Consider the following 115,343-nt stretch of genomic DNA (forward strand, 5'->3'; position numbering starts at 1 on the left):
AGCGATTTGGTCTGCTTGTAACAGTTTACGTTCCCAACCATTGAGTTCCGATATTGGCTGCATCAATGCTGCTGAGTTTTGCTCGAATGCTTTGTCACATAAGCCTTTATGCTTTTCCGCACATTCGAGTTCTTGTAGATATCCATCGAGTAACGAATGAGAGCTTTCGTGAGCACAAGCTTTTAATACTTCAATCCAATCGCGGTAATGTTGCTGTGATTCAACGGTTCCATTTTTCTCTACAAACCAGCAGGTTGGCGCATGGTGGTTAGTCACGCCGTAGACCCATCGCTGCATGTAATAAAAAGGCGTAACAGGTAAGTAAAGTTTTAAATCTTGTGTTGAGAAGGCGAGCCAAGTTTGGTCTGCGCCATAAGCATTGATGTTCAATTTGTTGGGTAAAGCATTAATGAAAGCGCCTTGAGAAACTAAACCAAATAAATCTTCGCGTAGACACGTATCGATTAAACGCTGGGTGAGATATAAAACGTTGTCGTTCATGCCGTTACCTCTTCGACTGGCACAAGGTTGAAAGTGGCGAGAGCCTGTTTGAGTGAAGGCTGCAATGACTGTCCGGATGGTGAGCTAATGGAAATCCTGGCTAGGTAGTCTTTGTTTGAATAGCTTTGTTGGATGTGCTCTCCAGCGGGCTTAAGAACCTGTTGTTGCGTAACAATATCGCCTTCTTGATGAATGAAAGATGTTGATGTACCTGCTATGGTTCCGCTCGTGTCGGCGACAACATAGTGCACTTGAGCGCTACCTTGGATAGTGAAGTCCAGTTCAAGTTTGTCGCCAAGATGCAGTTTTAAAATGGTGCTAAACCACTGATGATGGCTCAGGTTATTAAGTAGAAACTCGCGTCCATCTCCGATACTGCGATAATTGACCTCCACCAACACGGGACCGGAATCGGTGATAATAAATTCGCTATGGCACACGCCGAATCCGACACCAAAAACTTTCAACTGGCGGAGGCATTCGTCACGAAATTGGACGCTGTGAGTACCATTCCAACACGCCGCCATCTCGATAAAGTGCGGTGGGGCAGACAGTTCGACATCAAACCCACCAACGGCGAGTAAGTTATCGCCATCCCCTAATGTTTCTATTGTGATAAGCGGGCCCTGCAAAAACTCTTCAACCAAGACAGGAGTGGTTGGGTGTTTTTGCCAGAATGCATCGCAATAATCCCCAAGTGCGGCATCGGTGTCGCAGCGTTGAACATCCAAACTTGCAACGCCTTCCTTTGGCTTTGCGACGACAGGGAAATTGAGTGTCTTGCGAGGCGATGAGTCACCTTGATGCAGCAAGATACTTGGTGTGCTTGGCAATGATTTGTCATTGAGGACTTGGCGAGTTAGGTGCTTGTTCTTAGCTTTTAACGTCACAGTCCAGTCTTTAGCGGGCAAGTTAAAGAATTGAGCACAGATAGCCGTTGAAGTTTGCAAATGATCGCTGTTACTAAAAATAGCGCTAGGGTGTAATTCGTGCTCCGTGATGACCTCGATGAGTTCAAGTGGATTGAAAACATCACATTCTAGAATGTCATCGGGGGTGAACTGGTTATCTTCACTGGCCAACTTGAGATGGTTGAGCTTGTGGTCAGTGATCAACACGACGTGAAGACCCATCGCTTTTGCTGCAGGTACGAAGCCGTGGGTGACTGCATCATTAACGACATGACTCACGATGATCATCGTTGATTTCATGGGACTTTCCTAATTTGTCTAACGTTGTTACTGCGTGCTCACAGTCGGCTTCCAATGCGTCTCTTTCGCGGCATTTTAGGGAAAGGTTTTATTATTATTCTGATTTTATTGATTATTTTGTTATTTCCCCAGTTACATGGGGCAAACAAATATAGATCATAATTTTTATATTGCAAACACAAATGATATTGGTTTACATTCGCACCTGTTGGCAATTTTATAAACTAACGGAATTAAAAAAATGGAAATGAAGTTGACCTTGTCCCCATTAGCATTAGCTATAGGTGGAACGTTAACTGCAGTGGCAGTAGTGCCGAGTGTATCGGCATCAGAAAACGTTGAAGCGAATGAAACCGTACAAGTTGTTGGTCATAGGTACGAAGGTTACGCCGAGCACATGCCACAGTCAGGCACCAAAACGGACGTTGAATGGTTAGACGTTCCGCAAGCGGTATCGGTTGTGACTAAGACTGAAATGCAAGATCGCGGAGCAGTGCGCTTAGTTGACGCGCTAGATGGTGTCGCTGGTGTGAACAATACCTTAGGCGAGGGTAGCCGAGATCAGTTTGTGATTCGTGGATTCGACGCCCTTAATGATATGTATCGTGATGGAATGAGAGATGACGGTACATTGCAGTCCTACCGTAGTCTGGCAAACATTGAACGTGTCGAGGTGGTAAAAGGACCTGCTGGTGCGCTGTATGGCAGAGGCTCGGCGGGTGGCATCATTAATTTGGTGACCAAACGTGCTAATGGTGACAATTTCACGAATGTGAATGGCAGTGTTGGCAGTAACAATCAATTTGTTGGTCAGATTGATAGTTCTATGGCATTTAGCGACAAGGTCAATGGTCGTATTAACTTAGAGTATCGCCAAGCAGACTCTTACGTAAACCATGTCGATTCTAATGATTTCTTTATTGCACCGACGATTCGCGTATTGCCTGCTGATGGGCATACCATTGATTTTGATGTTGAATATGCCCATCAAGAGCTAGTTCCTTACCGAGGTGTGCCATCAAAAAACGGCAAGCCAGTTGACGTTTCAGAAAGCACGTTCTTTGGTGGAACCAATGACTACCAAGAATCGGACAGCCTTCGTATGGCAGTTAATTATGAATGGCGTTTAAACGATGAATGGGCTTGGACAAACCGTGCTTCATACAACCGCATTGAACTGGAACAAAAGGGCACTCGTCAAGGCGCTGTTGTGGGTGATGAAGTTTCTCAAACGGTGAACAATTTTGGCTACGACCCTCGCACAACAACGACTCTGCAATCTGAGTTAGTTTGGGAGACAGAATCCAACCAAATGATGATTGGCGCAGACTATAACCAGATCAATATTGATTTGACTTTAGCCAGTGACAAGACGCTGCCTCCAAAAAATATTTACAACCCTACAGTAGGACCAACGCCAAACCCTGGCTTTAAACCTTTCCGTGATAACACGACCACAACAGCGGGCATCTACATTCAAGATGTTTACACGTTTGGTGATCTTTCTGTGATTGGTAACGTGCGTTATGACTCAATGGATCTTGAGCAGCAAAAAGCCGGGGCAGCGAAAGAAGATCTCGACGATAACAAAGTCAGCTACCGTGCTGGTTTGGTCTACCGAATTAACTATGACATGTCTGTGTATGCGAGTTTAGCGCGTTCATGGCAGTTACCTTACTCTGGTATTTACATCAATCCAAAACTGGCTGAATTTTTCCATACCGACCTGAAAGAAGTTGGCGCAAAAGCCTATCTATTAGACAACGCTCTAATGCTGAACGCTGCTGTGTTCCAAATCGACCAAGAACAACCGCAAACCAATATCGATGGTGATGTGATCAATAAGATTGAAGCTCGCCATCAGGGTATCGAATTGGAAGCGCGCGGTCAGATCACGCAGCAATGGGATATCTCAGTTGGTTATAGCTACCTTGATGCGGAAGACAAAGACACGGGTAAAAAACCAAATGACGTGTCTGACCATCTGTTCTCATTGTGGAGCACGTATCAGCTTGATGACAACTGGCGTTTAGGCGGTGGTGTTAAGTACGTAGGTGACCGCTACGCTGGTAACGATGAAGCGGTGGCACTGGGTGATTACACTACAGTGGATTTGATGGCTGCCTACACAACAGGCCGTCACAAAATCCAAGCAAACGCTTACAACGTGTTTGATGAGAAATACATCCTAGGTGCCACCAATGGCAAGTCTGGATTGAACCAGATTGGTTACGGTGCGCCAGCAGAATTCATGCTCAGCTATGGATACCGATTCTAATTATTTTCGAATTCTCGCTACTGGTTAGCGAACTTTCTTGCCTCATTTTGAGGATTGATAGCCCATAGGGTCAAAGCCGCTTTTTTCTCTTTGACCCTTACTTCTGTTAAAGGAGACCCCCATGCTTTACCAAAATATGGATGGTAACCCCCAAGCTAAGCTGCGTTTAAGCGTGCTTGCGACCGCGATTGCTTCTGTCACCTCCATGAATGCACTTGCTGCCTCTGAACCTCAAACCACTACGATGGAGACGGTTGTTGTCACTGCGAGTGTTATCGGCAATTCAGCAATAGAAGATGTAAAAGAATACCCGGGAGCACGTACGGTCCTGACGAGTGAGCAAATCGAAAAGACGGCTGCTCATTCAATCGATTCAGCGCTGCAAAGTGTACCTGGTATTAAGGTGCAAGATGAAACTGGCACCGGTGTACTGCCTAACATTTCGGTTCGAGGCTTAAAAGCAAGTCGCAGTGGTCATGCTCAGTTTTTGATGGATGGTGTCCCTCTTACGCTGGCGCCATATGGTCACACCGGACAATCCATTTTCCCAGCGACGTTATCCATGATTGATCGCATCGATATTGTACGTGGTGGTGCGGCTGTTCAATATGGTCCAAACAACGTGGGTGGTGTCATTAACTTGGTGACTAAACCGATTCCAAACACTTGGCAGACTGAAATAAGTAACCGCTTAACTGTGTTTGAAGGCGGCGATACGCCACTGAACGACTTCTATTTAAGAACGGGCGGGTGGTTAACGGATACGTTTGCAATTCAATTAGAAGGTAACTTTTTAAAAGGCGAAAGCTTCAGAGAACATTCTGATACAGACGTAAAAAACTTCCAAGTTAAAGCAAACTGGTTATTGAGCGACACTCAAGAGTTGCAAGCATTCATTCAAAGGTATGATGCGGACACACAAATGCCCGGTGCCTTGTCGCCAGACGATTATAAAAAAGATCGCAACCAATCTAAGCGTCCTTACGATGAATATCAGGGGAAATCAACGCGTTGGAGTTTGAAGTACATTCAAGATTTAAACATTGCGGACAGTGCAGAGCTGCAAGTTCAAGCCTTTGGTCATAACTCTGAGCGTTTCTTCCAGTGGGGCTTTAATGGCGCAGGTGGTCACTGGGCAGATCCAGCTTTGCCTTCAACTGACGTGCGTACTTCTCCACGAGAGTTCAAAGTATATGGAGTAGAACCTAAGCTCGCGATGCACTTTGGCGAAGGCAGTGCGGTGACGCAAAACTGGATCGTTGGTGCTCGCTATGTAAATGAAGACATCGACTACAAGCTGACTCAAACTCCAATTGCTGGCGGTGCGACGAAAGTACCTCGTGATTGGCATTTGGATACCGATGCGTTTGCTGGTTATATTAGCAATGAAGTAGGTCTGTTTAATGATGCGTTAAAAGTAACTCCGGGCATTCGCTACGAGTCTGTCGACATGACGTTTGATGACTTAGGAAAAGCACAGAGTACAGATAACAAAGTGACGGAATGGCTACCGGGTCTAACGGTTGCGTATAACTTGACTGAGCAATGGGTTGGTTATGCAAACGCTCAGAAATCGTTGCGCGCGCCTCAAATTGCATACATTCGAGGTTTAGGTAAAGAGGGCAGTGAGCTTGCGTGGAACTACGAGTTAGGTGCTCGTTATACACATGATTCAACCAGCTTTAACGCTGCTTTGTACCGCATTGACTTTAAAGACCAACTACAATGGCAAAGTGCAACCCAAACCTTTGACAACATTGGTAAGACGCTTCACCAAGGTATTGAGCTATCGGCTCGTTACGTTCCTGAATCCGTACAAGCACTTAGCCTAGGTGCAAGCTACAACTACTTAGACGCAACGTTAGAAGAAGAGGGCGCAAATAAGGGCAATCAACTGCCTTATACGTCAAAACATCAGCTTAGCTGGGATGCTACCTACGCGTTCTCAAAAGTAGATACAACACTATCTGGCTACTACTTCAGTGACGCATATTCTGACAACGCAAATACAAGTGAAGAAGACGCGACGGGTGCGAAGGGTAAAGTACCGGCTTACATGGTTTGGAACTTCAATCTTGGTACTGATCTGTACAAGGATGACAAGGGTAAGCTACGTATGAATGTTGCTGTGAACAACTTGTTTGATGAGGACTACTATTTCCGAGGTATTGATACCAGCCCTGTTGGTCGATATCCGGCGCCGGGACGTTCTTACACCTTGGACCTGAATTACCAGTTCTAGCTCGTTATTGATTGATATTAACACAATTCAAAGTCGCCAATTTACGTTGGCGACTTTCACGATCTTAGTGTTGGGGATATAAAAACATGGAAAACGAATCTCGGTTTCTATCGATGAACTTATGGCTTGCTGCATTTCTCTTATTGTTCATAAGCGTTATGTCTTTTCCAAGTTCAGCAAAAACTCGTGTCGTACAAGATGAACAAGGGACATTTAAATTAGAAAGCACGCCTAAACGCGTTGTCGTTTTGGAGTTTTCTTTTGTGGATGCGTTAGCAGCAGTTGGTGTGTCACCCGTCGGTGTTGCAGATGACAACGATGCATCAAGAGTGATCACAGCAGTACGTGATTTAGTTCAGCCATGGCAATCTGTTGGTATGCGTTCTCAGCCGAGTTTAGAGGCTATCGCTGTGCTAAAACCGGATTTGATCATTGCGGATGCAGAGCGCCACCGCACGATCTATCAAGACCTCAATCGCATCGCACCCACGCTGCTGCTAAAAAGCCGTGGTGAAACGTATCATGAAAATCTAGAATCTGCGCGTAAGATAGGAATCGCACTTAATAAGCAAAAAGCGATGAACAAGCGCATTCAATTGCATCAACAAACCATGGCTGAGTATAAGCGGCATTTTGCGCTTAAACAGACGGTACAGTTTGCGGTGGTGTCAGACAAAGGTATGTGGCTCCACAGCCCTAAATCCTATGCTGGTGGTGTTCTTAGCGAGCTAGGTATTACGAGCCCACTAGTGCAGGCTACGGAAAAGGCTTATCTGCCTGCGAGCTTTGAATTGCTATTAAAAACAAACCCGGATTGGTTGCTGATTGGTGCATACTCGCAACCAAACATCATTGATGAATGGAAAAAGAACCCGTTGTTCAAGTTGTTATCTTCAGCAAAAGCACAACATATTGTTGAAGTATCACCGGAGCTTTGGTCTCTTAATCGAGGCATGCTAGCAGCAGAGAAAATGGCGCAGAACTTAGAACAGATTTTGGGTTCGTCATGAACAAAGCAACGATATTGAAAGAAAGCCCTCATCAGCTTCAAGTGCCATGGAAAGCGATGTTTGTTGTCGCTATTGTTTTGGCTTTGGTTCTGACAGGGTACGTAGCTTCAATGCTTGGTTGGTCAAACTTTTCACTCACACTCAATGATTTAGTGGGGTATTGGTTTTCATTTGATGAAACCAACATGAGCCATCAAATCCTTGCTACGTTACGTGCTCCGAGAGCGTTTGCTGGGTTAACAATTGGAGCTTGCCTCGCTGTTGCTGGTTTATTGATGCAGGGTTTGACGCGCAACGCGTTGGCATCGCCCTCAATTTTAGGTATTAACGCTGGTGCAGCGTGTTTTATGACGTTCGCTGCCATTGGCGTACCGATAGTCAGTGATATCAACCCAATTCTTAATGCTGTACTTGGCGCACTACTTAGTGGCGTTTCTGTAATGATGCTTGGTGGCTTTTTTTCTATTCGCTCGCATCCTCTGCGTTTGGTTTTAGCAGGTATAGCAGTTAGCGCTCTACTGCTTGGTCTTACCCGAGCTGCGCTTATTCTTGCGGATGACATGGCTTACAGTGTATTGCATTGGCTGACGGGGTCTTTAGCAAGTGTGGACGAGGAACAATGGAACCAACTGTGGCCGCCAGCATTGACTGGATTGGTTCTCGCAATGGGGTTGGCTCGCAATCTCAATTTACTGGCTCTTGGAGAAGAAGTCGCGGTTGGATTAGGTAGCAACATCCAGATGACTCGGCTCGTTACGGGCATCACTATTGTTTTATTGGCGGGAACGTGCGTTGCCATTGCGGGGCCTATTGGCTTTGTTGGTCTTCTTGTTCCTCACTTAGTAAGACCAATAGTCGGTCATAACTATCATTTACTAATCCCATGCTCGGCACTGATTGGGGCGGCTCTGGTTGCTTGGTCTGATGCATTATCACGTGCCATCGCGTTTCCCACTGAAACACCGGTTGGCGTGCTTACCGCGTTGATTGGCACACCTTGTTTTATCCTTGTTGCGATGAGGAGGTCTTAATGCTTCATCAAACAAAACTGGCATTGTTGTTTGGGCTTGTTGCTTTGGCTGCTGTTGCGAGCTTATTAGTTGGAGCCGCTTCGCTTTCTGCTTCTCAAGTCATGACGCTCCTTGTTTCTTTTTCAAACGACGACTTTGTTATTCATCAATACCGCTTTCCTCGCACTTTACTCGCAATTGGCGTTGGAGCTGGGCTCGGGTTATCAGGATTATTAGTTCAAGGTGTGATTAGAAATCCGCTAGCTTCTCCGGACTTGATGGGAATTAGTGCAGGAGCGGGGTTAGCGGCAACGGCAAGCTTGGTATGGTTTCCTAATACCTCACTCAGTTGGCTACCTTTGATCGCAATGGCAGGAGGTCTATTTGCAGCAGGTTTCATTGCGATGCTGGCTTGGCGTTCAAAACCTACACCTGCAAGATTAGCGTTAATTGGTATCGCCGTTAGTGCTTTTCTCGCCAGTGGTATCGACTTCTTGTTGGTCACGCATCCCATTGAAATCAACACTGCGATGGTTTGGTTAACGGGTAGCCTTTGGGGGCGAAACTGGCAGCAAGTGCCTTTCATTTGGGGCGCGCTCTTATTGCTGATACCGCTAGCGCTGTGGTTAGCGTGGCGATTAGATGTCATGGGGTTGGGTGAAGAAAGCGCAACCACTTTAGGGGCGAAGCCAACGCAGATCCAAGTGGTTGCGTTGTTAGCAGCGGTGCTTCTAGCCAGTATCAGTGTATCTGTTGCCGGAACGATTAGCTTCGTCGGACTATTAGCGCCACATTTGGCCCGTTTGTTGTTTGGGCATAACCATAAATTGTTGATTCCCGGATCTGCACTGGTTGGCGCATTACTGGTTACTTGTGCTGATGCCTTGGCTCGTGGGATTCAACCACCGATTGAATTACCTGCTGGAGTGCTTACGTCCGTTATCGGAGCGCCTTATTTTATTTTTCTTCTATATCGTTATCGAGGTTGGTAATCATGCTAAAGACGCAGAACCTTTCCGTCGCCTATGGCAAAAATACAATCATTCCGAATTTGTCAGTCTCAATACCAAAAGGGAAAATTACCGCGTTGATAGGACCAAACGGCTGCGGTAAATCGACGTTATTGAAGACCTTAGTAAGGATTAACAAACCTTTATCTGGTGATGTCTTTTTTAATGAAAAACCGTTGTCGAGTTATGGAGATAAACGCCTAGCTCGCTCGTTATCACTGTTGCCCCAAATCTTAGTAAGCCCAGAAGGAATCACAGTAAGAAAACTGGTTGAGTACGGCCGTTCTCCCTATTTGTCCCATTGGGGAAGGTTAGGGAAGGATGATAAAACGATTGTGGAACAAGCAATGCATGATACAGGCGTATTCGAATTTGCCGATAAACCGGTTGAATCATTATCCGGCGGGCAACGTCAAAGAGCATGGATTGCGATGGTCATGGCACAAGATGCAGAGGTCGTGATGTTAGATGAACCTACCACCTACCTTGATATGTCGCATCAAGTCGAGTTGATGAATTTGATGCAACAAATGAATGCCAATGGAAAAACCGTGGTGGTTGTCTTGCATGATCTTAACCAAGCATGCCGTTACTGCGACCATCTCATTGTCCTTGAACAAGGTCAACTTATTGCAGAGGGGTCACCGGATGAAGTGTTTACTGAGTCATTACTTGATGAGGTTTTTGACCTGAAAGCGAAAGTATTCCGTGACCCGATTTCTGATACTCCGATGTGTGTTGCTGTCTAATAGACGCAAGATAACTTGCCCTTCAACAGTGACCAATTATTGGTTGCTGTTGATTGAAAACTGCTACAAGTTTAATCGTTTCGATAAAAATTACTCAGCGTAAAATAAGGTGGTTTAAAATGAACCGATAGGGTGCTAATGGTACACTGTACTCATATAGATACATTGTCATTTAGCGTTTGAACCACTCCCCCCGCTAATTAGCTAACCAAGCGTTCAAACGTTGAGAAATACCTTATGCGTTTGTCGTTCAGCTTCGTTTTTGCTTCTTCATTTGGCGTTGTTACGCCTGTGTTTGCCAACTATGACCTCGATTCTCTGTTGGAGATGCCTTTGTGCTCTCTAGCGGAAACCAAAGTGGTCTCAGCTACTCGTACCTCTCAGTCTTTGGCGGATACGCCAGCGTCCGTTTATGTTATCACCGCTAAAGAGATCAAGCGCTCAGGAGCTCGCTCTGTCGCTGATGCGTTATCTTTGGCACCCGGTCTTCATGTCGCTAAATATTCTAACTATGATTGGGGCGTGACGGTTCGAGGCAATAACGAAACGCTCAACAATAAAATGTTGGTGATGGTCGATGGACGTAGCGTGTTCAACCCGATGTCGTCTGGTGTGGATTGGGATCTCATTCCAGTCAGTATGGACAGCATTGCTCAAATCGAGATTGTACTCGGTCCTGTTGGGACGGTTTGGGGGGGAAATGCCGTCACTGGGGTAATTAACGTTATTACAAAAGAAGCAGAGGGCTCACCAAAAGGGCAGCTAACCGCCAGTTTCGGCAACTACGACTATCGTGAGTATCAACTTCATCATGCTGGTGCAGTTGGTGAGTATGCCAATTACAGTCTGTATGGTGAATTTGTAGACCATATGCCTTGGACCAGTGAAGAGGCTAGGGTACAACCGTTTCAACATTTCAATGTATATACCGAGCGTTTTGGTGGGCGTTTGGATTACCAGAAGCGTGAACACACCCTAAGTGTCCAAGCCGGCGGTATTCGTTCTCGTGAAGATTACAACTGGGGTAATTATCAGCCGCATATGATCATGCCGGGCTCTGAACCCATGCGTACCTACGAAACAGAAATGACGATGCAGGAGTATTTCGTCGGCGGTCATCATATTTTCGATCGTGCCAATGGTGATAGCTGGGAAAACGAAGTCTGGTTTACGTACAGTTCCAATGATAGCACTCATGCCAACGCGCAGTTTTTTCGAACCGACTTAGACTCTCACTATACCTTTTCCGATCTTTGGGGAACGGAGTTTACCATTGGTGGAAACATTCGCCTTATTGACGAAAAGTTCGGTACGTTTTCAAAGTATGATGAACTCACCATGCCATATTTGCGCGTGGCAGAAGATCCTGATTTCTTAAATCAATCTTATGGTCTATACGCAAACTGGAGTGTGCCACTGACGGACAGAACTAAATTAACCCTTGGTAGTCGATGGCAATATAACAACCTTACTCATGATATCGACCCACAACCCCAAGTCCGCTTGAGCTATGAGCTTGCCGATAACCAAAGGATTTGGGCTGGCTGGGGTAAAGCAATCGTAACCCCATCGCGTTTGGAGCTGAGTACCTACATGCGTGAAAATCAGTACATGCAACATGTGCTATTTAGCAATAACCAATATTACGATTATTACTACAGTGTGCTTCTCGAAGGAAATGAAGATTTAGATGTAGAGTCAGTCTCGACTTATGAAGTGGGCTATCGTCTTTGGGATGACAATGCATTGCAATTTAGCGTGGGAGGTTTCTATACCCGCCATGAGAATATTCGAGTTTATAAGACAGAATCTGCTACTCAGAACATCATCACGGGTGGTTCTTCTCCAGGTACGGTTGGCACCGTCGTGGAGCAATATACCTCCACGCTGGTTGATCCTATTTGGAGTGAAAGCTTTGGTGGTGAAGTTGCGGTCAAATGGCAGCCCCGAGATGATGTACAGATCAATGCTAACTACAGTTACAAACGCATTGTTGGTCATTGTGAAGGTGATATTTGTGGTACAAACAATGCGGTAAAACGCAGTATCGAAAACGAGCCAAATCATTTTGTGAACGCGCAAGTGATGTGGGATATCACAGCTCAATGGTGGGTGAGTGTCAGTGGGCAATATGTGTCTGAATCCAAGTTGCATAAAGACTACGAGTCTGCACTAAACCCAATCAACGTGGCGAACAAAGATTATAACTGGCCCGAAGTCGTGTCTTTTGATGCATCCATTAGCTGGCAGTATAACGACTGCCTGCCAGAGATCACGGCATCAGTAGAGAATTTAGGCGCTGACCAGAGCAAAGAGTTTCCAACTAACTACAGCTCTTTTGCTAATGGTACTCAATATTGGCTAACGCTAGATTGGAATTACGCCAAATGGTAAAACGAACAGAAAAGGTTGTCGTCATTAAATGGCTGATAGCTTTTTGGGCGCTGCTTAGTGCAACATTTGCGTTTGCTCACTACGAAGATGCGGATTTAAAAGCCGTGTATTTGTATCGTTTTGCCCTGTTGGCGGATTGGGTGGCGACGGGCGAACCTGTTGCTCCTGTAGAATATTGCGTATCTGAAAATGACTCGGTCGCAGAGCACCTCCAACGGATCGTCGCACGCAAACCTCAATTGTCACGGTTTTATGATTTATCCAAAGGCGAGACGCCAAGTTCTTGCCATATTTTATATTTAACTCAGGCGGATAGTTCAAAAATAGCCACCAGACGAAAACAGTTTCCTCATTCACTCTTAATTGGTGACGGAGATAAGTTTATTAAAAAAGGCGGTATGGTGGCATTTGTGAAAGAGAACAACCGCATCCGGCCCATGATATCTCGCAGCCACATTGCTCCAACAAAAGTCCAACTACGCGCGCAATTGTTGAGTATTTCTATCTTAGCTGAAGATGAGGTGGCTCCATGATCCGTTCTCGCCTTGCTCGGCTGCCTTTGCGCCACAAAATGATGCTTCCAACATGGTTGATGATAACTTTGATCGTGATTGGTTTAGGCACCTTAGCCATACAATACTTGGTGATTGCGCAAGAGAGTGCTTTAGATCGTCGAATCAATATCCTTGGTCAAGGCGTGGCAAATACACTTCAAGCATCCCTGATGTTTGACGATGCGTATTCTGCAAAAGAGCAATTGATTAACTTAAGCTTTGACCCAGATATTATTTCTGCTGTGGTGATCAACCAACACGACCAAACCATCGCTTCTATTGAAGATTTACCAAAAGAGTGTGCTTGGCATGGTCGTGAATTGTTGTGCGCTAATCAAAGCGTAGTCATGCGCCACAATGACGTATTGTTAGGAGGGGAGAAGCTCGGTGCACTTGAGATTTGGGTTTCGCTTGAAAGCTTGCTAATTCATGAACGTAAAATGTGGTTATCCTTGGGTGTGATTGTCCTGTTACTCTCAATCTGTGCTTGGGCATTAGCCAAATTATTGCATTCATTAATTTCGCTTCCTTTGTTGTCTTTACATCGCTCAGTTGAACATATGGGGCGGGTCGGTGTTATTCGCAAAGCATTACCGGTTTATCATCAAGATGAAGTGGGGAAACTGACCGAGTGTTTTAACGAAATGACAATGAGCCTTGCTGAGCGAGAATCTCAAGTGGCTCAAGTATTGAAACGAGTTGAAGACAAAAACCGTTATATTCGAAGCGCGCTCGATGCGATGCAACGTTGCGTTCTTGTTGTATCGTCGAATGAGCAAGTAACCTATTTCAACCCAGTGGCAGAAAGCGAACTTCGTGGCATAGAAGTGAACGCCAATGCCCGCAATTTGTTGATGAACTACTTTGAGCCTCAGCTAAAAATCGAGCGCATTATGTTTGCTATTGACACGCATACCACGGTAGAAGGAATCGAGGTACGCAGTGTCGATAAAACTAAGCGCTACCTTATTTCTTGCAACCCGATGGATACTGAAAAGAGCAGTCTGATTCAGCTTCGAGATATCACGGAGCACGCGCTGTCAGAACAAAGACGCAAACTTTTGGATTTGATGTTTGACCAAAACCAAGACGCTATTTTAGTACTCGATCGTGCTTTGAATATTAAGACGCAGAACAACTCAGCGACGCAGTGGTTTGGTGAAGTGGATGCGCTTAAAACACTGGAATTGCTTTCTCCATTTGAAGCAACAAAAGCGATCAAGTTACGCTTATTAAAAACAGGACATTACAAAACGCATGTGGAGCTGAAAAACCAGCAAGGTCGGGTGATACCATGTGAGTTGAAAGTGCGAGTATTAAAAAGTGAAACGGGCAGAGCTGAAGCCTTTGTGGTTTCCTTTACTGATTTGACGATAGATATTGAACTCAAACGTCTCAATTATCAGGCAAACCATGATCCCCTGACCGGTCTTGCCAACCGCGCTAAAGCGGTTCGTCGGCTCCAAGAGAAGCATGACGTTGGCGCCTCACAACACATCTTATTTGTGGACTTGGATGGTTTTAAGGCCGTTAATGACCAATATGGACATGCAGTTGGAGACCAATTGTTGAAGGTTGTGGCGCAACGATTAATGAACTGCGTTGCACGACGCGATCTGGTTTCGCGCTTGGCTGGAGATGAGTTTTTAATTGGGGTCCGTGATGCGTCGAGCAGTGAGCCTATTGCTAGGAGGATCATCGAGAGCCTCGAAAAACCGTTTCTTCTGGGAGACGTGACGTGTGAAGTTTCTGCAAGCATAGGTATCAGTTATTGGTCTCGTGAAGACTCTGCGACGTTAGATGAAAAGATCAACGAAGCGGATGTTGCGATGTATTTAGCGAAAAAAGCGGGGAAAAACCGGTACCACAGCGGCGCTGAAACGGTTTGTTTACTTGATTGACGGAAAACCATGTCCTTGGGCATGGTTTTTATATTACGCAATTTGTTGAATATGCGATAAACGTTGAGCTGTTTAGTTGTTGAACAGCACATTTCAGTTTAATGATGGGATATCCTACCCAAATATGTTGTAGTCCAAGGTGGATAATCTTGTCAGAATGTCCTGACTAAAATCAAAAAAATGCTTTTATAACAATGAAGTAAAGACAATTCAAAAATTGTCGAAGTTTGACATTTATGCTGTGCAAATTAGTCTGATCTCCCAAGTTGTGGAAGTCGTTATGTTCAGCATTTTAAGAAAAACCGTCATACTTTTTGTCGCATTTATCGGCACAATCTCTCCGTCATATTCCTTTGCTAGCGATGAGTCTAGTGAAACCGTACTTGTCGGTGTGATAGCGCTACGCTCAGAAGATCCAGAAATCGGCAACAAAATTGGCACTTATTATGGGATCAACCTCGATTACCTGACTAACATCGCCAAAGTGATCAATCTTGAACTTGAGTTACGTTCATACAATACGATTCCAGAACTGTTCGCTGATATTGAGAATGGCACGATAGACGGTGCTGTTGGTTTTAGTAAGTCGCCGGACAGAGAATCTCGCTTTATCTTCTCGGATGCTTTTTTCTCTAGCACCATCGCGGTTTGGTATCGTGAAGACAGCTATTACCAACGTGATCCACGAGAACTCCAATGGGTTTGTGTTATCGGCACCGTTTACTGTGAATACCTCGAAGACATGGGGGCGACGAAAGTCCGCACAGTGGAAAGTCGCCTTAAAGCCTTTGAAGAAGTCAGAGGCGGTCGCGCAAACGCTTTGATCTCAAGTTACGTTGCTATCAACCAATATTTAGACGAGAACGACATTGTCAATGGTGCGGTTGATATTCCCAGTTGGCTGAATGAAGAAGAATCGAGATTTATAGCTTCCAAATCAAACCAAGCGCTTGTTGACCGTATTAACAAAATTTTAAGCTGGGAACGCAATGGTAAAAACATTCGCTCGGTTGCGTCTACGAACCCATATCATGTCAACGACAAACTGCTGGTGGAATACCGAAGAGATTTAGAAAACAAGCAAATCATTACCTACAGCAGCAGTGAAGAAGCGTTTCCTTTCTTATTTAGAAACCCTCACACCGATGAGTTGGACGGGTTTCTGCCTGATTTCATCGATTTGATCCAGTCTCGCACTGGCTTGAAGTTCGAATATCAAAAGCCTAGCAGCAGCTTAAACAGTGGATTGACGGCGTTCAATGCCGACTTAGTTCCTGTGGCTTATGTAGAGAATCCACCCTTATCAGATTGGTTAGTCACCAAGCCGTTCATGCACAACAACTTTGTTGCAATAGAAGCATTGGACCCGAAAGAGCATCCCGCACACGACGCGCGATCTGGCATTCTAATGAGTTTAAAAAAACAAGGTTTGGTCAATCTCGACTCATGGAAAGAAGAGCGCTTTACTCGCTATGAAGACCTTAGGCAACTGTTGACTGATCTCAAAGAGGGCAAGATTGAAGTTGCGTATATCCCTGATGACATCGTGCATAGCATGATCGCGCAGGACAACATTGATGGGTTGCTGATCAGTGAAAAAGATACGCTGACCTTGTCGATTGCTTTTGCGGTAGCGGACCATAACACCAAGCTAAAGAAAATACTCGACAGCATCATTGATACCATTGATGCCAAAGAGATAGAAAAGCTTAATAGAACTTACCGAAACTTCAATCTCGTCTACGGTTACGATGAAGAACATATCTTCACCATGATACTGATTGTTGTGGTTGTGTTTGTGATCCTCTTGGCGGTTGCGTATTTCGTGTTGGCGCACCTTAAGCTCAAAGTCAATTTGGCAGAGCTAAACGCAACGAATGAGGAGAAAGAGAAGCAGTGGTTGATGGAGATTATTCAAGAAATCAACAGCATTGTTTTTATTCACGGCGAAGATAACCAAATTCAAATGAGCAATTGCTCTTTATATAAAAACCATCGTTGCAAAGGCTGCACGATTCAAAGTCGAAAAAGTGCCAAACCTTTGGTCGACAATGTGATCGAATTGCGTCAGGTGATTGCAGGTAAACGCATCGCAGATATAACAGCATCCAATGGCTGCAAGCTTGGTATTCAGCATGTTTACCGAGAACGTAAAGCCATTCTTTCTCCAAGTAGCAAAAAGAAATTTGTCCTGACCGTACTTCAAGATATCACTGAGCAAAAAGAGCGAGAGTTTGCGTTAATTGATGCGCAAGAAAAAGCGCAAACTGCGGTTCGTTCTCGAGAGAATTTCTTGGCAACCATGAGCCATGAGTTAAGAACACCACTTTCCGCTGCGCATGGGTTACTCGACTTGTTAGACCGTCAGACCAGCAGTGAGGGGAGTAAAGAGCTTATCACCCAAGCGATGCGCTCACTAAACCATTTGAACCTGCTGGTGGACGAAGTCCTTGATTATTCCAAGCTAGAAGCTGGTCAGTTGAAAGTGACGCCAGTAAAAACTCATGCTGTAAACACCTTGTGTGACGTGATTCGTAGCTTTGAACCAAAAGCGTCCAGTAAAGGGTTAGAGTATCGAGTGACCTTCAAACCCTTCTTAAATCCATGGTTGAAAGTGGACGCAGTGCGCTTAGTCCAAATCGCGACCAATCTACTCTCCAATGCCGTTAAGTTTACCAACGAAGGAGAAATCAGCGTCAGCATTGCCGTTCATGAAGGGCGATTGATCTTAAAAATCGCGGACACAGGTATCGGTATGACGGAAACGCAACTCGAAGGTATTTTGCAGCCGTTTGTTCAAGCAGATGACACCATTACGCGCAAGTACGGAGGAACAGGGCTTGGCTTGAGTATTGTCGACCGTCTCGTGGACTGCATGGGAGGGGAGTTATGTATTAATTCCCAGTTCGGTCTTGGCACCACGATGGTTGTGAAGTTGCCTATTACCTTCTGTGAACCAGAGCCTCAAGCGGCACTGTCTTATACATTTTCACCGATGTTGCCTGCCAATGTCCGTGATTGGTGCCTTGCGTGGGGGATGGCGTCGACAGATGTGAAGCCAAATTTGGTGGGGCAGTTTTCACCGCAAGGGAAATACCAAGGACTAAACCTTGATTGTGGCAGTAAAGGAAGCTGCGAGTTAACACCGTCAGAAGCCAAGTATCCAGATACCTTACTGGCGTTGCTGCGTCAAGATTGCACCTTAAAGCCGACAGCTGAAACGGAAGACACGAATAGCAATCTTGATTGGAAGCACGGCACTGTTTTGGTCGCAGAAGATAACCCGATCAACCAAAGCGTGATCACGATGCAACTGCGAGAACTTGGCATTGAGCCTGTCATCGTAAGTAATGGTCTTGAAGCATGGCAATACGTGAATCGCGATCATCAGGTGGCGTTGGTTCTTACGGATTTTCACATGCCCGAAATGGACGGTTTTGAGTTGGTGAAGAAGCTCAAAGCAGCACCAGAGCTGGCTTCAATTCCTGTTATTGGTGTCACCGCGGAAGACTCTCGCTTAGCAAACGAACGGGCTAAACACATTGGCATCGATGACATTCTTTATAAACCTTATGACCTTGAAAAGTTAAGGTCAAAACTGCTGCCGTTCTTAGGGCAAGAGAAAATGGCACAGTGGCCAGAATGGATTGAGAAATTTAGAAAGCAAGACGCTAAGGAGATAGCCAACGTTTTTAAAAGCTCAATGACGCACGATGTGGCAAACCTAAAAGCTGCGACAAGCAAACAAGATAAAAAACGCATTATTCACGGCATAAAAGGCGCGCTTGGCGCCATTGGAGTAACTATTTTAGCGGAGTTATGCATTGAAGCCGAGAAGGCCAGTGATGGTGAGTTTGAAGTTCATGTCACCGACCTTATTGAGCGCATAGAACAAGAAATCAACCTTGCAGAACATTGGATTAGAGCACATGAATAAAGATCTTAAAGCGATGGTGATTGATGACCATCCACTGCAAATCACTTTGCTAAAGCAAATGTTATCTCGGCATGGGGTTGACGTCTCGACATTCGATAATGTTGATAGCGCGATTCAGCACGTCAAAACATCGGACGTGGACATTATTTTTTGTGATTTGCAGATGCCGAATAAAGATGGTGTCGACATGATGATGATGCTCAACCAAATCGGCTACCAGGGAAAGGTTGTGTTAGTGAGCGCAATGGAACTGATGATTGTCGCCACCGTTAGAGCGATGTGCGAATCGTTCAGTTTCGAGGTTCTCGGTAAACTTCTAAAACCTTACGATGAAGAGCAAGTGGTCGAAATGCTCAACAAGTCGGGTGTTCAACCAGCGAAATTCACTTCATTTCAGCAACAAGTTTGCGTGCAAGACCAAGAGTTTTTGTTTGCTTTGGCTGAGGGGCGAGTTAAAAACTACTATCAGCCACTAGCGGACGCAAACACGGGAGAGATCATAGGCTATGAAGCCTTAGCGCGTTGGTTTCATCCCATTTACGGCGTTTTAGCTCCGTACAACTTCCTTTCTATTGTGAAGCGCTGCCATTTATCTGCGGAGTTGTTTGATGCGGTGTTTAGTAATGCGTTATACGACATGAAGAACCGTGGGCTGAGGTTACATGTTTCACTGAATGTTGATCATGACAACTTAGAAGATCCGGAATTTGCGACTCGCTTTATCGAACGTTGCCGTGAGCATGGCATCAGTCCAGACCAGTTTACGATAGAAATTACTGAGCGAGACACGTTTGAGACCAATGCCGCACTTTACAAGAACCTACTTAAATTCCGAATGAGTGGAGTAACGGTCAGCATTGATGATTTTGGTACGGGATCATCATCGTTGGAAAAGCTCGCTCAACTGCCTTTTAACGAACTGAAAATAGACCGATCTTTCATTCAAGGTTTGGTCAATGACCCTAAAAAGAAAAACATAGTATTAGCCATCTGTGCACTCGCAAAAAGCTTAAACATCAGTGTTGTCGCAGAGGGGGTGGAAGACGAACCGACGTTAAACGCGATGCGCCAATACACGGTTGACGTATGTCAGGGCTATTACATCGATAAACCAATGCCATTAGAAGCAATAACGATACTGAAATAAAAGCATGATGAATAAACTGAACTATCTGATCTTTGATGATCACCCGCTGGTTTGCATTGCCATTAAATCTTTGGTCGAGAGCCTAGGCACTGCAAATGATGTTTTAACGGTAACCAATTCAAAAGACGCCTTAAAAATATTGAAAGAGCAACAAATTGGGCTGCTCATTTTGGATGTAAATCTCGCTGATTGCGATGGCTACGATTTCTACAAGCGCATTAAATCGCACGGTTTTGCAGGAAAAGTGATCTTCTTTTCTGCGGAGACGAGTCATATGTATAGCCAAATGGCATTTCGCTCTGGTGCTGATGGTTATGTATGTAAATCAGAAAACCACGAAATCTTAAAAGACGCGATTGAGGCTGTTTCCAAAGGTTATTCGTTTTTCAAATTCAAGCAGAGTGTTGAAGAGCATCGTAATGTACCAGCGTTATCCAGCCGTGAGAGTGCCGTGATGAAGTTATTGCTGCAAGGGAAAACCAATCGAGACATCGCGGATGTACTCTCGATCAGTGATAAGACGGTAAGTACCTACAAGCGCCGAGTTTTGGATAAGTACAATGTGAAGAATATCGTTGAACTCTCTAAAGTGCTCGGTACGTAGTAGGAGAAAGAATGAACCTGAGAAACGTTTATTTGTCATTCTTCTTTGCTGTGCTTTTGTTTGTAACCTCAATGACCATGATTGGAGCCATGCTCATTTCTCATGAGGTGAAGCAATTTAAAATCTACACACAAGGCATTTCAAAAACCAAACAAAAAGTCATCATGCTAGGGCTCTTATTGGAGTCTGAGCTAGCGCGTTATGAAGGAACTTCGGCTAAGGAGATTACTGATGCGACTGAGTTCAGCTTTCAAGATGCGATTTACAAGCTTGATCCAAAGAGCGAGCTAGACTTTGTAGAAGCCGTTGCGCGTAAAGTGCTACATGAAGCTGAAGGTTATCTATCCAATGTCTACGAGCGGATTGATATCGTCCTTTATTTTCGTTCATACACAGGAAACAAGTTGATTCTTGAAAATGCTATTGATGGACTACAAGATTTGACGGAGCCTTTTGATATTGATTGGTGTAAAGAGACAAATTCTTGTTCGTTGGCGGCATGGAAAGATCAGTTGTCTGACCGTATTCTGATTTCTAAACCTTTTAAAACCACCTATTCGGATAGTCGAGCCTTTAGCATTATTAGCCCGGTCTACTTCAAAGGGGAGCTGGTTGGTGAATTTGGAGAGCAAATCTTTCTCGATTCGCTAAAGGCAGAAGGAAAGCAACTCAAAGTCGATATTAATAACGGAAATAAGCACATTGTGGTGTACTTTCCTCATTATCCTTGGCCTGAGTTTGCATACACTCAAACGTACGTAGCAGATAATAATAACCTGATTGTGTACAAATACCCGTTTAGCAAGATACTTATCGATTTTGGCTGTTTGTTCTTTGTCTTTTTTGTTGTGATCTTTGCGTATTATTCAAAAGCGCAAGAGTCAAAAGAGAGCAAAATTCAACTGGCTAACGCAATCAGTGACGCAACGAAAGACGAGCTAACCGGGTTGTTTAATCGAAAAGTGTTCAAAGAGCAGGCTTTTAAGAACAAGATTAAGATGACACCGTTTACTGTGATTGCCATTGATGGCGATCGAGTTAAACGAATTAACGATAAATTTGGGCACCACGTTGGAGATGAAGTCATATCGATAATTGCTGACTCCATGAAAAAGGTCTTTCGGTCGACGGATTATCTTATTCGCACGGGAGGCGATGAGTTTATTGCGATATTACCCGATTGCAGTGAGAGCAAATCGTTAATTTTGGCGAAGAAACTACGCGCTGCAGTGAAAGAAAATCGCTTAAAAAGTATGGATGTAGAAGTGAGTGTCAGTACTGGTATTGCAATGAGCACTGAACATGAGACGCTGAACAACGTCATCATGCGCGCTGATGAGGACCTTTATGAATCTAAGCGTCACCGTAGTTAAGTAACCAAGTAACTAACTTAAGACAGTGTCTTAAACCTGAAAATTGCTTTAACTGACTTTAATGTCATTAAGCAACGGTATAAGAGTTTGATAAACTTGACCAAAACGTGACTTTGGTCTTCTATAGTAAAGCAGCCTTACTCATTAGGCTGCTTTCTGTGTATTTGGCTGAAGGTAAATAAAGAACTCAATTTTCATCTCTGACCCTATTTGGTAGCTGTGCTGTGAATAAAGATCTCGACCTAAACCTACTTAAAATACTGGTGCTACTGGAGCGTCATCGTCAATTGAAACCCGTTGCGAAAGTATTGGGCAAGAGCGAAGCCTCTATCAGCAAATACCTAACTCGCCTGCGTACTCAATTGGAAGATGAACTCTTTATCCGCCATGCACATCACTTTGAACCAACGGATTATCTAAAGCGTAAATTACCAGAAATTACTGATGCGCTAGGGCAGTTAGAATCTTGTCTAGTTCGCCGTGAGTTCGACCCTCTCTCGTACGAGAAAAGCATCTCAATCTGCTTGCCTCAATCAGCACAACAGTCATTTGGTGATCTGCTTCTTATTGATTTAATGGAATTATTTCCTAATGCCTACATCAATGTAGAAAGCAGTACGGATAGCACAATAGACGATATCTTGGTTGATAAAGTAGATATGCAATTGCATTACTTTAACGAAGAGTATCCAAAAACCATCCATCAACAATTTATTGGTTATGCGCCAGCTGTCATCGTGGTACCCGAAGAGCTTGGGATCAACGATCTAGAAACCGCGTGTAAGCTCGATTTCATTTTGCTTGAGTTAGCCGGTTGGAAGGATAGGGAGCAGGTGACCAAGCGAGCGCTCGAACAAAGTGGGATTAATATAAACCGTGTTGCGACGATTGGTAATATCACGAGTCTACTCAAAGTCATAAGAAGCAAGGCTGCAGCGACAATATTACTTGAGTATCAAAAGCCAATTGAAGGCTATACCTTTATCCCTGTACCGGAGAGTTTTTACCCTCAAGGGCGACCAAAGGTCGTGATACAAATGAAGCAATCTCATCGCTACAACTCGATGCATCAGCTATTAACCGATGCTATCGCGAAGTACGTCATTTCTTAGCAGCACAAGCTGCCGCATTCATCTTGCGGAAGTGTATTAAGTAGCTCTACAACGGACTCGGCATGGTATTTCTTCAATATGCGAGTCTTATAAGTACTGATGGTCTTTGCACTTAATGACAGCTGTTCAGAAATCTTCTTATTTGAATAGCCTTGAGCCAAATAATGGAAGACCATTGCTTCACGGTTCGATAAAGCAACGTTACCGCTTGATTGATTGTGCGTTGCTTTAAACATGGAATAACCACGCGTCACGCTAACAATCGCATCCATAATGGTCTCTTTCGATTCATTCTTATTTAAAAATCCATGCGCACCCATTTCAAACGCGGCTTTGGACAAGCTGCTGTAATCGCGAGAGGAAATAAATAAGATTCTTCCTTGATAACCAGTTGCCAGAATGTTCTTTGCCAAACGCATACCGTCTCTGTCACCTAAAACTACATCTAAAATAACCAAGTCAACAGGCTGGTTGCGAATGAGCTCCATAACTTCGGCACTGTCAGTTGATTCTACAACGTTCACAGTTTGGAAAGCGTTTTGAACAAGAGAAGCGAGCGCTTCGCTATATAACGGTTGGTCGTCGATAATAAGAACGTTATTCATATTTTGTGCCTCACCTTATATTTCAATTTACTTGCCGCTTCCATTCAGCACTCATTTAACGAGAAGGGATTGTAGGAAAAATCCTTGCCGTGTGGGTGAAAATGACAATTTCATTATTTGAAAAGGTGTGTCTCATTTTTTAGAAAGTGTCGCGTGGTAGATAATGGAATCAAAGAGATACGGCACGAAAGAATCACTGACCTCAGTTGAAGTACCAATCTTTCTTTGCCGTCGGAAAAGGCTTACATATTCGAATAAATTCAATCATAACAACAAGATAGTGTTGTTTGTGTGTTGGGGCGAGTTTGCGACTTATCCGTTAGGTTTTTAGTATTTCCACTTGCTGTTGTTATGGAGTATGCGGAATGCTTAATAGAATTAAAAAAATAAAACATAAATTTTATCTGATCTTGAGTGCCGTTATTTTGGTGCTGTCTACAGTGTCTGCTGTTGGCTTTTTTACGACCAAACAGGTCAATTCAAATTTTATTCACTTTCAATCAATCGATGAGGCGGCTTTTGAAGCGACAGACGTTGAAGCAAATCTGTTGAAGGCTCGAATCAATGCATTGACGTATCGTACAAACCGCGACCCTCAATTTTTTAATCGAGCAATTGAAAGCTTGAAATTAGCGCAACAAGAGGCACAAAAGCAGGCATTGAAGTCGACAGATAATGAACGGAAGGGGCGCTTTGAAAAAGTCACCTCGCAACTCGAAAGTTATATAACAAACTTAACTGAAGTTTCGCAATTAATGCGAGAACGTGACGCTTCTGTTCTTGAACTGGTTTCTTTTCAAAAGCAGATTGAAGCAAAAATATCGCGACGACTGAGTGAGTCAGAAGTGCTTAGTAAGCAACGTTCGGAAGTTTCTCGCGCAGCTATGGTATTTAAAGCGTTGACGCAAGAAGCTACGGAGTATCTGTTAACCAATAACGAGCAAGATTACGAACAGTTTCAAGATCAGCTATCGCAATGGAAAAGTGATTTGTCCAAGTTAAGCTTCGCAAGCCAAGAACAACTCATTGAACTGACAGAAGGCTTTGCTCACTCGTTGTCTCAAGTTGCCAGCACGATTCGGACTCGAAACGATCATTGGGAAGTACTTAAAGAGATTGGTTTTGATATTGCTGAACAACTGAATGGCATCAGAGTCGATGCCGTTAATGATCAAAATGCATTGAAAGATGAGATTCAACAATCCACTGAAGAGGCAATCATCAATGTGACGTTAGCCTTGTTGATTGGATTGCCAATCGTCACCTTCTTATCTCTGTATATTTCGCATGATATTACTGCGAATGTTCAGTTTGCTAAGCAAGTAGCTGAAAAGCTGAGTCGTGGTGAAATCGGGATGAGGCATGATCAGGTGAAAGGGAATGATGAAATCGCTGAAATGCTTGATGCGTTGCACCATATGGAAGCGCAGCTGTATAAAACGGTGTCAGGTGTGGTGTCTTGTAGTGACTTGCTTGCTTCGGCATCAGAAGAGTTGTCGGCAGTAAACGGAGAAATTCTGACGAATGCACAAGCCCAGCAATTAGAAACTGATCAAGTTGCCACCGCGGTGAACCAAATGACGGTAGCCATCACCGAAGTCGCCCAAAGTGCGAGTGGGGCATCACAAGAAGCTGCGTTGGCGACGAGTGTCTCTGAACAAGGGCAGACTGTCATGCAACGAGCCATGGAGCAGGTGGGCGGTTTAGCCACGCAAATGGGAACCATGAGCCAAGAGGTGGCTACCTTGTCCAATGGGACAGCAGAGGTTGCGGATATTACGGAAGTGATTCAAACCATTGCTGAACAGACAAACCTTCTGGCACTCAATGCAGCGATTGAGGCCGCGCGTGCTGGCGATCAAGGTCGTGGTTTTGCTGTTGTAGCAGATGAGGTGCGTCAACTGGCTCAAGAAACCCAGAAGGCGGTAGAAAAGATCGGTCATCGCATCAGTACGCTGCAACAGAATACGACTCAGGTGGTTGATTCCATTAATGCTGGGCAACGCATGCTAGAAGAAACGGTACAGCAATCAGCCTCAGCGAATGAAGCCTTTGTGAGTATTTCGGGGAATATTGAGCAGACGAATGTGCTTAACACTCAAATCGCTACGGCGACGGAAGAACAAAGTGCCACGGCTGAAATGATTAATCAAAGCGTGGTATCTGTACGCGATCAAGTGGAGCAAACCGTTAATATGATTCAAGACTGCAATCAGGCAACAGATGAGCTAGCAAGAATGTCGGTTAACTTATCTGATCAAATTCGATTCTTTAAGCTGCAATAGAGAGATGTTAGGAGCGAAATTTTACCTGATGGTGTATTTATACTTGCAGCTAAGCAATGAATCAGTAAAGATTGCGCTTTTACCTAAGTTTTGAGTCCGTTATGAGCCAATCTTCTTTTGAATCTATTGTTCATTCACGTCGTTCCGTTAGAAAGTACGATGCGAATGCTGAATTTAACCATGATGATGTAGCCAAGGCGCTGGCGTTGACCACGCTTAGCCCAAACAGCAGTAATATGCAGATGTGGGAATTTCATCGAGTGATTTCAGCGGAGAAGCGAGCGAAATTAGCCGACTTCTGCATGGGACAAAATGCGGCAAAAACGGCGAATGAGTTAGTCGTTTTTGTGGCGACTACTCATAACTGGGAAGAGCGCGCAAAGCGCAACGCAGAGACTGTGCGCCAAGCTTTTAAAGGCCGTGACGACGCTGCGGCCAAGCGCGCTCTAAAGTATTACGAAAAACTTATCCCAATGGTTTATAACAATGATGCATTTGGCATACGCGGAGTGGTACGCAAGTTATACAGCTGGTGGCTAGGTCGAAACAAGCCGATGGTAAGAGAAGTGGCTAAAAGTGACGTACGTGTTTGTTTGCACAAGAGTGTTTCTTTGGCAGCGATGACTTTTATGTACGCGATGAGAGAAAAAGGCTATGACACTTGCCCAATGGAAGGCTTCGATTCAAAACGTGTAAAACAGTTGCTTAATCTAAGAGACAGTGATCAAATCACCATGATCATCAGTTGTGGTATCAGAACCGAAGAAGGGGTTTATGGCGAGCGTCATCGCGTAGATAACGAAGCGGTCATTAAAACTCACTGATTCTTTACTAATTATGGCTAAACTTTTTGTTTTCCCTGCCGTTAACTTAAGGAACCCAGCTGCAATATTGAATACTTGAATGTGTTTTGTACAAAAATGAGACAAATTTTAAGCATTTGATATAGAAGTGTGCAGTCAGCATCCTTTTGATTATTTACAAATTCTGTCTCAACGACTACAAAAGGACTCTTGGATTTTTTCGCCTGTGAAGTGATTCTCTGTGGCATTGCATCAAGCCTTTTTCTTGGTGCGTATTTTGGATAATTGTGTTTATGAGTAACGTAACCAGCACTATATTGACTGAGAGTGGTACCAATGAGCTTGAAATCATTGAGTTTCACCTAGAAAAACAGATGCCAGATGGCAGCACAAAAACATGTTATTACGGTATTAACGTCGCTAAAGTTCGCGAAGTGATTCGCGTACCAGAGACTACCGATTATCCGAACGCACAACCGCATATGATTGGCGTGTTCTCTTCCCGTGAAGTGTTAACTCCATTGGTGGACCTTGCTGGTTGGCTTGGCGTTCCGACTCGTCGCGACTTAGAGCGTAAGTTTGTGATTGTGACGGATTTCAACAAGATGACGAATGGCTTCTTGATTGACAGCATTTCACGCATCCACCGTATCTCTTGGAATGACGTAGAATCACCGAGCCAGTTCCTAGAAGCAGGTGAACAAGATTGTGTGGTTGCTGTTGTTCGTAAAGATGGCAACCTGATCATGATCCTCGATTTCGAGAAAATCATTGCAGACATCAACCCAGAGCTGAGTATGGAAAAATACGACGTAACGGGTGATAAATCGGTTGACCTTAACCAGCGTATGGTTGGTAAGCGTAATGCGAAAACCGTTATGGTTGTGGACGATTCCGCGTTTATTCGCTCACTGATCCAAGATACTTTAGCATCAGCTGGCTATAACGTGATCACATGTAAAGACGGCGGCGAAGCTTACGAGAAGTTAATGAGTCTCATCGAAGTAGCGAAACAAGAACAACTGCCAGTGCGTGAGCTGCTTGATGCTGTTGTTACCGACGTTGAAATGCCGCGTATGGATGGTATGCACTTGGTAAAACGACTACGTGAAACGGAAGCCTACAATGAAATGCCAATCGTGATGTTCTCTTCTCTAATGAGTGAAGATAACCGTGCGAAAGCACTATCACTAGGGGCAAATGACACGATTACTAAGCCAGAGATTGGTCGTATGGTCAATATGATGGATAAATACGTGTTTAACTTTGCATAAGCAGAGAACAAGATGACAAAAGGCTGCCGATTGGCAGCCTTTTTTGGTTATGAACATTTGTTTATTTTTAGAGTGTATTTGGCTTTAGCGTTTTCTGGCGGAGCGTAGATAATACTACATTCATTTTCGTTGGCGGATTTGTCATCACGAGCTGTTATGTAAGCCGTTCTGTTTGGAAGCATTCGTATCATCCAATCAGTTGATTCAACATGACTACCTAGTTCTTGCACAAGTACAGTTAATGATGTTGTATCTGCTTGCGGATAACCATATTCAAACGCGCAATGCGTGCTTGAACTTTTTTCACATCCATCAAAGGGTAAACCTTGCATCGGGACTAGCATGCTTCCATCATGATTTTTATAGTCAGTATCATTAGAAACATAGGAGAGACCTTCGAGACCCGCGATCGCCATTTTTCCATACCCAATGGCAAGAGCTGATGCAATTGCACCTTTCATTCCTTCCAAACGCGCTTCGCGAGCATCATCTTGAATGTTTAAGAAGCGGGGTGCGGCAGTGACAGCAAGGATGCCAAGAATTACGATTACAACAACAAGCTCAATTAAAGTAAAACCTGATTTTCTTTTCATAAACCATCTTTAAGTTGGGTTGATACGATAGTCTAATATTTATTTGTTATTTAGTGTCTTAGACTGTGAAATTCTACGTGTGGTGAATTTTGATAGTGCATTCACTCTATAAAAGCCGCTGATTATAATGTCGATTTTGTGTTCTGGATAGAGGAGTATTGATAAATTAAACATTGCATCTTTGTACAAAATTCGAAGTTGCAGAAAGTGAGCCTCTAAAGTTCGGTTATTGAAATATTTTGATTGTGTTTTAGATAGGTTTGATGAATCCTACGCAGGGCGAGAGTAGGTGAATAATAGATAATTTATATTTAACTAACTCTCTAATAAATAGATAAAATATAAGAACGCATCGATGGAATTCGATTCTACTAATTTGCTTGCAATGGGGCTGATTTTCCTCGGCTCTTATGTACAAACGGCTATTGGCTTTGGCTTGGCTATTGTCGCGGCTCCACTACTTATTCTATGGGCTCCGGAATACGTTCCTGCTCCCATCTGTTTAGTTGCATTGTTTATTTCATTAATGAATGCGATGAAGCACCGCAGTAATGTTGAACTCGGTGGTTTAAAGATGGCGTTGATCGGTCGTATTCCCGGATCGTTAGCGGGTGGGGCGCTGTTGTTTTATGTTTCGACAGAAGCGTTAACGCTTTGGATTGGTTTTCTCGTGCTTTTTGCTGTGGCTGTGAGTGTTTTACCTTTTCGCATTGAGCCAACACCAGGACGCATGACGTTTGCAGGTTTCTTTTCGGGGCTCTTTGGTACAAGCTCCGCGATCGGTGGACCGCCAATGGCGTTACTACTTCAGCATCAAGAAGCGAATCAGTTACGTGGTAACCTTTCTGCTTTCTTTGTGTTTAGCTCTATTATCTCGTTGGTGGTTCAAATTCCGGTGGGATTCTTCAATCTTCATCATTTGATCATTACTTTGCCCTTACTGCCTGCAGCCGCATTCGGCTATTGGTTGGCAATAAAAACAACACAGTCCTTGCCTAAAGAAAAAGTGCGTTTCGGCGCGCTAGCGCTGTGTTTTACTAGTGGAATTACCGCGGTAATTCAAGGCCTAGCCTTATAGCGAATATTGGTCCTTTTGTTTCGCTTTACAAACCAAATTTGCTCTATAGAATCGCGTCACTTTTTTATTTGTCGAGTCAGTTATGAACAACAATCGTTACGGCAATTTTATGGCTGCACTTTCCTTTGTTATCTGGGGATTGTTGCCTGTTTACTATCGCTTTCTGCCAAATGCATCAATGGATGAACTGTTGGCGCTGCGCATCATTGGCTCTGTACCTGTGGGGTTTCTATTGGTACTGGCGATCACGCATCACATGCCGAAATGGGCTGCTATCTGGAAAGATAAAAAGTCCCTTTGGTATACCTTTGTTGCAAGTAGCCTAATGTGTATTTCTTGGGTTGCATTCACTTGGGCGTTAACCAATAACCGTGTTATTGATGCGAGCTTAGGCTTCTTTATTGGACCTTTGGTTTCTGTTGCGCTGGGTGTTTTTGTCCTTGGTGATAAGCTGTCAAAAGGTCAGTTCATCGCCATTCTTTTAGCAACCATCGGTGTAGTTTATCAGGTTATCCAATATGGTCAGTTACCATTAGTGGCACTGACAATGGGCTTATTCTTTTCTCTTTATGGCTTATTTAAGAAAAAGATTAACTTTGATTGGAGTACAACACTCTTTATTGAAGCGGTGGTGCTTACCCCAATCGCATTGGCATATCTGATGTTTAAGCAATGGACGATCGGTGAGTTATCTTCAACCGTCGATATGACCACGTTCATGCTTTATTTAGGAAGTGCGCCAGTAACTATTCTCCCACTGATTTTTTATTCGATTGCGATCCGAATTACTAACCTGTCTACAGTAGGGTTGATGCAATACATTGAACCGAGTCTTCAATTTGTATTGGCTGTCGTGTTCTTTGGTGAACTATTCGATAGTGTAAAAGCGGTGACATTTGCTTTTATTTGGGTGGGTCTGCTGTTCACGATCTGCGAAGGTATCGCCAAGCTTTCTAAGCGTAAAAAGCTCGCTAACCACTCTCTTTGATGATTTCTTTCTTTAGATTTATAGGGCTAATTTATACCCAAGCAACTTCGGGATGCCCGGTTCAGGTAGAATGCCTTGGTTTGTAGACGCGGCGGCGATTTAAAGATCTAGTCACTCTAAATCAAGAATGTATGTATTTTATAAATGTGTTTTTTATAGAATAATTAGCTAACAATAATATCTAAAGAAGGAAGTTTTATGGTTACCGCGCTTTACGCATCTATTCTCGCATTACTGCTCATCTGGCTCGCTTTTCAAGTCATCAAGCAACGCCGCAGCAACAAAATCGCTTACGCCGATGGTGGAGTTGAGGCGCTTCAAATCGCTCGCAGCGCACAAAGCAATGCAAGTGAATACGTTCCTATCACACTCATTTTAATGGCGTTATTAGAATACAACGGCGCTTCGCTACTGTGGATACACCTTGCTGGTATTGTATTTGTGATTGGGCGTGTGATTCACGCAAAGGGAATTCTCGGTGAGGATTTAAAAGGTCGAATTACAGGGATGAAGTTAACCTTCTTTACTATGATTGGTTTAGTAGCCCTTAACTTGATCTATTTACCTTACGGGAGCTTATGGTAAAAAAATCGACATACTTACCGCCTGCATGGCTATTGGTGTTTGTTGGACTGGTTCTTAATATTGCTGCGATTATCTTAACCAGTGTTGTGTTAGATAAACTCGGTAAAGAGATCAGTTTACTGGCTGAACAAAAAGCCGATAACCTCTATTCGATACAACTCGCTTGGAATAGTGTCGAAACATTGGAGCGAAAGCGGGAAGTATTGTTGTTGCATTTGCACCTTGCTCAGAGTGAACCTGTTTCAGAAGAAATGAACCAAGTGTTGAGAGGGCATTTGTCAGCATGGACAGGGCAGGAAGTAAGTCCAATCCAAATTGAACAGTTACCTAATCTGATGTCTGAGATCAATCAGGCGCAAAATAACTACCGTAATCGTATAGACAGCTATTACCTTGCCAACTTGGAAACCACGGAAGTGATGACAGGTTTGGAAGAAAAGATGGCTTGGTATAAAAGTATTGGTTTGTTTCTTCAAGTCTTCGGTTTGGCATTAATTTTAGCGCGAGATCTCGCCCGTAAGCCATAAATGAATTGAAGATTGTATTTGCATATTGCAAGGTCTTGTTCGCAATATGCAATAAGTGGAAAGTGGTTAGTGTGATTATTCGTTCAATTTGACTGCAAATGATTAAATAACAATCGGTTTTACTGCATCGAAAAGTTGGCATGTCTAATGCTTTAGTTTACATGACCCTTTTAAGCCGAGGGTCACCTAGCCAACTGACGTTGTTAGTGAACCAGATTGTTCACAGAAATATATAGCCAATCACCCAATTGTGATTGGCTTTTTTTATTCCTGTTAGCCAGGGAACACAGGTCCTGAAGTCTGCTGACCCTAGCGAATGTTGATAGTGTTGTCGCGCCTGTCGTACATGTCTGGGGTGGTGTGCAGACCGCCAGCATATCCAGCCGCTTCCAATGTTTCTCTCACTTCTCGCACATCTGCCGCCGTCACTTCCTGCTGTTGATCCCCGAGATGCCTACGTACAAAGGTAATGAGCTCGGCTAAACGTGCGTCAGAGAGGATATCCTCAAAACTTGCCATCGGCATGAAGTTACGCTCCGGATCAATATAGGTAGGCTGCAAGCCACGCACCGTTACCGCAATAGTGTTGAATGGGTCACTGTGCATGATGATGCCATTGTTTAAGAGCGTTGGTGCTATAGGGTCTCGACCTTTACCATCGTTCCCATGACACGCGCCACACGTTTGTTTGTAAGTAGCATAGATCGGATCTTGATAGGCAGCTTCATCGAACCCTTTCGGCTCTAAAGGCACCGCATCGGCAGCAATGAAGTTGTTTACGTCACCGCTGAGTAGGTAATAGGACATGGACTCGATGTCTTCGCGCGTCATCAAACTCAAGCTGTTTTTGACCACGTCAGCCATCCCGGCAAAAGCGGTACCTTTGTCTGAGTGGCCAGTGTGCAAGAAGTCGGTTAGTGTTTTCTCATCCCAACCGCCCACATACAGCTCTGTAGACGTAATGTCAGGTGCGTTCCAACCATCTATCAAGTTGCCTTGGAAGATGCGTTCAGGGATTAGCGCTTGAGCAATGTTACGCGGCGTATGGCACTCTGAACAGTGCCCTAAACCTGCCACCCAATATTTACCTTTCTGCCACTTCTCGACGTCCTCCACCACGCCCTCAAGCTCTGAATGTAGGTTGTAGTCGATAGGGTCGGTGTCCATAAAGACAATGTTCCAACCAAGGAGACCAAGACGAATGTTCGAAGGGAACATCATGTGGTTTTCATCGTTACGACGCGCCACGGCAGGGATAGACTGCATGTACTCCCACAAATCCGTCATATCTTGTTCAGTCAGATATTGATATGAGGTGTAAGGCATAGCAGGGTAGAGATAACCATGTTTGCCTTTACCTTTTACGAGTGCATCACGAAAGTCATCATAGTTATACTCACCAATACCTTCACTGGCATGAGGCGTGATGTTAGTGGAGTAGATGGTACCAAAAGGCGTAACAAACGGCAGACCGCCCGCAAAAGGTTCGCCACCTTCCGCACTATGACAAGCGACACAATCACCGGCGTGTGCCAAGTACTCGCCACGTTCGACAGACTCGGCATTAAGCGCTGAGAGTTTTTGTTCTTCCTCTTCGCCTGCTTTATGGATGTAAGCGCCAATGGCGAGGATCTCATTTTTGGAAAGCTGGTTTTCAAACGCTGGCATCAGATTATTCAAACCGTAATTGATGGTGTGTTGAATCTCTTCGATGCTGCCGCCATGAAGCCAAACGCTGTCTGACAAATCAGGCACACCGGTTTGTTGGTTTGCGATGGAGCCATCTCCATGGCATGAAGCGCAGTATTCCACAAACAGACGTTTACCAAGTTCAACTTTTACCTCTGGCACGTCACTGTGGCGTTGATTGAGAGAGGCGAGGTAGTAGGCGACTTTATTTACTTCGTCTTTTCTCATTACCTCTACCCATCCCGGCATAGCACCGTTACGCCCTTTTGCGATGGAGTGAATAATGGCATCGTCATCTCCACCATACATCCATTCTTTATCGATAAGGTTAGGAAAGTGTTTTTGCCCTTGCGCGTTATCTCTATGACAAGCGGCGCAATGGGTCTGAAACAGCATGCGTCCAGTGCGTACTATGTCGGTATTTTGTGCAAGTACCGCCAAAGAGGTGTTTGTTACTCGGCTAACCTGCTGATCGAGTGTGGTCGAAGGTGAGCTGAGTTTGTCATTTCCTTGGTCATAATTCACCAATCCTTTCCATTCACCTAGCCCTGGATACAACACTAAATAGCCTGCAGAGAGTAAAAACGCGACAGCGTAACTTATAAACAGCAGCTTAGGTGGTGGGGCATCTTTCTCATCTATACCATCAAAAGAAGCAATGGTGTGGTCTTGATCTGCTCTGTGGTTGCTCCGCCAATACTTGACGATAACACTCACCATAAGGGCAAAAAATATTATGGTGCAGGCAACTGCCCACCAGTTCCAGAATGTGCTCATGGTGCCACCTCCTGTGCAGTGTCTTGACCAAGGCTTTGAAGGTAACGAATCAAAGCTTCACCTTTGGTTTTACCTCGAATTTGTAGACGTGCGTCTGATATCTCTTGGTCGGTGTAGGGTACGCCTAACGTACGCAGTGTTTCCATCTTGTTGCCAATGGCATTACCAGACAGAGTTTGCTCAAACAACCAAGGGTAAGCAGGCATGATGGATGTTGGTACAACTTGGCGTGGATCGATAAGGTGCAATACATGCCATTGGTCCGAATATTTCCGACCTAGGTTGGTTAAGTCTGGTCCAGTACGTTTAGACCCCCACAAGTTTGGGAACTCGTAAATATCATCAGACTCTTGGTTAGCGCGACCATTGCGCTTGATTTCTGGTTCCAATGGGCGAACCATTTGTGTGTGGCACACATGGCAACCTTCGCTGATGTAGATATCGCGACCCGCAAGCTCAATTGCGGTTAGGGGCTTAGCTAAACTGCCTTTGGCGATGTCATCCGTGCGAAGAATATTCGGCACAACCCAAACTGCGAGTGAAAAAGAAGCTACAACCACCGTGGTGATGATTAAGATGATAACCGAGTGAGTAAAGTCTTTGCTCATCTTATGCCTCCTTTGCCACTAGTACGGATGGAGAACGCACGGTCTTATACAAGTTAAACGCCATCAGGAACAAACCAAGTACAAAGAGTGCGCCACCGAAGAAACGTAAGAACAACCATGGCGCTTTAAAGTTCATGGCTTCAATAAAGCTGTAAACCAGTTCGCCATTCTCGTTTTGGGTTAGCCACATGTAGCCTTCGCCAATGCCTGCTACCCAAAGTGCGATAGCGTAGATGGCGACACCAGCATGGGCTAGCCAGAAGTGCCACTTGATCAAACGCTGCGACCAAAGTTCGGTTTTGTTCCAGAGACGCGGGATAAAGTAGTAGAACACCGCAATGCCGGACATGCCCACCCAACCTAATGCGCCAGAGTGAACGTGCCCGATCACCCATTCGGTGTTATGCGCTAACATGTTGAACCAGCGAATCGCCAATAGAGGACCTTCAAATGTGGCCAAACAGTAGTAAAGAATTGCCGAGAAGAAGAACAGGCAAATGTAGTCAGACTTGAGCTTCTCTTTGTTTTGTAGAAGTGTCATCGCACTGTTGAAAGCGCCTGCCCAAGAAGGAAGCCAAAGGATGAGAGACATGATGATGCCAATGTTTTGCACCCAAACAGGTACTGATGAATAAACCAAATGATGAGTACCTGCCCAAGTGTAAAAACCAACCAACCCCCAAAAGTGGATCACAGACAAACGGTAAGAGTAGATAGGGCGGTCAGCGGCTTTAGGTATGAAATAATAGTTCATACCAATCACACCGGCAGTCAGCAAAAAGCCTACCGCATTGTGACCCCACCACCATTGCACGATAGCGTCTTGTGCTCCGGCAAACACAGAATAGGACTTCATCAAAGAGACGGGCATGGCAAGGTTGTTCACGATGAAGATCATCGCAATAACAATGATAAAGGCGGCGAAGAACCAGTTCGCAACGAAGATATGGTCAACTTTCCGCTTCGCAATCGTGCCGAAAAACAGCACAGCGTAGAGCACCCAGACCAAGACGATCAGTACGTCGATTGGCCATTCTAATTCTGCATACTCCTTAGATGTCGTGTAGCCAGCCGGTAACGTAACGAGTGCTAAGAACAGCACCAATTGCCATCCCCAGAAAACCATCCAAGATAAACTTTGGTTAAAGAGATTACAGCGTCCGGTGCGTTGAGCGATGTAGAGAGAAGTACCCATCAAAATGTTGACGACAAAACCGTATATCACACCGGAAGTATGTAATGGTCTCAGGCGACCGAATTGGAAGTATTGAGAATCAAAGTTGAGCACGGGCCAATATAACTGCGCGGCAAGAATGACACCGATGATCATCCCTGCAATAGCCCACACTAACGATGCCAACACAAAATACTTCACAACTTGAGTGTTGTATTGAGTTGCTGCTTGTTCCATAAGAACGCTCCTCGTTTAAGGCTGCGGCTCGTTACCTAACTGTGAGTAGTAATGGGCGATGTCTTCGATATCTTGATCAGAAAGTGCATCAGCTTGCTGCTGCATTAATACCGCCAGACCACTTGTGCGCTCACGCGCTTTGTAATCCTTCAAAGACGAAATTAGATAGCTCTTTTTCTGACCGCGCAAATTCGGGTAGGCGTCGATAGTAGAAATTCCGTCGGTACCATGACACGTCATACATACTTTCGCCTTTTCCTTACCAACCTCAAATTGAGCATCGGTATTGGTGTCGGATGCGAAGGTGATCGGAGAGAAGCACATAGTGACGACGAGAGTCGTCTTCAGCACTGTGCTCATGCATTGTGTGTTCTTTAATCTCATCACTGATTCCCTAGTAATTTGAATGCGTTTTCACTAACTTGGGCGTTTTACAAACAGGTTCTTCGCTCTTATTCGTGAGGAGAATGAACGGGTTTGTTTTTTATTGTTGTAGGTTAAAGAGTAAGCAGGTACTGGCGATATCGCTATGTACAAGCCGATTTAGTTGTGGTTTTCATTACTAATACGCGCCAACTCGATGGATTGGACAAAATCATTACCAATAAAACTAAAGTGAAAAGAGGTGCTTAGCTTTTGCCTTTTGAAAAATGGTGAGTTTTGTTTGATTTGAGTGGGCTCAGTATTGTTTTAAGAGGTGAAGGAAATTGAAAACCGCCCTGATTTATACCCACTAGACTTTTAGATCGCCGCCGCGTCTACAAACTAAGTTATTCTCGCTGAACCTAGCATCTCGAGGCTACTTGGGTATAAGCAAGAGCGGTTAGAGAATAGGAGATCTTTCAAAACACATTATCGACCACGGTAGATCATCATGTCGTAGATATGTGTGATGGATATTGGATCGGCTTCGATAGTACTCACGCGAAAAGAGGAGATAAGACTAAACAGAGAGCCGAGCGCAATTGGAGCAATGATAAGCAAGGCGATCAGAATGAAAAAGAGTACGGTTGAATGTCTCATAAAGCACCTCCTGACGTCTGTTTTGTTTCGTTGCTATTGTAACATTTTGCCCCGAATTTAGACTTAGGTTATTCCGTACTGTATTTGAGTTTTTACCTAAAGGATTACTTGTTATTCTGATGGTTTCAAATAACAAAATAATGACAGGGTTTCACAGTAATTTTCTCGATGATGAATTAGTCACAATGTATACTGTGAACGCTTCGCAAACGTTAACACTCCTCAGTCTAAGTACACATTTAGTCCAGCATTTGCGATGTAAATATAACTAGCAATCACGTATTAAAATCAATGATATATGAACCCCTTACGAATCCTTCGTAGGGTCTTTTTTGTGAGTAATTATGTTTAACTCAGAACGCAAAGCTGCATTCGTGCTCGTCGCTACTACGATGATCGCGGCATTAGGGTGGATCTTCTCTAAAGAAACCATTCAAGGTCTCCCACCATTCGGATTTATCGGTCTGCGATTCACTATCGCTTCACTGTGTTTGTTGCCTCTGTGTATCAAACCGCTTCGTGCTGCCAACAAGAAAGATATTTTTGCCGCGGCAGGCGTTGGTGTGCTTTTGGGAGGCGCGCTGATGTGTTGGATCTATGCGATTTCAATCAGTGATACGTTAGGTGAGGGCGCATTCATCATGAGCCTATCAATGCTGTTCGTACCCATTGTCGCGTGGATTATGTTTCGTCAAAGACCTCAACGAATTTTTTGGGTGTCACTACCAATCGCGATTCTTGGCTTAGGGTGTTTGTCTTTAGCTGGTGGTTGGCAACAATCTAGCAGTCAACTTTGGTTCTTAGGCGCTGCTTTGATGCTCGCTCTGCACTTCAACGTAAACAGCAAGTATTCGCAAAAATTGCCTGTGTTGTTACTGACGTGCATCCAATTGTTTGTCACGGGTTTGATTGGTTTGTTGATTTCATCTTTGGTGGAAACGGTGCCAACTGAAGTATCGACGTCTATCTGGATTTGGTTTGCGCTGAGTACGATTTTGGCAACCAGCTTGCGTTATGTGATGCAAACCATGGGACAAAAGTTTGTCCAAGCGGGTAACGCTGCACTGATTATGATCCTTGAACCTGTCTGGACAGTGATCTTGAGTGTGATTTGGTACGGCGAAGTGCTGACCTCCAATAAACTCGTTGGTTGTGCGCTTATCTTATTCTCTTTGGTGATCTACCGAACTGGCGGTAGACTCCGCTTTCCAAAATCTCGTTACCGTCTACAGTAGTGTAAACAACAATGCCAGCTCTCATTTGTAACATATTTTGTTTTTAGATGGCATGCGCAGAATCGTAAAGAAAACGACCTGAGAAATTTATCAATAAGAATTACGGTCTAGAATTAACTGGTGTTTCAACTGGGTCAGAATATGTTTATACATGAGTTAAGCGATGTTAAGAGCAATGCTATTGGAGAGGATACGAGAGTTTGGCAGTTTTCGATTATATTTGCGAATGCTGTTATAGGCTCCAACTGCAACATATGTGCTCATACTTTAATCGAGAATGATGTCGTTATAGGTGATGACGTAACGATAAAATCAGGTGTTTATGTTTGGGATGGCATCACTATTGAGGATGGGGCGTTTATTGGTCCTTCAGTGGTGTTTAGTAATGATAAATATCCACGTTCAAAAGTATATCCAGAGAAATTTATGAGGACATTGGTTCAACGAGGAGCATCAATAGGAGCCAATGCAACAATTTTACCAGGGATTACAATTGGAGAGCGTTCAATGGTTGGTGCTGGTGCCGTTGTTACAAAAGACGTTCCTTCAAAAGCTATAGTAATGGGAAACCCTGCTAAGGTAGTAGGTTACGTAGCGTAATCGCTATTAAATGTTAGATTTAACGGTGATTGCATGTGGTTGATCACCGCTCTAGATTTATACTGCTTCGGGATGTTTCTTTGATCAGTACGGCGACTCTTGATACCTCATTCTTTTTGATTCCTGTGTAGACCCAACTGTATACCCAAGTAAACTCGAGATGCTAGGTTCAGCGAGAATGACTTGGTTTGTAAACGCGGCGGTGATTTAAAAGTCTAGTGGGTCTAAATCAGGAGTCGCCAACAAAGTATACAAACCAAGACCCTTACTATTTGCAAAGAGTGCCCTTTGGAAGCGTGTCATTGACTCGCTTTTCTATTAAACCAATGGCTAAGTCAAACAACTTGGAAAGAGCTGGCTATTACGCTGCGTTGTTTTCCTTGCTTGTTTTCGGTAAATAGGGAATCAATGACAAAGCTCTGAATCCAGCGTCTTGAAGTCACTTAGGTATATTCATCAGTTGCCATAATTGGGCTGTTTTCACAAGAGGTCAATAGAGAATGTTAGGTATCTCGTTAAGAAGGTCCTTTTGCTTTTTGTGCATGATTGGTCATCGGCTTCCTGCCTTTTGCTAAGTGGCGCATGCCGTTGCACTTTGATATCGGAATCAAAGCTAACTACGAGATTTAACCCCAAGCAATCAAACTTTATGGCAAGGAATGTTCACATCTTCACTTTCGTTGGCGTTGAAGAAGAAAAGACGTTCGTCTTGAATAAAGTAATTTAAATCAGACTCAAAACCGACCAAACTATCTTTATCTCTGATAAACAGGGGAGACTCTGTTGGTGTCAGATTCCAATCGACAGTGTTGAATTTTTGCTGAATTCGCTGACCGTCTACGTCATTTTTTGCTGTGAGTACAATTTCAAAAGGTTCTTTTAAACCAGACTTATGATTGAGCACGCCTGATTGATAATAAATCACGCTGGTATTCGAAGGAAAATAGATAGTTGTATACTCTTCGATGCTTTTATATTGACGATATGCTGCAGAGGTGAAACCTGCCTTTGCTTCAGAACAACGCCATCGAGTTCCGCTAAAATCGTACTCCTCAAATTGCCCGTAATAGACGGCAAATGCAGACGCAATGGCTGCGAATACAATCGTTAAAATTCGCATATAGCCTCCTTATTTACGTAAGAGTCAGCTATATATTGTCGAAGGTGCTCTCTCTGAACATTAAAGTAGCGATACACATGGTTTTTATTTCCGTTAGGTTTTTGAAACCAAATGGTTAAAGCCACCATATTTGGCTCATAGATCGAGGGGAAAAGGCGTATGTACACGTCCGCATTGCATTGTGATTGAGCTAGTTCATTGAGTATCTGGTTTAAATCACTGGCAGAAATAAACCCATGAGTTGCGTCATGCAAATAGAAATTGGTTTGACCAACGACTAGGTGTTTATAGTTATCTTTTTTTATGTAGTTTGGCTTCACAAAAAGTGGCTTAACACATAAAAGGGTGAATAAAGCGGTAAGAGCACTAATGACATACACCGTTGCAAGAAGAAAAGTACTGGCTTTCTTTTGCACACGAAGGGGGTGTTTTACTCTTTCATTCTCAATATTGCGAATGGCTTCTGAAGCAGGCTCTGCAATCTGAGATACTGGTTGTAGCAAGACTTCAATGGATTCGGCTTGAATAAAATAACCGACTCTACTGATGGTCTTGATTTCCGCGTTTTGTGCTTTCAAAGAAAGAAGATTACGACGCAGACCCGAAACCACGTTGGTTAGTGCTTGATCGGTCACGACCAATCCTTCCCAGCATGTCTCGAAAAGCTCTTCTCGGGATACGGGCTCATTTTTCTGCAAGAGCAGCATAAGAACCTCGTAAGGAAGAGGTCTGAGAACTATTGTATTTCCATTTTGATTACGTAACGTCCTTGTTGCACATTCTAAAGTTAAGTTTGAAAACTGAATCGATTTCATTGCTAAATTGGCTTTTTAGAAGGCAACTTCTATCTCGATAAACGAGATTAAAAAGTTAAGAGAACCTAATTTTATTTTGAAAGCGGCACAGTCTACCGAGATTAATTTATAAATCAAGCTGACAGTTTAAATGAAAATAAACCTTTAAAAATCATTGGTTTGATATTTTTGAACGTTTTTTAAGCCTCTCTTTTAATAGGGATATGTAAATATAAATGTAAAAACAATTTGATTTCCGTTTAGTTATTGATTGAGCTTGCTTTTAGAGTGTGCCGAAACAAACAACACGGTAAAGATAATTCAAAATGAAAAAGACTCTTCTTCTTACAGCACTCGTTTCTAGCTTTGCATCTGCTCACGATGTGAGTGGTTTTTACCTTGGTGCAGGTGTCGGAAGCACTGATTTCGATGATGCGGGATTCATGAATGATGTAAGTCACCAACTCGCTCTACAATCAGGAAGAAGCGTTCCGTTGACCTCAGATACAGACGGCTCTGCTTACAAATTGATTGCTGGCTACCAAATCAACCGCATTATTGCTATTGAAGCGCAATACACTAAATATGCGGATACTGATGTGAAAGTGCACAATATCTCAGCCCTAAAACTAAGCCACGATACGTTTACTGTAGCAGCAAATGTCGGTTACACATTCAACAATGGGCTGCGTCCTTTTGCGACGCTTGGTTTAGGTTCAATCAGTTACGAAGTAAAAGAAAATATCACAGGCAAAAACTACAATCATAAAGATGATGGCGGCACGGTTCGCCTCGGTATTGGCTTGGAATATGCGCCAGTAATGCTAGGCGGTCTTGCATTCCGTGCAGGCTATGAAGTTGACCATTACACGCTAGAAACTCCGATTAAAGATTACGACCAGTCTATTGGCTCTTGGTATGTTGGTTCTACTTACAAGTTTTAACGCCTTTTTTATCTAAAATTCATCGTACTTAGAAGATACAAAGCAGCCCTGTTAAGCAAGGCTGTTTTTTTGTTTTATGATTAACGTTGTTTTAATACCATCGATACCTTCGAGGTAGGCTGGCGGTTTAGCTCTTCACTGATCATCCACCCGGCTTTTGCAAGCAACTCCAAATCTACTCCGGTCTCGATTCCTAAGCCTTGGCAAAGGTAGAGCACATCTTCGGTAGCAACATTACCTGAAGCGCCATGAGCGTAAGGGCAACCACCAAGCCCAGCCACACTACTATCGATGGTATTGATGCCCATCGTTAAGGCTTGGTAGATATTCGCCAACGCTTGTCCCCATGTGTCGTGAAAATGCACCGCAAGCTTATTGGTTGGGACTTTTACTTGTACGGCTTCTAACATTTTAGCGATGCGTATCGGCGTGCCTGTACCTATGGTGTCTCCAAGTGAAAGCTCATAGCAGCCTAATTCCATCAGCAGGTTAGCGACTCTTGCGACTTGCTCGGGCTTGGTTGGCCCGTCGTAAGGGCAGTCTGCCACGCAAGATAAGTAACCCCGAACGGGAATGTTATGCTTTGCTGCCAATTCCATTACTGGTTCAAAGCGGGTAAGACTATCCGCAATCGAGCAATTGATGTTGTGTTGGCAAAAGCCCTCCGATGAAGAGGTGAAGATCGCGACTTGGGTAGCGCCGGCTTCTAGTGCCTTTTCAAAGCCTTGCACATTAGGCGTTAGGGCTGAGTAGATGACGTTGTGGCGGCGGGTGATTTTCTTCATAACATCGAGTGAGTCCGCCATTTGAGGTACCCATTTAGGCGAGACAAAAGAGCCTGCCTCAATATGGGTGAGTCCTGTATCTGAGAGTAGGTCGATTAAGCGGATCTTGGCTTGCGTGGACACCGGTGATTCGTTTTGCAGACCGTCTCTCGCACCTACTTCGACAATATTTACCTTGTTTGGCAAATTCATTTCTTGCCCTTAGTTGGCTTGTTTATCCAACCCGGTTCTCGTTTCTCCAGAAAGGCTTGCAAGCCATCTTGTCCTTGCGGCGATACGCGAATGTCGGCGATGAGCTGGCTCGTGTATTGGATAAGCTGACCATCAATCGGATTTTGGTGGCATTGATGACATAACGCTTTGGCTTTTCGCATCGCATCTGGGCTATTGAGCAGCAAAGAATCAATCAAGCTTTCTACCACGGCTTCGATTTTATCCAGCTTATGAACCTCATGCACAATGCCAAACTTTTCAGCCTTAGCGGCGTTAATCACTTCGGCGCTGAGTATGTAACGACGAGCTTGTCGGTTGCCCATTGCTCGCATGACATAAGGAGAGATGGTTGCTGGAACCAGCCCCAGTTTGACTTCACTCAAGCAGAAGTTCGCATTCTCCGCTGCGATGGCGATATCACAGCAACAGATCAAGCCCAATGCGCCACCAAAAGCGGAACCTTGCACAACCGCAATAGTAGGCTGAGGGAAAGCGTCCAATGTATGCATCAGACGTGCAAGGTTCTGCGCGTCTTCTAGGTTTTGCTTTCTGGTGCTACTTGCCATGGATTTCATCCAATTCAAATCAGCACCAGAGGAGAAATGTTTGCCGTTTCCTCGAAGCACCAAGCATCTAACATCGGTGCGCAGAGCGAGGTAATCCAGCCTGTGGATCAACAAGTCAATCATGCAGGCATCAAACGCATTGTGCTTCTCTGTGCGATTGAGCGTAAGCGTTGCGACGCCGAATTCATCGACGTTCCAAAGTACTTCATCTTGTCGTTGGGTGTTAGGGATGATACTCGGTTGATGATCCTGCATGTGACGTCCTTTCTTCTCTACATTTCTACATTCTGAATATGCCAAAGTTGCTGTCAGGAATTGGCGCATTGAGGGCGGCTTTTAAGGCTTGAGCCAATACTTGACGCGTCTGTTTCGGGTCGATGATTCCGTCATCCCATAAACGCGCACTGGCGTAGTAGGGATGTCCCTGAGACTCATACAAGTCTACGATAGATTCTCGGAATGCACTTTCTTCTGGCTCTGGCCATTCTTCACCTTGGCGTTTTTTCACTTCTCGACGCACTTGAGTGAGCACGCCTGCGGCTTGTTCTCCGCCCATTACTGAGATTCGTGCGTTTGGCCACATCCACATCATGGTCGGGTCATAAGCTCGACCGCACATGCCGTAGTTGCCTGCGCCGTAAGAGCCGCCAATAATCACGGTGAACTTAGGCACATCCGCACACGCGACCGCCATCACTAGTTTCGCGCCGTGTTTGGCAATGCCTTCCGCCTCAAGCTTTTTGCCCACCATAAACCCAGTGATGTTTTGCAAAAACAGTAGGGGAATTTTGCGTTTGGCACACAGCTCAATAAAGTGCGCGCCTTTCTGTGAGGACTCAGAAAACAAGATGCCGTTGTTCGCCACAATGCCAATCAGATTGCCGTGGACTCGTGCGAAACCGCACACTAAAGTCTTGCCATAAAGCGCTTTGAACTCGTCAAAGTCCGAGTCGTCGACCACGCGAGCGATGATCTCTCGAACATCAAAAGACAAGCGCAGATTCGCATTGACGATGCCGTACATTTCTTCGGCGTCGTAACGTGGTGGTAAAACCGGTTTGTCGCTTTGAACTGGGAGTGATTGGTTGGTATTGGAGATAGCTTCGCGCGCGATTTGCAAAGCGTGTTGGTCATTTTCTGCATAGTAATCGGCAACGCCAGACTTGCGACAATGCACGTCGGCGCCGCCTAGCTCTTCATCGGTAACAATTTCACCCGTTGCGGCTTTTACTAGCGGAGGACCTGCCAAGAAGATGGTGCCTTGTTCTTTGACCATGATGGAAACGTCCGCCATTGCAGGTACATAAGCGCCGCCTGCGGTACACAGCCCCATTACAACCGCGACTTGAGGAATGCCTTGTGCCGACATTCTGGCTTGATTGAAGAAGATCCGCCCAAAGTGCTCTTTATCAGGAAAGACTTCCGCTTGATGAGGAAGGTTCGCGCCACCAGAGTCCACCAAATAGACGCAGGGTAATTGGCAACGTTGGGCGATCTCTTGCGCGCGCAGATGTTTTTTCACTGTGAGTGGGTAGTAGGTGCCGCCTTTGACGGAAGGATCATTGGCGATCACCATGCATTGAATGCCTTCAATGGTGCCAATGCCCGCGACGACACCTGCGCATGGAATTGATTCTTCGTAGACGTTCCACGCGGCGAATTGTCCGACTTCAAGAAACTCGCTGTCTTCATCCAAAAGATGCATGACGCGCTCACGAACGGGCAGTTTCCCTTTCAGGCGCTGGCGGTCAATGGCTTTTTGCCCGCCACCTTGCTTGATAGCTTTGATATTAGCATTGAGGTTGTTTACCAACTCGGTCATGACCGCTTTGTTCGACAAAAATAGCTCGTCGGTTGGCTTGGTTTTACTTTTAATGATTGCCATAGTGACTTCCTTGTCGGTGGGTTAGCGAGATTCTTCGAACAACTCTCGTCCAATCAGCATGCGGCGAATTTCAGAAGTGCCAGCACCAATCTCATACAGTTTGGCGTCACGGAGTAATCGCCCAGTCGCGTATTCGTTGATGTAGCCATTGCCGCCTAACAGCTGAATAGCATCGAGGGACATTTTCGTGGCAAGTTCGGCGCTGTAAAGGATCACGCCGGCGGCGTCTTTACGCGTGCATTCACCTCGGTCACATGCGGCAGCGACGGTATAAACGTAAGCTTTGGCGGCGTTCATGCGTGAATACATGTCAGCAAGCTTTCCCTGCACTAGTTGGAATTCACCGATGGATTTGCCGAACTGTTTGCGGTCATGAACATACGGAACCACTTCGTCCATACAGGCTTGCATGATGCCAAGTGGACCGGCTGCTAATACCACGCGTTCGTAATCCAAACCGCTCATCAACACTTCGACACCACGGTTTAACTCGCCTAAGACATTCTCTTTTGGCACGGCACAATCTTGGAACACCAGTTCGCAGGTATTCGAGCCGCGCATTCCAAGTTTGTCGAGCTTCTGTGCATGGCTAAAGCCCTCGAATTCTCGCTCAATAATGAAAGCGGTGATGCCGCGAGATCCGCCATTGGGATCGGTTTTCGCGTAAACCACTAAGGTATCGGCATCAGGACCGTTAGTGATCCACATTTTGTTGCCGTTCATTAAAAAGTGGTCGCCTTTATCTTCTGCACGAAGCTGCATGCTAACCACGTCAGAACCTGAGTTCGGCTCACTCATGGCTAGTGCGCCGACGTGAGAACCATCGATGAGTTTAGGTAGGTACTTTTCTCGTTGAGCAGGGGAGCCATTGCGAAAGATTTGGTTAACACAAAGGTTGGAATGCGCGCCGTAACTGAGCGCGATAGACGCCGAAGCTCGGCTGATCTCTTCCATCGCAACAACATGAGCAAGATAGCCCATGCCTGCACCGCCAAACTCTTCATCAACGGTTACGCCAAGCAAACCCATTTCACCGAACTTGGACCACAGATGATTGGGGAATTGGTTATCGCGGTCGATGTCTGCGGCGATAGGGGCTATATGCTCGGTGGCGAACGCGTTGACGTGGTCTCGGAGCATATCGATGGTTTCACCAAGCCCAAAGTTGAGTGGGGTGTAGCTGCTTTTCATAACATTTCCCTGTTGAAAGTACTCATTAGTACGGATAAGGTTCGAGTTACACTGCTTGGGCTTGGAAATTATGGTTATTCTTGTTTGTTTTCGTCGTTACAAGTTTTTAGTTATTGGCTGTTAGTTTTATTGTCGCTTAGCGCTTGTTTGCATCGCTCTTTGGCGGTTTCTAGCTCGTTCATTACAACGCTAATATCATCCAGTTGTTGCTGTAAGTGCGCTTGTTTTTCATCAATAATGGTTAGCATTTTAAGCAGCTGTCCATCGCTTTGTTGGGTATCGTACAGCTCGAACAACTCTCGAATTTCCGCAAGCGAAAAGCCCAGTCGCTTACCACGTAAAATCAGCTTGAGACGGATCTTATCTCTGCGTTGGTATACGCGAATGCTGCCTTTTCGTTCCGGCTCTATCAGCCCGACATCCTCATAAAAACGAATGCTTCGGGTCGTGATGTCGAACTCTTTGGCGAGGTCACTTATCTTGAATTTATCCACTCGGTTTTTCCCTCTAATGAATAGTTTTTGGCTTCTTAAAATCCCTTCAAGCCTTGAACTAAACGGGCTAGCTAAAAGCATGAGAGTAAATTTGTGTTGTTATTAATGTGTTTCTTTACGTTAACGTAAATGTTAGTGCTATGCTTACGTAAACGTCAAGAAATCACAGTGCGAAAATTCATCGTTTTATGAGAGGCTGGAGTGACACCACATTCTGTGTGAAAGCTCCGTGGTAGCAGGTGTGAAGGATGAGTTCGTGAACTGTGAATTATCGTCAGAAGGGACGAGAGCATGGGAAACGACATCTGGATTGTCAGTGCAAAGCGAACGCCAATCGGGCGCTTTCAAGGTCAGTTACAAGGTTATTCAGCGCCTCAATTAGGGGCATTTGCTATCAAAGCGGCAATGGATGCGAGTGGTGTTAGCGAAGTCGACGAAGTCTACATGGGCTGCGTATTACCTGCGGGGTGCGGACAAGCACCAGCCAGACAAGCAGCGCTAGGTGCAGATCTTCCGCTTACCACGGGCTGTACCACCATCAATAAAGTGTGTGGCTCTGGCATGAAAAGCGTTATGTTGGCTCACGACCTTATCAAAGCGGGCAGCATTCGCAGTGCCATCGCTGGTGGTATGGAAAGCATGACTAATGCGCCGTATCTGCTTAAAGAAGCACGTAACGGCATGCGAATGGGTCACCAATCTACTCACGACCATATGTTTCTCGACGGTCTTCAAGATGCGTATGAAGGGCACTTGATGGGAGTCTATGCGCAGCAAACGGCTGACCGTTCTGAGTTTACTCGTGAACAAATGGATGAATGGGCAATCCTATCCGCAACAAGAGCATTGGAAGCGCAAGAGCAGTGTCTGTTTGACGATGAAATCTCGCCGATAGAAATCACGACTCGGCATAGCACTTCAACATTGGATTATGACGAGCATCCACGCTCCATCAAGCTCGACAAGATCCCTCAACTCAAACCCGCGTTCGATAAAAACGGCTCGGTGACGGCTGCAAACTCAAGTGCGATATCCGATGGTGCTGCAGCCTTGGTGTTAATGGACTCGCAGGTGGCACAGCATCAAGGTTTAACGCCATTAGCAATCATCAAAGGGCACTCGACCCACGCCAGAAAGCCCGCTGAATTTACCCTCGCGCCCGTCTTTGCAATAGAGCAGTTGTTATCTCAACTCGATTGGTCAGTAGACGAGGTCGATCTTTGGGAGATCAACGAAGCTTTCGCCGTTGTTACGCAAATCGCGGTACGCCAATTGGGTATCGATAGAGACAAAGTAAACATCAAAGGCGGTGCGTGTGCGCTTGGGCATCCAATTGGAGCAAGTGGCGCTCGTATTTTGGTGACCCTCATTCATAGCCTACGCCAACTGCAATCGCTTGGTGTAGATGGTGACAACAACAATAAAAATGTGATGCGAGGTGTTGCATCACTGTGTATCGGTGGTGGTGAAGCCACTGCTATTGGTATCGAGATACCGCTTTAATTCCAATTATCGAATAACGTAAAAAAGGACTAGATTATGACTCGCACGGTTCCCTTATTCATCGATGGTGAGTTTCGTGAATCTCAAGCAATGGATTGGGTAGAAGTGACAAACCCTGCCACCAATGACGTGATTGCACGCTTGCCATGCGCAACGGATGAAGAGATGTACGCGGCAATTGAAAGTGCAAAAGCCACCTTTACCTGTTGGAAAGATGTCGCCGTGTCTGAGCGTGCGCGTTTAATGCTGCGCTACCAACATCTACTTAAAGAACATCATGATGAATTGGCGACGTTACTTTCTCACGAAACAGGCAAGATCTTTGCGGATGCAAAAGGGGATGTGTGGCGCGGTATCGAAGTGGTCGAGCAAGCTGCCAATATCGCCAGTAACATGATGGGAGAAACCGTCGAGAACGTTGCGACCGATATCGACAGCTATTCGCTGATTCAACCGCTTGGGGTGTGCTGTGGTATTACGCCTTTTAACTTCCCAGCCATGATCCCTTTGTGGATGTTCCCAATCGCGATTGCGAGCGGAAATACCTTTGTCCTCAAACCTTCTGAACAAGTGCCTCTCACGTCAATTCGTTTGGCTGAGCTGTTCGAAGAAGCGGGTGCGCCAAAAGGTGTGCTGCAAATCGTGCATGGTCGTAAGGAGCAGGTCGACTTATTGCTGAAGCATCCCGATATCCAAGCCATTTCTTTCGTTGGTTCTGTACCCGTAGCGCAATACATCTACACCACTGGCACGCAGAACTTCAAACGTGTTCAAGCCTTTGCTGGCGCGAAAAACCACATGGTAGTGATGCCAGATGCGAACAAAAACCAAGTGGTGAACAACTTAGTTGGCTCTTCGGTTGGTGCAGCAGGGCAACGTTGTATGGCGATATCCGTTGCGGTGTTTGTAGGCAGTTCGAAAGAGTGGATTGCCGACCTAAAACAAGAAATGGCGAAAGTGCATCCGGGTGCTTGGGATGACGAGAATGCCGCGTATGGTCCTTTGATCAGCGCACAAGCAAAGCAGCGTGTGCTTGGTTTGATTGAAGAAGGTAAACAACAGGGCGCGGTGTGTGAACTTGATGGTAGCCAATGTGAAGTAGAAGGCTTCCCTGAAGGTAACTGGGTCGGTCCAACCTTATTCAGCGGTGTCACCACCTCGATGTCGATTTACACCCAAGAAATCTTCGGACCTGTTTTGGTGTGTATTGAGGTTGACACTTTACAAGAAGCGATAGATCTCGTAAATCGCAACCCATATGGCAATGGCACCTCTATCTTCACTGCCAATGGTGCGGCGGCGAGAAAGTATCAACATGAGATCCAAGTCGGACAGGTAGGTGTGAACGTACCGATTCCCGTGCCTTTGCCATTCTTCTCGTTTACGGGCTGGCGCGGCAGTTTTTACGGTGATTTGCATGCCTATGGCAAACAAGCGGTGCGCTTCTACACCGAGACCAAAACCGTGACGGCTCGTTGGTTTGACGACGATATCCCAACTGGTCCAAACCTGACCATTAACTTGCGCTAACGAAGTAAGGAGCTCATATGGATTTTGAACTCAACGAAGATCAACGTATGTTTGCCGACACCGCTCAGCAATTTGCGGCAGAGCGTTTAGCGCCAATGGCAGCAGAGTGGGATGAGAAACAAATCTTCCCGAAAGATATTCTACGAGAGGCGGGAGAGCTTGGTTTCTTGAGCCTCTACACCCCAGAAGAGCAAGGCGGTTTGGGCTTAAGCCGCTTGGATGCATCCATCATCTTCGAGCAGCTCTCCATGGGGTGTACATCGACCACCGCATTTATGACCATTCACAACATGGTGACTTGGATGGTCGCGAGTTTTGCTACCGATGAAGTGAAAGACACGTTCTGCCCGAAACTTATTACGGGTGAATTTCTCGGATCTTATTGTTTAACCGAACCAAACGCAGGTTCGGACGCGGCATCTCTGACGACTTCTGCGACTAAGCAAGGTGATAACTACATTCTCAACGGCGGCAAAACCTTCATCTCTGGTGCAGGCGATACTGACGTTTTAGTCGTGATGGCGAGAACCGGTGATGCAGGTGCGAGAGGCGTATCTGCGTTTGTTGTCCCCGCCGATGCAGACGGCATTAGCTACGGACGTAAAGAGCCGAAAATGGGCTGGAACAGTCAGCCAACACGCTCGGTGACTTTCGACAATGTTTCTATTCCAGCGTCACATCTGCTGGGTGAAGAAGGGCAAGGGTTTGTGTTCGCCATGAAAGGTTTGGATGGCGGACGCATCAACATTGCGACCTGTTCGGTCGGCACGGCTCAGCAAGCGTTGAATCAAACGGCGCAGTATATGCAAGAACGTAAACAGTTCGGCAAATCATTAGCTCAATTCCAAGCATTGCAATTCAAACTGGCAGACATGGCAACTGAGCTTGTCGCTGCTCGCCAACTGGTACGTTACGCCGCCAGCAAGTTAGACCGAGGTGACCCAGATGCCACGACTTATTGTGCCATGGCAAAACGCTTTGCAACCGACGTCGGCTTTCAAGTTTGTGACCAAGCACTGCAACTTTACGGTGGCTACGGTTACATCAAAGAATACCCAATGGAGCGCTATTTCCGTGATGTTCGAGTACACCAAATTTTGGAAGGTACTAACGAGATCATGCGGTTGATCATCGCGCGTCGATTGCTCGCAGAGGAGTCGGCATTGCTATAAATGCGCCGACAAGCTCTGCTTTTATTCATAAAGCTCAGGTCATTTTCAGCAAGAAAGGATTCAGAGATATGTCACTAACAGAACAACAAGCGATTCAACACTCCATCAGCAATCACGTTGCGGTGGTGACCATGAACAACCCGCCCGCGAATACTTGGACATCACAAAGCTTAACCGCATTGAAAGAGCTAGTGCTTGCGCTAAACGACAATAAAGACGTTTACGCTCTAGTGCTCACTGGGAATGGAGAGAAGTTTTTCTCTGCAGGTGCTGACCTCAAGTTGTTTGCCGATGGCGATAAAGCGGTGGCGTTAGAAATGGCGCGTATATTTGGTGAAGCCTTTGAAACGCTCTCTGCATTTCGAGGGGTTTCTATCGCTGCCATCAACGGCTACGCCATGGGAGGCGGATTAGAAGTCGCATTGGCGTGTGATATTCGTGTGGTGGAAGAGCAAGCTGTGCTGGCACTGCCAGAGGCGAAAGTGGGCTTATTGCCTTGTGCTGGTGGTACGCAAAACCTAACCGCATTAGTCGGTGAAGGTTGGGCGAAACGCATCATATTGTGCGGCGAACAAGTCGGTGCAGCACAAGCGCGAGAACTTGGCTTAGCGGAAGAAGTGGTGGAAAAAGGTGGAGCGCTTAATAAAGCCATTGAGCTTGCAGAGTCGGTTGCCAATCAATCGCCGTCTTCGGTAACCGCGTGCAAAGCGCTTATCCAAAACATGCGTTCAGCTCCACTCAAACATGGTCTGATTAAAGAACGAGAACTGTTTCTAAACTTATTCGATACCGAAGATCAAACCGAGGGGGTTCGTGCCTTCTTAGAAAAACGTAAACCCAACTGGAAGAATCAATAGGAGGTCGCATGACAGGGAAAGTAACCATTAGCGAAATAGATTGCTTAGACGGCGTGCACCGAATTGGTATCGCGACGTTAGACAACACGGCTTCTTTGAATGCGTTGACTTACGACATGTTGGCAGAGCTCAACGACCAACTTATCGAATGGCAAGATGACCCTGATTTGGTGTGTGTCATCCTCAATGGAGCGGGTGAAAAAGCGTTTTGTGCAGGGGGCGATGTACGAACCATGTACCACGTCATGCACGAAAAAAGCAAAGAGGAGACTGCCGAGTTCTGTTCTAACTACTTCTCGCTTGAGTACGAATGCGACTACCTGATTCATACCTACCAAAAGCCAATCATTGGTTGGGGAGAGGGCATTGTGATGGGCGGCGGCATGGGCTTGTTTATGGGCACCAGCCATAGAGTCGTCACCCCTAAATCTCGTCTTGCGATGCCAGAGATCAATATCGGGCTTTATCCGGACGTGGGTGGCACTTGGTTCTTAAGCCAAATCGACCCAGAGGTAGGTTTGTTCCTTGGGTTAACCGGTGCAATGGTGAATTCAAGTGACGCTGTCACTATCGGTTTGGCAGAATGGTTGCTTCTGGAAGAGCAATATCCGGAACTGTTAGAAGAGCTGAAACAAGTCGACTGGGGCTCTGCCGATGCCAAATCGCTCGTCAGTGCTTTACTTCAATTGATGGAAGAGCAAGTCATCGACAGTAAGCCGACAACTCAGATTTGCCCTTATCTCGACCAAATTAAAGAAGCGTGCAAAGGCTATGACTTAAATCAGATTGCCCAACGTATTCAAGCAATGGAAGGCGAGACTCAATGGCTTGAAGTCGCTAAAAAATCGTTTGTTGCGGGCAGTCCAATCACCGCACATATCTGTTTTAGGCAAGTCAAAGAGTACCACCGTTTATCGTTGGCGGATTGTTTCCGTCTAGAGCTAACCTTGTCAGTTCGTAGCGCATTACTCGGTGAGTTTGAAGAGGGCGTGCGCTCTCGATTAGTAGATAAAGATAGCAACCCAAAATGGATGTTTAACAGCGTCAGTGAAGTCGATGAGAGCGTCATCGATACCTTGTTCACTTCTCTTTGGTCAGAAGAGGAACATCCACTTGCACAGTTAGGAAAATAAGGAGAAACAATATGAGTACCATTGCATTTATTGGCTTGGGCAACATGGGCAGTCCAATGGCACAAAACCTATTGGCGTCAGGGTTTCACGTGCAAGTGTTCGATGTGGATGTGAATGCGGCGAAGCAACTTGAACCGTTTGGCGCGGTGGTTGCTAGCACGTTAGAAGAAGCCGTAGATGGCGCGGGAACCATCATCACCATGCTACCAGCAGGTGCACACGTGCGCGCGGTGTACTTGGGGGATTTGCACGGTGGTGTCGGTCTGCTCAATATTGTGCAGGACAACGCATTGCTGATTGACTGTTCGACCATCGATCCAGATTCCGCACGCTTGGTGGCGAACGAAGCGCAGAACAAACGATTATTGTTTGTCGATTCTCCCGTCTCTGGGGGTGTAGCAGGCGCAAAATCAGCAACGCTGACCTTTATTGTTGGTGGCTCGGATGAGGCGTTCTCCAAAGCCAATGCGATCTTGCAATACATGGGCAAGAACGTATTCCACGCTGGTAAAGCGGGCGACGGTCAGATGGCAAAAATCTGCAATAACCTGATGTTGGGCATTTTGATGTCGGGAACCTGCGAGGCGCTCAATCTCGGTATTGACCATGGTCTCGACCCGAAAGTCTTATCCAATATCATGCTGCAAAGCTCTGGTCGAAACTGGGCGTTGGAGCTCTATAACCCATGCCCCGGCGTGATGGACTCTGCGCCAGCGAGTAATCAATACAATCCCGGCTTTATGAGCAAGTTGATGCTAAAAGATCTTGGCTTGGGCTTGGATGCGGCGCTGCAAACCAACTCTTCGGTTCCGATGGGCTCTTTGGCCCGTAACCTTTATGCATTCCATAACGCGGCAGGTCATGCAGAACTCGATTTCTCTAGCTTGTTTGAATTCTATAAGAACCAAAAGGGCTAAAAGAGAGATTCCCTATCAGGCGTTTAAACATGGAAGTCATCCAGTAATGGAGTACAGATATGGATTTAAAAAACAGTGTCATTGCAATCACAGGTGCGGGGCAAGGGTTAGGGCAGATGATGGCGGTCAGCCTTGCTCAAGCGGGCGCGGATTTAGCATTGCTTGACGTTAACGAAACGGGACTGCTGAATACCCAAGAACAATGCCGCATGCTCAGTGCTAAAGCATTGATCTATCGACTTGATGTCACCAATGAATCTGAAGTGGAGGATACCTTTAATGAGATTCTTCAAGACTTTGGGCAGCTAAATGGCTTAGTTAATAACGCTGGCGTCTTGCGAGATGGGTTGTTAGTCAAAGCCAAAGATGGCGAGATCACCAAGATGTCGCTTGAGCAGTTCAACCTAGTGATGAACGTCAACGTCACGGGCACCTTCTTGTGTGGTCGAGAAGCGGCAGTCAAAATGATCGAGAGTGGCTCGAAGGGCGCCATCATTAACATCTCTAGCGTGGCGAGAGCGGGCAATATTGGGCAAACCAATTACTCTGCATCGAAAGCTGCCGTCGCAACCATGGCAAGAACATGGGCAAGAGAGCTCGCCAGATATGGCATTCGCTCTGCGGCTATTGCGCCCGGTGTCGTCAAAACGGCAATGGCAGATCAAATGAAGCCAGAAGCCATAGACCGACTGCAAAAGATGATACCCGTCGGTAGGATGGGGGAGACGAGTGAGATTGCTCATGCCGTGAAATACATTCTTGAAAACGACTACTTCACAGGGCGAGTGCTCGAAGTGGATGGCGGGATGAGAATGTAGCATTGAGCCATTGGTTTCTGGTAGCGAGCGCTAGTTAAGTAGCGCTCGTTTCGTTTTAGTGAGTTCATTCGATTAACAATTGAACCAAATATCACTCTTAAAAAGCACTTGGTATTAATCTGGCAAATTGGATTGCCTGAGTAATCATTTGCTACAGAAATGCCATGTAAATAGTATGTGAATTCATAACTATGATACTGGTCACGCTTTACTTAATTCGTACTTTCTAATGTAGCTCACACTCTCTCGCCGAATACACAACTGATTACTCTTCTCGTTTGCGTTGTTTAAGTTACTGTAAAGAAAAGGATATACGTTGTAGTACGTTAATATTGTGCACCTGTTTTGCTATTCCTTTATCAATATTAGCTTTCATAAATGGAACGTTAGTTTCCATCTGTGGCTAATGAGCTTTCCTCTTTCCCTCCGCATAATGCGCTCGAATGTAACAATGTATTTCAAAGTGTAACAATAAACTCACGTTGTGAGTGTGGTTTTAACCATCAAGCAACTTGATACCTCCCACCAAGAAGTCCATTGCTGCACAAGCTCAACACAAAAATATTCTAATGACCAAGACAACCAATCGCAGGGCTTGCTCTGTTGTTGGCTAACCATCGAGAAAGTTAATGGAAGCTTCAAGATACAAACGCATCTTAGCGAGGATAAGTTTGGCAGGAACCATTCTTATGCTTTCAGGGTGTAACTCTGCTCTACTTGACCCGAAAGGTAGTATTGGCGTTCAGGAAAAAGAACTGATCATTACAGCGCTTTTACTGATGCTGATTGTCGTGATCCCCGTGATTTTAATGACAATCTATTTTGCTTACCGCTACCGAGAGTCGAACACTGGCGAGGAATACGCTCCAGAGTGGGCGCACTCGACCAAGATTGAAGTGGTGGTGTGGACGATTCCAATCATCATCATCGCGATTCTGGCAACCATCACTTGGCGTTCTACTCACGAGTTAGAGCCGTCCAAGCCCATCGCAAGTGACGTCAAACCCATCACCATTGAGGTGGTGTCACTCGATTGGAAATGGCTATTCATCTACCCAGAAGAGAACATTGCGACAGTGAACTACGTGGCGTTTCCGAAAGATGTTCCGGTTCAGTTCAAACTGACCTCAGACAACATCATGAACGCGTTCTTTATCCCGCGTCTCGGTACTCAGATTTACGCGATGCCAGGCATGGTGACCAAGTTAAATCTGATTGCGAACCACACAGGGGATTACAAAGGCTTTGCTTCTAACTACAGCGGTAAGGGTTTCTCGCAGATGAAATTTACCGCAGCAGCAATGGAAGATCGCACAGCATTCCTGAATTGGGTGCAGCAAGTGAAAGCCAGCCCTGATCGAATCGAAGACTGGGAGCAATTCCGTGCGCTTGCATCACCAACGGTGGCGGAGCCTGTGAAGATGTTCTCTAGTATTCCACCATTTTTGTTCACCGACGTCGTGACCCAGCATCCGGGTTCAATGAACTGTTTGCCGGAAAACCTAGGATAATCGCAATGTTTGGAAGATTAACACTTGAATCAATCCCTTATCACGAGCCGATTATTGTCGTCACTCTAGCGGTGATCGCGATCGTTGGTTTGGCTGTCGTTGCGGCGATAACCAAAGCGGGTAAGTGGCAATACTTATGGAATGAATGGTTTACTTCGGTAGACCACAAAAAACTAGGCTTTATGTACATCGCCGTGGCAATGGTGATGTTGATTCGTGGCTTTGCAGATGCGGTCATGATGCGTAGCCAACAACTGCTTTCTGCGGCAGGCGAGAGCGGTTATTTACCACCACATCACTACGATCAAATCTTTACTGCCCATGGCGTAATCATGATTTTCTTCGTGGCGATGCCGTTGGTGATTGGTTTGATGAACATCATCGTACCTCTGCAAATTGGTGCGCGCGATGTGGCATTTCCTTACCTAAACAACCTGAGTTTCTGGCTTTTTGTTGTGGGTGTGATCCTCACTAACATGTCTCTTGGCTTGGGTGAGTTTGGTCGTACTGGTTGGTTGGCGTATCCGCCGCTGTCTGGTATTGAGGCAAGCCCCGGAGTTGGGGTGGATTATTGGATATGGGCGTTGCAAATATCCGGTGTCGGCACCACGCTGACGGGCGTGAACTTCTTCGCAACTATTTTGCGTATGCGTACGCCGTCTATGCCAATGATGAAGATGCCAGTGTTCACGTGGGCTTCCCTGTGTGCCAACATTCTAATCATCATTTCATTCCCAATCCTAACCGTAACCATCGCGCTACTGACACTGGATCGCTACATTGGTACGCACTTCTTCACCAATGACCTTGGCGGCAACGTAATGATGTACGTCAACCTGATTTGGGCATGGGGTCACCCAGAAGTGTACATCCTGATCTTGCCTATTTTTGGTGTGTTCTCTGAGGTAACGGCAACCTTCTCACGCAAGAAGCTGTTTGGTTACACCTCGCTAGTATGGGCGACCATTGTAATTACGATTTTGGCGTTCGTCGTTTGGCTGCATCACTTCTTCACCATGGGCTCAGGTGCAAATGTGAATGCATTCTTCGGCATCGCCACCATGATCATCTCTATCCCGACCGGGGTGAAGATCTTCAACTGGCTATTCACCATGTACAAAGGGCGAATCCGCTTTACTACGCCGATGATGTGGACGGTTGGCTTCCTGATTACCTTCTCTGTGGGTGGTATGACGGGCGTACTAATGGCAGTTCCGGGCGCAGACTTTGTTCTGCATAACTCTGTGTTCCTGATTGCGCACTTCCATAACGTAATCATCGGTGGTGTGGTATTTGGTTGTTTCGCGGCAATCACTTACTGGTTCCCGAAAGCGACAGGTTTCACCATGAACGAAACATGGGGCAAACGTGCATTCATTTTCTGGATTGTTGGCTTCCTAATGGCGTTCCTACCGCTTTATGCACTGGGCTTTATGGGTATGACGCGTCGTTTAAGCCAAGATCTGAACCCAGAGTACTTCCCACTGTTGGCAGTTGCCGCAGCTGGTACGGCAGTGATTGCGCTTGGCGTGGCTTGTCAGTTCATCCAAATCTACGTGAGTGTTCGTGACCGCGAGCAAAACCGTGACCTAACGGGTGACCCGTGGGGCGGTCGTACCTTTGAGTGGGCGACGTCTTCACCACCGCCGTTCTACAACTTTGCGCACCTACCAAAAGGTGATGTGCTAGACGCGTTCTGGTACCAAAAGCAGAGTGGCGAATTCGATCCAACCAAAGAAGTGGAATACGAACGCATCCACATGCCGAAGAACACTCCAACAGGTATTTATGTGTCTGCATGGGCGTTGGTGTTTGGCTTCGCGATGATTTGGTACATCTGGTGGCTAGCAGCAGCAAGCTTTGTTGGCATCATCGTGACGTGTATCCAACACAGCTACAACGACGACGTGGATTACTACGTTGAAGTAGAAGAAATCAAAGCGATTGAAGCGGAGCGTCGAGCTCAACTTGAAGAAGCGAAGAAAAACGAAGTGAAAGACAACGATAAGAAAGACGATCTGGAGGTGACTTATGCAAGCTAATGTTGCGGTTCACGACCACGATCATCACCATGATTCTGCTGGCATTAAGCTGTTTGGTTTCTGGATTTACCTAATGAGTGACTGTGTATTGTTTGCGACCTTGTTCGCGACTTACGCAGTACTAGAAAGCGGCTCTATTGCGGGTCCAACCGGTAAAGACATTTTCGAACTGCCTTTCGTGTTTGTAGAAACCATGTTGCTACTATTCAGCAGTATCACGTTTGGCTTCGGCATGATTGCGATGAAACGCAAAGACGTTGCAGGGTTAAAACGTTGGTTAAAAGTGACCTTCTTACTCGGCGCTGGCTTTATCGGGATGGAAGTGTACGAGTTCCATCACCTGATTGTTGAAGGCTACGGTCCACAAGAAAGTGCATTCTTGTCGGCGTTTTTCACTTTGGTTGGAACACACGGTTTGCACGTAACCTTTGGTTTGATCTGGCTAGCCGTGTGCTACCACCAACTGTCAACCAAAGGCTTGAACGATAACATGTCGATGCGATTCCAGTGCTTGAGCTTGTTCTGGCACTTCCTAGATATCGTTTGGATTTGTGTATTCACCATCGTTTACTTATTGGGGGTTATGTAATGGAACAACATCTAGATACAGGTGCCTCTGATTACGTAAAAGGCTTTATTGCGTCTCTGATCCTGACCGTAATTCCTTTCTATTGTGTGTGGGCGCAAGTGCTGCCAGATACTGCAACTTATGCCGTGTTATTTGGTTGTGCGATTGTGCAGATCTTTGTGCACTTTAAGTACTTCCTGCACATGGAAGTGAAAACGTCAGAAGGTCAGTGGAATGTGGTGTCACTGATGTTTACCGCCATTGTTGTGTTGATTCTGATCGCTGGCTCGATCTGGATCATTTACAACATGAACGTCAACATGAAGTTGTAGGCTAGGGTATGCTGAAAAGTTATTTGTCTATTACTAAACCGGGCATCATTTTCGGCAACCTGATTTCTGTTGCGGCGGGGTTCTTCCTCGCCGCAAAATCAGAACCCGCTAACTTTCTGTTGTTGCTGACAACGTTAGTTGGTGTCGGGCTTGTGATTGCATCAGGATGCGTGGTGAACAACATTTTCGACCGCGATATCGACCAAAAAATGAAGCGCACGCAAAACCGTGAATTGGTGATGGGAAACATCAACATCGACGCGGCATTTGTTTACGCTTTGGTATTGTTGCTTAATGGCACAGCGTTATTGTTCCAATTGGTGAATCCGCTCTCGGCTGTGGTTGTACTCTTGGGTTACGTGTTTTACGTCTTCTTCTACACCATGTGGTACAAGCGAAATTCGGTCTACGGCACTTTAGTCGGCAGCATTTCTGGCGCGGTTCCTCCGTTGGTGGGCTACCTTGCGGTGACGAACTACATCAGCTTAGAAGCGATTTTACTCTTCATTATGTTTTGCCTCTGGCAGATGCCACACTCTTACGCGATTGCGATGTTCCGCATGCAAGATTATCGCGATGCAGGCATTCCTGTTCTTCCCGTTAAAGAGGGCATTACCAAAGCGCATCAACATATGAAGGCGTACGTGGTTGCTTTTGGTGTGGTTGCTATGGGGTTGTTTATGCTGGGTGAAGCCGGCTACGAATATTTAGCGGTCTCGGCAGCAGTGTGCTTTATGTGGACGCGGGTGACATTCCAAAAAGTGAATTACAACAACTATATCCAATGGTCCAAAGTAGTGTTTAAGGTGTCGTTATTGGTCGTGATGAGCATCAGTGGCGTGCTTGGCTTAGAGTTGATTCCACTGCCGTTTATTCATTAAAGGAAAGTAAATCTGAGTTAACGATTGATGCCATCAGTAGTTGTGATGAGAACAAAACCAATGAATGCGGAATCGGTGATCTATCTCACCAAACCTTAATCCAGATTAAAGTTTTGCCGCAGTTTCGGCGGTAAGGTTCGCGTCGCTCATCGCACTGAACAGAAATTCAGAGAAGGAACAGCCATGCTTTGTGTATCGCTGTTCCTTTTTCGTTCCTGCTCGGTAGTGATCTATACCCAAGTAACCTCGAGATGCTTGCTTCAGCGAGAATGACTTGGTTCGTAGACGCGGCGGCGATTTGAAGATCTAGTTACTCTAAATCAATAATCGACAACAAAGTATACGAGTCAAGACCCTTACTATTTGCAAAGAGGGCCCTTCGGGAGCGTGTCATTAATTCGATCTCTGTGTCAAACAACTTGGAAAGAGCAGGCTATTCCGCTGCGTTGTTTTCCTTGATCTCGAATCAATGACAACGCTCTGAATCCTGCATCTTGAAGTCACTTGGGTATGTAGAACTAAAAGACAGATTTTAAGAGGACTGGACTTGAGCATTTTGTTTTCAGAAGCCCGCATTGGCAACATGACACTAAAGAACCGCTTTGTACGCAGTGCGACGTGGGAAAATATGGCAACGGAAGACGGTCACATGACCGAGAAGCTTTACGACATTTATGAAGAACTTGCCAAAGGTGAAGTGGGTCTGATCGTTACTGGCTACGCAAACATCGTAGAAGAAGAGAAGCCGAATGCAGGCATGATGGGGATCTACAACGACTCTTTCATCGATGAATACAAAAAGCTGACTGACCTTGTCCACGAACATGACGCTAAGATTGTCATGCAGATCGCTTACGGCGGCACAAAAACAACATTCAACGTTGGCGAGCGTGTGATTTTTGCTCCAAGTGAAGTGCCAGAGCGCGGCACCAAAACGGAAGGCAAAGCGATGACTCAAGATGAGATCGACTACATCGTTAAAGCATTTGCGCTAGCGAGCAAGCGTGCACAAGATTCTGGCTTTGATGGTGTAGAAATCCACGCGGCGCACACGTACCTGATCAACCAATTTTTGAGCCCATACTACAACCGTCGCGAAGACCAATACGGCGGCAGCCTTGAGAACCGCATGCGTTTCCTTATGGAAATCTATGCCGAAACACGCAAGTTAGTTGGTGATGATTTCCCGATTCTGGTAAAACTGACAGCAACGGAATTCTTCGATGGTGGTTTGACGTTCGATGAAACGCGCATTGTTTGTAAGAAGCTAGAAGAAGTGGGCGTGGATGCGATCATCGTATCAGGCAACATTCATGGCAACGCAAGCACCATGGTAGGTGAATCGTTCGACGGTTACACGCTACAAGAAGAAGGTTACTTCCACGAGTACGGTCAAGTGATCAGCCAAGATGTGGACGTACCGGTAATTACCGTAGGTGGTTTAAACGACTTCTGTGCGATCGAAGACTTGGCTGAAAATACCAAGATTCAATTCTTCGCGCTTTCTCGTCCGTTATTGGCAGAGCCACAATTGATCAAGCGCTGGAAAGACGGTAACCGCGCCGAAGTGGATTGTGAACGTTGCTCTAAGTGTCGCACCAAGCGCGGCAACTTCTGCGTGGTTTACAAGCGCAGAAAGTAAAACATCCGAAACGGGCAGCTTGTGTGTAACTGCCCGTTTTATGTCTCAGGTTGTTCCCTTTAGTACAGTCATTGATTCTCCTTTCACAAACAATTCACGCTTTAATTGTTACAGTTTGCAGTCGAACAATCGCGAGAGCTGTGATAATTTTCGCTCGCACTTTTAAATTTAATTGGTTGTATTAATGAAGAAAATTGTACGTTTGGTTGCTGTAGTCTCCACTCTTTGTGCCCAATCTACTTATGCCATGAGTGAGAAAGATTGGGACGTGTTGACCGATATTGGCGCGTATGGCTTGGTCGCAACGGCGGCGGCTGTTCCGGTATACAAAGGGGACTGGGATGGCTTTTGGCAAGCTGGCTTTAGTATTGGTGCTGCGTCTGGTATTGGCTTAATTGGTAAAACCACCATTGATGCTGAGCGTCCAGATAAAAGCGGCAACGACAGTTTTCCTTCTAACCATACGGCTAATGCTTTTGCTTCGGCTACCACTCTTTATTTGCGTTATGGTTGGGAAGCAGGTTTACCTGCATACGGTGTTGCCACATTAGTCGGCTATGGCAGAGTAGAGGCGAAGAAACACTATTGGCGAGATGTGTTAGCTGGTGCTGCATTGGGCACATTGAGTGCTTACGTGTTTACAGATGCTTATGATGAGAATGTTCAACTCGTGCCTTGGGTGACAAGTGAAGATGTCGGTGTTTCAGTTACTTACCGCTGGTAATTTGAGACCCGATAAAAAAGCCTCGGCATAAACCGAGGCTTTGTGTTACTAAATTCTAAAACGTTCGTGATTAGAACTGAGCTTTAATCCAGATCATGCGGTGGTCAGAAGAAACATCCTTACCGCTCCCTTTCTCACCAATGCGAGGATCGTTGAATAGCTTACGACCTTCTTCATAAGATGCAGCCCAGTAAACGCCAGAATCCACAACGTTTAGGTTTGCTGATGGCATAGCGTAGTCAACACCTAGACCAAATGTTGAAGTAATGCGATTTGGAATTGGGTGAGTAGAACTGCCGTCCGCTGCGTGTTCTGCTGCGCCAAAGCTTGTTGGGTAAAGCTCGCCATTCATCACGTCTTGGTTAACTAATGGATCATTGTGGAATGCTTGCATGATCTCACTAAAGCCATCACCATCCAATGGATCAAGGTTTTGGTCGCCCATCATGACGAACTTCGCACCTTCTGCCAGACCGCCTTTCTTACCAGCATCATCGTAGAAGTAGTCTTTACCCTGTACGTAATGATGCCAGAACTCAACCTCTGCACCGTTTTGTACTTTGTTTTTACCTGTATCAAACACTGGTGGGGTCGGGTGTGACATAAGCAGGTGAACAACTTCATCGCCTTTTTCTGTTGGGATGATAATTGGTGCGTCTACGTGGTTTTTAGAAGACAGACGAATTTGCTCCCACTCTTCAGCAGTGTACCAATCGTCACCACAGTCCATGCCTTCAGGGAATTTGCTTGGGTCATCACATAGCGTGATGGTAGGGATCTTAGCGCCTTCCATATCTTTCCATTTAAACTCTTGGAAAGTACGTGTGTTGTCTGTGTCGATTTTGTATTTAGACATTAAAGCGAACGCGTATTGACCGTGGTAGTTACCAAAGCCCCAAGCGTCACCAGGTAGTTTGCCTTTTACGCCATCGTTATCTAAGTCTAAGCCACTATTTAAGCCAGTATTTGTCGAGTAAGACTCCGCGTACGGGTACTCGATAGGCTCTAGGTCAGCTTTACCGCCTGCACCTTCAAGGCTTTGTGCGATAGAAAGGTAGTTTTTCTGGAAGCCCTCTAGCGCGGCTTTGTTTTCGCCAGTGCCATCGTTGTTGTATTCCGCCATCATCAGAACATCAGGGCGGTTCTTCTGGATGATTGCTGCTACGTTACGGATCTGAATGACTTTCTCAGCCATTGCTTTGTCTTCCGCAGCAATTGATTTATCAAGGTACGCAGTAACGAGCTGAGTTTGTTTTGCTGGTTCAACTTGCATTTCTGCAACAAGAGCTTCGAAAGTATAGCGATCAAAAGAGAGGTTATAAGTGGCGATCTTTACTTCTTTAGGTTGAACATTCACATATTCAGTATCGTCATTGCATCCGGTAAGTAGGGTCGCACCAATGAGGAGAGCAAGAGGTGTTTTTATATATTTCATGGGTATGTCATACCTTATAATTGGATTCGCGCAAATACTAAAGTTATCAGTAGCTTTTGTAAGCGACATGAATCACACAAACGATTGCGAATTTGCATGCTTGTTCCGGTTTTGTGTGATTTGTGCAATAAATGCATCACTTTCAACAGCAGAAGTTTATATACAAACTGTTAAATAAAGGTGTTTATACCCAAGTGACTTCAAGATGCAGGATTCAGAGCGTTGTCATTGATTCGAGCTCAAGGAAAACAACGCAGTGTAATAGTTAGCTCTTTCCAAGTTGTTTGACGCAGCAATCGGGTCAATGACACGCTCCCAAAGGGCACTCTTTGCAAATAGTAAGGGTCTTGGCTTGTATACTTTGTTGCCGATTCTTGATTTAGAATGACTAGATCTTTAAATCGCCGCCGCGTCTACAAACCAAGTCATTCTCGCTGAACCCAACATCTCGAGGTTACTTGGGTATATTAAATGAACTTATTTTTCCTATTAATCGGTTCGACGTTTGCGTGAAGTCACTTCAATGTTGTTGGTAAGCGCTTTTTATTTATAATGTGGATTCACAAGAAGTGAGGACGACCTCACCGCTCTTATCACTATCGGGGACGACCCCAATCATTTGGAATCTCTCAATGGCTTGGGCAATTCTATTTCTCGCGGGGCTATGCGAAGTGGCATGGGCGGTCGGTCTTAAATACTCGGAAGGCTTTAGTAAGCTTGCGCCGTCTGCCTTTACGGTCGGGTTTATGGTGTTAAGCTTTTGGTTACTTGGTATTGCACTTAGAACATTACCTTTAGGCATTGCCTACGGTGTTTGGGTCGGAATAGGGGCTATAGGAACTGCGATTGCCAGCATCTATTTATTTAATGAACCAGCCACGTTAATCAAGCTCATCAGCTTGCTGCTCATTGTTGCTGGTATTGCTGGCTTAAAGTTCGCCGCTTAATCTAGTTCAGCTGTCAAAAGAAAAGCCAGACTCTTGCTCTGGCTTTTGTTGTTTGAAACCAAGGGATTCCTTTATAAAGAGCTTATTATCGCTTCATAAATGGCAGTTTTAGGTGCTGTCCAAAGACATTAATCAAAGCGCCAGTCACGATGAGAGCTCCCCCCAGATATGTCCATGCCGCAGGCAGCTCTCCAAAGAAGACGATACCTAACACAACAGAAAAAATGATCTGTACATATGAGTAAGCCGATGCTTTACCAGCTTCTTGTGTTTGCATTGCCTTCGTTAACCCCAGTTGTCCTATCTGAGTAAACACACCAACCAAAACAAGCATCATTGTTAGATACAAATCCGGCATGACGAATTGATCGCCAATCAAAAGAATCGATGCAGGCAGCGCCACTAATGGGAAGTAAAAGATGATGACAGAGCTGTCTTCTGTCTGGCTTAGCTTACGTACGATTACATACGCAATAGAGCTGCCAAATGCGCCTAAGATAGCAATCATCACACTGAACATTGGTAAGGCATGTTCGGCGTCTGGACCAGTTTCTGGTCGCACCATGACGTAGACCCCAAGTAAACAAAGGGCGATACAAATAAACGTCGAGAACTGGATACGTTCTTTAAGGAAGAAAACGGCGAGTAAGGCAGTAAAAACAGGGTGGATATACTGAAAAATGGTCGCTTCAGCCAGTGGCAAAGTCGTAACGGAATAGTACACGCACATCAGAGCCATGGTTCCAACGGCACCGCGAGCAAAGAGCAAGGGCTTATTATTACCCCAAACGGATATACCTTTACGTTTTACATCGAGATAGCTGATCACTAACGAAACCAGCGCCCTAGCGGCTACGATTTCAAATACGGGAATGCCGTGTAAGCTGACGTGCTTGACCGTGGCAGACATCAGTGCAAAACCAAACGCGGACAGCACCATAAAGCGCACGCCAATGGGAATCATTGAGTTGAGTGAGTTAGGCATCTTACTGCTCGTTTATTGCGGGAGATCGCACTTTAGCACACTAAACTCACAAAAAGATCAGTGCGCTGGGATAAAGCCCGCGTTTCTTTTTGAACCGAGGTAGACTGTCTTGCTCAGAGTAAAAAACAATAATTTCTAAAGGAAAAGTGGATGATTCCTATTCAAGCAACGCATGTGTCCGGTGTGGTGATTTCTGAATTCGACGGCATAAAGAAAATGCTATTACTAGAACGAGTGAAAGGCGGTTACTGGTGTCATGTCGCTGGTGGTGTCGAAGAGGGGGAAACTGGCTGGCAAACGATCGTACGAGAGCTTAAGGAAGAAACACAGATTGAAGATGTAGAGCTTCATACTGCAGATTTTCTCGAACAATTTTATGAAGCGCACAAGAATCGAATCATGGTTATTCCTTGTTTTGTATTATTCTGCAAACCAAATCAAACAGTAACGCTTAATCATGAACACACCGACTACCGTTGGTGCACGTTAGAAGAGGCAAAACAACTCGTACCATTTGCCAATCAACATCACCTGTACGAGCATGTATGGAAACACTATGTTGAAAGCGAACTGACGCCATTCACTTTGATCAAGCAAAGTTAACTACGGAATCACTATGTACCAAGGCTATGAACAACATCAGGCACTACAAATTACTGAGCGTATTTCCATTGAGCCTTTGCTGACTAAGCATGCTTCTACCTTGCTCTCTGTGGTTAATGAGAGTCGGGAGAGTTTATCTCAATATCTACCTTGGACAGACTGGGTCACTAACCGTAGAGAAGCGGTGGCGTATATTTCTCAACGGATTAATTCCAATGCTCTCGATGCTTATTGGTTTGCGATAAACCTAAATCAAGAGTTTGTCGGTGTGCTTGGTATCAAAGGCATCGAAACACAAAGCAAAGCGACCGAGATTGGATATTGGTTGGCGGAGAAAGGTCGGGGTCATCAAATAATTGATTTGGTCTTGATGAGTTTGGTGCCACTGATTCGAGAAAGAGGCAATGCCAAAGTGATCCAATTTCATTGCATGGAAGACAACATACCAAGCATCAAAATTGCAGAGCGCGCTGGTGCGACGCTAAAGGAATACATTGATCATGATTTTGAGATGCTCGACGCCAGTCAGCGTTTGGGCATTTATGAATTGCATTTGAGAGAGTCGTAACGCATGAACATCAGTATAGATAAAATCACTTGGCAAGATGCGATGCCAATTCGCCATCAAGTACTTTGGGCAAATAAACCCATCGAACATTGCAAAGTAGAGGGCGACGAGGAAGCGGAGCATTTTGGCGCATTCGTCGACAGCGTATTGGTGGGGGTGGCGTCGATATACCGAGATGACAATCAAGCTCGATTGCGCAAGTTTGCTATTTTGCCTGAGTATCAAGGGTTGGGTATTGGTTCATCCATGATTCGATATGTGTTAGAAAGTCTTAAGTTCTCACCTGTTGAATATTTCTGGTGCGATGCGAGAGAATCCGCACTGGCTTTTTACGAAAAATTTGGGATGAACGTTGAAGGCGAACGCTTCTACAAATCTGACGTCTCTTACTACAAGATGAAACTTGCGCTTTAACCGAAACAAATCTGAGTTTGAACTCTAACTTCCTTATTGCGTTAATAGTCAGGATGTTGCCCTTATGTTAACTTTAAATCATACATAAGTGCGACATTGCCCTAGATTGGGTGCACAAGGAGAAAATCATGAATGCGATCGTCGACGTCGAAGTTGGTCAACTGCTGCAACAAAAATTGGATAAGCTCAAAGCTGCATACAATGCCGAACCTTATCCGGGTTTAGAGGTAAGAAAACAGAAGCTTAACCTTCTTAAGCAGACTATTTTGAATAACCAGCAAGCGCTGGTGGAAGCCTTAAGTGAGGACTTTGGTTACCGCTCTGAATTTGATACGGCAATGACGGATGTATTGCCGACGGTTGCTCAAATCAATTACACCTTAAAACGCCTTAATAAATGGTGTAAGCCAAGTCGCCGTCATTCTGGTTTGTTACTTGCCCCGTCAAAAGTCACCGTTGAATATCAACCTGTTGGTGTGGTGGGTATCATCTCGCCTTGGAACTTCCCAGTAATCCTCAGCTTATCGCCATTAGTCACCGCGCTTGCGGCAGGTAACCGAGTGATGATGAAACTCAGCGAATTTACACCGATGACCAACAAGGTGATTTCTGAGATTTGTCGAGCATTGCCTGAAGATGTCGAGGTGGTTGAGGGTGAAGCCGAAGTGGCTCAAGCGTTCAGCAAATTATCGTTCGATCACCTACTGTTTACTGGCTCTACTAATGTTGGTCGCGCGGTTGCTCGTGCTGCAGCGGAGAATTTAACCCCAATTACCTTGGAGCTTGGTGGTAAGTCTCCAGTTATCGTGGCAGATGATGCTAACTTGAACAAAGCAGTTGATGCGATTTTGTTCGGTAAATGCATCAATGCCGGACAAATTTGTGTTGCGCCAGATTATGCCTTTGTACCAGAGGGAAGGGTTAACGAGTTCGTCGCACTCTTCTTACAACGCTTTGAAGCGCTGTACCTCAAAGGTCAAGAAGAACAAGGTTTTACTCATATCATCAATCAGCGTCAGTACGACCGATTAAAGGCGGTATTGGAAGATGCCAAAGCCAAGGGCGCGGAGTTACATACCGTGCCTGAAACGAGAGCAGAAGGTCGACGATTATATCCGCACTTAGTCACCAATGTTTCGGAAGAGATGACCATTATGCAGGAAGAGATCTTTGGTCCTCTTATGCCAATCAAGCCTTACCGTGATATCCAAGAGGTCATCAGCTACATCAACCAGAATCAACGCCCACTTGCGCTCTACATCATGTCAGAAGATAAGAGCATTATTGAGCGAATTACCCGTAACACTCACAGTGGCGGGGTCGGAGTGAACGACACGATTTTGCACGTTGGCGCGGAAGACGCACCATTTGGTGGTATTGGTGAATCTGGTATCGGTCACTACCATGGCGAGGAAGGGTTTAGAACCTTTAGTCACGCCAAAACCATCCTGAGTACACCAACGTGGCTACCTCGTGTAGGCATGTTGCTGGAACGTCGTGGCATGGCGATCAAAGCATTGCAAAAGTTCTTTATGCGTTAACGCTATTGATATTGGAACTTCAAGAAAAACATTCTGCGGCAGAGCCGGAGGTCTATGACTGACTCATATTAGCTGCTGGGCAAACAAATAAGCGCACCTTAACATATCGTCGTGGTGCGCTTTTTCATATTTATACCCAAGTAACCTCGAGATGCTAGGTTCAGCGAGACTGACTTGGTTTGTAGACGCGGCGGCGATTTAAAGGTTTAGTGGGTCTAAATCAAGAATCGGCAACAAAGTATACAAGCCAAGCCAGCTCGCCCTTTGGGAGCGTGTCATTGACCCGATTGCTGCGTCAAACAACTTGGAAAGAGCTGGCTATTACACTGCGTTGTTTTCCTTGCTCTCGAATCAATGACAACGCTCTGAATCCTGCATCTTGAAGTCACTTGGGTATAGTTTCTTTGTTTCGTTAACATCGCTAGCGCTAAACGCCGTTGCTATTCTAGATGTTTAAACTGCAACGCGACCAATCGTTGATACAGTTCACAGCTTTGCATCAATGATTGATGATTACCGATATCAATCAGTTCGCCACCGTCGAGTACTGCAATTTTATCTGCGTGCTGAATTGTCGATAAGCGGTGTGCGATGATCAACGTAGTGCGGTCTTTCATCAAGGCTTCAAGCGCTTGTTGAACATGATGTTCACTCTCACTGTCCAGTGCGCTGGTGGCTTCATCAAGCAGCAGGATTTTCGGATCTTTTAGAATTGCACGAGCAATGGCAATTCGCTGTTTTTGACCGCCAGATAGCCTTACGCCACGCTCACCTAAAAAACTATGATAGCCGTCAGGTAGCTTTTCGATAAATTCATGAGCATGGGCTTTCTTTGCTGCTTCAATCACTTGTTCGTCTGTGGCTTCCGGATTACCGTAGCGAATATTGTGGAATACATCATGGCTAAACAATGCGGGTTGCTGTGGGACTAATGCCATTTGGCGGCGAAGATCGTTAGGATCGAACTGTCGAATATCTTCACCTCCAAACAATACATGTCCTTGCTGCGGGTCGTAAAATCGTTGTAGCAGCTCAAACAGCGTTGTTTTACCGGCACCAGAAGGACCAACCAAGGCTAACACTTTCCCTTGTTCTGCTTTGAGATTTAATCCTTTAATAGCTGGCTGATCGGGGCGAGAAGGGTAGTTGAAGTTCACTGAGTCAAACGTGACTTCTGCAGGCATGCGGTCGGTAATAGTAAGGTGATGGCTTGGTGCACTGATATCACTCTCAACTTGCAGGATCTCAATCAATCGTTCGGTTGCACCAGCGGCTCGTTGCAATTCTCCCATCACTTCAGAAATAGTGGCAGTAGAGGATGCAACCATGATGGCATAGAACACAAACGCAGCTAAATCACCAGCCGACATCTTGCCATGAATAACGTCACTGCCACCTACCCAAAGCATGCCTGCAATAGCGCTGAAAACAATCACAATAACGCCGGAGATCAAGATTGCGCGCTGTTTGACGCGTTGTCTGCCAACCTCGTAGGCTTTTTCTACTTCGACAGCAAACGCTGCGCGTTCATGCTGCTCTGAGCTAAAGCTTTGCACCGTTTTTATGTGTTCTATCGCTTCGCCAGCGTAGCTGCCCACATCCGCCATTGTGTCTTGGCTTTGACGCGATAAAGCACGAACGCGCCGACCATAAACTAATATCGGCACCAAGACAAAAGGCACAGACGCCAAAACTATCAAAGTGAGCTTAACGTTAGTAGCGAACAACATAATGATCGCACCAAAGCACATCAATGCACTGCGCATCGCCATGGAAAACGACGAACCAATAATGCTCTGAAGTAGTGTCGTATCAGTCGTGAGGCGAGACATAATGTCGCCGCTGCTGTTGGTCTCAAAATAGCTCGGATGCAGGGTAATCACATGATTAAACACCGCAAGGCGAATATCTGCGCTGACGCGTTCTCCAACCGAAGAAACCAGGTAGAAGCGGAAGAACGTCCCAACGGCAATACATAAAGTGACGGCAACAATAAACTGAATTGCGTTGGTTAGCTCTTGTAATGATTGCTGAGCAAAGCCTTGGTCAATCAAGATACGTACGCCATAACCGACGGACAACGTTAGGCTTGCTGTCGCGACAAGTGCGACTAGGGCAGCAGCGACACGCCATTTATAAGGCGAAATAAAAGTGTTGAGTTTAAGAAGAATGCCAAGGTTTTTATTATTTTTACTGCTCATGAGTAGCTCACAAAGCTTTATAGGTACTTGGCATAGTAAGCGACTTTTTGAGACGTGACCAGTGGCGCGTCTGATTCGAGTCATGGTTCATTCGTTAGAAAGAACACAGTCTCATGGAACCTAATTTCTCACTATTTGTTATTGGCATATGCTAATAATGAGGGCTACAGTTCATATCCCATTACCAATGAATAAGCGCCTCTCGCCTTTGAATGTTGAGTTAGATGCATGATTCGTGAACGCTCTTATTAAAGCAGCTTAAGTTCAGAGACGTCTCAGATACAGAAGGATTTTATGTCACACCACAACCCCAAAAACCACCAGCAGTGTGCAGTGTGTTGCCTGCCATTTTTCAACGCCAACGATACTGTTCAGTTTTCCCAGATGCCGAATGGCGGCGTGCAGTGCGAAATCGTACCAACAGAGAAAGTTCAGGGATATCAAGGTGTCATGCAAGGCGGAGCAATCTGCGCTTTGCATGACACGGCTATGACCCACTGCCTTTTTGCTCAAGAGATATGTGCGATGACAGCAAAGCTCGAGGTTCGCTTTATCAAACCGGTTCCCCTTAATGCCATCATTCGCGTTGAGGCGCATTGCGTAAAGAGCAAACGAGGAATGTTTCTACTACAAAGCGAAATCTATGTGAGGGAACAATGTTACTCAAAAGCAGAAGCGAAGTTCATGCAGCATGTTGTCGACGCCGAATATTGACCTCAAAAACCATTGGGATTATCGATAACATAAACCCAACCTCCATCTACATAATGCATGACTTCCAATGCCGTTCCTTGTATCGCGTTTTTTGTCTGAGTTGCACCTTGCGAAGTGTTCATTATTTCCCAATCTGAACGCACCATGGCAATGTCTTCATTAATGTGGATGGAAACACGCTTTGTATGCATGGTGACATCGCCTTTCATAAAACCTTCCAATACGCGTTTGATCGCTTCTTGCCCTTTGGCTTGATTGCCTTCTTTATCCAAAATAAATACCGCATCTTGATGGAAAAGTGTTCCTAATCCCTCCAAATCTTTATCCGCAAAGTATTGACCAAATAATGCATGTAACTCTGATGGTGTTTGTGGCTTCGGATAGAGCGTCTCCGCATGTAAACCAAGTGAGACAAAAGAAATAAACAGAAAAATATATCGCATAACGTAATCCTCTAATTATTGGCTCAGGCAGCTTTCGTCCCTTTGCCTAATTGCCAATTCAAGATAGAACGGTCAGTTACGAATTAAAATTAGCTTCCTAAAAGTAACTAGTTACTCTCAGGTAACTAATGGTCTGAGGTGTAGTGTTTGATTACACTGGCGGTAAAAAACGGATTAGGGAAGGGCGATGTCGTCAAAAGTAAATCATCAAGTACAGCCTGTTGGCTATTGCAGCGTGGATAAATACTTAACATTGATATCGACTAAGTGGACCGCTCACATCGTTTGGTTGCTCGGGCAACAAGAAGAGATGCGATTCGGTCAAATTCGCAAGCAATTGGCGCTGGTTTCAAGCAAGGTGCTCACCGAACGCTTGAAGTTACTGTGCGAATATGGGTTTGTTTGGCGAAAACAAGAAGACACTATCCCTGTGACTGTGAATTACGGTTTAACCCCAAAAGGCAAAGAGTTTGCTAGTGTTGTCGACATCATAGTCCAAAAAGTTGATGACTGGGATGCCGAGTAGGTTACGTATCTAACCCCTTAGAACCCTTATGTAGAAACTAATAGATATGTTGATTGCATCTGATTGTGGAATGAGACTGAGAATTAACATATACCTGTATTACCGACCTTAAAAAAGAGTCACAATCATTACGGTTTTGACGGGTTGATTTATGAAATTTAATACATCTATTGACGATAATTTTGCTTCTTTCTACGACAGAGAGAACGACAACTATGTCTTTGTCGAAAGTACTGATAATGAAAACTTTGATGTAACAATAGGTACGGCAAGCGGCGCGACTTTGGTAGGTACTGTATCTGCAAAAAATAATGAGGAGCTGAATGCTAAGCTCGGAGCTCTGTATCAAGGTTTTATGATGAAAAACGAGCGCGACTCTTAACGATTAGGTATTTCTAATCATAAACAACCATAGATTATTTACCTTTACTATGATGCTTGAGAACAAACATCATAGTCGCGAGATCTAAGCGCGGTTTTTCGCGAGTAGCAGATCGACTTTCCCTTTCGCTGTTTTACTCACGGTTTGCATAAACTTAAAGCTTGGATTGTGAATGCCGGATTGCTCCAAGCCCTCGACCATTTCAATCCAGAGTTTTGCTGTCATCTGTGCATCGGCTAACGCTCGGTGAAAAACGCCGTCATTATCGATGTTTTTGAAGCGAACTAGTTCTCCGAGTTTATGAGAAGGAGCATCTTGAATTAAACGTCTTGCCACTAGCAATGAGCATGCAAACTCGCCTGAGTAACCACAGTTGATTCGTTCAAGCTCCGCATCGAGGAAGCGCTTATCAAAAGATGCGTTGTGGGCGATAAGGTTTTCACCGGCAATGAACTCGCTGAATGATGCCATCACTTCATCGCAGCTTGGTGCGGTGCGCAACATGTTATTGGTAATGCCAGTGTAGCCCTCGATGAAAGAACTGACTCTAAAGCCTGGGTTCATCAGTTGCTGAAAACTATCGACAACCTCACCGTCGACTAATTTTACTGCACCGATTTCAATGGCGCGGTCACCCATATTCGGAGAGAGACCAGTGGTTTCAAAGTCGAGTACGACAACAGAGTTAGCTTGGGGCATGAAAGTTTTCCAACTGAACGATAAGGGGCAAGAGTATCAACGAAACGGATACAAAAAGAAAGGTTATGATGGGTAGACTGTGTGAGTTAGGTTATTTACTATTCTTGATTCATTCCAACAAAGACATTGCGATTGCGCGCTCTTTAAACGAGCGCTTTTAGCTTCGAGGGAAATTATGGAAACGATCATCAAACAAGCAATTGAGCTGCGAAAAGAAGCTAAGTATCAAGCGTCGAGAGCATTACTTACAACACTACTAGACGATGAACATTTTGCCGCAAAAGCGCACTTACAAATCGCTTGGTCGTACGACAATGAAGGCAAAGAGCAAGAAGCAATCGGTCATTACTTGTCTGCACTTTCAGGAACACTCTCTTCGGTAGAAAGATTTGATGCGTTGTTCGGCTTAGCGAGTACCTACCGAAGCCTTGGCGAGTATTCGGAAGCATTAAGCTATTTTGAACAAACGTTGGATGAATACCCTAATGCGATCGAAGTTCAGCCTTTTTATGCAATGTGCCTTTACAATGTGGGTCGATATAAAGAAGCCACATCATTGTTACTCGAACTCTTAGTGTCCACCACCAACAGCGATGCAATTAAAGAGTATCAGCGAGCCATTTCTTTGTACGCTCGAGATCTCGATAAAACTTGGTAGCTTTTGGTTTTAGTAATCATCAAATATTCAAAAAAGATTCACTACGCGCGGCATTTTCGCCTTGTTGTTTTTATCATTAAAGTGTTACATCCATGGAGAGGACAATGGAATACTTTCAGTACTATGGGATCGACTGGGTTGCGATGGTACTTACGTTTCTTGCCATTTGGCAAATCGGAAACAAGAACAAAATTGGTTTCATCTTAATGATGTGTGGAAACACCAGTTGGGTTGCAGTCGGGTATCTCACAGGCAGCGTGGCAATGATAATCGCCAATATCATCTTCTTCTCTATGAACCTACGCGCCATCATCAAGTGGTCGAAGCCAGAGCAAAGAACTAACGGCGTTGAGGTGTAGTCGTTTACCAAAACTACACTGAGGTAGAGTGAAAAAGTAGCGCTTTTGAAGGATGTAATGTGAATAAAGAAGTAAGAGTTGGTGCCGCGACCATTATCCTTCGTGACGGAAAAATAATGCTTGGTGAGAGAATTGGTTCTCATGGTGCAAACGCACAATAACAGTTGCACTTTTTGTTTTTTATTATGAGTTATAGTGACGTGTTTAGTTATTTTAAACCCTATAAGCTAGTAGTTAGCCCTCCTATATCAGGTACTGTTTTAAAATACGGGGAGCCAATTGATAATATCGAAGTGACCCTGCTTGCGGGTTTTAGTCAGTATTATGAAAGAACTACTATGACAGACAAAGACGGTAGGTTTCATTTTGAATCAATCATTCACCGTCAATGGTTTAAGCCGCTGTCAATCAACACAAATTTAATTGGAATTCAGATCACTGCAAATATAAATAACAATCAAATTTTAATGTGGTCTTCACATACTGGCTTGGATATCCATGATTATGTTATTGATAATTTGGAGAATCTAGAGTGCGATCTAGATGACTCTTCTTATGAATATCACTTTAAAAACCGAGTTGTACCAAACGGTCGCGAGCACTCGGTTTTTGGAATATGCCGCCTTCGAGGATATGACGGAAAAATACATCGAGAGGATTTATAACTCCCTTATCTCCAAAGTTAGCTTCAGAGCTAGCTTATCTGCCTTATCAATTGATTTCAAACAAGGAAAACCAGAAGCGCGGTCTTCCTTGATAGTCTGATACGAGAATATCTTCGAGAAGGGTTTAGCGTTATCTATTCGTCATATTGTACTGAATAGTTTGGCTAAAGCTTGGCAGTGTGACCTCTAGCAGTGCCACATCTGGCAGAGTATCACCGTCGCTGTTCTGGTATTGATAGCGGTATGTGCTGACTGCATCGCCAGCGGTTTGTTTCATTGATTTGATTGGATGGAAGGCAAGACCAAAGAAATCTAAGTCTACTTTCCACTCTTTCACTGGATCTACATAGTAAACACCATAAACCAATGAACCATCATCCACATACTCCATTTCAAAGGTTTTGGTGCCTTTGCCGAACAACTTCTGAGTTGCTTTTTTGATTTCGCCATTCGGGTAGTATTGCAGTAAGAGGGTACTCTTTTCCTTTGGTGTCGAGAGCTTAACCTCACGGATTTTTCTTAACTTACCATCTTCATGGTAGGAGTAATGAAATTCGCGAACAGACATATCGTCGCCAGACTGCGGTACTTGGCGGCGTTGAAGAAGTTTGCCATTAGCACCATACGTATATTGAATTCGATATGTCGCGATAGGTGTACCGTTAAGATCGGCAGCCTCATCCTGAAAGACTTGCTTATTCTCAATATCAACTTGACCGAGTTCGTTATAGCTGTATTGAGAGATGAAGTTTTCTTTGGTGTGTCTAACGTAACTGTTGATTGAGCCGTGCTTCATTAGCGCACGCGCAGATTCCAAAAAGCCTGCATCGTTATAGGCGTAGTCAAATGTACTGTCTGCGTAGTCGCGCTGTGTTACTCGTCCTAGCTGATCGTATGAGTACGCGCCAGCTACGGTTAGTTGCCCTTGGTTAGACTTTGCTATTTGTGTTAAGCGAGATTGGTTTGCAGTGACCAGACCCTGGTCAATGTAATCTTCAAACACAGAATAGTGTTCGTAAGCCGTAGCGTTAAATGCAGCGAAAATTGCCAGACCGGCGAAGCTTCTTTTAATGTTCATAGTTAATAGCCTGTTATTTATGGTTTTTATTAATTTTTCAATCGGAAGAGAGGTTTAACTCGACCGATGTAAGCGCCCTCAATTTCAGTATCGAGAAGCAAAGCTGAGCTTATCAGTAGGGTTTTATAAAGTAAGTATAAATATGATAATAATTATCATTTAAATTTATTTGTTTGAGATTGATTCAAAGAAAAAGCCAATGAAAACGCTCAAAGACCATAAAAAGAGGGGGTATTTTGAAACCAGAAACAATGTGGTGAAGTGACTTGCCTACATTGCTGTATCGCCAATATCAGCATGCCTGGTCGTTGTTTAATCAGTTGCGCGGCAATGTCAGGGAATCTTACTAATATGCGAGCTTACTAACACGCCATACGTGACACTTAATGTATTCTTACTGGAAGCGAAGAAGAGGAATCTATCAATGTCAAAAAGCTCCAAGCTTCAGAATGAAGACAAACTGGTTAAGAAGGCACTAGAGATTGGCGGGAAGATGGCGAAGCTACAAGGTTTTGACCTTCCTCAGTCACCACAACCTCTAAGAGTAAAAGCGATTTATCTATTTTTGGTCGATGCAAAACAGATAACGCCACTGCCGGAAAGCAAGCTAGACGGCGCAAGCATCAAACACAGACTGGCAGTGTGGATACACAGTGCTTTGCCAGATAACGACCCTCTAAAGTAGAAAACTCAAGAAGTCGCATAGGTCATTAATTAACATAGACCATCAAATAACAAGGCGAGCCAAATGGTTCGCTTTGTTTGATCTTGGCAAGTGCACTAGGGTCTTCGAATGTTTCGTTATTATTGATTTACAAAACAGAATCAAAAGGACTAAAGATAAACCAAGAGAAGCGCTACAATGCACGCGTTGCGAGAGAGCAACCAAGTAGACTCATTCACAGAAACCTTAAAGTAACCATACATGTCTAAAGATTTCGAATTCACCACAGAATACACACTCGACAAACCATTCTTTGCTGAGTGTTATGACCAAACTAGCCTGCCAGTTAAGTTCCCACATGCATACTTTAAAGGGATCTTGTTTCTTATTTTTGGTGTGGTTTTATTGGAGTTTGAACTGCTACCAAACGGTTATGTGGGTTGGTTCTTTATCGTATTGAGTGTGATTGAAGCGTTCAGCGTGTACTGCAAGCGAACGTGGTGGCTGTGGCGTCAAACCATCAGCTCAAGCCGTGGCAACAAAGTGGTGTTTGAAGTTAACGCGGATGGCGTGCGCTACAAAAGTGGTAAAATCGATCGCAGCCTCGCTTGGAATGAAATCGACCAACTCGAACAAACCGATTTGGGCTTTATCCTTCATCTTGGTAAACAACGCCAATACATCAGCAAATCTTGCTTAAACGAAGAAGTTATCGCGTTTATGGTAGAGCAGCACACTGCATCGAAAGTGAGCTAACAAATCCTCACTGACAAAAGAGGCGAGCCAAGTGGTTCGCCTTTTTTGCTCTTAGGATTTGGTGTTCAGGGGGGGCACTCTAATTCAAACTCGAAAGCTGAACCACTACACTCGGCGCTACAGGAGGGGCATTTCACGAGCCTAGGAATCTCCCTAAGCGTACAGTGGGAATCAAACCCGCATCGTCAGCTTGTAAGGAGGCGTAGTACGGGTTTTGTAAGATAAATTGGTCATTAAATCTATTTAATATCAACTATTACGTGTCCTTGTTTAGTAATATTTTTTCAGAAAATCCTTTCAAATCACACCTACTAATAATTTCAAGATCGAGACCATTCTCAACAAATTTATTTTTAAAAAAGTAATGATATTCGTCCGAATTAATCTCACAGCTTAAATCAAGAAGATTATCTGAAATAAATTCATAGGGTTTCACATCAGAAAATCGAGCTTCTAGTAAGTAGTGTTTTTTACCATCTACAAAAATGTAAATGCCAATGTAACTAGAGGACTCATGAAGGGCAGGTTCTTTAAACGTCTGATAGTGGTATGTAGGTTCGAAATGAAAATCTCCCTTTTCTGATGTCATTGTCTCGGAGATATAACGGTTGCTAGAAAAAGCCGTGTGTAGATAAACTACCTCGCTAGTAACCGCTTTCCCGTCTAAGTATAAGCTGCCAGTGATCTCTGAGCTAAGTGTGTATTGAAACTTTTTTGGTTTGAAGAAATTAAACATATCTGCGTTACAACCTGTTGAGAGCAATAATATTGTGGCACTCATAAGGAAAACCAGTATTTTAGCCATTCGCTTGCCAATCTCGTACATAGGTCAACTCATCCCCACGCGTGAGGCGATACTATGTCCTAATGATCTCAAGTGCTAGCCTAGGGCTGCCCCAGTTTTCAAATTAAGTCATGCTAAATCGTATATCTAGGCGCACTTTAAAAAATAATGTAAATAATATGTCCATTACTTTCATGGTTGGCTTTGCTGCGTAATTCGTTGTCGAAGCCGAGCAGTCTTATTTAGATTGATAGTAAGCCAATACGGCAAGTTTTAGGCATACCAAGCCCATTTTCGCTTTAAAACTCACATCAACGTCTTTGGCTCGACGGCTGATACAACTGTAGTGTGGGCTGCGAAGTTCGTCTTCAAACTAAAGCCTCGCTTAAAATGAATTTATGGAATCACATAATTGGATACATGACTTATTGCTGCCTGACGACCACGATATCGAGAGTATTGATGTCTCTTACCTTGTTGGCGAAGGTAAATATGCCGCTGAGTTTGATGTTCGATGGCGCGGTGATTTTAAGGATGGTTCGTTTACTGACCTCTCCGTAGCGCAACGCAGGGTGATGTACGAGCCGGAACAGTTTGCTCACCCAGTGATTGAGAACTACGTCGCGGTGGTAAAGAGCAATAACCTGACTGGTGATTGGGGGAGGTCGGAACAAGTTGCCCTTGATTGGTTTCGGTTTAACACCCTAAACGTCTCAGTCCTAACTCAGTTGCCTCATCCAATAATGAAAAGGCGAACCACGTGGTTCGCCTTTTTCGATCTCTAAGCTTGGTGTTTAATTGTTTATTCGATTTCAGACGCACAAGCTGAACCGCTACACGCGGCGCTTTAGTTGGGTCATTCCAGCGAGCCTAGGCGAGACTAGGAATCTCTCGAAGCGCGCTGTGGAGTTAGTGTTTAAAATGAACCCAAAAAAGTGAAACGGAATTACGACGAATACATCTATTCTATGTTGATGTTGTCTTACGGCCTCTCTAGCTTAGTTCTGCCCCAAAACTTCTCAGACCTAGCGAACTGACCACCTAACCAGTATTAAAATTGACCAAATTTAACTAATCCGAACTTTTGGCACTTTCACGGCAACTTTCCGTAGTTATCTCCCTAAACTCTCTGTTGAATCACACAATTGGTTGATACACATTGAGTATCATAATGAATGGCTGTAGTGGCAACGTGAACCGAATGCAAACATGGAAAGACTTTGTCAATAAAGTGTTATGCGTTAAGAGAAAACTTCAAACTCGTACAGATAACATAAATTGCGAATAAAGGAGAATCAATGACACCGATTTACCGATGGAATGGACAATACTTCGGCTTCATAAAAAATGACCGATTATTTAGTGCAAGCTCTCAATATCTAGGCTGGGTTACTGAAGACGGCAGAGTGTGGCGCAGAAATGGCACGTTCTTGGGTGAAGTAGAAAATGAAAACTACATTCTAAGACGAACATCAATGGCAACACCTGCAACCCGAGCAGTAAGAGCAACACCAGCGACACCCGCAACTCCAGCTCGTAGAGCAAATCGTGCAGGTAAGGCTTCAATAGCTGGTCGAATTGATGCTCTGGGTGAATTTGCAAGCACATAAAAATTGCTTGCGGGTAACGGCTAACCTTTGGCATTTTTGTTCGGTTAAGCTTGGTATTTATAGTGGTTTACTTGAATTCTGGGTGGGGTCGCATTCTATTATGGCGTCAAAAGGCTCTAGTTGCCCATTTGGCTACAACTCTATAAGAAGGAAAAGAAATGAGTGATTTGATTGATGATGAGTTGTTCTTGCAAATAGAAGAACATTTGAAGTGTAGTGAGCAGAGTTGGCTATTGGGTGCAGGGGTAAGCTTCGATGCTAAACTACCGCTAATGTACCCTTTGACAAATAAAGTTAAAAAGGATCTAGAAGCTAGTCACAAAGAATTATATGACGATATTATCACTCCACTATTTCAAGAGTTGCCTGAACAATGCCATATAGAGCATGTTCTGAGTCATCTTGGCGACTATTCTGCATTGGCTGAAAGAAACAAAGAGAAGAAGACAGTCATTAGTGGCGGTGATGTTGAGCTAGCTACACTAGAAGAAGTACATAATGCTATTCTTGAGTCTATTTCAAATGTGATCCGATGTGGCTATGTTGAAGACGGGGATGGAAATACAGTTGAGGAGGGCTCATTGTCTAAACCAATTGTGGATATCAAAGCTCATTTAGAATTTATTGATACTCTGTTTAACTACGCATCTGCTGGTGTTCATGAGCGAAGAAAAGCTGTAAATATTTTCACAACTAACTATGACACTCTTTTAGAAGATGCTCTAGCATTAAGCAAAGTATCTTATTGGGATGGGTTTGATGGTGGAGCTGTAGCCCACCGAGTTCAGAAGTATGGGGAACCAATTCCATCTAATGGACAACGTGCAAATTTAATTAAAATGCATGGTTCAATAGATTGGTTTCTTTGTGACAAAGGGTATGTATGGAGAGTTAGGGATAATGACCTCTACCCGAAGGCAGAACGGCGAGTTCTAATTTACCCACAAGCTACAAAATACGTTGCCACTCAACAAGACCCGTTCTCTACGCAATTTGATTTGTTCAGAAAATCTCTGAATTCCCCAAATAGCAATGTTTTAGTAGTGTGCGGCTATAGCTTTGGCGATGATCATATCAACAACGAAATTGAATTTGCTTTATCAAAAGAAGAAAACAAAACTGTATTGCTCGCTTTCTTGGAGTGTAGGGATGAAATTCCTTCATGTTTAGAAAAGTGGCGAGGTGATAGTTTTGGTTCAAGAGTAATTATTGCATCCATACACGGCCTGTATATTGGAAAAAAAGGCCCATTTAAAAGAAAAGATGAAGACGACTATTGGTGGACATTCAAAGGTGTAACATCAGTATTGAAGAATGGATGCGAGGTATAGTTATGTTTACACCAACTGATGAGCTGAAAATAGGTCAAGTTGTCGAGGTCTCAGGAACCAACATAAAAGTTGAGATTTCCAATAAGATATCCGAATTAACAAGGACTTTTAATGGTCGTGTTTACCCTATCGGTCAAATAGGTAGCATGGTTAAAATTCACTATGGTCGTAAAATAATTTTTGGCTTGGTAACAATGCTCAGAATGCGATCAGAAGAGTTAATTGAAGCGGGTATGCCTGTAACTGCTGATTCTGATCAGCGAGTAATGGAAGTTCAGCTGTTAGCTGAAGGTAGCTGGAATAATACAAAATCAACTTTAGCCTTTAAGCGTGGTATTAAAACTTACCCTTTGCCCCAACAAGGCGTATTTCTACTAACCAACGAAGAAATTTCTTTTGTTTACCGTTCAGCTGAAGGAACAAGAGATGCGGAAGTGGATCCATTAGTTCCTTTTGCTGTTTACAGTGCATCTGAATCTACAGCCTGTCGAGCTAACATTAATAAAATGTTTGGTATGCATTGTGCGGTTCTTGGCTCTACAGGATCTGGAAAGTCAGGTACCGTAGCTGCGATTATTCATAGCGTACTATTGCATAAGAGTAATGAAAAAGAACTGTCTCCTCAGATAGTAGTCGTTGATCCTCACGGTGAGTATGGTTCAGCTTTTAAAGAGAGAGCTGTACAGTACCGAGCGTATGACATCGCAGCAGGCGACGACGGTCAGGAAGAGATAAAGCTACCATATTGGTTGATGTCTAGTGATGAGTTCACTAACTTAGTGATTGGCAAAACGGAAAGAAGCGCTACTAGCCAAAACAATGTAGTTCAAAAGGCACTTGCTCATGCAAGAATGGTTGCTGCTGGAATTGTCAAACCTTGCCCAAGAGAGTTTGGTACAGAAGCCCTTAATCATTTAGAAAATTTTGACGATCCAGATTTGTGTGATGACAAGGATACTTCCGATATTCTGGAATTCGACCGTGATAAACCTAGACCATTTTGCTTAGATGAGTTTGAAAGTCATGTTAGGTACATTCAGGGCGGCAGGATAAACCGTAACAACCATGAAAGCATGACCAACTCTGATTTAGCTAAGTCACCAGTACCCTCTGTTTTAGATAAACTAAAAGTTTTGAGAAGAGATACTCGACTTTCATTTATGATGAAGTGTTGGGTTGATAACGATGAAGAAATAAAGCTGCATCAAGTTTTGAACCAATTCATTGGTGCCCCTAGTCAGGCAGGTAAAGATATTAGGATTATTGATATTTCAGGCTTGCCAAATGAAGTCGCAGGACCGCTTACCGCGCTAATTGCTAGGTTACTTTTTCAATATAAGGTATTCCAGACTCAACAAGAGAAAGAGAAGGATCCAATATTATTAGTGTGTGAAGAAGCTCATAGGTATGTTCCCGATCATGGTGAGGCTCAATACGCAGCCGCTCAAGGAGCAATAAGGCGTATAGCAAGAGAGGGGCGAAAATACGGAATAGGCTTGATGCTGGTAAGTCAGCGGCCAGCCGATGTAGACAGTACAGTTATTTCACAGTGTGGTACGTGGGTTGTATTGAGACTTACAAATTCAGCCGATCAACAGCATGTCGCAAGATTTTTACCAGATGGATTGTCTGGAATGGTAGGTGCTTTACCGATTTTATCTCAGCAAGAAGCAATTTTTGTTGGTGAAGGAGCTGCTCTACCTTCTAGGGTCAGGGTAAGAGACCTAAAAGAAGACCAATTACCGAAATCAAATACGATACCATTTGCTCAGGGCTGGGCGAGTGATCGCCTAGACATAGATAAATTGAAAGAAATATCTGAGAGAATGTGTAACTAAAAGCGCTTTAATACAAATTATTGCACGCGGCAAAGTACTCACCGCACTCACCGTTTACTAGTGAGTGCGGTGTTATGCATTGCGATAAAGTGCTCTGCTTGAGCTAAACTGGAAACTTCCTAGGCGATTTCCCATACCAAAAGTTATTCGTATTTTTCTAATTTAAGTAATTAATCTAACAAGGTTTTGCCCAGAACTGTTATAGTCGGTACTTTTAAATGCGAAAGTGTCATATTCAGTGCTGGTAATAAGTAAGATAGATCACTTTTAATCAGAGGCTACAGGCTTAGCGTTACCTAGCTTCCTACCATTTGTCTCGATAGTGCCGCCAGCAAAAGGCAAAGTAACTTTATCTGATGTCCTAACCAATGCAGCGGCAATCTGCTCTGCGGGATGTAACAATTCTTTATTTGGGGTATCCTTCGGCTTAAATAATCCTTCGGTTAATGACTCAAGTAGCCGAGGAGGGATTTCTCCATCTTTCTTCTCGTTCCATTCCAGCGACATCTCTACTGCAAGCTGCGCCCTGTTCAAATCACGAATGAACATCTGGTTATCTAGTTCTTGCTGTGCAATACGATCTGCCCAACTGTTGTACCAACGAATTAAATATACAATAGAGGAAACTACTAAAGCGGAACTCGCTAAGATTCGAAAGTATAAGAAATACGTTAATTGGTCACTTGGAGTTAAAGCTTCTTGGTTTGTGTTAGCAACATAAGACATGCTCCAAAACTCGTATAAAGAAAGAATCAAACCGAAAGCGCCTATTATCACTAAAGCCATAGCAAATTGGGATGCTCTCGTAGAATTACGGTTAACATTCTCAGAGAAGTTGAAGCCTCTAGCTTTAATCTGGGCTTCGTCTAGGGTTCTAGTTGTGGTTTTACGGCGCGTAGATGTGTTGTCTGCGTCATCTATTTTCTGTTGCCTTTCATCAAGCTCTTTGTTTCTTCTCTTATACTGCTCATCAAGATCGGCAAGTTTCTTTGAAAACATTTCGTCTTGAGAGTTAACTTTCTCCGCAAAATCTTCAGCTCGGTCATCAAGAAACTTTTGTTTATCACGCTCTAACTCTTGAACCTGTTTAACTTGCTTTTCGATAAGCTCCGCGCTCATCCCCTCAAGTCTAGTTAAAACCTCATGATGGGCTGAAGCAATTTGAAGGCTACTCTCATTTACATTATCAAATGTTGTTTCTGCCCCTTGTAAGAGAAGATTGTTAATATGCCTAAATACGTTAGATGCCTGCTCTTGAACCCTTCGGCTGTTACCATCTGTCACTTCGAGTCGGTCAATGAAGCTATCCGCTGATCGAATATAGCGAATGACGGAGCCTGAAAGGGAAGTACTCTCAATAGTTATACTCGTAATAGATGAAGCCGCATTTTTGTTGTTCCGCAACTCTTCAAGAATGTTCTTATGATGACTTGCCTCTCTGACATCAACTTGTAGAATAAATCCACCAAGTGACACAGTACACTGGGCACTTTCATTGAGCCCAAACTTTTCAAACTTTATCAACGTTTCATCAATGAAAAATTTAAGAAGTTTCTGATCACTAACTCTAGGGACTGATACACTACCCATTGCTGTTCCTACACTAAACTAAGGTGACTATGCTATAGATTACATAATTAACAATGGGTTAAGCAACTTTCAATCAAAAAGTTATTGTATACGTATGAAAGTCAGAAAAGTACTCAGTAGAACCCACACTCAAGTCACTGAGGTCAGAAGCGTTGCAATCAATTCTTTCAAATACGAAAGTGCCTCTTTCTCACTTAGAGAAAAGGCTCATTCACATGCTGTTCATACACCTTTACTTTACTAAAGCTAATGATGCGCAAAGGGGGGGCTGACCTATTCTTAGATATCTAAGTAAAATCTGCTGACTACTCAGACACAGGAATCTAAACGCTCTTATGAAGTTTTATCAAGCATTTCATCCAGCCTTTTTTTTACGTCAATTTCATCGCTAACACCTAAGGTAGGTAAAATGACTGTCAAAAGATTTAGAGTGTTTTTAGCCCAAGAACTATCTTTAGGGGTTAGGGCTTTATTAATATGGGGAAAATAGTAGTTTGGGTTGTATAGCAAAGCTCTTTGGCGCTCCCAGACTGTTATCCAACTATTTCTTAACCATTCAAACACTACCCGTGGTCGTGAATGGGAACTCGAAGACTCCAAAAAAATCCATATAGACATAAATGCTTTCTGAAAAACTTCCTGTGGAGATATAGGAAAGTGTGTGATAGTCCCATCTCTCTGTGCTCCGATGTATTTAGCAAAGTACAATGTAAGATCCGTAACCTCGGCACTTCCACCAGTCAAAAGTTTGTGGAATGAGTCTCGAATAGGAATTTTTGATTCAACTTTTATCCTTTCAAGCAATTCATCCAAAACACTCAACTTATTACTTAGTACACATACCGCACTAAACTCCAAAATGAATCGCTCAAGCAATTGAGCATAGTTATTTAAATCGACTGATATAGCGTCAAAGTCATCGATATAGCAAAAATTATTTGTTACTTCATATGCATTTTTTTTAAGCTGAACATACGACAGAGCTTTGCAAAGGCGCTTGAACGCTGAAATAAAAGAACAAGCATCAGACTGGAAAATAGCTTTATCTATTTTTGATGAAGAAAGTATAAACTCACCCTCTATAATCACCCGATTTCTGAGAACCGAACTTAATCTTGAAGCAATTCCTATGTCTAGCAACAAATAGTTTTCTAAAGATGCGAGTGAATACCACGCCATATTTAAAGGTGCTAATTTATGGTTAGCGATGTCTTTGCTTGGGGAAGGATTACTAACTATTCCTGGGTATACTTTAACTTCCTTACCATCAACCGTATATTGAATCTTGCCTTCAGCCTCTTGCTGAATCCATAGTAATATATGGCGAGTCGTAGCATGACAATGACATGCGTTTAATGATTTATTCGGGTCAATTGTTTCTAGTTCTTGGAGCACTTTACTCAGGCATTTTAGACACTGCTCTTTATCTCCTGCTCTCCACGCAGAAAGCGAAGCGTCGGCTAATAAGCCAACACGCATCACATTCATACTTTCGAGAGGGCTTTTACTGGCAGATTGACTCCCTAGTAAAAAGTACTTGGTGGCCAAATCGAACTGACAGCCTTCTTCAGCACAAATTGCAGCATCTCTATACAAATTAGCTTTCTCGATTTCAGCTAACTTCACATCAGCATCAAGTAACTGTTTAGATAGTTTTAGGCTTTCAGAATAATCTTTAGCTCTATAGAGTATTTTAGCTTTAGCTCGTATTAGTACAGGATTAGCCATGCCATAGATCTTGAACCCATCGGATATTAACTTTAAGGCAAGAGCACTCTTATCACCAGTTTCATCCCAAATAATAATAGCAAGCTTTCGGCAGCACACCGCTAAGTCTTCATTGCCCCATTTTTTGCATATTTTTTCTAGTTTTTCGAAGACCTGAGTGTGTCTTATACAGTCTATAGTTCCTGCATTTTCTTCACTTAACCATGCATTTGAAAGTAGCATGTCTGCTCCAAAATCCTTTTGTTCAAGAGCGGCGAATAAGCTATCTTTAAAAGCTTCACTAAGAGAGTCAATAAGCTCAAAAAAAGGTAACAAATCATCAATCGACCTAATTTTGCTAGCTTGGTTGATTACCATAAATCCTATAGCTGGAATTCCATCGAAGTCTAAACTAATTTCAAACGGGTTAACCTCTTTAGGAAGCAATTTCTCTTTATTGTGATATAGGTAATCAACCTCCTTTAAGATACAGCTCAAACTGGAAAAATAATCGAACTGATTAGGAGCTAGAAGTAATTTGGAGTAAACGGCGATTCTCAACAAGAATGATGTTCCACTCTCCTCCTGAGTATCATTACATTCTTTTTTAAACTGAGTTAACGCTTCTTGCAATTCCTTATCTTTATTATCCTGAGAACCTAATATTAGAAGTTGTGCAGCCCGTAACATTTGATTTATGTACAAGTTGTCTTTGTATAGTGGAACCTCTGTCCTCATGAGAGAAATCGCACTCAAATAAGGTGCTATTCTTTCCAGCCCTTCTATATCTGTAGATAAGATTGCGCCACTTATGGTCAAAAGAACATTTTCGTTACGACTTACTAGCGCAGATATGAATGCTGAGTTTGTATCGATAGGATCGAGTGACTTTTTATTGTCTATGAGGCTAATAGCTATCTGGTAGTGGACATCTTCCTGTTCTTGAGCAGTTAATGTTGCTTTAGCATAATTTGTCAGTAACGGTGACAGTGAAAAGTAATCGGCATCGTGTTGGTCGATCCAAGAACCTACTATTTGTTCGAAAAGTAATCCACCATCTTCTATCTCTGGGGGTAACTTAGCCAAATCAAGAACGAGTTGATGTTTAAACCGACCTGAGTATACCGATAGTCGTTCAATTAACTTTCTCACAGTATAAGGCAGGTCTTTAAGTAGTCTTGCTCTTGTTTTCTTTCGCACGTTCTCAATAGCTTCGTTGCCTACAAGCAAGGACCTTAAAGTTCGCAATTCCTCAAAATCCCAGTTGTTGTTGCACATACTCTGGATGGTCGCTGTAACAAGTTGTGGGTGACCACCACCCGATATCAAATAAATGTATTTTGCCCAATAGGTCTCATCTACACCATAAGTTGTTAGGATTTCACTCAAGTCATCTTCCGAGAAATCTTCTACTTTTATCTCTACAGAATTTGGTAAGTCAGCATAAAGTTGAAAATCACGATCGACTCTTTTTGAAGATGTGAATATCAAACAAGTATTACTATTGACACAAGTGCTGTGTAGGTTAATCAATGTATCGAGTACTATAGGTTCAAAGTCGGTAGTAAGGTCATCAACTAACACCCCTGTGGGGTTAAACTGTGCAAGGTTTACTAAAGTACTTGATAATAAGTTACACGTTTCTTCTGGGGTCAATCCTCGTAAGTTTAGTGCGAACCAATTACCAGTTAATTCTTTGGCTGCCATTTTTGCAGCCACTGTTTTTCCAACACCAGCTATACCGTATATCCATGCAATGCCTGTACACTTTAGGGAGTCAACGATGCTATCAATTAATAGCTTTCTAGACGCTAGAGCCTTAGGTAGCGGCACATTTTCAATAGAGCTTAAAGTTGATGCTCGAGCGATAGCGATATCTGGTTTGGTTGATTGAAGTGTAGGAAGGAGTTGTGCGCTTAACTGCTGTATTAATACACGTGAAATTGCTTCAGCGTCAACATTACGACTAGTATGGAAGAACCTATTACTTACCGTGGGTAATTCGTTGAGCAGCTCGTTGAGGTCTATTGGACGAATCAGTTCATATTTTAATTCTGCAAGATAACATTTTATCTTATCAGATACATCCGACAACTTGATGCTAGAGAAGCTTGCGTATGCATTGATCACCTTTTCAATGCATGGTTCGATTCTGTCACTATTACTTAGTAGCCAGTCTGCTGGAGTAGTAAAAAAATCAACTGTAGTATTAGCAGGCTCACTACTTAGTGCTAGAGTGTATTTAAACTGTTTAGGGTCAGGTAATAACTTTGGTTCCAAGTGAGCAAACAACAGAAATTTAATGACCTCCTTCAGAGCTTTTATTACATCAAACCCTTGGCGTTCCCGCTTACATTGTACAAGTCCTACTGGATTTTCATTCTTCGTTAGCCAAACATCTCTTCCCTTGTCTGCACCAGTTATCATTAAGGTAGTTCGGTCATGAAAACTATTAGGGAGCTTTCTATAAATTGCGTATAGCAGGTGTTCAAAACCATCTGGGGACAGTTCGTTATAAGGCAGTATTTTGTCACCGATATCTATTACTTCTATCGCCTGAACTTTAGATTGTTCAAACTCAATTTCACTATCATTGAGAAACTTTACAGACATAACACCTCTGATACTTCAATTCAAAAACTACTTAACCTTGCTGTTACTCGGATAAAACAATCTATCAACTATTATTAATTGAACTAGGGTAGTTGCGGTAAACAATAGTTGTTGTAGAAACCGCTTCTCGTAAAATAACACCCCTTACAGGATATCTACGTTCTATTGAAGTTAGGTGCTGAATCTACAAATTTGGTTGCGAGAAATAGCTTATCATAAGAAATCAAGCGTTTGGCATTTTCAACGCTAGACTGGGTTCGGTGCTACAGCGTCGCTTATGACTTAATGTCGTGTTTTCCATGCAACAGATAATTTTGGTACAACTAAATAAGCAAAGTCACTGGCACGTCTTTGTCCATAAACAAGTTTTATAAATTTTCCCTCAAACAAAAAGGCGAACCATCCGGTTCGCCTTTGTCTATTTAGATTCTACAAAAATTAATCTTCGTAGTTATCGATGCTTGGGCACGAGCAGATTAGGTTACGGTCGCCGTATACGTTATCTACGCGGTTTACTGTTGGCCAGTATTTCCAAGATTTGGTTGCTTTAGAAGGGAAGCAGCCAAGCTCACGAGAGTAAGGGCGATCCCATTCATCTTTCGCTAGGTCAACTTGAGTGTGTGGCGCATTAACAAGCGGGTTGTTATCTAGCGGCCATTCACCGTTCTTAACCTTCGCCATCTCTTCACGGATTGCGATCATCGCATCACAGAAGCGGTCTAGCTCTTCTAAGTCTTCCGATTCCGTTGGCTCAACCATTAGCGTGCCTGCTACAGGGAACGACATAGTTGGTGCATGGAAACCGTAGTCCATTAGACGCTTCGCGATGTCTTCTTCGCTGATACCTGTTTCTTCTTTCAGTGGACGAATGTCGATAATACATTCGTGCGCTACACGGCCGTTTGAGCCACGGTAAAGAACAGGGTAGTGAGGACGCAATTGCTCCATCACGTAGTTCGCGTTCAGAATCGCTACTTTCGTTGCGTCTGTTAGGCCAGCTTCGCCCATCATTGCGATGTAAGCCCAAGAGATAGGCAGGATAGACGCGCTACCCATATCCGCCGCGGATACTGCGAAGTTTTCGCCGTCTGCACCGTTTTCAATGTGACCCGGTAGGAAAGGTGCTAGGTGCGATTTCACACCGATAGGCCCCATGCCTGGACCGCCACCACCGTGTGGGATACAGAAGGTTTTGTGTAGGTTTAGGTGAGAAACGTCTGAGCCAATAAAGCCTGGCGTTGTTAGACCAACTTGTGCGTTCATGTTTGCGCCGTCTAGGTAAACCTGACCGCCTGCGGCATGAACCATTTCACATACTTCTTTCACTTGCTCTTCGTACACGCCGTGCGTAGAAGGGTAAGTGATCATGATGCTTGATAGGTTGTCTTTGTGCTTCTCGATTTTCGCTGCTAGGTCAGTGACGTCGATGTTGCCTTCTTCATCACACTTAACAACAACCACTTTCATTGACACCATAGATGCTGTCGCAGGGTTAGTACCGTGCGCAGAGCTTGGGATCAAACATACGTTGCGGTGACCTTCGCCACGGCTTTCGTGGTAGCGTTGAATCGCGATAAGACCTGCGTACTCACCTGATGCACCAGAGTTTGGTTGTAGTGAGAATGCGTCGTAGCCTGTGATTTCACATAGCTTCTCTTTAAGATCTTTTGCTAGTGCTGCGTAACCGGCTGCTTGTTCTGCTGGTGCGAACGGGTGGATCGAACCAAACTCAGGCCACGTTACTGGGATCATTTCTGCTGCTGCGTTCAGCTTCATCGTACAGCTGCCCAGTGGGATCATGCCGTGCGTTAGTGAGAAGTCTTTGTTCTCTAGCTGTTTTAGGTAACGCATCATCTGTGTTTCGCTGTGGTGTGTGTTAAACACAGGGTGCGTTAGGTATTCTGTTGTGCGGCGCAGTGCTTCTGGAATCGCTGCAAATTCGTTGCCAGCAATTTCAGTTGATAGTGCTGCGACTTCTTCTCTCACGCCGAATACTGCGAATAGGGCTTCTACGTCTACCACGGTTGTGGTTTCGTCGAAGCTTACACCTAGCTGAGTACCCAACTTACGTAGGTTGATGTTTGCCGCTAGTGCTTTTGCGTATAGCTCTTCAGTTTGTGCTCCAGTATTGATGGTGATGGTGTCGAAGAAGCTGTTGTGAGCAAGCTCGAAGCCGCCTTTAGTTAAACCAGCAGCTAGGATGGCTGTCATGTGGTGCGTACGACGAGCAATCGTACGTAGACCTTCTGCGCCGTGGTAAACCGCGTAGAAAGACGCCATGTTCGCTAGTAGTGCTTGAGCGGTACAGATGTTTGATGTCGCTTTTTCACGACGGATGTGCTGCTCACGCGTTTGCATTGCCATGCGAAGAGCTTGGTTGCCGTTGGTATCGATAGAAACACCGATAACACGACCTGGCATAGTACGCTTGTGCTTGTCACGTGTTGCCATGAAGGCTGCGTGTGGACCACCGTAACCCATAGGAACGCCGAAACGTTGTGCCGAGCCGATTGCTACGTCTGCGCCCATTTCACCAGCAGGTTTTAGTAGGGCAGAAGCCAATAGGTCAGTCGCTACCGTTACCAGCGTTTTGTTTGCTTGCGCTTTTGCGATGATGTCCGTTAGGTCACGAACTTCACCCGTTGTGCCTGGGTATTGAACTAGCGCGCCGAATACGTCTTGCTCTGGTAGTGATTCTAGAGAACCAACGAGTACTTCAAAGCCGATGAATTTCGCACGAGTTTTTACCACTTCGATGGTTTGTGGGTGAACGTCGTCAGCAACGAAGAATACGTTACTCTTGCTCTTACCCGCACGCTTACAAAGTGTCATCGCTTCTGCTGCTGCCGTTGCTTCATCGAGCAATGACGCGTTCGCGATTTCCATACCAGTAAGATCCATCACCATTTGTTGGTAGTTTAGAAGTGCTTCTAGACGACCTTGTGAGATCTCTGGTTGGTAAGGGGTGTAAGCGGTGTACCAGCCCGGGTTTTCCATCACGTTACGTAGAATTACGTTTGGCGTGAAGGTGTTGTAGTAACCCTGACCAATGAATGTACGTTTAACTTGGTTCTGATCGGCGAACTTACGCATTGCTGCCAGCATGTCTGCTTCGCTTTTCGCTTCTGCCAAGCTCATTGGCTGCTCTAGGCGAATTTGCGCTGGTACGGTTTCGTCGATAAGCGCATCAAGGCTTACTGCGTTGATCGCTTCCAACATTTTTTGTTGGTCAGATTTGTTTGGTCCATTGTGGCGAGCAACGAACTCATTCTGTGTGCTGAGGCTTTGAAGTAATTCAGTCATTGTCCTTTACCTACTCCTTGGTTCGGGTAACGGATTTACGCTACTGATAATCTAAATTATACGTCCGAACCTAGAAAAAAAGCTGTCCACTAATCGTTATGCTAGGGGACAGCTTTCGTCTCATCCTAATTACTCTTCTTCGATAGAGCTTAGGTATTCTTCCGCATCTTTTAAGTCATCTAACTCAGATGGGTTTGAAAGCTTCACTTTCACAATCCAACCACCTTCGTATGGTTCTTCGTTGATTAGCTCTGGGCTGTCTTCTAGCTCTTCGTTGATTTCAACTACTTCGCCAGTGATTGGTGAGTAGATGTCTGAAGCGGCTTTTACTGACTCAACCAAAGAAAAGCTTTCGCCCGCTTCGACTTCATCTTCCACGTCTGGTAGGTCAACGAAAACTACGTCACCTAGCATCTCTTGAGCGTGCTCTGAAATACCGATAGTTACTGTGCCGTCACCGTTGTCACGTACCCACTCGTGGCTATCTGTAAACTTCAGTGTTTTGTCCATTGCTTAATCTCCAAATAACTTGTCAGGATAGTTTCTGATTTAATAAATCTTTTATTGGTAAAGAGGGTAACGACTGCAAAGCTCTTTCACTTGCTTGCGTACGCGTTTTTCTACTTCTGCGTCACCTTCTGGGTTGTTCACCAAACCGTCCAGTACGTCACCAATCCAATTACCGATGAGTTTGAATTCTTCAGCGCCAAAGCCGCGGCTTGTACCCGCAGGCGTTCCTAAACGGATGCCCGATGTAATCATAGGCTTCTCTGTGTCGAATGGGATGCCATTTTTGTTACACGTGATACCTGCACGCTCTAGTGCTTCTTCTGCTTTGTTACCTTTCAAGCCTTTAGGGCGAAGGTCAACCAGCATTAGGTGTGTGTCAGTACCACCGGTTACGATGTCGCAACCGCGAGTTTGCAATACTTCCGCTAGAACTTTTGCGTTGTTGATCACTGAATCAATATAAGTTTTGAATTCAGGACCAAGCGCCTCACCAAACGCCACTGCTTTAGAAGCAATCACGTGCATCAGTGGACCGCCTTGCAGACCTGGGAATACCGCTGAGTTGATTTTCTTAATGATGTCTTCGTGATTGGTCAGAATCATACCGCCACGTGGACCACGCAGTGTTTTGTGGGTTGTAGTCGTAACCACGTGTGCGTGAGGAAGCGGGCTAGGGTGCGCGCCTGTTGCGATAAGACCGGCGATGTGCGCCATGTCGACCATAAGAATCGCGTTTACTTCGTCTGCGATTTCACGGAATTTTGCGAAGTCGATAGTACGTGGAATAGCACTACCGCCTGCAATGATCATTTTAGGTTGGTGCTCAAGTGCTAGTTGGCGAACGTCTTCGTAGTTGATTTCTAGTGTTTCGCGGTCAACGCCATATTGAACTGCGTTAAACCACTTACCAGAAAGTGCAGGGCGTGCACCGTGTGTTAGGTGACCACCTGCGTCCAGAGACATACCAAGAATAGTGTCGCCAGGTTGAAGTAGTGCCAGTTTTACTGCGCCGTTTGCTTGTGCGCCTGAGTGTGGTTGAACGTTTGCGTATTCACAATTGAAAAGTTTTTTCGCGCGTTCGATAGCAATGGCTTCCACTGTATCTACGTGCTCACAACCACCATAGTAACGGCGACCTGGGTAACCTTCAGCGTATTTGTTTGTTAGGCATGTGCCTTGAGCTTGCATTACCGCTTTAGACACGATGTTCTCAGAAGCGATAAGTTCGATTTGTTCGTTTTGGCGAGCGAATTCTGCCTGAATTCCAGCAAAGACAGCGTCATCTGTCGCGGAGAGGTTGGTAGAGAAAAAGTTTTCCAAGCTGTGGTTAGGGTAACTCTTGTTCATGGTAGTTGACCTTCCAAATCTGAAAATGAACCCGCAGTAGAAATAGTTGTTTGATTGCGATGGTGGCTCATTTGTCCTCAAAACAGCTGAACTGCATAGCAGAACAGAGTGACTTTCGACCCGAATAAGTGGGTTAAAACTCCGTCGGATTGTGGTTTCTCTTGTCCAATCTCTTACGGAAATGTGCATCTCTACATCTAACAAGTTGGTAACATAGCGCTTGCGGAACGAACAATCAACCAAAAATTTCCTATAGGAAACGAGATTTCTGGTTTTGTTAACAAGAGCACGCTTTAATTAACTCGGTGGACTTTTATCCACTATAGGGTTCATGCACAATGCTAATAGGAAGGAATAAAGGATATTTGCAGAGGGATTTATGGCAGAAAGCATTTACGATGAATACCCGTCAATGACGTTGGCGAAAGAGCAACAAGACCAAAATATTGAACCGCTTAAGCTCGGTCAGCGCATTAAAGATATCCGCTCTAAACTTGGTATCACTTTGGAAGAGGCGAGCCAACGTACTGGACTTGCGCGTTCTACGCTAAGTAAGATCGAGAATGAACAGATTTCTCCTACGTTCCAAGCGATGCAAAAGCTAGCTCACGGATTGCAGATCGATATGCCGCAACTATTTGAACCGCCAAGGAAAAAGGTGGCAACAGGGCGTCGCGATGTGACCAAAAAGAAAGAGGGCAAACCGCACCCAACCCAAACTTACGAGCACGAGCTGCTGGCGACTCAACTTTCCAATAAGAAAATGATGCCTTTTAAGAGTCAAATCCGTGCGCGCAGTTTTGATGAATACAAAGACTGGGTTCGCCATGATGGGGAAGAGTTTTTACTCATCTTATCAGGTGAGGTTATGTTTTATTCTGAGTTCTATGAGCCCGTTGTATTAAGCGAAGGCGACAGCGTGTATTACGATGCGAACATGGGGCATATGTTGACCAGTGTGAGTGAGGAAGACGCGCACATTTTGTGGGTGACTGCCAAATAGTGATAAATAGTTGTAAATTTCCTATAGTGAAAGCAAACGATTGCTATCTATTTTGAATGCGTTATGATGGCGCTCTGTTGATGATATCTCACTCAACAGAGCGCTTTTTTTGTGCGTTTTGTTGTGATTAAAATGTTAAAAGTCACACTTTTGAAAGTCGAGCGATGTCTTGTTCGTGCAAAATTGAATCAAGCGTGTTTATTATTGGAAACACATTGAATGCCGACAGCATTCTCGGGTCTATCTAAATGGAGACGAAAATGACTCAAGAACTTCTGAAAACACCACTGCATGCACTTCATGTTGAAGTAGGCGCAAAGATGGTCCCGTTCGCGGGTTACGACATGCCAGTTCAATACCCACTAGGCGTTAAGAAAGAACACTTACACACACGTGATGCAGCAGGTCTGTTCGATGTTTCTCACATGGGTCAACTTCGTTTGATTGGCGATGGTGCGGCAGCTTTCCTAGAGACGTTAGTTCCTGTTGATATCGTAGATCTAGGCGCAGGCAAGCAACGTTATGCGTTCTTCACTAATGAGCAGGGCGGTATCATGGATGACTTGATGGTCGCGAACCTTGGTGACCATCTGTTTGTGGTTGTGAACGCAGCATGTAAAGAGCAAGATATTGCACACCTTCAAGCGCATCTTCCTTCTGGCGTTGAGCTGGAAATCATCGATGATCGTGCACTGCTTGCGATTCAAGGTCCTAAAGCAGCAGAAGTACTAGCGCGTTTTGCTCCTGAAGTAGCAGAGATGCTGTTTATGGATGTTCGCAAAGTTGAACTACTAGGCGTTGAGTGCATTGTTTCTCGTAGTGGTTACACTGGCGAAGACGGTTACGAAATCTCGGTACCGGCTGACAAAGCAGAAGAGCTTGCTCGTAAGCTAACTGGCGAAGAGGAAGTAGAGTGGATCGGTCTTGGTGCTCGTGATTCACTTCGTCTTGAATGTGGTCTGTGTCTATACGGTCATGACTTAGATACAACGACGACTCCTGTTGAAGCAAGCCTATTATGGGGCATCCAAAAAGTACGCCGCGCTGATGGTGAGCGTGCGGGCGGTTTCCCTGGTGCAGACATCATTCTTAAGCAGATCGAAACAAAAGATGTTGCTCGTAAGCGTATTGGCTTGGTTGGTCAAACAAAAGCGCCTGTGCGTGAAGGTGCAGAACTGTACGATGCAGACGGCAACAAGATTGGTGTAGTAACCAGTGGTACAGCAGGTCCAAATGCTGGTAAGCCGGTTTCTATGGGTTACGTGCGCGCCGACCTTGCGGCTATCGGTACAGAGCTATTTGCAGAAGTACGCGGCAAGATGCTACCAATGACGGTAGAAAAAATGCCTTTCGTACCGCAACGCTACTACCGTGGTTAATTAAAGCTCGTCATTCCAGCGAGCCAAAGCGAGACTAGGAATCTACTTCCCACGCGCTGTATAGCTATAGTGTCGCGTTTAGGAATAAGCAACTATTAAGTAGGTTCCATTTCGTTTCCTCTTTGAAACGAAAAGCATAAACAAAAATGCCGAGCAAATTGCTCGGCATTTTTACGTTATTCTGAAGGTGTTGATTACGCGCTTAATTCTTCAATCGGGCAACACATATCGATAACCACTTCACTCAATTTGTCTGGGTGAATCATGTCTTCTTTATTCACACTAAATTGGCTTGCCATGATGGTGTTGAACAATTCCCAGTGTCTGATCAGCATCTTGTCGCGGTTGTTTGCGTCTTCTGGCCATGTCTCTTGCATCATTGGAGCTAGGCTAATCGCGCCATGAGCAAATACCAGCATTTGCCATTTTGATTCCCACTGATCGATTTGGTATTCAGGGTATTCAACATTGTAGTCCGCAAAGAGGTCGGTAAAAATCGCTGCAAATTCGTCTTTCGATCTTAAGAAGTATTGCAGTAGCGCATCATCGCCTTGGCGAATCGCGTCAGCAATCATCTGCACTGGGTGAGGGTTAACCAGCGCGAACGCAAGCATTCTTACCATGAATAGGTAAATCTTCTGATTAGACGGGGTGTTTGCTGGCATTTCGTTAACCAGCTGCGCCATGTAACCCTGCATGAACTCGTCCATGGCATCACTTACGGCTTGCCAGATTTTCTCTTTGCTTCCGAAGTGGTGGCGAATCAAACTATGGGAGACACCAGCCTTTTCACTGATGTTTCGAAGCGAAACTCGTTCATAACCTAACTCACAGAACATATCTGCCGCGACTCTAAGAATCAGGCACTTAGTTTGCTCAGCGGCTTCAGCACTCCTACGGCCTTGCTTTCTCTCTGTCATAGTTCGAATTTTCCCGAATATTATTCAACGCGCTTATTTTTACCAGAAACCGGACGATTTGACTAATTATTTTATTATCCATGTGGAAAATATGTTGATCATTTTTTCATTATTCTTATACTGCACGACTGTGTAGTAAATAAAAAGTCGATGGAGAAAGCCAGTGCGAAAACAATACCTAAAGCGCACATTTGTCGGAGCAGCGGTGGCATTGAGCCTCGCTACGATGCTGACAGGGTGTAACAAAGCCGTATCAGAACCGTCCGAGCCATTAATCAAACCTGTAAAATTACTTGCTGTTAATGATCTGACTGTTGCCGATTCCGATGCATTCCTTGCGCGAATAGATGCAACGTACAGAGCCCAACTTTCATTTCAGGTTGGTGGCGAAATTGAGAAGTTGATCGTCAGAATGGGCGAGGAAGTGAAGCAGGGCGATGTCCTTGCAACGCTAGACCCAAAAGATCTGCAATTGGCGCTTGATGCGTCGCAAGCGCAATATTCGTTAGCGAAAACCCAATGGGAACGCTCGAAAAGCTTGTACAACAAGAAGCTGATCAGTACTGATAGCTATGACCAGCAAGAAACTCAGTACAAAGCCGCACTGGCAAACCTTGAGCAAGCAAAAACAGACTTAAGCTACACAGAGATTCATGCACCGTTTGATGGTGTGGTTTCTTACACCTACGTGAAGCCGTACCAAGTTGTCGCGGCGAAACAAGAAATTCTAAACCTTATCGACAATACCACGTTGGATGTGTCGTTCACTTTGCCCGTCACGTATGCAGAAGCGGTGTCACTGAACACATTAAAAGACGCGGAAATGTGGGTAACGATGGATAGCGAACCAAACAATCGCATTCAAGGCACATTCAAAGAGATTTCGACTCAGCCAAACGGAGACACTAACAGTTATGAAGCGATTGTGACCATTACTCGTCCGTCTGATCGTAACTTGCTGACGGGGATGACAGGTCAAGTTCATATCGCTAAGCAAAATGTTTCGGATGCTGTAATGCTGCCAAGCGCAGCGTGGGTAAGCAAAAGCGAAACTCAAGGCGAAGTTTGGGTGATGGACAGTGAAACACAACAGGTGAATAAAGTGACCTTGTCACTAAATGAAAATGGTGGTGTGGAGTCGGGTCTAGACAAGAACGATTATGTTGTCATCGCGGGTGTTGAGCGCCTAGTTGAAGGTCAAGTGGTGAAAGCTTGGGTTCGTGAGGAAGGTATTTAATGAAACGTTCACTATTTACAGTTTCTGCTATTGCGCTTGCAGTGCTGACTGGTTGTAACAGCAACGAAGAAGTCGCTGTTGAACAGCCTTTGTATGTGTCGACGGTCTCTGTCGATGTTCCAGTAAAGAGCCAGTTCCGCACCTTTAAGGGACAAGTGGTGCCTGCTGAACAAACTCCGATTGCGTTTCGCCGAGCCGGTGAGGTGCAACATGTGTTGGTGAAAGCTGGTGACACAGTCAAAGAAGGTCAGATGATCGCTAAGCTTGATGACAGTAAAGAGAAGCAAGCAGTCAATGATGCCGAGGCGCAATACACGCTTGCTATTCGTCAGCTTAAACGTGGAGAAGAGTTGCACAGCCGCCAAATGATTTCGAAAGCGGAGCTAGACGAACTAACGGCAAACAAGGAGCTGGCAGAAGCGAACTTCTATAACGCGACAAACCAGTTGAATTACACCCGTTTGTTTGCCCCGTTTGCAGGCAAAGTTTCTGACGTATTTAAAGAGCGTTTCGAGCGTGTTGCGATTGGTGAGCCGGTTCTAAACCTTTATCAAAGTGACAAAGTGTACGTTCGTATTGAACTGTCAGATAACGTATTAGCAATGGTGAATCCAAACACTCAAAGCATGAGTTACCAACCTCAAGCAACGTTTTCTGGTGATGAAAAGCGGTATCAGTTGAACTACTTGGAGCACACCAGTGAGCCAAATGCGCAAACACAAACTTACCAAATGTACCTAACGATGCCTCAGCCTGAACAAGAGATTCTGCCGGGCACAAGCGTAAGCGTGTCGGTTGATATGGTAGCGGCAGGCATTACGTCTATTGATGGCTACAACATCCCAATGACAGCGCTGCAAGCTGGCAGCCATGACGGTGAGTTTTTCGTTTGGAAATTAAATGGTGACGCGGTCACAAAAGTTGCCGTGACCATCAATCAAGTTAATGGTGAAGGTGCGATTGTGTCCTCGGGTGTTGCTCAAGGCGATGTATTAGTGAATTCCAGCTTACGCAAACTTCGTGAAGGTAAGCATGTGGACGTGGTGGAGAAAGTACAATAATGAGCATTGCTGAATACTCAATTAAGAACAAAGTCATCAGCTGGCTGTTTATCGTTATTCTTGCGATCGGCGGTGTAACGTCGTTCTTAGAACTTGGTCGATTAGAAGACCCGGCATTTACCATTAAGGATGCGATGGTGATTGCGACTTATCCGGGCGCGACCTCTAAAGAAGTGGAAGAAGAACTGACTTATCCGCTTGAAAAAGAGATCCGTAAGTTGCCTTATATCGATAAGATCACGTCAACGTCTTCGAGTGGTATGTCACAGATTATGGTGAGCATGAAGATGGACTACGGTCCTGATGAACTGCCGCAGATCTGGGATGAAATGCGTCGTAAGATCAACGATTTGCAACCAACTTTGCCGCAAGGTGTTCAATCTCTGCAAATCATTGATGACTTTGGCGACGTGTACGGCGTGATGTTAATGCTCACAGGTGATGACTACGATTACATCGAACTAAAGCGTTACGCGGACCAACTTACGCGTGAGCTCGAACTTATCGACGGTGTGGGCAAAGTGGACATTGCTGGTGATCAGCAAGAGATGCTTTTTGTTGAAATCTCTCTTGATCGTTTAGCTGCGCTTAACCTCGACATGAACGTGATCTCTGGTTTGCTGAACCAACAGAACAATGTGGTTTCTGCTGGTGAAGTGATGGTGAACGGCGAGAGTCTAATTATTCGTCCTAGCGGCACATTAAACACCGTAGAAGCCTTGGAAAACCTGATTATTCACGGTCGTGATACAGGTAATCTGATCCGCCTAAAAGATGTTGCAACCATCAGCCGTGGCATTCAAGAAAAACCGGGTAATGTTCTATTGTTCAACGGTAAGAAAGCGATCAACATTGGTATCTCGTTTGCGTCAGGTGTGAACGTGGTAGAAGTGGGGCAACGTATTGAAGCGGAACTGGCAAGCCTTGAAACGATCAAGCCTGCTGGTATCGATATGAACTATTTCTACAACCAGTCACAAGAAGTGGATGACTCGGTAAAAGCGTTTGTTATTAGCTTGGCAGAAGCGGTTGCGATCGTAATTATTGTACTGTTGTTCACCATGGGGCTGCGTAGTGGTTTGATCATTGGTTTGGTTCTGCTGTTGACGGTATTCGGCACCTTCATATTAATGAACTACAACAATATCGAGCTGCACCGTATCTCGCTGGGGGCACTTATCATTGCCCTCGGTATGCTGGTGGATAATGCCATTGTTGTTGTCGAAGGGATATTGGTTGGTCTTAAGAAGGGTCGCACTAAAGTTCAAGCGGCAACGGATATTGTAAAACAAACCCAGTGGCCATTACTTGGTGCTACCGTTATTGCGATCACTGCTTTCGCACCTATCGGTTTATCTCAAGACGCGACGGGTGAGTTTATGGGCTCGTTGTTCTGGGTATTGTGTTTCTCGCTATTTTTAAGCTGGATTACTGCAATTACGCTAACGCCTTTCCTAGCGGATCTTCTATTGAAAGAAGAAGACAAAGGCGCGGATGCTGAAGACGAAGACCCATACAAAGGCTGGTTATTCGTTGCATTTGGTGCGTCTTTGAAGCTTGCTCTTCGTTTCCGTTGGTTGACCGTTGCAGGCATGGTGGCGTTGCTTGTGGGTGCAGTGGTTGCGTTTGGTAGTGTTAAGCAACAGTTCTTCCCACCTTCAAATACACCGATGTTCTACGTTGATATGTGGATGCCAGAAGGCACAGATATTCGTGAAACCATCAAGAAAGCAGAAGAAGTAGAAAGCTACATTCGTACGCAAGATGATATTGATTTTGTTTCTGCCTCGATTGGTCAAGGTTTGCAGCGTTTCGCTCTGACTTACCAGCCGGAAAAGAGTTACGAAGCTTACGCACAGTTCCAAGTTCGTACTACGGACCGTGACAACATGTTCAAGCTTCTGCACAAGCTAGACGACAATCTAGCGAAGACGTTTGATAAGCCAACGTTTCAGTTCAAGCTGATGGAGTTTGGTCCGTCGCCAGCTTCTAAGATTGAGGCTCGTATTACTGGTCCAGATCCACAAGTGCTGCGTGAGCTAGCAGTACAAGTAGAAGACATTCTGCACACTGACCCAGGCGCTCGCAATATTCGTCATGATTGGCGTGAGCGTACTAAAGAGCTTGTACCGGTATTTAACGAATCAAAAGCGCGTCGCTTAGGTATTTCGAAGCAAGATCTTTCAAGTACGCTACAAATGGCGTTTGGCGGTAGCACACTAGGCTTCTTGCGCGATGGTACGCATATTCTGCCTATCATGACGCGTCTACCAGAAGCGGAACGTGTTGACTTTGAATCGCTGCAAAACGTGAACATTTGGAGTCCATCGTTACAGACGTACATCCCAGTTGATCAAGTGATTGACGGTGTGAAATTGGATTGGGATGAGCCGTTGATTCAACGTCGTGACCGTAAACGTACTCTAACGGTACTGGCTGACCACGACGTACTGAGTGACGATACCGCGGCAAGCTTGTTTGCTCGTGTACAACCAAAAGTGATGGCGCTACACATTCCAGAAGGGTACGAAATTACTTGGGGTGGTGAATACGAGTCATCAAAAGATGCGCAAGAAGGGCTGTTTGGCTCATTGCCAATGGGTTACCTATTGATGTTCATCATTACGATGCTTCTGTTTAACTCATTAAAGAAACCACTGGTTATTTGGTTCACGGTGCCGTTGTCTATCATCGGTGTGGCGTTTGGTCTTCTGACGACAAACATGCCATTCAGCTTTACTGCTTTCCTTGGTCTGCTGAGCTTAAGCGGTATGATTCTGAAAAACGGTATCGTACTTCTAGACCAGATTAACCTTGAGCTAGAATCGGGCAAGGATCCTTACTTAGCCATTGTTGATAGTGCGATTAGCCGTGTTCGTCCAGTAAGTATGGCGGCACTGACAACGATTCTGGGTATGATTCCACTCGTGTTTGATGCTTTCTTCGGTTCAATGGCGATTACGATTATGGCAGGCCTTGGTTTTGCTACAGTGCTAACATTGATTGTCGTTCCAGTCATGTTTGCAATTCTGTTTAAGATCAAACCAACCACTGCATAAGGGACCAACCTGACTTCTGTCAGATTCCTGCCTAGCCCTGGGGATTTTCCTCAGGGCTTTTTTGATCTTGGCGTATAGGGACGAGAAATGAGTTTTGAGAAGAAAAAGAGTAGATAAAGGCGAAAAAGACAAAACGGGTGGTTTGGTGAACACTTAACGGATTTTTATGATTTTCTTGCAAGCGATTGATAAATGATGCGTATACTAACAAAACATCATGATTAAAAGAGCGAACGCAAATGATAAATCGTGGATTACACGGACTCTTCCTTCTAGGTTCATTAACGCTTATTGGCTGTTCTTCTACAGACAGTGTTTCTACAAATACCACAGCTCCTGAAGCACCTGTGGAAATCAAAAGTGTCGATGCGGCAACTATCGCAACTTGGATCGACCAAAGCATTTTGAACCCTGAAGGGCTTTCTTTAGAAAACGATAAAATTCGTTACCTAACAGGCTCAGCGGATTTAAATAGCGATGGAGTAGCGGAGCACTTTGTATTGCTTCAAGATCGCTATTTCTGCGGCAGTGGCGGTTGTAGCGCGTATATGTTTGACAACAACGGCAAGGTTCTTAACCGCATGTCAGTTACGAGAACGCCAGTTGTTTTGGCTGACAGTTACAGCAATGGTTGGCAAGACTTTATTGTGTGGAGCAACGGCGCTTATCGTCAAATGAGCTTCAATGGTAACACTTACCCAAGTAACCCGTCGTTAGAGCCAAAAATTGACCGTGATACTAAGGTACAGACTGCGCTTGCTTATGTGATGGCAACTGAACTGTACCAGCAAGATGGTTATGACATTATGCCGGCAGAAGACCAAGAAATTTGGACGCCAGCCAATGTTTATCATTTTACGTTTAAGCATTACGGCGACCCACACAGTGTCTACCAAGCGACGGTAGACATGAACACGGGGGATGTCGATATTGAAGCGGTACCGATGCAGAAGTAGGTCGTACAAAAGTACATGATGAAAAAATAAGTATCGGTTAAACAGACCCGAACAAGAAAAGGGCGACAGCTATTAAAATTAGTGTCGCCCTTTGTGGTTTCTATGTGTTTGCTTTTTCTTTGATTATTAGAACTTGTATGTTGCGCCCGCATAGAAAGAGCCGATCTGGATTTCGGTATCTTTGCTCGAACGGGTTGAATCGACGTTGAAGTGGTCCATCTCATACGCCGCACGGAAAGTGATGTTGCTAAGCTGATGTGGTGTATATTCAAGACCAGCGCCGACGCGAAGTAATAACTCGTCTTCGTCAGGTCCTAACCCTTCCGGGATATCAACCGAGATATATCCCAAGCCTAATGTCGCAAATGGTCGCAAACCGTTGTCGAAGGTATAACCAATATTTGCCGCGACGGAGACACTGTTTACATCCAAATCTAACGGGGTGTGCTTAAGCTTAATATCACCATAATCTGTGTATTGTGCTTCAACACCAACGATACGATTGAACTGATACCCTCCGATAAGTTTAAAGGTTGTACCGTCACCATCGAGCTGTGTGAATGGGTCATCATCGCTATAGGTAGTGTTACCGATGCCACCTCCCAAATAAAAACCGGACACGTCTTTTGAGTCATTTGCTTGGGCTTGAATACTGCCTAGTGCTAGAAGAAGGATGACTGCTTTTCTCATTGTTATTTACCTCTGTATTACTGTCTGTCTTGTTGTGTTTAAAACAGTGTTCATTATCCGAGTGAGGCGATGAAAAACTAAACTAAAAGTAAACAAAAACCAAATAATTTCAATCGGCTTAGACACTTACGAAATTGTGTGTTTTTTGTGTAATCAGTGGCTGTTCATCGTAATTTATTAATGATGCAATGCAGAGCTGCTGGGTGATTCAGTGCGATGGTGTGAATTGTGAACACTGAGAGATTTCTGATTTGATTTTGCAAACCTAACCTATAATTCAAGGAGTTGAGAAAATAGTGAGACTGTATGCATAGAATCTATTTCGCCAATTTAATCCTCGATCCGACGACAAGGAAATTGTCCAATTTACGAGGCAGTGATGTACCGTTAAGACCGCTCCCTTATCAAGTGTTGAACCTGTTGATTGAAAAGCAGGGTGTTCATGTCACTCGAGAGGAGTTATTTGAAACGTGTTGGGATGGTTCGGTAGTCACGGATCAAGCACTAACTAATGTCATCTCGGGCTTGAGAAAGAAGCTAGGGCAGTTGGATGCAAAAGGCGTAAAGATAAAAACCGTTAGCAAAATTGGTTATTTACTAGAAATTGATGACGACGCTAAACCCACTAAGCAAAAAGTACAGATCCCGGCTTTAGAAACACTGGAACCAGAGTCCGCCGAAACGGTTAGAACTTCTGTTCAAAGACCAACTGAATCGCGAGATAAGGCATTGAACTTGGCACCAATGCTGAGCTTGCTACTTGTTTTAGCACTTGGTTCAGTATTGTATTTTCGTCCTTTCGCGCCACATCCTGATTTCCTCAATAATTCTGAATATGACGACTTTTCCATCTCTGAAACGGACTTTTATTTTTACGACCTCAAACATGATGAGCTTAATCTTTTGGCTTTGGCAACCAGTTTGAATGAGGATTCATTTCCTGTCTGTCCGGCAATTGTTTATTTACGCGTTTCCGAGTCAGCTTATCAAGAAGGTGCCTACATTTTGCGTGCCTTTGCGTTTGCTAAAAATAGCAATAAGAACGTCAACTACATTAACTTCTCACTTGAGATTGAGTCGTTAAAAGAGACCATCTTGGAGAGCATGAGGAGGGCGGACGCAATATGCAAATAAACAAACTCGCCGTGCTTAATATCGGATTGACACTCGCTTTAGTTGGCGTTGCCTTACATCAAAAGTACTTTCAGTCGGATGAGATTACTGGGTCCCGCTGGGCTTGTGCGACCTATGAAGAGGACTTTATCACGAAAGGCTATCGACGATACGAGCACATCAAAGATCGCTCTGTAGTGGTGTTTAGCTCCGATAGGGATATGTATATCTTTCAAAAAGGTTCACTTCTAACTAAGACGGGTGAAAGTAAAGAATACGAAATGATTTTCAATGGTAAGTATAAGGTCGATGGACATGAGTTATCAGTGGATTATCAAAAGGTAAGCTGGAATCACCAACCGACAGAAAGCGAAGTGTTTATCCGCGACATGAACTCGTATGTTGGAACGAAAACGGACTTTATTTATAAAGTTGAAAATGACCGTTTGTTCTTTTTCAATCAAAGCGAAGCAGAGGAAAGTAACTTTGTTTGTTACCGCATTTAGTCATCCATTCGTTTTTTCATATTTAGTTATCTGACCACGCTTCTGTTCGCGTCTCTACAATAAAAAACACCTCCCAATGCCGAAGCAGAGGAAGGTGTCGAATGCCAAATCGAGGGAGGCATTGTTAATCGTTAATCAATCGTTGCTTAGGTGAGCACAAGCTGACCGTTGACGATTAAGCAGCAGCTTGTTGTTTCGCTTCTGCTTTGTTCTTTAGGAACGCGTAAGTGAAACCTGTTACCGCTGTACCTGCTGCGATTGCTACCAAGTACATCAATACCGGAGAAATTGCGTTAGGGATTAGCAGTACGAACAGACCACCGTGTGGTGCCATTAGTTTTGCACCGAAAAGCATAGATAGTGCACCCGTTAGTGCGCCACCCGCCATACATGATGGGATTACACGCATTGGATCTTTCGCTGCAAATGGGATTGCACCTTCAGAGATAAAGCACAAACCAAGAACGAATGATGCTTTACCTGCTTCACGCTCGCTTTGTTCAAATTTGTTTTTCGCAATAAATGTCGCTAGACCCATACCAAGTGCTGGAACCATACCTGCCGCCATGATTGCAGCCATAGGAGCGTAAGTTTGAGAAGCCAATAGACCTACACCGAATGCGTAAGCTGCTTTGTTTACTGGACCACCTAAGTCGAAACACATCATTGCGCCAAGGATAATACCTAGTAGTACAGCACTGTCAGAACCCATGTTGTTTAGGAAGTCTGTCAGACCGTTCATGATGCCTGATACCGGACCACCTACGATGTAAATCATAACTAGACCAGTGAACAAGGTTGCCACAAATGGGATGATCAGAATCGGTTTAAGTGCTTCCATCGATTGTGGAAGTTTCACTTTATCTGCAAGGAACTTCGCGGCATAACCAGCAATGAAACCCGCAGCGATACCACCAAGGAAACCAGCGCCAGTTGAGCTTGCAAGCATACCGCCGACAAGACCCGGAGCCAGACCTGGGCGGTCAGCAATTGAGAATGCGATGTAACCTGCAAGTACAGGAATCATCAGAGCAAAAGCGGAGCCGCCACCAATGTTCATCAGAGCAGCCGCTAATGTGCCTTCTTCTTTAAACGCTTCAATACCAAATACGAAGGATAGGGCGATGATCAAACCACCAGCAACAACCACAGGGAGCATGTGCGATACACCTGTCATTAGGTGTTTGTATGCGCCTTTCTTCTCTTCAGTCGCTGATGACGCGCTTGATGAGCCAGAATGTTGGTATACGGTTGCTTGTTCAAACGCTTTGTCCATCTCTTCTGCGGTTTTCTTCAGAGCTGGACCTGTTTTAGTGCGGTACATCTTCTTGCCGTTGAAGCGGTCTAGTGGCACTTCGATGTCGGCAGCGATGATTACCAAATCTGCGTCTGCGATTTCTTGGTCAGTGAGTTGGTTTTTCGCGCCTACTGAACCACGTGTCTCCACTTTGATTTGGTGACCGCGGCGTTTGCCTTCTTCTTCCAGTGCTTCCGCCGCCATGAAGGTATGCGCTACGCCTGTTGGACATGCCGTAATTGCAACGATTTTCTTCGTCGCTGATGCACTTTCAACTGGTGCCGCAACAGTTGTTGCTTGCGCTAAGGTTGCTGCGCTTTCTACTGCAGTTTGTAGGAAAGCAGATGCGTCTTTAGCTACGTCGCTGATATCTGATAAGTAGACTTTTTTACCTACGAAACGAGAAGTATCAACTGGAGTGTTAGCCGCAATTACGATCGCTTCTGCTTGTTCAATGTCAGTGTCTGTTAGTCGAGTTGGTTCAATCACGCTTGATTGGCATTCAATCTTCGCATTCCAACCTAACTTAGCGGCTGCTTGTTCTAGTAGACCTGCCGCAATGATGCTGTTCGCAACACCACTTGGACAAGCTGTAATGATGGCAATATTCATATTGATAACCTTCTGTTCCTTAGTTTTTGTCTAAGTTAGTATTAGGGTAAAGCTCGGTTACTTGTGTTTGGAGCTTGATGTTCTCCAGTTCTTCCTGACTGGTTAAGCCTACGCCAACTTGGCTAACTGCAAGAGCAGAAAGCGCGGTAGCGAAGCGGAGTAAATCGTTTTTCGGCATCACTTGCATGTGACCCCAGCACAAGCCCGCAACAAGCGTATCGCCTGCACCAACTGTGCTTACAACATTCATTCTTGGTGGTTGTGCGCGTAGCCATTCACCTTGGTTAAGCCACATCACACCGTCAGCGCCCATTGACACAACAATGTTCTCAATGCCTTTATCGCTAAGTGTTTGCGCCGCGGTTTGGCATTGCTCTGGTGTGGCTAGATGTTCGCCAACAAAATCACTGAGTTCTTCATCGTTTGGCTTGATCAACCAAGGATGCGCTTCGATACCTGCACGTAATGCGGCTTTACTGCTATCAAAAAGCACTTTCTTACCTTGTTGGTGCAGCGCTTCAATCCACGTTGCACATTGCTCTGCGCTTACGCCGCCAGGTAGGCTGCCGGCAAGAACAAAGTAATCGTGTGTTTCTGCAAGGCGGAATAGGGTTTGTTCAAAGCGAGTGATTTCTTCTGGCGTGACTTGCACACCAGGGAAGTTGATATCGCTGACTTGACCATTTGCCTCAACCAGTTTTACGTTGATGCGCGTTGCGCCTTCGACTTCAACAAACTCGTTGTGAACCTTGATGTCGTCGAAAAGCTGGTGGAATAGTTCCGGATTGTCTTTGCCTAGAAAGCCAGTCACTGTCACGTCCGCACCTAAGTCACTCAGAACTTTGGCGACATTTACGCCTTTACCAGCAGCATGCAGGTTGCTCTTTTCTACTAGGCTTACCGATCCCACTTTTAGTGAATCCAGTGAACCCGTTAGATCAAGGGCGGGGTTAAGCGTAATGGTCACGACTTTGTTTGTTGCTTTTGTCGATGAAATTGTTGCTGTCATGAATCCGTCCCTTAACCTTCACCAAGACCAGAAGCGATTGCTTTACCGATGGATTCGAGAGCTTGTGCTGCGTCTGGACCTTCAGCTGAGAATTGAAGCTGGTGACCGTGTTTTACACCAAGCGCAATAACTTTCATTAGGCTCTTTGCGTTTACTGGTTTAGCGTCGCCATCTAAGTTAGCAACACGGATGGTTGATTCGAATTTCTTCGCTTCCGCGACCAGCATTGCGCCCGGACGAGCGTGCAAACCGTGCGCGTTCTTAATCTTGAACACTGCAGTGTTGCCATCTTCAGATGCTTCGCTTGCTACTTCTTCGCCTTTGAATAACGCTAGAACTTGTTCTGCAGAAGCATCAAGTAACTTGTTGTGTTCGTTGTTAAACACAAGCTTTGAAATTGTGCTTAGGATCGATTGGTGCGCGTTATTGCAAGCAGCAAACGCAACTAGAGCACGAACTTTCTCGCCTTCAAACTCACAGTCATTCGCTGTTGATACAAAAGAAACACCAGTGCGAGTGACTTGCTTATCGCTACCGACTAGCCACAGACCTTGACCAAGGTGCGTCGGTGTTTTCGTCACAAGATCCGCAACGAATTCTGCACCAGCACAACCTGTATTCTTAAGTAGACCACCCGCAACCGCGCTCATTTGAACCATGTCGCTTGCAGGGAAGAGAAGTTGAATTAGAGAGGCATCGAAATCTGCTTCTAGCTGAACGTCACCATGAAGTAGGGCAATGATGTCATCTTCGCTTTTCGCATTGCGTAAGCGCTCTTCAACACCGTCTGCGCCCAATACTTTTGTTAGCTGCTTTAGGATGCCCAAGTGCTCGTCTGATTTTGCCGCGATACCAATAGCGACGAAAACCTTATTGCCGTCACCCCATTCAACACCTTCTGGGAAGTGGTGAACCGCAACACCCGTGGTTTTAACCATTGAGCGTGTGTCTGTGGTGCCGTGAGGAATCGCGATGCCGTTACCCAAGAATGTTGAGTTTTGGTTTTCACGGTTTAGCATGCCCTCTACATAGCCTTGTTCTACCAGACCTTTGTCTGTCAGGCTTTGAGCGATGTTTTTAATCGCTTCAAACTTATCTGTAGCGGATTGAGATAGGGTAATGTCGTTCTTACTTAGCTTAAGCATGGTGCTTCTCCAGCCTTAAGGTATCTATTTCTAATTCATCTTGGCTACGCTGCTCGTTCTTCGATGCGTAACCTTGTTTATCTATTCTTTGCTGAACCGCTGTTCCTGTTAACCAGCGTTGTTTGCTACGAAACTGCTTAACCTTAACAATAAACTGAATCGATTCAGCAATTGGTCAAATTTTTTAAAACACTCAGCGAAACTGTTTTTAAAATCAAAACTTAATCATCCAGTGATTGATTGCCTATAAAGCCTAGCAAAGCAAACCTCACTTGCTGTTTTTTGGTGATTCCCGTCAATTTTTAAGTTTTGCTGAATCCTTTCAGCTTTTATACTGAATCGGTTCAGCATATAATTCAACTTATCGAAGGATCGTTGATGTATTAATATGATCCTGCGCACAGAATAGGGCTTAGAATATGACACTGGATGAAATAGCGAAATTAGCTGGGGTTTCAAAGACGACAGCAAGCTATGTGATTAACGGGAAAGCGCAGAAATACCGCATCAGCGAAAAGACTCAAAAGAAAGTCATGGCGGTGGTAGAGCAGCACAATTACAAACCGGATCACGCGGCTTCTTCTTTACGTGCGGGAAACTCGCGTTCGTTCGGTTTGATCATTCCAGACCTAGAGAACACCAGTTACGCACGTTTAGCAAAACTGATTGAGCAAAACTCTCGTAAAGCAGGTTACCAAATCCTGATTGGTTGCTCGGATGATAATCCGCAAACGGAAGAGAAAGTGGCTGAGGCATTGGTTAGCCGTCGTATTGACGCATTGTTTGTCGCAAGTAGCATGCCGGCTGCCAGTGAGTATTACTTAAAGCTGCAAAACTCGGGCACGCCAGTTATTGCACTTGACCGTCCAATGGATGATGAGCATTTTTGCTGTGTGATCAGTGAAGATTTTGACGCGGCATTTGAGTTGACTGAGTCGGTTTTGTCCTCTGAAATCAAATCGATTGGGCTTATTGGCGCGTTAGCAGAACTTCAAGTTTCTAAAGAGCGTGAATTGGGTTTTCGTTCTGCTTGCCAACAAGAAAGCAAAGATGTGCTGGTAGGATATGGTCAGCATTTCTCGCGAGAAGAAGGCAAGAAAGTGCTAGAAAGTTGGATTGCGAATGACGAATTACCTGATGCGTTAGTGACTATGTCATACACCTTACTCGAAGGGGTGTTAGACGTTATGTTAGAAAAGCCGGAGCTGATGGCGAAAGTGCGTTTAGCTACCTTTGGTGATAACCGCTTATTAGACTTTTTGCCAATCAAAATCAATTCGTTACCGCAGCAGTTTGAACTCATTGCCGACAGTGCGATGGAGTTGGCGCTTAATGCGTCTGCAAAACGCTACAAGGCTGGGGTTGAGTTGATTCCACGTAAGATTGTGAAACGCCACATCGACGCTAAAGCTTAATTTCTACCGTCAGCGCCACAAACGCGTGGTCGCTGGCGTTTTTATCTCGCTCAAAAGACGGGTTAATTAAGTGCGCATCCAGCACTTGATATCTCGTCACTTCCGCTATCGATATGTCTGCATGAGCATCGAATTCCTGCGATAGCAAGATGTAGTCCAACACATTTCCTTTTGCGAAGTGGTAATGCGTTGCTGGGCGTGGCTCCAGAGTAGGCGCTACTTGCAATTCCCATCCGTCATTTAGTTGCAAATCAGTGACGCTGTCACCGTAATGCTCAATCAAAACCTTGTTAACGCTTGTGGGTGTGATGGCTTGGTTCATGTCTCCCATTAACACGGTGGGCATTGAGTCGCGTGCATACTGCTTTTGCATTGCGTCGCGTAGCATGGCTGCTTCCCAACCGCGTTGTTGTGTTGATAGCCAGCGCGCAATTGGTTTGCTTGCATCTGCAGGTGCCTCTGAATCAGCCGGTCTTTGTGATTTTAAATGCGTAACATAAATTGCAATATGCCCAATGATAGGGTGAACGATGATTGCTCGAATTGGTTTTCGGCTGAAAGGGGGCGCAGAGAAATCACCGAAGGCGTTGAGCGTTTCTTTATCGAAAGTGACGGCTTCATAACTTTCAATTGGGAAGCGGGACGCGATTGCCACTACAGGACGAGAGTAGATGTAGTCCCCCTCAATATGCGGCGTATCGACACTGGCAAAGTGCTGATATCCCATTGTAGTAAAGAAGGCTTTGGTTTCTTCAATGCTGAACACTTCTTGTAAGCCGATGACATCCGGGGCGAGTTGCTCGAGCTGTGATTTTGTCCAAGTGAGTTTGTCCTGCCAGTCGTCGAGGGAGTAAATGTTCTCGAAGTCATAATACGCGCCAGGTGGAGCAACAAAGTTGAACAGATTGGCGGTGGCAAAGGTAATGCAGTTCTTATTAGACAAAATATTGCTCGTTCAAGGAGTTATTGGGTGAGTATATACCCAATTGGACAAGTTGAGTGAAGATCACGTTTCTATTTGTACGCATTCCGTTTAAACTCCGTTCATCAAGAAAAATGAGTAACGAACATGACCCAAGATTACGAACACGAAGAGTATTTAGAAGGCGAAGAGATTGAGATCGAAGCGATCGGTATCGACGTCGACGCGCACCCAATTGAGCTGTACAAGCTTTTCAAAATCGCAAACTTGGTGAGTGGCGGTGGTGAAGCAAAACACATCATCGAAGAAGGTTATGTTGCGGTAAATGGTGAGCTAGAAACGCGCAAACGTCGCAAGATGTACGACGGCGATTTCTTCGAGTTCAACCAAGAATACTATGTTGTTGTGTGCGATGCGCCAGTAACTGAGCCAGAAACTGCGGAACAAAAGGCAGAGAAGAAGGCGAAGAAGGACGCGCAAAACGCGCGTAAAGAAAAATCTCGTTCGAATAAGAATGAGAAAAAAGCTAAAGGTCCTCAATCGACGGGTCGTAAAGCGGCGCACAAAGAGCGTAAGGCACAGAAAGAAGCATTGTCTCAATCTGCCAAGAAAGGTAAGAAAGAAGACAAGCCTCAAGTGAGTCGCGATCCAAAGAGTGGGCGTAACTCTATCGACTTCTTCTAAGTGATTTGTCTATAACACGGATAATTTCACAAGCGCCGCTTCGGTTATTGAACAAGGCGGCGCTTTTGTATTTTGCGGTTGTTGATTTGACAGATAAGAATTTGGGGCTGATTGGTTAGTGTAAAACTTCGCTGTTTTGCGCGTGTTTGGTCCAGTGGTTAATCGAGTTTGGCTTAGCTAGGTAAAAGCCTTGGTAGTAATCAAGATTAAGCGCTTGCATAGCGGAGAGCTGCATGTTTTCCTCAACCCCTTCAATGACAACTTTCGCATTCATCTCTTCAGCCAGTTCAACTGCATTGGCAATCGCAAGTGTATCGCCAGAGCAGTAATCAAGAAGGTAAGAACGGTCTATCTTGATAATGTCGGGACAAAGTTGCTTAACGCGTGACATATCGGAATGGTGGGAACCAAAGTCATCAATGGCGAAAAGAAAGCCATTAGCTCGCATTAGTTGTACCGCTTGGATCAGTAATTCAGTATCACCACACGACTCTTCAACCACTTCAAAGACCACATCAGAAGGTTCCATACCTAGCTCATGCAACCGCTTATACAGCAAACCGTTATCTTTAAAACCCATGTCTTTGGTCAGTGTTAATAAGGTTTGCGGCATGACGTTTAGAAATAGTTTTATCGGCGAACCTGCGAAATGACGTGCAAAGTTTCGGATATGAATTGCCCGAGATAGAAACTCCATACAAAGTCGGAAGTAGGTATCTATGCTGGCATCGGCAAAGAAAAGATCTGGACGAATGTTGGCTCCGTCTGCGCCTCGAATGCGCAATAGGGCTTCCATCCCGATCATGTTTTGGTGTTTATCGAAGATTGGTTGATAAACACTATGGAAAGTATATTGATTGAGCACGACGTAATATTCGCCAAGGCTGTCCTGCCTTATGTATTGCTCGTAATCGGACTGCTTCTTTAACTCCATGAAAAACGCCAAAAAAATAGCATGAGAGCGAATGTAACAGGATGGAATTCGGATTTGAAGCGCTAGGCTGTCTTAATTTTGAAGCCCTTTGAGTTAATTTGAAATAGATTCCGATTTTTTCTCGATGTATCTAAAAAACATTGATAGACCGAAACAAATCAGAAAGTAAACCAAGCCCACAATTAGCCAAATTTCAAAAATGTAACCGGAAGAGTTTGCCATCTCGGTACCAACGAAGGTCATTTCTTGAATCGAAATCAGTGAGACAATAGATGTGTCTTTGACTAAGGAGATAGTTTGGCCTGCCAATGCTGGCGTAATAGCTTTGAGCACTTGTGGGGCAATGATAAAGCGATATTTGACCCAACGAGATAAACCGAGAGAATCTGCGGCT

The 115,343-nt window shown here is 44.7% G+C and carries 101 protein-coding genes and 1 pseudogene (2 of these 102 cut by a window edge); 66 read left to right on the forward strand and 36 right to left on the reverse strand.

Going from position 1 to position 115,343, the window contains the following annotated elements; translation table 11 throughout:
• Both OH463_RS09015 and OH463_RS09020 read right to left on the reverse strand, forming a co-directional pair.
• Positions 1–501 carry the 5' portion of an IucA/IucC family protein gene (locus tag OH463_RS09015; protein WP_269991039.1) on the reverse strand. 1,311 nt of this gene lie to the left of the window's left edge, so only the first 501 of its 1,812 coding nucleotides appear in the window; its start codon is at positions 499–501; the stop codon falls past the left edge of the window.
• A complete protein-coding gene (locus tag OH463_RS09020) occupies positions 498–1,712 on the reverse strand; it encodes an ATP-grasp domain-containing protein (RefSeq protein WP_053053131.1) in 1,215 nt (404 codons plus the stop codon). Before OH463_RS09020 ends, OH463_RS09015 begins: the two co-directional genes overlap by 4 nt.
• A 241-nt stretch (positions 1,713–1,953) precedes the next feature.
• Between OH463_RS09020 and OH463_RS09025 the strand changes: the two genes are divergently transcribed.
• The 14 genes from OH463_RS09025 (at position 1,954) to OH463_RS09090 (ending at position 23,033) form a co-directional block, all read left to right on the forward strand.
• Positions 1,954–3,990: a TonB-dependent receptor gene (locus OH463_RS09025; protein ID WP_029789870.1), complete on the forward strand. Its 2,037-nt coding sequence runs from the start codon at positions 1,954–1,956 to the stop codon at positions 3,988–3,990.
• A 121-nt stretch (positions 3,991–4,111) separates the two neighbouring features.
• The gene (locus OH463_RS09030; protein WP_269991043.1) at positions 4,112–6,232 is read left to right on the forward strand and encodes a TonB-dependent receptor family protein; all 2,121 of its coding nucleotides are present in this window, start codon (positions 4,112–4,114) and stop codon (positions 6,230–6,232) included.
• 86 nt (positions 6,233–6,318) lie between these two features.
• Positions 6,319–7,242 carry a Fe(3+) dicitrate ABC transporter substrate-binding protein gene (locus OH463_RS09035; protein WP_269991045.1) on the forward strand — a complete coding sequence of 308 codons (924 nt, stop codon included), beginning with the start codon at positions 6,319–6,321 and terminating at the stop codon, positions 7,240–7,242.
• A gap of 56 nt (positions 7,243–7,298) precedes the next feature.
• On the forward strand, positions 7,299–8,273 hold the full coding sequence (locus tag OH463_RS09040) for a FecCD family ABC transporter permease (protein WP_049537194.1): 975 nt from the start codon (positions 7,299–7,301) through the stop codon (positions 8,271–8,273).
• Positions 8,273–9,244 carry a FecCD family ABC transporter permease gene (locus OH463_RS09045; RefSeq protein WP_017819179.1) on the forward strand — a complete coding sequence of 324 codons (972 nt, stop codon included), beginning with the start codon at positions 8,273–8,275 and terminating at the stop codon, positions 9,242–9,244. The genes OH463_RS09040 and OH463_RS09045 overlap by 1 nt, the downstream gene beginning before the upstream one ends.
• Positions 9,245–9,246: 2 nt before the next feature.
• Entirely contained in the window at positions 9,247–10,011 is a 765-nt protein-coding gene (gene fecE, locus OH463_RS09050; protein ID WP_050903734.1) for a Fe(3+) dicitrate ABC transporter ATP-binding protein FecE, read from the forward strand.
• A gap of 237 nt (positions 10,012–10,248) precedes the next feature.
• A complete protein-coding gene (locus OH463_RS09055; RefSeq protein WP_050939073.1) occupies positions 10,249–12,405 on the forward strand; it encodes a TonB-dependent receptor plug domain-containing protein in 2,157 nt (718 codons plus the stop codon).
• Positions 12,399–12,938, forward strand: coding sequence for a YfiR family protein (locus tag OH463_RS09060; protein ID WP_017188956.1), 540 nt, complete (start codon positions 12,399–12,401; stop codon positions 12,936–12,938). Before OH463_RS09055 ends, OH463_RS09060 begins: the two co-directional genes overlap by 7 nt.
• On the forward strand, positions 12,935–14,860 hold the full coding sequence (locus tag OH463_RS09065) for a diguanylate cyclase domain-containing protein (RefSeq protein WP_038898737.1): 1,926 nt from the start codon (positions 12,935–12,937) through the stop codon (positions 14,858–14,860). Before OH463_RS09060 ends, OH463_RS09065 begins: the two co-directional genes overlap by 4 nt.
• Positions 14,861–15,140: 280 nt before the next feature.
• The gene (locus OH463_RS09070) at positions 15,141–18,797 is read left to right on the forward strand and encodes an ATP-binding protein (protein WP_269991051.1); all 3,657 of its coding nucleotides are present in this window, start codon (positions 15,141–15,143) and stop codon (positions 18,795–18,797) included.
• The gene (locus OH463_RS09075; protein ID WP_009696149.1) at positions 18,790–19,944 is read left to right on the forward strand and encodes an EAL domain-containing response regulator; all 1,155 of its coding nucleotides are present in this window, start codon (positions 18,790–18,792) and stop codon (positions 19,942–19,944) included. Before OH463_RS09070 ends, OH463_RS09075 begins: the two co-directional genes overlap by 8 nt.
• 4 nt (positions 19,945–19,948) lie before the next feature.
• Complete coding sequence (locus OH463_RS09080) at positions 19,949–20,548, forward strand: response regulator transcription factor (RefSeq protein WP_005449405.1); 600 nt, start codon at positions 19,949–19,951, stop codon at positions 20,546–20,548.
• An 11-nt stretch (positions 20,549–20,559) separates the two neighbouring features.
• Positions 20,560–21,921, forward strand: a complete 1,362-nt coding sequence (locus OH463_RS09085; RefSeq protein WP_029789546.1) for a GGDEF domain-containing protein — start codon at positions 20,560–20,562, stop codon at positions 21,919–21,921.
• A gap of 224 nt (positions 21,922–22,145) precedes the next feature.
• Entirely contained in the window at positions 22,146–23,033 is an 888-nt protein-coding gene (locus OH463_RS09090) for a LysR family transcriptional regulator (protein WP_269991054.1), read from the forward strand.
• Here OH463_RS09090 and OH463_RS09095 read toward each other — a convergent pair.
• Complete coding sequence (locus OH463_RS09095) at positions 23,030–23,638, reverse strand: response regulator transcription factor (protein WP_005449400.1); 609 nt, start codon at positions 23,636–23,638, stop codon at positions 23,030–23,032. The two genes, OH463_RS09090 and OH463_RS09095, sit on opposite strands and share 4 nt — an antisense overlap.
• A gap of 365 nt (positions 23,639–24,003) precedes the next feature.
• Between OH463_RS09095 and OH463_RS09100 the strand changes: the two genes are divergently transcribed.
• The 3 genes from OH463_RS09100 (at position 24,004) to OH463_RS09110 (ending at position 28,000) form a co-directional block, all read left to right on the forward strand.
• On the forward strand, positions 24,004–25,923 hold the full coding sequence (locus OH463_RS09100) for a HAMP domain-containing methyl-accepting chemotaxis protein (protein WP_017188960.1): 1,920 nt from the start codon (positions 24,004–24,006) through the stop codon (positions 25,921–25,923).
• 101 nt (positions 25,924–26,024) lie between these two features.
• Positions 26,025–26,747 (forward strand): nitroreductase family protein, encoded by a 723-nt coding sequence (locus OH463_RS09105; protein ID WP_269991056.1) that lies wholly within the window; start codon positions 26,025–26,027, stop codon positions 26,745–26,747.
• A 272-nt stretch (positions 26,748–27,019) separates the two neighbouring features.
• Complete coding sequence (locus OH463_RS09110) at positions 27,020–28,000, forward strand: chemotaxis protein (RefSeq protein WP_005449396.1); 981 nt, start codon at positions 27,020–27,022, stop codon at positions 27,998–28,000.
• A gap of 47 nt (positions 28,001–28,047) precedes the next feature.
• On the opposite strand, the gene OH463_RS09115 is transcribed toward OH463_RS09110, so the two are convergent.
• Entirely contained in the window at positions 28,048–28,593 is a 546-nt protein-coding gene (locus OH463_RS09115) for a type II secretion system protein (RefSeq protein WP_269991057.1), read from the reverse strand.
• Positions 28,594–28,948: 355 nt separating this feature from the next.
• On the opposite strand from OH463_RS09115, the gene OH463_RS09120 reads away from it, so the two are divergent.
• The 4 genes from OH463_RS09120 (at position 28,949) to OH463_RS09135 (ending at position 31,771) form a co-directional block, all read left to right on the forward strand.
• The gene (locus OH463_RS09120) at positions 28,949–29,671 is read left to right on the forward strand and encodes a sulfite exporter TauE/SafE family protein (protein WP_009696155.1); all 723 of its coding nucleotides are present in this window, start codon (positions 28,949–28,951) and stop codon (positions 29,669–29,671) included.
• 82 nt (positions 29,672–29,753) lie between these two features.
• The gene (gene rarD / locus OH463_RS09125; protein WP_009696156.1) at positions 29,754–30,659 is read left to right on the forward strand and encodes an EamA family transporter RarD; all 906 of its coding nucleotides are present in this window, start codon (positions 29,754–29,756) and stop codon (positions 30,657–30,659) included.
• A 198-nt stretch (positions 30,660–30,857) separates the two neighbouring features.
• Positions 30,858–31,244 carry an MAPEG family protein gene (locus OH463_RS09130; RefSeq protein WP_005449392.1) on the forward strand — a complete coding sequence of 129 codons (387 nt, stop codon included), beginning with the start codon at positions 30,858–30,860 and terminating at the stop codon, positions 31,242–31,244.
• Positions 31,238–31,771: a hypothetical protein gene (locus OH463_RS09135; RefSeq protein WP_038898728.1), complete on the forward strand. Its 534-nt coding sequence runs from the start codon at positions 31,238–31,240 to the stop codon at positions 31,769–31,771. Before OH463_RS09130 ends, OH463_RS09135 begins: the two co-directional genes overlap by 7 nt.
• 309 nt (positions 31,772–32,080) lie before the next feature.
• Here OH463_RS09135 and OH463_RS09140 read toward each other — a convergent pair whose 3' ends face one another.
• The 5 genes from OH463_RS09140 to OH463_RS09160 all read right to left on the reverse strand — a co-directional run bounded on the left by OH463_RS09140 (position 32,081) and on the right by OH463_RS09160 (position 37,279).
• A complete protein-coding gene (locus OH463_RS09140) occupies positions 32,081–34,237 on the reverse strand; it encodes a cytochrome c (protein ID WP_269991059.1) in 2,157 nt (718 codons plus the stop codon).
• Positions 34,234–34,845, reverse strand: coding sequence for a cbb3-type cytochrome c oxidase subunit II (locus OH463_RS09145; protein WP_005451574.1), 612 nt, complete (start codon positions 34,843–34,845; stop codon positions 34,234–34,236). The genes OH463_RS09140 and OH463_RS09145 overlap by 4 nt, the downstream gene beginning before the upstream one ends.
• Position 34,846: 1 nt before the next feature.
• Positions 34,847–36,256, reverse strand: a complete 1,410-nt coding sequence (gene ccoN / locus OH463_RS09150) for a cytochrome-c oxidase, cbb3-type subunit I (RefSeq protein ID WP_005451576.1) — start codon at positions 36,254–36,256, stop codon at positions 34,847–34,849.
• A 15-nt stretch (positions 36,257–36,271) separates the two neighbouring features.
• On the reverse strand, positions 36,272–36,640 hold the full coding sequence (locus OH463_RS09155) for a c-type cytochrome (RefSeq protein WP_050936004.1): 369 nt from the start codon (positions 36,638–36,640) through the stop codon (positions 36,272–36,274).
• 468 nt (positions 36,641–37,108) lie between these two features.
• Positions 37,109–37,279 (reverse strand): hypothetical protein, encoded by a 171-nt coding sequence (locus tag OH463_RS09160; RefSeq protein WP_009696160.1) that lies wholly within the window; start codon positions 37,277–37,279, stop codon positions 37,109–37,111.
• 344 nt (positions 37,280–37,623) lie between these two features.
• Between OH463_RS09160 and OH463_RS09165 the strand changes: the two genes are divergently transcribed.
• Entirely contained in the window at positions 37,624–38,514 is an 891-nt protein-coding gene (locus OH463_RS09165; RefSeq protein ID WP_269991060.1) for a DMT family transporter, read from the forward strand.
• Between the two features lie 141 nt (positions 38,515–38,655).
• Positions 38,656–39,114 (forward strand): acyltransferase, encoded by a 459-nt coding sequence (locus tag OH463_RS09170; RefSeq protein WP_026000198.1) that lies wholly within the window; start codon positions 38,656–38,658, stop codon positions 39,112–39,114.
• 640 nt (positions 39,115–39,754) lie between these two features.
• On the opposite strand, the gene OH463_RS09175 is transcribed toward OH463_RS09170, so the two are convergent.
• Entirely contained in the window at positions 39,755–40,234 is a 480-nt protein-coding gene (locus tag OH463_RS09175; RefSeq protein ID WP_005451582.1) for a hypothetical protein, read from the reverse strand.
• Positions 40,222–41,049 carry a winged helix-turn-helix domain-containing protein gene (locus OH463_RS09180; protein ID WP_269991062.1) on the reverse strand — a complete coding sequence of 276 codons (828 nt, stop codon included), beginning with the start codon at positions 41,047–41,049 and terminating at the stop codon, positions 40,222–40,224. Before OH463_RS09180 ends, OH463_RS09175 begins: the two co-directional genes overlap by 13 nt.
• A gap of 305 nt (positions 41,050–41,354) precedes the next feature.
• On the opposite strand from OH463_RS09180, the gene OH463_RS09185 reads away from it, so the two are divergent.
• Positions 41,355–41,972 carry a porin family protein gene (locus tag OH463_RS09185; RefSeq protein WP_009696165.1) on the forward strand — a complete coding sequence of 206 codons (618 nt, stop codon included), beginning with the start codon at positions 41,355–41,357 and terminating at the stop codon, positions 41,970–41,972.
• Between the two features lie 80 nt (positions 41,973–42,052).
• Here OH463_RS09185 and OH463_RS09190 read toward each other — a convergent pair whose 3' ends face one another.
• The 5 genes from OH463_RS09190 to OH463_RS09210 form a co-directional block, all read right to left on the reverse strand.
• On the reverse strand, positions 42,053–42,949 hold the full coding sequence (locus OH463_RS09190; RefSeq protein ID WP_269991064.1) for a hydroxymethylglutaryl-CoA lyase: 897 nt from the start codon (positions 42,947–42,949) through the stop codon (positions 42,053–42,055).
• Positions 42,946–43,791: an enoyl-CoA hydratase/isomerase family protein gene (locus OH463_RS09195; RefSeq protein ID WP_009696167.1), complete on the reverse strand. Its 846-nt coding sequence runs from the start codon at positions 43,789–43,791 to the stop codon at positions 42,946–42,948. The genes OH463_RS09190 and OH463_RS09195 overlap by 4 nt, the downstream gene beginning before the upstream one ends.
• A 25-nt stretch (positions 43,792–43,816) precedes the next feature.
• On the reverse strand, positions 43,817–45,421 hold the full coding sequence (locus OH463_RS09200) for a carboxyl transferase domain-containing protein (RefSeq protein WP_269991068.1): 1,605 nt from the start codon (positions 45,419–45,421) through the stop codon (positions 43,817–43,819).
• A 21-nt stretch (positions 45,422–45,442) separates the two neighbouring features.
• Positions 45,443–46,612, reverse strand: coding sequence for an isovaleryl-CoA dehydrogenase (locus tag OH463_RS09205; RefSeq protein ID WP_269991069.1), 1,170 nt, complete (start codon positions 46,610–46,612; stop codon positions 45,443–45,445).
• A gap of 110 nt (positions 46,613–46,722) precedes the next feature.
• Positions 46,723–47,106, reverse strand: a complete 384-nt coding sequence (locus OH463_RS09210) for a MerR family transcriptional regulator (protein WP_017188973.1) — start codon at positions 47,104–47,106, stop codon at positions 46,723–46,725.
• Between the two features lie 291 nt (positions 47,107–47,397).
• On the opposite strand from OH463_RS09210, the gene OH463_RS09215 reads away from it, so the two are divergent.
• The 14 genes from OH463_RS09215 to OH463_RS09280 all read left to right on the forward strand — a co-directional run bounded on the left by OH463_RS09215 (position 47,398) and on the right by OH463_RS09280 (position 62,736).
• Complete coding sequence (locus tag OH463_RS09215) at positions 47,398–48,609, forward strand: thiolase family protein (RefSeq protein ID WP_269991073.1); 1,212 nt, start codon at positions 47,398–47,400, stop codon at positions 48,607–48,609.
• A gap of 36 nt (positions 48,610–48,645) precedes the next feature.
• Complete coding sequence (locus tag OH463_RS09220; RefSeq protein WP_269991074.1) at positions 48,646–50,139, forward strand: CoA-acylating methylmalonate-semialdehyde dehydrogenase; 1,494 nt, start codon at positions 48,646–48,648, stop codon at positions 50,137–50,139.
• A 17-nt stretch (positions 50,140–50,156) separates the two neighbouring features.
• Positions 50,157–51,311: an acyl-CoA dehydrogenase family protein gene (locus OH463_RS09225; RefSeq protein ID WP_269991077.1), complete on the forward strand. Its 1,155-nt coding sequence runs from the start codon at positions 50,157–50,159 to the stop codon at positions 51,309–51,311.
• 68 nt (positions 51,312–51,379) lie between these two features.
• Positions 51,380–52,168: an enoyl-CoA hydratase gene (locus OH463_RS09230; protein ID WP_101960302.1), complete on the forward strand. Its 789-nt coding sequence runs from the start codon at positions 51,380–51,382 to the stop codon at positions 52,166–52,168.
• A gap of 8 nt (positions 52,169–52,176) precedes the next feature.
• Positions 52,177–53,301, forward strand: a complete 1,125-nt coding sequence (locus tag OH463_RS09235; RefSeq protein WP_269991079.1) for an enoyl-CoA hydratase/isomerase family protein — start codon at positions 52,177–52,179, stop codon at positions 53,299–53,301.
• Between the two features lie 11 nt (positions 53,302–53,312).
• Positions 53,313–54,218 (forward strand): 3-hydroxyisobutyrate dehydrogenase, encoded by a 906-nt coding sequence (mmsB, locus tag OH463_RS09240; protein ID WP_269991081.1) that lies wholly within the window; start codon positions 53,313–53,315, stop codon positions 54,216–54,218.
• Positions 54,219–54,277: 59 nt separating this feature from the next.
• Positions 54,278–55,036, forward strand: coding sequence for an SDR family oxidoreductase (locus tag OH463_RS09245; RefSeq protein ID WP_269991083.1), 759 nt, complete (start codon positions 54,278–54,280; stop codon positions 55,034–55,036).
• Positions 55,037–55,665: 629 nt separating this feature from the next.
• On the forward strand, positions 55,666–56,547 hold the full coding sequence (gene cyoA, locus OH463_RS09250; protein ID WP_078609229.1) for a ubiquinol oxidase subunit II: 882 nt from the start codon (positions 55,666–55,668) through the stop codon (positions 56,545–56,547).
• Positions 56,548–56,552: 5 nt separating this feature from the next.
• Positions 56,553–58,589, forward strand: a complete 2,037-nt coding sequence (gene cyoB, locus OH463_RS09255) for a cytochrome o ubiquinol oxidase subunit I (protein ID WP_199436852.1) — start codon at positions 56,553–56,555, stop codon at positions 58,587–58,589.
• Positions 58,579–59,178, forward strand: a complete 600-nt coding sequence (cyoC, locus tag OH463_RS09260) for a cytochrome o ubiquinol oxidase subunit III (protein WP_005451611.1) — start codon at positions 58,579–58,581, stop codon at positions 59,176–59,178. Before cyoB ends, cyoC begins: the two co-directional genes overlap by 11 nt.
• Positions 59,178–59,489: a cytochrome o ubiquinol oxidase subunit IV gene (gene cyoD / locus OH463_RS09265; protein WP_005443825.1), complete on the forward strand. Its 312-nt coding sequence runs from the start codon at positions 59,178–59,180 to the stop codon at positions 59,487–59,489. Before cyoC ends, cyoD begins: the two co-directional genes overlap by 1 nt.
• Before the next feature lie 8 nt (positions 59,490–59,497).
• The gene (cyoE, locus tag OH463_RS09270) at positions 59,498–60,370 is read left to right on the forward strand and encodes a heme o synthase (protein WP_269991084.1); all 873 of its coding nucleotides are present in this window, start codon (positions 59,498–59,500) and stop codon (positions 60,368–60,370) included.
• A 547-nt stretch (positions 60,371–60,917) separates the two neighbouring features.
• Positions 60,918–62,012: an NADH:flavin oxidoreductase gene (locus OH463_RS09275; RefSeq protein WP_269991085.1), complete on the forward strand. Its 1,095-nt coding sequence runs from the start codon at positions 60,918–60,920 to the stop codon at positions 62,010–62,012.
• Positions 62,013–62,196: 184 nt separating this feature from the next.
• Complete coding sequence (locus tag OH463_RS09280; RefSeq protein ID WP_269991087.1) at positions 62,197–62,736, forward strand: phosphatase PAP2 family protein; 540 nt, start codon at positions 62,197–62,199, stop codon at positions 62,734–62,736.
• A gap of 70 nt (positions 62,737–62,806) precedes the next feature.
• Here OH463_RS09280 and OH463_RS09285 read toward each other — a convergent pair whose 3' ends face one another.
• Complete coding sequence (locus OH463_RS09285) at positions 62,807–64,171, reverse strand: endonuclease/exonuclease/phosphatase family protein (protein WP_009696185.1); 1,365 nt, start codon at positions 64,169–64,171, stop codon at positions 62,807–62,809.
• A 632-nt stretch (positions 64,172–64,803) separates the two neighbouring features.
• Between OH463_RS09285 and OH463_RS09290 the strand changes: the two genes are divergently transcribed.
• Positions 64,804–65,118 carry a DMT family transporter gene (locus tag OH463_RS09290; RefSeq protein WP_005451619.1) on the forward strand — a complete coding sequence of 105 codons (315 nt, stop codon included), beginning with the start codon at positions 64,804–64,806 and terminating at the stop codon, positions 65,116–65,118.
• Between the two features lie 85 nt (positions 65,119–65,203).
• On the opposite strand, the gene OH463_RS09295 is transcribed toward OH463_RS09290, so the two are convergent.
• A complete protein-coding gene (locus OH463_RS09295; protein ID WP_005451620.1) occupies positions 65,204–66,103 on the reverse strand; it encodes a DMT family transporter in 900 nt (299 codons plus the stop codon).
• Positions 66,104–66,253: 150 nt separating this feature from the next.
• Between OH463_RS09295 and OH463_RS09300 the strand changes: the two genes are divergently transcribed.
• The 4 genes from OH463_RS09300 to OH463_RS09315 all read left to right on the forward strand — a co-directional run bounded on the left by OH463_RS09300 (position 66,254) and on the right by OH463_RS09315 (position 69,229).
• Positions 66,254–66,706: an NUDIX hydrolase gene (locus OH463_RS09300; protein ID WP_005451621.1), complete on the forward strand. Its 453-nt coding sequence runs from the start codon at positions 66,254–66,256 to the stop codon at positions 66,704–66,706.
• A 13-nt stretch (positions 66,707–66,719) separates the two neighbouring features.
• Positions 66,720–67,274, forward strand: coding sequence for a GNAT family N-acetyltransferase (locus OH463_RS09305; protein ID WP_005451622.1), 555 nt, complete (start codon positions 66,720–66,722; stop codon positions 67,272–67,274).
• A 3-nt stretch (positions 67,275–67,277) separates the two neighbouring features.
• The gene (locus OH463_RS09310; RefSeq protein ID WP_005451623.1) at positions 67,278–67,688 is read left to right on the forward strand and encodes a GNAT family N-acetyltransferase; all 411 of its coding nucleotides are present in this window, start codon (positions 67,278–67,280) and stop codon (positions 67,686–67,688) included.
• Between the two features lie 128 nt (positions 67,689–67,816).
• Complete coding sequence (locus tag OH463_RS09315) at positions 67,817–69,229, forward strand: coniferyl aldehyde dehydrogenase (RefSeq protein ID WP_269991090.1); 1,413 nt, start codon at positions 67,817–67,819, stop codon at positions 69,227–69,229.
• A 440-nt stretch (positions 69,230–69,669) separates the two neighbouring features.
• On the opposite strand, the gene OH463_RS09320 is transcribed toward OH463_RS09315, so the two are convergent.
• Positions 69,670–71,430: an ABC transporter ATP-binding protein/permease gene (locus tag OH463_RS09320; protein WP_009696758.1), complete on the reverse strand. Its 1,761-nt coding sequence runs from the start codon at positions 71,428–71,430 to the stop codon at positions 69,670–69,672.
• A 294-nt stretch (positions 71,431–71,724) separates the two neighbouring features.
• On the opposite strand from OH463_RS09320, the gene OH463_RS09325 reads away from it, so the two are divergent.
• Entirely contained in the window at positions 71,725–72,144 is a 420-nt protein-coding gene (locus tag OH463_RS09325) for a PaaI family thioesterase (protein ID WP_269991092.1), read from the forward strand.
• 2 nt (positions 72,145–72,146) lie between these two features.
• On the opposite strand, the gene OH463_RS09330 is transcribed toward OH463_RS09325, so the two are convergent.
• Entirely contained in the window at positions 72,147–72,587 is a 441-nt protein-coding gene (locus OH463_RS09330; RefSeq protein WP_053050303.1) for a YybH family protein, read from the reverse strand.
• Between the two features lie 187 nt (positions 72,588–72,774).
• Between OH463_RS09330 and OH463_RS09335 the strand changes: the two genes are divergently transcribed.
• Together OH463_RS09335 and OH463_RS09340 are read left to right on the forward strand one after the other, a co-directional pair.
• Positions 72,775–73,113, forward strand: coding sequence for a winged helix-turn-helix transcriptional regulator (locus OH463_RS09335; protein ID WP_069688218.1), 339 nt, complete (start codon positions 72,775–72,777; stop codon positions 73,111–73,113).
• A 151-nt stretch (positions 73,114–73,264) separates the two neighbouring features.
• The gene (locus OH463_RS09340) at positions 73,265–73,495 is read left to right on the forward strand and encodes a hypothetical protein (protein WP_009696755.1); all 231 of its coding nucleotides are present in this window, start codon (positions 73,265–73,267) and stop codon (positions 73,493–73,495) included.
• 84 nt (positions 73,496–73,579) lie between these two features.
• On the opposite strand, the gene OH463_RS09345 is transcribed toward OH463_RS09340, so the two are convergent.
• Complete coding sequence (locus tag OH463_RS09345) at positions 73,580–74,194, reverse strand: 3'-5' exonuclease (protein WP_009696754.1); 615 nt, start codon at positions 74,192–74,194, stop codon at positions 73,580–73,582.
• Positions 74,195–74,369: 175 nt separating this feature from the next.
• Between OH463_RS09345 and OH463_RS09350 the strand changes: the two genes are divergently transcribed.
• From OH463_RS09350 to OH463_RS09365, 4 genes and pseudogenes are all read left to right on the forward strand, one after another.
• Positions 74,370–74,852 carry a tetratricopeptide repeat protein gene (locus tag OH463_RS09350; RefSeq protein ID WP_049537204.1) on the forward strand — a complete coding sequence of 161 codons (483 nt, stop codon included), beginning with the start codon at positions 74,370–74,372 and terminating at the stop codon, positions 74,850–74,852.
• Between the two features lie 104 nt (positions 74,853–74,956).
• Complete coding sequence (locus OH463_RS09355) at positions 74,957–75,211, forward strand: nicotinamide mononucleotide transporter (protein ID WP_005451639.1); 255 nt, start codon at positions 74,957–74,959, stop codon at positions 75,209–75,211.
• A 59-nt stretch (positions 75,212–75,270) separates the two neighbouring features.
• Positions 75,271–75,363: pseudogene (locus OH463_RS09360) on the forward strand (ADP-ribose pyrophosphatase); the annotation flags it as partial.
• Between the two features lie 33 nt (positions 75,364–75,396).
• Positions 75,397–75,876: a carboxypeptidase-like regulatory domain-containing protein gene (locus OH463_RS09365; protein ID WP_269991098.1), complete on the forward strand. Its 480-nt coding sequence runs from the start codon at positions 75,397–75,399 to the stop codon at positions 75,874–75,876.
• Positions 75,877–76,006: 130 nt separating this feature from the next.
• Here the strand turns inward: OH463_RS09365 and OH463_RS09370 are convergent, their stop codons facing one another.
• Entirely contained in the window at positions 76,007–76,954 is a 948-nt protein-coding gene (locus OH463_RS09370) for a hypothetical protein (protein ID WP_269991100.1), read from the reverse strand.
• A gap of 424 nt (positions 76,955–77,378) precedes the next feature.
• Between OH463_RS09370 and OH463_RS09375 the strand changes: the two genes are divergently transcribed.
• On the forward strand, positions 77,379–77,639 hold the full coding sequence (locus OH463_RS09375) for a DUF5062 family protein (protein WP_025557554.1): 261 nt from the start codon (positions 77,379–77,381) through the stop codon (positions 77,637–77,639).
• 240 nt (positions 77,640–77,879) lie between these two features.
• Positions 77,880–78,374 carry a YcxB family protein gene (locus tag OH463_RS09380; RefSeq protein WP_269991104.1) on the forward strand — a complete coding sequence of 165 codons (495 nt, stop codon included), beginning with the start codon at positions 77,880–77,882 and terminating at the stop codon, positions 78,372–78,374.
• 256 nt (positions 78,375–78,630) lie between these two features.
• On the opposite strand, the gene OH463_RS09385 is transcribed toward OH463_RS09380, so the two are convergent.
• The gene (locus tag OH463_RS09385; protein WP_269991105.1) at positions 78,631–79,200 is read right to left on the reverse strand and encodes a DUF6795 domain-containing protein; all 570 of its coding nucleotides are present in this window, start codon (positions 79,198–79,200) and stop codon (positions 78,631–78,633) included.
• A 356-nt stretch (positions 79,201–79,556) separates the two neighbouring features.
• Here OH463_RS09385 and OH463_RS09390 point away from each other — a divergent pair, with 356 nt between their 5' ends.
• The 4 genes from OH463_RS09390 (at position 79,557) to OH463_RS09405 (ending at position 83,937) form a co-directional block, all read left to right on the forward strand.
• The gene (locus tag OH463_RS09390; RefSeq protein ID WP_269991107.1) at positions 79,557–79,943 is read left to right on the forward strand and encodes a hypothetical protein; all 387 of its coding nucleotides are present in this window, start codon (positions 79,557–79,559) and stop codon (positions 79,941–79,943) included.
• A gap of 513 nt (positions 79,944–80,456) precedes the next feature.
• Positions 80,457–80,768: a 4-fold beta flower protein gene (locus OH463_RS09395; RefSeq protein WP_269991109.1), complete on the forward strand. Its 312-nt coding sequence runs from the start codon at positions 80,457–80,459 to the stop codon at positions 80,766–80,768.
• A gap of 158 nt (positions 80,769–80,926) precedes the next feature.
• On the forward strand, positions 80,927–82,099 hold the full coding sequence (locus OH463_RS09400; protein ID WP_188014222.1) for an SIR2 family protein: 1,173 nt from the start codon (positions 80,927–80,929) through the stop codon (positions 82,097–82,099).
• Positions 82,100–82,101: 2 nt separating this feature from the next.
• Entirely contained in the window at positions 82,102–83,937 is a 1,836-nt protein-coding gene (locus OH463_RS09405) for an ATP-binding protein (RefSeq protein WP_154202577.1), read from the forward strand.
• 267 nt (positions 83,938–84,204) lie between these two features.
• On the opposite strand, the gene OH463_RS09410 is transcribed toward OH463_RS09405, so the two are convergent.
• The 5 genes from OH463_RS09410 to OH463_RS09430 all read right to left on the reverse strand — a co-directional run bounded on the left by OH463_RS09410 (position 84,205) and on the right by OH463_RS09430 (position 95,007).
• Positions 84,205–85,527, reverse strand: a complete 1,323-nt coding sequence (locus OH463_RS09410; protein WP_188014220.1) for a hypothetical protein — start codon at positions 85,525–85,527, stop codon at positions 84,205–84,207.
• 333 nt (positions 85,528–85,860) lie between these two features.
• Positions 85,861–89,847, reverse strand: coding sequence for a hypothetical protein (locus tag OH463_RS09415; RefSeq protein WP_269991111.1), 3,987 nt, complete (start codon positions 89,845–89,847; stop codon positions 85,861–85,863).
• A 438-nt stretch (positions 89,848–90,285) separates the two neighbouring features.
• Positions 90,286–93,150 (reverse strand): aminomethyl-transferring glycine dehydrogenase, encoded by a 2,865-nt coding sequence (gene gcvP / locus OH463_RS09420; RefSeq protein WP_269991112.1) that lies wholly within the window; start codon positions 93,148–93,150, stop codon positions 90,286–90,288.
• Between the two features lie 129 nt (positions 93,151–93,279).
• Positions 93,280–93,660, reverse strand: coding sequence for a glycine cleavage system protein GcvH (gcvH, locus tag OH463_RS09425; protein WP_005451648.1), 381 nt, complete (start codon positions 93,658–93,660; stop codon positions 93,280–93,282).
• 51 nt (positions 93,661–93,711) lie between these two features.
• Complete coding sequence (locus tag OH463_RS09430) at positions 93,712–95,007, reverse strand: serine hydroxymethyltransferase (protein ID WP_005451650.1); 1,296 nt, start codon at positions 95,005–95,007, stop codon at positions 93,712–93,714.
• Positions 95,008–95,386: 379 nt separating this feature from the next.
• On the opposite strand from OH463_RS09430, the gene OH463_RS09435 reads away from it, so the two are divergent.
• Positions 95,387–96,010 (forward strand): helix-turn-helix domain-containing protein, encoded by a 624-nt coding sequence (locus OH463_RS09435; RefSeq protein ID WP_005431308.1) that lies wholly within the window; start codon positions 95,387–95,389, stop codon positions 96,008–96,010.
• Positions 96,011–96,270: 260 nt separating this feature from the next.
• Complete coding sequence (gcvT, locus tag OH463_RS09440) at positions 96,271–97,389, forward strand: glycine cleavage system aminomethyltransferase GcvT (RefSeq protein ID WP_009696728.1); 1,119 nt, start codon at positions 96,271–96,273, stop codon at positions 97,387–97,389.
• Between the two features lie 194 nt (positions 97,390–97,583).
• Here the strand turns inward: gcvT and OH463_RS09445 are convergent, their stop codons facing one another.
• Entirely contained in the window at positions 97,584–98,309 is a 726-nt protein-coding gene (locus OH463_RS09445; RefSeq protein ID WP_005451652.1) for a TetR/AcrR family transcriptional regulator, read from the reverse strand.
• A 163-nt stretch (positions 98,310–98,472) separates the two neighbouring features.
• Between OH463_RS09445 and OH463_RS09450 the strand changes: the two genes are divergently transcribed.
• The 4 genes from OH463_RS09450 (at position 98,473) to OH463_RS09465 (ending at position 104,622) form a co-directional block, all read left to right on the forward strand.
• Positions 98,473–99,546, forward strand: coding sequence for an efflux RND transporter periplasmic adaptor subunit (locus tag OH463_RS09450; protein WP_269991113.1), 1,074 nt, complete (start codon positions 98,473–98,475; stop codon positions 99,544–99,546).
• The gene (locus OH463_RS09455) at positions 99,546–100,607 is read left to right on the forward strand and encodes an efflux RND transporter periplasmic adaptor subunit (protein ID WP_061066393.1); all 1,062 of its coding nucleotides are present in this window, start codon (positions 99,546–99,548) and stop codon (positions 100,605–100,607) included. The genes OH463_RS09450 and OH463_RS09455 overlap by 1 nt, the downstream gene beginning before the upstream one ends.
• Positions 100,607–103,666, forward strand: coding sequence for a multidrug efflux RND transporter permease subunit VmeV (vmeV, locus tag OH463_RS09460; protein WP_005451657.1), 3,060 nt, complete (start codon positions 100,607–100,609; stop codon positions 103,664–103,666). Before OH463_RS09455 ends, vmeV begins: the two co-directional genes overlap by 1 nt.
• Positions 103,667–103,905: 239 nt before the next feature.
• On the forward strand, positions 103,906–104,622 hold the full coding sequence (locus tag OH463_RS09465; protein WP_017819577.1) for a hypothetical protein: 717 nt from the start codon (positions 103,906–103,908) through the stop codon (positions 104,620–104,622).
• Between the two features lie 126 nt (positions 104,623–104,748).
• Here OH463_RS09465 and OH463_RS09470 read toward each other — a convergent pair whose 3' ends face one another.
• Positions 104,749–105,312 carry a porin family protein gene (locus OH463_RS09470; protein ID WP_269991115.1) on the reverse strand — a complete coding sequence of 188 codons (564 nt, stop codon included), beginning with the start codon at positions 105,310–105,312 and terminating at the stop codon, positions 104,749–104,751.
• Between the two features lie 306 nt (positions 105,313–105,618).
• On the opposite strand from OH463_RS09470, the gene OH463_RS09475 reads away from it, so the two are divergent.
• Both OH463_RS09475 and OH463_RS09480 read left to right on the forward strand, forming a co-directional pair.
• Complete coding sequence (locus tag OH463_RS09475) at positions 105,619–106,446, forward strand: winged helix-turn-helix domain-containing protein (protein WP_269991117.1); 828 nt, start codon at positions 105,619–105,621, stop codon at positions 106,444–106,446.
• Positions 106,437–106,931 carry a hypothetical protein gene (locus OH463_RS09480; RefSeq protein WP_069218633.1) on the forward strand — a complete coding sequence of 165 codons (495 nt, stop codon included), beginning with the start codon at positions 106,437–106,439 and terminating at the stop codon, positions 106,929–106,931. Before OH463_RS09475 ends, OH463_RS09480 begins: the two co-directional genes overlap by 10 nt.
• Before the next feature lie 175 nt (positions 106,932–107,106).
• On the opposite strand, the gene fruA is transcribed toward OH463_RS09480, so the two are convergent.
• From fruA to fruB, 3 genes are read right to left on the reverse strand one after another with little or no spacing between them, the layout of a single operon-like run.
• Complete coding sequence (gene fruA, locus OH463_RS09485; RefSeq protein ID WP_269991119.1) at positions 107,107–108,840, reverse strand: PTS fructose transporter subunit IIBC; 1,734 nt, start codon at positions 108,838–108,840, stop codon at positions 107,107–107,109.
• Positions 108,841–108,859: 19 nt separating this feature from the next.
• Positions 108,860–109,849: a 1-phosphofructokinase gene (gene pfkB, locus OH463_RS09490; protein WP_017189019.1), complete on the reverse strand. Its 990-nt coding sequence runs from the start codon at positions 109,847–109,849 to the stop codon at positions 108,860–108,862.
• 11 nt (positions 109,850–109,860) lie between these two features.
• Positions 109,861–110,994 (reverse strand): fused PTS fructose transporter subunit IIA/HPr protein, encoded by a 1,134-nt coding sequence (gene fruB / locus OH463_RS09495; RefSeq protein WP_005451672.1) that lies wholly within the window; start codon positions 110,992–110,994, stop codon positions 109,861–109,863.
• 419 nt (positions 110,995–111,413) lie between these two features.
• Here fruB and cra point away from each other — a divergent pair, with 419 nt between their 5' ends.
• A complete protein-coding gene (gene cra, locus OH463_RS09500; protein WP_005451680.1) occupies positions 111,414–112,409 on the forward strand; it encodes a catabolite repressor/activator in 996 nt (331 codons plus the stop codon).
• Here the strand turns inward: cra and OH463_RS09505 are convergent.
• Complete coding sequence (locus OH463_RS09505) at positions 112,399–113,352, reverse strand: endonuclease/exonuclease/phosphatase family protein (protein ID WP_269991123.1); 954 nt, start codon at positions 113,350–113,352, stop codon at positions 112,399–112,401. The two genes, cra and OH463_RS09505, sit on opposite strands and share 11 nt — an antisense overlap.
• Positions 113,353–113,478: 126 nt before the next feature.
• On the opposite strand from OH463_RS09505, the gene OH463_RS09510 reads away from it, so the two are divergent.
• On the forward strand, positions 113,479–114,015 hold the full coding sequence (locus tag OH463_RS09510) for an RNA-binding S4 domain-containing protein (protein WP_009696717.1): 537 nt from the start codon (positions 113,479–113,481) through the stop codon (positions 114,013–114,015).
• Positions 114,016–114,130: 115 nt separating this feature from the next.
• Here OH463_RS09510 and OH463_RS09515 read toward each other — a convergent pair whose 3' ends face one another.
• A complete protein-coding gene (locus OH463_RS09515) occupies positions 114,131–114,949 on the reverse strand; it encodes an EAL domain-containing protein (protein ID WP_009696716.1) in 819 nt (272 codons plus the stop codon).
• A gap of 93 nt (positions 114,950–115,042) precedes the next feature.
• Positions 115,043–115,343: the final stretch of an amino acid ABC transporter permease gene (locus OH463_RS09520; RefSeq protein ID WP_017189021.1), read on the reverse strand. Its footprint extends 620 nt past the window's final position; only the last 301 of its 921 coding nucleotides appear in the window; the start codon falls outside the window, past its right edge — the gene reads right to left on this strand; it ends in the stop codon at positions 115,043–115,045.

This window comes from Vibrio sp. NFR, from assembly GCF_027587095.1.
Lineage (GTDB): Bacteria > Pseudomonadota > Gammaproteobacteria > Enterobacterales > Vibrionaceae > Vibrio > Vibrio harveyi.

Coding starts and splice junctions, on each gene's coding strand:
- OH463_RS09435 (WP_005431308.1), top strand. CDS start 95,387: ATGGCAGAAAGCATTTACGATGAATACCCGTCAATGACGTTGGCGAAA.
- fecE (WP_050903734.1), top strand. CDS start 9,247: ATGCTAAAGACGCAGAACCTTTCCGTCGCCTATGGCAAAAATACAATC.
- OH463_RS09325 (WP_269991092.1), top strand. CDS start 71,725: ATGTCACACCACAACCCCAAAAACCACCAGCAGTGTGCAGTGTGTTGC.
- OH463_RS09455 (WP_061066393.1), top strand. CDS start 99,546: ATGAAACGTTCACTATTTACAGTTTCTGCTATTGCGCTTGCAGTGCTG.
- OH463_RS09070 (WP_269991051.1), top strand. CDS start 15,141: ATGTTCAGCATTTTAAGAAAAACCGTCATACTTTTTGTCGCATTTATC.
- OH463_RS09335 (WP_069688218.1), top strand. CDS start 72,775: ATGTCGTCAAAAGTAAATCATCAAGTACAGCCTGTTGGCTATTGCAGC.
- cyoC (WP_005451611.1), top strand. CDS start 58,579: ATGCAAGCTAATGTTGCGGTTCACGACCACGATCATCACCATGATTCT.
- OH463_RS09225 (WP_269991077.1), top strand. CDS start 50,157: ATGGATTTTGAACTCAACGAAGATCAACGTATGTTTGCCGACACCGCT.
- OH463_RS09375 (WP_025557554.1), top strand. CDS start 77,379: ATGTCAAAAAGCTCCAAGCTTCAGAATGAAGACAAACTGGTTAAGAAG.
- OH463_RS09345 (WP_009696754.1), bottom strand. CDS start 74,194: ATGCCCCAAGCTAACTCTGTTGTCGTACTCGACTTTGAAACCACTGGT.
- cyoB (WP_199436852.1), top strand. CDS start 56,553: ATGTTTGGAAGATTAACACTTGAATCAATCCCTTATCACGAGCCGATT.
- OH463_RS09060 (WP_017188956.1), top strand. CDS start 12,399: ATGGTAAAACGAACAGAAAAGGTTGTCGTCATTAAATGGCTGATAGCT.
- OH463_RS09510 (WP_009696717.1), top strand. CDS start 113,479: ATGACCCAAGATTACGAACACGAAGAGTATTTAGAAGGCGAAGAGATT.
- OH463_RS09430 (WP_005451650.1), bottom strand. CDS start 95,007: ATGAACAAGAGTTACCCTAACCACAGCTTGGAAAACTTTTTCTCTACC.
- OH463_RS09410 (WP_188014220.1), bottom strand. CDS start 85,527: ATGGGTAGTGTATCAGTCCCTAGAGTTAGTGATCAGAAACTTCTTAAA.
- OH463_RS09230 (WP_101960302.1), top strand. CDS start 51,380: ATGTCACTAACAGAACAACAAGCGATTCAACACTCCATCAGCAATCAC.
- OH463_RS09135 (WP_038898728.1), top strand. CDS start 31,238: ATGGTAAAAAAATCGACATACTTACCGCCTGCATGGCTATTGGTGTTT.
- OH463_RS09110 (WP_005449396.1), top strand. CDS start 27,020: ATGAGTAACGTAACCAGCACTATATTGACTGAGAGTGGTACCAATGAG.
- OH463_RS09235 (WP_269991079.1), top strand. CDS start 52,177: ATGACAGGGAAAGTAACCATTAGCGAAATAGATTGCTTAGACGGCGTG.
- OH463_RS09310 (WP_005451623.1), top strand. CDS start 67,278: ATGAACATCAGTATAGATAAAATCACTTGGCAAGATGCGATGCCAATT.
- OH463_RS09205 (WP_269991069.1), bottom strand. CDS start 46,612: ATGAAAAGCAGCTACACCCCACTCAACTTTGGGCTTGGTGAAACCATC.
- OH463_RS09470 (WP_269991115.1), bottom strand. CDS start 105,312: ATGAGAAAAGCAGTCATCCTTCTTCTAGCACTAGGCAGTATTCAAGCC.
- OH463_RS09140 (WP_269991059.1), bottom strand. CDS start 34,237: ATGAGCACATTCTGGAACTGGTGGGCAGTTGCCTGCACCATAATATTT.
- OH463_RS09115 (WP_269991057.1), bottom strand. CDS start 28,593: ATGAAAAGAAAATCAGGTTTTACTTTAATTGAGCTTGTTGTTGTAATC.
- rarD (WP_009696156.1), top strand. CDS start 29,754: ATGAACAACAATCGTTACGGCAATTTTATGGCTGCACTTTCCTTTGTT.
- OH463_RS09190 (WP_269991064.1), bottom strand. CDS start 42,949: ATGAATTTGCCAAACAAGGTAAATATTGTCGAAGTAGGTGCGAGAGAC.
- OH463_RS09195 (WP_009696167.1), bottom strand. CDS start 43,791: ATGCAGGATCATCAACCGAGTATCATCCCTAACACCCAACGACAAGAT.
- OH463_RS09330 (WP_053050303.1), bottom strand. CDS start 72,587: ATGCGATATATTTTTCTGTTTATTTCTTTTGTCTCACTTGGTTTACAT.
- OH463_RS09040 (WP_049537194.1), top strand. CDS start 7,299: ATGTTTGTTGTCGCTATTGTTTTGGCTTTGGTTCTGACAGGGTACGTA.
- OH463_RS09055 (WP_050939073.1), top strand. CDS start 10,249: ATGCGTTTGTCGTTCAGCTTCGTTTTTGCTTCTTCATTTGGCGTTGTT.
- OH463_RS09315 (WP_269991090.1), top strand. CDS start 67,817: ATGAATGCGATCGTCGACGTCGAAGTTGGTCAACTGCTGCAACAAAAA.
- OH463_RS09180 (WP_269991062.1), bottom strand. CDS start 41,049: ATGAAATCGATTCAGTTTTCAAACTTAACTTTAGAATGTGCAACAAGG.
- OH463_RS09220 (WP_269991074.1), top strand. CDS start 48,646: ATGACTCGCACGGTTCCCTTATTCATCGATGGTGAGTTTCGTGAATCT.
- OH463_RS09095 (WP_005449400.1), bottom strand. CDS start 23,638: ATGAATAACGTTCTTATTATCGACGACCAACCGTTATATAGCGAAGCG.
- OH463_RS09445 (WP_005451652.1), bottom strand. CDS start 98,309: ATGACAGAGAGAAAGCAAGGCCGTAGGAGTGCTGAAGCCGCTGAGCAA.
- OH463_RS09200 (WP_269991068.1), bottom strand. CDS start 45,421: ATGGCAATCATTAAAAGTAAAACCAAGCCAACCGACGAGCTATTTTTG.
- OH463_RS09300 (WP_005451621.1), top strand. CDS start 66,254: ATGATTCCTATTCAAGCAACGCATGTGTCCGGTGTGGTGATTTCTGAA.
- OH463_RS09045 (WP_017819179.1), top strand. CDS start 8,273: ATGCTTCATCAAACAAAACTGGCATTGTTGTTTGGGCTTGTTGCTTTG.
- OH463_RS09390 (WP_269991107.1), top strand. CDS start 79,557: ATGGAATCACATAATTGGATACATGACTTATTGCTGCCTGACGACCAC.
- OH463_RS09120 (WP_009696155.1), top strand. CDS start 28,949: ATGGAATTCGATTCTACTAATTTGCTTGCAATGGGGCTGATTTTCCTC.
- OH463_RS09245 (WP_269991083.1), top strand. CDS start 54,278: ATGGATTTAAAAAACAGTGTCATTGCAATCACAGGTGCGGGGCAAGGG.
- OH463_RS09020 (WP_053053131.1), bottom strand. CDS start 1,712: ATGAAATCAACGATGATCATCGTGAGTCATGTCGTTAATGATGCAGTC.
- OH463_RS09155 (WP_050936004.1), bottom strand. CDS start 36,640: ATGAGATTAAAGAACACACAATGCATGAGCACAGTGCTGAAGACGACT.
- OH463_RS09385 (WP_269991105.1), bottom strand. CDS start 79,200: ATGTACGAGATTGGCAAGCGAATGGCTAAAATACTGGTTTTCCTTATG.
- OH463_RS09395 (WP_269991109.1), top strand. CDS start 80,457: ATGACACCGATTTACCGATGGAATGGACAATACTTCGGCTTCATAAAA.
- OH463_RS09145 (WP_005451574.1), bottom strand. CDS start 34,845: ATGAGCAAAGACTTTACTCACTCGGTTATCATCTTAATCATCACCACG.
- cyoE (WP_269991084.1), top strand. CDS start 59,498: ATGCTGAAAAGTTATTTGTCTATTACTAAACCGGGCATCATTTTCGGC.
- OH463_RS09030 (WP_269991043.1), top strand. CDS start 4,112: ATGCTTTACCAAAATATGGATGGTAACCCCCAAGCTAAGCTGCGTTTA.
- ccoN (WP_005451576.1), bottom strand. CDS start 36,256: ATGGAACAAGCAGCAACTCAATACAACACTCAAGTTGTGAAGTATTTT.
- OH463_RS09365 (WP_269991098.1), top strand. CDS start 75,397: ATGAGTTATAGTGACGTGTTTAGTTATTTTAAACCCTATAAGCTAGTA.
- cyoD (WP_005443825.1), top strand. CDS start 59,178: ATGGAACAACATCTAGATACAGGTGCCTCTGATTACGTAAAAGGCTTT.
- OH463_RS09285 (WP_009696185.1), bottom strand. CDS start 64,171: ATGAAATATATAAAAACACCTCTTGCTCTCCTCATTGGTGCGACCCTA.
- OH463_RS09350 (WP_049537204.1), top strand. CDS start 74,370: ATGGAAACGATCATCAAACAAGCAATTGAGCTGCGAAAAGAAGCTAAG.
- OH463_RS09165 (WP_269991060.1), top strand. CDS start 37,624: ATGTTTAACTCAGAACGCAAAGCTGCATTCGTGCTCGTCGCTACTACG.
- OH463_RS09085 (WP_029789546.1), top strand. CDS start 20,560: ATGAACCTGAGAAACGTTTATTTGTCATTCTTCTTTGCTGTGCTTTTG.
- OH463_RS09480 (WP_069218633.1), top strand. CDS start 106,437: ATGCAAATAAACAAACTCGCCGTGCTTAATATCGGATTGACACTCGCT.
- OH463_RS09340 (WP_009696755.1), top strand. CDS start 73,265: ATGAAATTTAATACATCTATTGACGATAATTTTGCTTCTTTCTACGAC.
- pfkB (WP_017189019.1), bottom strand. CDS start 109,849: ATGACAGCAACAATTTCATCGACAAAAGCAACAAACAAAGTCGTGACC.
- OH463_RS09160 (WP_009696160.1), bottom strand. CDS start 37,279: ATGAGACATTCAACCGTACTCTTTTTCATTCTGATCGCCTTGCTTATC.
- OH463_RS09295 (WP_005451620.1), bottom strand. CDS start 66,103: ATGCCTAACTCACTCAACTCAATGATTCCCATTGGCGTGCGCTTTATG.
- OH463_RS09280 (WP_269991087.1), top strand. CDS start 62,197: ATGAAGAAAATTGTACGTTTGGTTGCTGTAGTCTCCACTCTTTGTGCC.
- gcvH (WP_005451648.1), bottom strand. CDS start 93,660: ATGGACAAAACACTGAAGTTTACAGATAGCCACGAGTGGGTACGTGAC.
- vmeV (WP_005451657.1), top strand. CDS start 100,607: ATGAGCATTGCTGAATACTCAATTAAGAACAAAGTCATCAGCTGGCTG.
- OH463_RS09370 (WP_269991100.1), bottom strand. CDS start 76,954: ATGAACATTAAAAGAAGCTTCGCCGGTCTGGCAATTTTCGCTGCATTT.
- OH463_RS09215 (WP_269991073.1), top strand. CDS start 47,398: ATGGGAAACGACATCTGGATTGTCAGTGCAAAGCGAACGCCAATCGGG.
- OH463_RS09065 (WP_038898737.1), top strand. CDS start 12,935: ATGATCCGTTCTCGCCTTGCTCGGCTGCCTTTGCGCCACAAAATGATG.
- OH463_RS09035 (WP_269991045.1), top strand. CDS start 6,319: ATGGAAAACGAATCTCGGTTTCTATCGATGAACTTATGGCTTGCTGCA.
- cyoA (WP_078609229.1), top strand. CDS start 55,666: ATGGAAGCTTCAAGATACAAACGCATCTTAGCGAGGATAAGTTTGGCA.
- OH463_RS09475 (WP_269991117.1), top strand. CDS start 105,619: ATGCATAGAATCTATTTCGCCAATTTAATCCTCGATCCGACGACAAGG.
- mmsB (WP_269991081.1), top strand. CDS start 53,313: ATGAGTACCATTGCATTTATTGGCTTGGGCAACATGGGCAGTCCAATG.
- cra (WP_005451680.1), top strand. CDS start 111,414: ATGACACTGGATGAAATAGCGAAATTAGCTGGGGTTTCAAAGACGACA.
- fruA (WP_269991119.1), bottom strand. CDS start 108,840: ATGAATATTGCCATCATTACAGCTTGTCCAAGTGGTGTTGCGAACAGC.
- OH463_RS09105 (WP_269991056.1), top strand. CDS start 26,025: ATGAGCCAATCTTCTTTTGAATCTATTGTTCATTCACGTCGTTCCGTT.
- OH463_RS09185 (WP_009696165.1), top strand. CDS start 41,355: ATGAAAAAGACTCTTCTTCTTACAGCACTCGTTTCTAGCTTTGCATCT.
- OH463_RS09080 (WP_005449405.1), top strand. CDS start 19,949: ATGATGAATAAACTGAACTATCTGATCTTTGATGATCACCCGCTGGTT.
- OH463_RS09380 (WP_269991104.1), top strand. CDS start 77,880: ATGTCTAAAGATTTCGAATTCACCACAGAATACACACTCGACAAACCA.
- OH463_RS09290 (WP_005451619.1), top strand. CDS start 64,804: ATGGCTTGGGCAATTCTATTTCTCGCGGGGCTATGCGAAGTGGCATGG.
- OH463_RS09075 (WP_009696149.1), top strand. CDS start 18,790: ATGAATAAAGATCTTAAAGCGATGGTGATTGATGACCATCCACTGCAA.
- OH463_RS09320 (WP_009696758.1), bottom strand. CDS start 71,430: ATGAGCAGTAAAAATAATAAAAACCTTGGCATTCTTCTTAAACTCAAC.
- gcvT (WP_009696728.1), top strand. CDS start 96,271: ATGACTCAAGAACTTCTGAAAACACCACTGCATGCACTTCATGTTGAA.
- OH463_RS09175 (WP_005451582.1), bottom strand. CDS start 40,234: ATGCGAATTTTAACGATTGTATTCGCAGCCATTGCGTCTGCATTTGCC.
- OH463_RS09355 (WP_005451639.1), top strand. CDS start 74,957: ATGGAATACTTTCAGTACTATGGGATCGACTGGGTTGCGATGGTACTT.
- OH463_RS09025 (WP_029789870.1), top strand. CDS start 1,954: ATGGAAATGAAGTTGACCTTGTCCCCATTAGCATTAGCTATAGGTGGA.
- OH463_RS09515 (WP_009696716.1), bottom strand. CDS start 114,949: ATGGAGTTAAAGAAGCAGTCCGATTACGAGCAATACATAAGGCAGGAC.
- gcvP (WP_269991112.1), bottom strand. CDS start 93,150: ATGACTGAATTACTTCAAAGCCTCAGCACACAGAATGAGTTCGTTGCT.
- OH463_RS09100 (WP_017188960.1), top strand. CDS start 24,004: ATGCTTAATAGAATTAAAAAAATAAAACATAAATTTTATCTGATCTTG.
- OH463_RS09400 (WP_188014222.1), top strand. CDS start 80,927: ATGAGTGATTTGATTGATGATGAGTTGTTCTTGCAAATAGAAGAACAT.
- OH463_RS09170 (WP_026000198.1), top strand. CDS start 38,656: ATGTTTATACATGAGTTAAGCGATGTTAAGAGCAATGCTATTGGAGAG.
- OH463_RS09465 (WP_017819577.1), top strand. CDS start 103,906: ATGATAAATCGTGGATTACACGGACTCTTCCTTCTAGGTTCATTAACG.
- OH463_RS09415 (WP_269991111.1), bottom strand. CDS start 89,847: ATGTCTGTAAAGTTTCTCAATGATAGTGAAATTGAGTTTGAACAATCT.
- OH463_RS09130 (WP_005449392.1), top strand. CDS start 30,858: ATGGTTACCGCGCTTTACGCATCTATTCTCGCATTACTGCTCATCTGG.
- OH463_RS09405 (WP_154202577.1), top strand. CDS start 82,102: ATGTTTACACCAACTGATGAGCTGAAAATAGGTCAAGTTGTCGAGGTC.
- fruB (WP_005451672.1), bottom strand. CDS start 110,994: ATGCTTAAGCTAAGTAAGAACGACATTACCCTATCTCAATCCGCTACA.
- OH463_RS09305 (WP_005451622.1), top strand. CDS start 66,720: ATGTACCAAGGCTATGAACAACATCAGGCACTACAAATTACTGAGCGT.